The organism is Caulobacter sp. Root487D2Y, assembly GCF_001427165.1.
Taxonomy (GTDB): Bacteria; Pseudomonadota; Alphaproteobacteria; order Caulobacterales; family Caulobacteraceae; genus Caulobacter.
Map to the genome: position 1 here is coordinate 122,279 of NZ_LMFD01000015.1, position 98,004 is coordinate 220,282.

The window sequence follows — 98,004 nt, forward strand, 5'->3', positions numbered from 1 at the left end:
GCCTGTCGGCCGGCTTCATGGAGCCGCTGGAGAGCCAGAGCATCCACCTGATCCAGGTGGGCATCTCGCGGCTGCTGGCCATGTTCCCCGACAAGCGGTTCGAAACCCCCGACATCGACCGCTACAATCGGGTCATGCGGTTCGAATACGAGAAGATCCGCGACTTCATCATCCTGCACTTCCACGCCACCCAGCGCAGCGACACGCCCTATTGGGATTATCTGCGGGAAATGCCGATCCCGGACTATCTGGCCGACAAGATGGCGGTGTTCAAAAGCTACGGCCGGGTGTTCCGCGAGAACGAAGAGCTGTTCAACGACACCAGTTGGTTCGCGGTGATGATCGGCCAGGGGATCGAGCCGCGCGGCCACGATCCGATGGCCGACGTGATGTCCGAGGAGGATCTGCGGGCCAAGATGGGCAACATCCGCGCCGTCATCGCCAAGTCGGCCGAGGTGATGCCCGACCACCTGAAGTTCATCGCCGACAACTGCGCGGCGATCTAGGACGCAAGGACGCCTTCTGTCGAACGTCTGCCCGAACGCGGTCGCGAAGCGCGGACCGCGCGCCCGCGCTTGCTTGAATTCGAGGATCTCTCGCGGAGCGCGCTATTGGTAAGACCAATAGCGAAGGTCATTGTCAGATATCTTCCCTTTTTCGGGCGATATCGCCTGTTCCCCGGACGTTCCCGGGTGGTCGGTCGGCAACACCTGTCGCAAATGGTCAAACATTGGTTTTTCAAGAGGTATGACCTCGTTGACTTACGAGGCCTTACCTCGTAACCATCACCTCCTGTGACCGCTACCATGGCCGCCCCATTCGTCGCCAAACGCCGACGACCCGAGGACGGACTGGCGACGCGTAAAACGACAAGTGCGCAGAGCACTGAGACTTCAAGGGGAGAAACATGGTTCAAACACTTCAGTCGCGCGCCCTTCGCCTGGCGCTCATCGGGGCCAGCTGCCTGACCGGCCTGGCCGCCGCGCCGGCCTTCGCGCAGCAAGCCGCGCCGGCCGCCTCCAACGCCGATACGGTCGAGGAAGTGGTCGTCACCGGCTTCCGCAAGAGCCTGACCGACGCCACCAACGCCAAGCGCGACAGCATCGCCTTCACCGACTCGGTGTTCGCCGAAGACATCGGCAAGTTCCCCGACCTCAACATCGCCGAGTCGCTGAACCGCATTCCCGGCATCCAGCTGACCCGCGAAATCAACGGCGACGGCCTAAACATCGCCGTGCGCGGCCTGGGCACCAACTTCACCAAGATCCTGCTCAACGGCTCGCAGATCGCCGTGGCCTCGTCGGGCCGCACCGACGCCCAGAACCAGAACCGCGAAGTCGACCTGAACCTGTTCCCGACGGAACTGTTCACCCGCCTGGACGTCAGCAAGACCCCGATGGCCAGCCAGGTCGAAGGCGGCGTCGCCGGCGTGGTCAACATGCGCAACGCCCGTCCGTTCGACCGGGCCGGCCGCCACTTCACCTATTCGCTCCAGGGCGGCTATCAGGAGAGCGCGGGCAAGTGGAGCCCCCGCGGCGCCGTCCTGGCCAGCGACACCTGGGACACCAGCCACGGTGAGTTCGGCCTGTTGCTCGGCTATGCCGGCGCTCGCACCAAGAGCCGCACCGACGGCTTCGAGACCATTGGCTGGACCAACGCCAACCTGACCTACGCCCAATGCGGCACGACCCCGCCCGCCGGCACGGCCGCGACCGCCATCTCGCCCGCCTGCAACAGCGCCGTCGGCGGCAACGGCTACAGGATCCCCGACACCGTCCCAGCCACCGCCGGCAACGGCCTGGTGGCCGGCACGCCGATCACCGCCGCCTATCTGCAGAGCCTGAACCCAGGCACGACCGCCCAGCAACTGGGCGACGGCATTATCCCGCGCCTGGGCCGCCAGTCCTACAGCGAAGGCACGCGCAACCGCGACTCCGTGCTGATCTCGGGCGAATGGCGTCCGAACGACGCCCTGGCCTTCTATAGCGACCTGCTGCTGGGCCAGACCCACAACGACTTCAACCGCCTCGACATGGACTGGATCGTCCGCAACTCGGGCGGCATGGTTCCGATGAACGTCAAGGTCGACGCCAACAACGTCGTCACCAAGGGCACGTTCGCCAACTCCCAGTTCTTCCTGGAAGCGCGGCCCTATGACGAGAAGACCGACTTCTACAACTTCAACCCGGGCGGCTCCTGGCAGATCAATCCGTGGCTGCTGCTGGACGGCCAGTTCAACCTGAGCCGCAGCGTGTTCTTCCGCGAGGCCCCGACCATACTGGTCAACTCGCCCGCCGGCCTGACCGTTGACTTCGACAACACCGGCGGCGACATGCCGTTGATCAAGACCGGCGTCAACCTGAACGACCCGAACCTGGGTTGGACCTTCGCCGGCGGCCGCCTGAACATCCAGAACGAGAAGCGCGTCACCTCCAACAAGGGCACGCACTGGAACTTGAAGATCGGCGAGGACAACGAGAACTACATCAAGGTCGGCGTCGCCTATGACGACATCAGCCGCTCGATCCAGGCCCTGGACAACAGCGGCGCCTGGCAGACCTTCACCTGCGGCGGCGGCCTGGTGAACAACGCCGTCCCCTCGCCCACCCCGCCCTGTAACGGTCAGGCCGGCTCGGCCATCACCCAGGCCCAGCTCGCCTCGTACCTGCGCCCGGGCCCGATCGGCTTCATCACGGTCGACTACGACTCGTTCAAGGCCGCCAGTTCGTTCGACCGCTTCAACGAAACCGCCCCGGCCGTGTCGTCGGCCGCCACCGCCGCCAGCTCGGGCTTCATCGAGGAAGAGAACATCGGCGCCTATATCGAGGCCAACGCGGTCACCCAGATCATGGATCGCGACCTGGCCTTCAACTTCGGCGGCCGTTACGTCACCACCGACCAGACGATCCGCGGCCCGCAGACCGTCAACGGCGTGACCTCCACCCTGGAGCGTCAGACCACCTACGACGCCTTCCTGCCGGCCTTCAACGCCGTCTACAAGGTGCGGGACGACGTCAATCTGCGCATGGCCGCCTCGCGGACCATCACGCGCGCCAACCCCAGCGCCATGCTGCCGGGCACGACCTTTAGCGACGTGTCGGCTCAGACGGCCAGCCAGGGCAACCCGGCGCTCAGCCCCTACACCTCCAACAACTTCGACATGGGCGGCGAGTGGTACACCGGCGGCGCGGGCTATGTCGGCGTGGCTCTGTTCCAGAAGGTGATCAACGGCTTCACGGTCCAGGGCACCAACACCATCCCGTTCACCCAGCTGGGCGTGGCCTACGCCAACCTGACGACCCAGCAGCAGCAGGCCATCGACCTGCGCGGCGGTCCGAACGTGGCCACGGTCACCGTCAACCAGCAGGTCAACGCCGGCGGCACCCTGACCATCCGCGGCTACGAACTGAACTGGGTCCAGCCGCTGGACTTCCTGATCCCGGGCACCGGCTTCACCGCCAACTACACCCGCATCAACCAGACCGGCAGCGGCAGCGGCGCCCCGGCCGTGGCGGTCGGCGTCTCGCCCTACACCTATAACCTGACCGGTTACTACGAAGGTCACGGGGCCTCGATCCGGCTGTCGTACAACTACAACGACGCTCAGATCAGCTCGGACCCCAACCAGCAGAGCATACCGGTCGCTCGCCTGAAGACCGACGCCTACAAGCAGGTCGACCTGTCGGCCAGCTACCAGCTGCCCTGGAAGCATGCGCCGCAGATCACCTTCAACGCGATCAACATCACCGACGAAGTGCAGCGTCAGACCTTCCAGTACTCGAACGCCGCATTCACTTACTACAAGCCCGGCTCGACCTATCTGATCGGCATCCGCGGCCAGTTCTAAACCTTACGCGAACGCCTTCCTTCCTTCCTTCCTTCGCGTTCCCCAGCGGCGTGTCTTCGGACACGCCGTTTTTTTGCGCCGAGAGCCATCTTGGATTGACCTGAACAGGCATCACGCTCCAAGGTTGTCTTCACGCCGCGGACAAGGGAGGGGCGAGATGAGGCTGGGCATACCCGTCTACGAGGGAGTCGATCTGCTCGACGTCACCGGTCCGGCCGAGATGTTCTACTGGGCCGGCAAGGCCCAGCCCTTGGAGACCCTGATCCTCTCCGAGGATGGCGGTCCGGTGACCGCGATGAACGGCGTCCGCTTCGAGGCCCACGCCAGTTTCGACGAGGTTCCGACCCTGGACATCCTCTGGACGCCCGGCGGCGACCCGGACGTGCTGGGCCGGATCATGAGCGATCCCTGCTCGCCCTATCTGGCCTATCTGCGCCAGGTGGCGGAGAACGCGACCTGGGTGTGTTCGGTGTGCGAGGGCGCGCTGCTGCTGGCCCAGGCGGGGCTGCTCGACGGGCACAGGGCCACGACCCACTGGGCGTTCATCGCCTGCCTGCAGAGCTTCTGCGAGATCGACGTCGACACCAGCAATCCGCGCTTCGTGGTGTGCGGCAACCGGCTGACCGGCGGCGGCATCTCCTCGGGTCTCGACGAGTCCCTGCAGCTGATCATGATGCTGTTCGGCCAGGCGGCGGCCGAGGCCGTCCAGGTGACGACCCAGTACTTCCCCGATCCGCCGGTGATGGGGACCATCCCGCCCACCCCGACCTGCCCGGTGACCTGGTCCTGACGCCGCGCTAGTCCCCGGCGCGCAGGGGAAGCCCAGGCTCTCGCGATCGTCCAGCGAGAATGGGCCGACGGCGCTTCGCCGGCCGGTCGACGCCCGCCATGAAGATTGGCGGGCCCATATCAGGTGCTCACCCGAGAGAACACCGGGTCGCAACGGAGTGCGGCGCGCACGCCGTCCAGGCCTCAATGACCCAGGTCCTACGGCTTCGTCGAGCGACGGGCGCGCCCGCGTCGAAGCCAACCGGTGTGTCCGGGACAAATGGATGAGGGTCGAAGCTGTGAATGTGAAGCGTCTGACGTCGCGGCCTCGGGCCAGAGCAGCCCTTGTCGGTCTTGGCCTCGGCCTGCTCGGGCTCAGCGCCCAATCGGCCGGCGCGCAGACCGCGACCGGCGCCCAGCCCGCGCCCGTGCCCGTGCCCGACGCCCAGCGGCAACGCATGGAACAGCAGCTGCAGGAGCTGATCGACATGCGGGCGCAGTTCGACGGGCGCATTCGGGCGCTCGAGGTCGAACTCCACGGAAGTGCGGCGGCGCCGGCGGCGCCCGCCCCGGCCGTCGCCACCACCGCCCCCGCGCCTGAGGCTGCTGAGCCCATCCAGACGCTCCCGACGCAGCGGGCCGAGGCGGCGGCGGAATACCCGGCCAAATGGGGAGGCTTCGAGCCCGGGAAAGGGCTCATCCTCATGAGGTCGGACGTCGGCGAGGTCGACCTCGGACTGGTGAGCTACCTGCGGTACCTCAACCAGCATGGCCTCGATAAGACCTACACGGACTCCTTCGGCAGGACCTCCACTGTCGTACCCAGGGAGGACCTCCAGCTGGCGAAGGTGCAGATCACCCTGCGAGGTTGGCTGTTCGATCCCAGATTCGGTTACAACGCCTACGTCTGGACGTCGCAGGCCAGCCAGGGGCTCGGCGCCCAGGTCGTGGTCGCCGGGAACATCAACTGGACCTTCAATGACGCCTTGAAGGTCTATTTCGGCATCCATTCCCTGCCGTCCACGCGCTCGACGAACCGGACCTTCCCCTACTGGCTTCGCAACGACAACCGGCCGATCGCCGACGAATTCTTCCGCGGCTCCTACACCCAGGGCATCTGGGCCGAGGGCAAGATCACACCCAAACTCGAATACCGGGCCATGATCGCCAACAACCTGAGCGCGCTCGGCGTCCAGGCGCGTCAGCTCGACGCCAAGATCAACACCTATTCGGGCGCGCTGACCTGGACGCCGACCACCGGAGAGTTCGGACCGGCCAACGGCTTCGGTGATTTTGAAAAGCACGAGAAGGTCGCGACGCTGTTCAGCGCCCACTACACCCGCAGCACCGAAACGCCGCAATCCCAGCCCGCCACGGATTCGATCGAAAACACCCAGCTTCGACTTTCCGACGGCACCCTGCTGTTCGCCAACGACGCCTTCAATACTCCAGGAAGGATCCTCGAAGCCCGCTACCAGATGATGGCCCTGAACGCGGGGGTCAAACACAAGGGGTATGCCCTGGAACTTGAATACTATGCGAGATGGCTCGACAATTTCCGCACCGAAGGCCTGGTTCCCGTGGACGACCTGTTCGACAGCGGACTCCAGGTGCAGGCATCCGCCATGCTCATCCCCAAGACGCTGCAGCTTTACCTTTCCGGATCCAAGATCTTTGGCGAATACGGTGATCCCTACGACGTCGCCGTCGGCTTCAACTATTTCCCCTTCAAGCGCCGGGATCTGCGGGTCAACGTCATGGGGCTGTACACCGACAGGTCGCCGGTCGGCTACACGGCCTATCCCGTGCCGGTGGGCGCCAACGGCTTCACCCTCGTCACCGACTTCTCGCTCGCCTTCTGATCCGCATCCTCGCTAGTTCCCCGGCGCGTACGGGAAGCTCAGCCCCTCGTAGTAGTCCAGCGAATGGGCCGGAGCCGCCTCGCCGGCCGGCAGCGGCAGGCCCGAGAACGTCTGGAAATAGGCGATCGAGGCGTCGCGCCACCACTGGGCTTCGTTGCGCTGGATGGCCAGGAAGTCGGCGACCTGGGCGTGACGCTCGGGATCGACATAGGGCGCCAGATCCGCCCAGGTCTTGCCCATGCCGTCCACCGTGGCGACGCCGCGCGAATAGTGCGTGACCATGCCGTCCCACAGGGTCTGGCCGGACTTCAGCCTGTAGGTCCACGGCAGGTGGTGGAACCAGAGCAAGTCCCGCTCGTCGACGGTCTTCAGGTCCGAGAAGCGCTTGGCGACCACAGGCGCGTACTGGGCCGTGGCGTTGCTGCCGGCGGCGGTGCGGTCGAAGCCGATCCCGTCCTTGCCGGCCTTGGCGTAGTAGACGCTGGTCCAGTCGGCGCGCGGTCCGCCGGTCACCCACGGGCCGGGGCCATAGTGGTGGCCGCGGCCCATCTGGTGGTGCAGGCCCAGCGGGGTCATGTAGTCGACCGCCGCCTCGCGCGAGCCCATCATCATCGCCACGGTCGGCGTGACGAAGCGCGGATCGGTCGAGAAGGTCATCCTGGCCCAGTCGGCGGCGATGTCCTTCGTCGAGGTCTCCGGATCCCAGGCCAGGCGGCCGAAGACGTACCAATTGGCCTGGTCGAACTGCGAACCGCTCCAGTTGCGGTCGCGGCCGATGTTCGACACCCCGGCCATCAGGGTCAGCGGGCGGTGATCCAACGTGCCGTCCACCACCTTGGCCACGGTCGAGCCCGCGCCGTGGGCGTAGGTGTCGGACTTCAGGGTCTCTTCGTAGAGCGGGCCCAGATAGACCAGGTGAGTGGCGAAGCCGAGGTATTCCTTGGTGATCTGGAACTCCATGCCGAGGTTGGTCTTGGGCATGGCCCCGAACAGCGGGTGGAACGGCTCGCGCGGCTGGAAGTCGATCGCCCCGTTCTTGACCTGGACGATGACGTTGTCGCGGAACTGGCCGTCGAACGGCTTGAACTCGCTGTAGCCCTGCTTGGCGCGGTCGTCCGGCTGCTCGTGCGAATAGACGAAGGCCCGCCACATCACGATCCCGCCGTGCGGCCCCACCGCGTCGGCCAGCATGTTGGCGCCGTCGACATGGGTGCGGCCGTAGTCCTGCGGGCCGGGCTGGCCTTCGGAATTGGCCTTGACCAGGAAGCCGCCGAAATCGGGAATGGCCTTGTAGATCTCGTCGGCCTTGGCCTTCCAGAAGGCGCGCACGGCCGGGTCGGCCGGGTCGGCGGTCTTCAGGCCGCCGATCTCGATCGGGGCCGAGAACCGGGCCGACAGATAGACCTTGATGCCGTAGGGCCGGAACACGTCGGCCAGGGCCGCGGCCTTGGCGATATAGGGCGCGGTCAGGCTGTCGGCCTTGGCGTTGACGTTGTTCAGCACCGTGCCGTTGACGCCGATCGAGGCGTTGGCGCGGGCGTAGTCGACGTAGCGGGGGTCCTTGTAGTCGGGCAGCTTCCACCAGTCCCACAGCGAGGCGCCGGCGTAGCCGCGCTCGACATGGCCATCCAGGTTGTCCCAGTGGTTCAGCAGGCGGTGATTGACCTTGGGGGCCGACAGGATGTCCAGCTTGTCGACGCCCTGCCCCGTCTGGATCAGGCGCAGATAGTGGAAGACGCCGTACAGCACGCCGACGTCGGTGTTGGCGGCGATGACCGTGGTCTTGCCCACCGTACGGATCAGGTAGCCTTCCTCGCCCGCGCCCTTCAGCGGCAGGTCCAGGGCCGCGACGGCGGGCGAGCCCGCGGGCGTGCCCAGCAGGATCGAGGGCGCGTCCGTCGCCGGCGCCCCGCCGACCAGGCCGTCCAGCCCGCGCCGCAGTTCGGCGCGCGCGATCTTCAGCGTGGGGGTGTCGGCGCTGGGCGCGATCGTCCGGGCGGCCGGACGCTGGTCCGCCGGCAGCGGCCGATAGCGCAGCCACAGGTCATAGCCATCCTCGGCCCGGACCGCCGAAGCGCTCAGGGACGCTGAAATCAGGCCGGCCGCCAGGCAGAGCCCCCGCATAAACGACACGAGACGCATGTTTTCTCCCTGGCGACACCATGCCGTGCAACGCGAGGGGGCGCGACGGTCTTGATCTTGTGATACCGCTACCTTGATCAAAGGTCGAGACACCGTGACGCCAGTGGTCAGACCAATAGGTTGACAACTGCCACGCCTGATTTAGACCGATACCGCTACCATCCGACTTTTGACGGTCGGGTCAACGAAAGCGTCACATGCCGAAGATCACCGCCGCCAGAGTCATCGTCACCTCCCCGGGGCGAAATTTCGTCACCCTGAAGATCGAGACCAGCGACGGCGTGCATGGCGTCGGCGACGCCACCCTGAACGGCCGCGAACTGGCCGTCGCGAGCTACCTGGCCGATCACGTGATCCCCTGCCTGATCGGGCGCGACGCCCATCAGATCGAGGACATCTGGCAGTACCTGTACAAGGGCGCCTACTGGCGTCGCGGCCCCGTGACCATGGCGGCCATCGCCGCCGTCGACATGGCCCTGTGGGACATCAAGGCCAAGATCGCCGGCCTGCCCCTTTACCAGCTGCTGGGCGGCGCCTGCCGCACCGGCGTGATGGTCTACGGCCACGCCAACGGCGCGACGATCGAGGAGACCCTCGAGAACGCGGCCGTCTACGCGTCCCAGGGCTACAAGGCCATCCGCCTGCAGTCGGGCGTGCCCGGCCTGAACGGCGTCTACGGCGTCTCCAAGGACAAGTTCTTCTACGAGCCCGCCGACAGCCACCTGCCGACCGAAAGCCTATGGTCGACCGAGAAATACCTGCGCAGCGCGCCGGGCCTGTTCGAGGCGGCGCGCGACAAGCTGGGCTGGGACCTGCACCTGCTGCACGACGTCCACCATCGCCTGACCCCGATCGAGGCCGGCCGCCTGGGCAAGGACCTGGAGCCCTACCGCCCCTTCTGGATGGAGGACGCCGTCCCCGCCGAGAACCAGGCCAGCTTCCGCATCATCCGCCAGCACACGACCACCCCGCTGGCGGTGGGCGAGATCTTCAACTCGATCTGGGACTGCAAGCAGCTGATCGAGGAACAGCTGATCGACTACATCCGCGCCACCGTGGTCCATGCCGGCGGCATCACCCACCTGCGCAAGATCGCCAGCTTCGCCGACCTGCATCACGTGCGCACCGGTTGCCACGGCGCCACCGACCTGTCGCCGATCTGCATGGCCGCGGCCCTGCACTTCGACCTGTCGATCCCCAATTTCGGCGTCCAGGAATACATGCGCCACACCGAAGCGACCGACGCGGTGTTCCCGCACGCCTACAGCTTCGCGGACGGCATGCTGCATCCCGGCGAGGCGATCGGCCTGGGCGTCGACATCGACGAGGCGCAAGCCGCCAAGCACCCCTACAAGCGCGCCTACCTGCCGATCGCCCGCCGCGAGGACGGTTCCATGCACGATTGGTGAGGCTGCTTTGACGCCGGTCCCCGACAGGTTTTGAGGCTTAGGCCAAGCTTTGGGCGACCGGTGTCAGAAATAGCCCGCGCGGGCCAGGTCGGCTATGCTATCGCGAGTCCGAGGGGCCGTGCGGCCCGCCGCCGAGAAACTGACGAAAGCACATGGCCGAGAACGTCAAGCTCTACCGCCGGATCGCCGACTCGATCGCAGACGCCATCGAGAGCGGTCAGTACAAGCTTGGCGACCGTCTGCCCACGGAGCGCGAGCTGGCCGAACAGTTCGGCGTCAGCCGCCCCACCCTGCGCGAAGCGATGATCGCCCTGGAAATGCTGGGCATGATCGAGGCCCGCCACGGCCTGGGAATCTATGTCACCGGCGACGTCCGCCCGATCACCCCGGCCAGCGCCGAGCCCGCCCTCGAGATCGGGGCGTTCGAACTGATCGAGGCCCGCCGCCTGTTCGAGGGCGAGGCCGCCGCCCTGGCCGCCACCGCCATCACCGACGACCAGATCCTTGAGCTCGAGGCGCTGATGGAGCGCATGGCCCGCGAGGAGGAGATCCTTGGCGAGGACGCCGACCGCGAGTTCCACATGGTCATCGCCCGCGCCTCGGGGAACGGCGCGATCATCGCCACGATCGAGAACCTGTGGGACTGGCGCAACCGCTCGCCCCTGGCCCGCAACATCCTGACCCGCGCCCGCGGCATGGGGCTGGAGCCCCGCATCGTCGAGCACCGCCGGGTGTTCGAGGCCCTGAAGGCCCGCGACCCCGCCGCCGCCCGCCAGGCCATGCGCGACCACCTGGAGCGCGTCATCGACCACCTGCTGCACGCCACCGAGACCGAGGCCGTGGAGCGGGCCAAGCAGGAAACCGGCGCTAGGCGCAGCGCCATCGCCAAGCGCGTCGCCATCTGACTGCGCTATCGCGGCCCGTTCGGGCGATCTTCGGTTGGAGGCGGTCATGTTCGGTTTGATCTTTATGCTGCAGACGGCCCCGATCCAGGACGCGCCCTCGGCCGTGGACTCCGTGACGGTCTCTCCCGAGAAGCAGGCGACCCAGCGGATGCCGCTGTGGGCCGAGAAGATCCAGCCAAGGGACTGGCCGTTCATCGGCGGCGTCGCGGACCGATCGATCCTGGTGTTCGCCAAGACCGCCGCCACGCCGCCCGGATCGCCCTATCCGCGGGTCTGGATCCGCCACGAATACAGCGGCCCGCAAGTCGACGCCGCCGACGGGGTCGCCCTGGCGCCCTATCGCTCGGAAAAGCTGGTCGAGGAGGTCGATTGCGGCAAGCAGCTGTTCCGCCGGCTCAAGGCCTATCGCCACGGCGACAACAATCTGGAGGGCCCGACCCAGGCCCTGGGCTTCACCGAAGCGGCCTGGACGGTCCCCGAGCCCGACACCTTCGACGCCACGATCGTCCGCGACGCCTGTCTCTGAAGCATTTTCAAGCGAAGTGGATTCCGGTTCGCGTGAAGAGCCCCGGCCTGATGCAGTCAGGTCGGGAAAGGCTCCAGGCGGCTACAGCCCCTGGATCTTCAACACGTCGGGGTCGATCGCCAGCCCGTAGAGATAGCGATGACGCGAGGCCGAGCCGCGCTTCAGCTGCTTCAACTGGGCGTTCTGCTCGTCGGTCAGCTTGAACGGCCGGTAGCCGCGCGATCGCAGACAGGACTCCAGCGCTGGCTCCAGCTGATCGGCGACGTTGTTCCACACCCGGTACTGGCTGCGCTTGGCGCTTTCCATCACCTCGAAGACGTCCTGGCCGTCCATGGCGAACACCTGGTCGACGCTCGCCACGGCAACCGGCGCGGCGCTGCCGGCCAGCCAGGCGCATTCGACCGCGTCGGTGCGGTACTGCAGGAACGAGATCCCGGGCTTGCCCCAGCTCTGGCGGTCCGGCGCAGGCTGGGACTGGGCGGTCCCGGCCAGCGACGCGATCTGAGCGGCGGCGGCCGCGACGGCCAACGATCGGATAAAAGGACGCATCTTCAGCCTCCTCCTCTCGCCCCGATTATCGCAGGGCCCGGGATCGAAACAAAGTCCTAGCGCCGCGCGCCCTCGACCGGGCCCAGATAGCTTTCGGGCGCCTCGCCGCGCGAGATGACGAGCCGCTCGAACACCACGCCGGGATCCACCCGCCACAGCCGGATGCGATGGGCGCCGGCCCTGGCCGCCGTCAGCCGGATGGTCTGGACCCGGGCGTTGTCGGCCACGGCTTTCTCCCAGCTCTTCTGGCCTTCGCCCGTGCGCGTTTCGCCCTCGTGCAGGTTGGCGATCACCGGCGGCGCGTCGTCCAGCGAGACGGCGTAGCGCAGCCCGGTCCCGCCCCGGAAGTCCAGACTGGGCGCGGTGAAGACCCGCAGGTCAAAATCGCCGGCCTGCTCCAGGTCGACGGCGTAGTCCAGGAAAGCCCCCTGCCCCGGCGCGCTGGACGGCGCGGTCGAGGGATAGCTGGCGACGCCCGACAGGGTCCGGCCCAGGCCCGGGATCGTCGTCCACGCCACCCCGCCCGCGCCGGTCGCGGCGACGTGATGCTCGGCCTCGATGGCCAGCGGGCCGCCGGCCTCGACGAAGGCGCCCTTGGCGACCTTGCGTCGCGCGCCGTCGACGACCGCCGTGACGACCACCGTCTGGTCATCCGGACCCGTGATCGTGATCGGAACGCGGCGCGCGCCCGTCGGGGCGGCCTTCCAGTCGACCGATACCTCCAGCCGCGTGTCGCCGTTGGCGGCGGCTGGGCCGGAAGCCACCTTAACCCAGGGCTCGCCGGCCTTGGCGGTGAAGGCCAGGGGCCCGGTCCGACGGTTGAACAGGTCGATCCAGCGGCTGGCGGCGCCGTCACGGGCCAAGGGCGGCAGGTCGGCGGCGGCGGCCACCGCCTCGGCCCGTCCCTCGACCGCGACGCCCCAGCCAGGCGCGGCCTTCACGGCCGCCGTCGCGGGCATGACGTTGGTCGGCGGCTGCTGCCAATAGGTGTAGCCGATGTGGGTCTGGCTCATCATCTTGCGCCACTTGCCGCCGGCCAGGTCCTCGTCCCACTGGCGGACCAGCTCGGCGTCGCGGGCGAACAGCGCCTGGACCTTGGCCGCCTGGTCATTGGCCGCCGCCCGGCCCTGCGCCGCGTAGAGCCTGTTGCGGCCGGCGGCGATATAGAGCCGGGTGTGGTTGGCGCTGGCCTGGATCGGGAACCAGACCAGCTGGAAGAAGGCGTCGTCCTGGTCCTTGGGCAGCACCCGACGCAACACGTCGGCGCGCCGCTCCAGGTCGGCCCACTCGGCCTCGACCCGCTCGGCCTCGCGGAAATTGACCAGGCTGAAGGTCGAGCCGTCGATCAGCTCGGGCTTGCGCCGGGCGTTCAGCCGCGTGTAGCCGTCCAGCAGGGCGGCGATCTCGTCGGCGTGCTCGGGCCCGAACTGGGCGGCGGCCCAGTCGCGCGTGAAGCCCGACATCTTCCCGACCGTCATGGCGTCCGGATCCCAGGCCATGTCGAGGAAGAACGCGATGGGCAGCTCCATCGGCTTGAGGTCGCCGACATTGACGATCCACAGCCGGTCGGCGCCGTAGTCCCGGGCCAGCTTCATCTGCTCCCAGGTGCGCGAGACCTGGTTGGTGTTGAGCCACTTGTAGTTCCGCGGCCCGCCCACATAGTCGAAATGGTAGTAGACGCCGTAGCCGCCCGGCCGGGTCTTGCCCGGTTCGGGAAGCCGGCGGATGTCGCCCCAATTGTCGTCCGAGAACAGCAGGGTCACGTCATCGGGCACGCGCATGCCGGCGTCGTAATAGTCCTGCACCTCCTTGTAGAGCGCCCAGACCTGCGGGGTGTTTTCTGGAGCTTTTCCAGTCACTTCGCCGATGATCTTGCGCTGGTCGGCGACGATGGACTCCAGCAGCTGGGTGGCCGTGCCCTGGGTCATCGGCTCGTCGCCGTCGCCGCGCATGCCCACCGTGACCAAGCTCTCGTTGGCCCCCAGACGCTTGACGCCCTCGCGCCAGAAGTCCCGAAGCGCCTCGGGGTTCTTGGCGTAGTCCCACGGCCCCTGGCCGTAGCGCTCCCACTCGACGTGGGCGCGGCCCAACGGCTCGTGGTGCGACGTGCCCAGCACCACGCCGTATTCGTCGGCCAGCGGCGCGCTCAGGGGGTCGTCGTCATAGATCGACTTGCCCCACATGGCCGGCCACAGGAAGTTGCCCTTCAGGCGCAAGGTCAGCTCGTAGACCTTGGCGTAGAAGTCGTGGTTCACCCCGCCGAACCGGACCTTGGCCCAGCCCGACAGCGCCGGGTCCTCGTCGTTGAGGAAGATGCCGCGATACTTGACCGCCGGCTTTTGCACGCGGCGGCCGGCGGCGACATAGGCCTGGTCCTTGACCGGGATCGGCGTGTCGGCCCACCAGCTCCACGGCGAGACGCCGGCCCGCTCGATCAGATCATAGGCCCCGAAGATGGTGCCGCGCTTGTCGGCTCCAGCGATGACCAGGGCCCGGGCCACGCCCGGGCGCGGATTCTCGACCACCTGCTGGACGAAGGCCTCCCACTGGCCGCCGACGCCGGTCGCGTCGAGCTTGCCGGAGGCGATCAGGGCGTCGATCGCGGCGCTCTTGCCGATGGTGCCGATGATCACGACCGGCGCGTCCTTGGCCGGCTCGGCCTCGGCCGACAGCTTGGCGAGGTCGCCGCGGACGTCGTTGACCGCCCGCAGCACGCCGGGCCAGTCGGTGATGTCGGTCTCGATCCGCGCCGAACGCCCCTGGGCGATCAGCGGAAAGGCGCCGGCCGCCGGCGCCGCGGTGATCGCCGCGGGCTCGGCGGCGCGCGCGGGCGCGGCGATGGCCACGCCGACCGCCAGGACGGCGGCCAGGGCCAGAGCGGAAATCGCGGCGCGGATCATGGGTTGGGCTCTCCGTGCAAGGCGACGCCCCCTCCGTCACGCGGCTGCGCCGCGCGCCACCTCCCCCGTTTCACGGGTGAGGAGAGTCTTCTCCTCCCCTGCGCAGCGGCGGAGGTGGCGCGGCGCGACGCGCCGTGACGGAGGGGGCGTCCCTACTAAGCGACGACCGTCAGCGTCGCCGGCTTCAACTGGGCCGAGTTCGGGCCCGACAGCAGGGTGAACTTGCCCGGCTCGACGACGCGCTTCATCTCCAGGTTCCACAGCGACAGGTCCAGCGGCGAAACCTCGAAGGTGACCGTGGTCTTGGCGCCGGGCGCCAGGGTCACGCGCTTGAAGTGCTTCAGCTCCAGCAGCGGACGGGTCACCGAGGCGGCCTCGTCGTGGATGTAGAGCTGGACCACCTCGTCGCCGGCGACCTTGCCGGTGTTGGTCACGTCGACCTCGACCTTGACGCTCTCGTTGGCGCCGATCTCGGCCTTGGCCGGGCGCGGAGCCGAGATGTCGAAGGTGGTGTAGGACAGGCCGAAACCGAACGGATAGAGCGGCGTCGTCTCGTCGAACAGATAGCCCCGACGCGAGGTGGGCTTGCGGTTGTAGTAGATCGGCAGCTGGCCCACGTCGCGGGCGATGCTGACCGGCAGCTTGCCGCCCGGATTGGCCCGGCCGAACAGGATATCGGCGGCGGCGTTGCCGGTTTCCTGGCCCAGGTACCAGCCCTCGACCAGGGCGTCGGCGCGTTCGGCCAACAGGTTGACCGACAACGGCCGGCCGTTGAGCAGAAACACGACGGTGGGCTTGCCCAGGTCGAAGATCGCCTTGGCCAGGTCGTTCTGCTGGCCCACCAGGTCCAGGCTGTCGCGGTCGCCCAGGTGGTTGTCGCCCCAGCCCTCGCGGCTGGTCTGCTCGTTGTCCCCCAGCACCATGACGATGACGTCGGCCTTCCTGGCCACCTCGACGGCCTCGGCGATCAGCTTGGCGTTGACGGCCGGGTCGACCAGCTTGACCTCGTCGGCGGCCCACACGCGGCTTTCGGTGATGCGCACGGCCTCGGCGTAGTCGAGCGTGAAGCCGCTGGTCTTGGCCTCGGCCTGCAGGCCGTCGAAGATCGACACCACGTGGCGCGGCACGTCGCTGTAGCCGCCGATCGGCGTGTCCTTGGCATGGGTGCCCAGCAGGGCCATGCGCTTGAACTTCGAGGGGTCGAGCGGCAGCAGGCCCTTGTCGTTCTTCAGCAGCACCACCGCCTTGCGGGCGGCTTCGCGGGCCAGGGCGACGGCGTCGGGCGTGGCGGTCTTGGCGTCGGCCGTCTTCTCGTCGGCATAGGGGTTCTCGAACAGCCCCCCGTCGAACTTCATCTCCAGCACCCGGGCCACGGCCACGTCGACCGTCGCCTGCGGAATGCGCCCCGACTTCACCAGTTCGGGGATCAGCACATAGGCCTCGCCGTCCGGCAGCTCGACATCGACGCCGGCGTTCAGGGCCATCACGGCCGTGTCCGCGAGGCTGTCGGTCAGCTTGTGGCGGGCGATCAGTTCCTTGATCGCGAAATAGTCGCTCTGGACCGAACCCTTGTAGCCCCACTCGTTACGCAGGATGTCGGTCAGCAGCCAGTGGTTGGCGTGGGACGGCACCCCGTCGATCTCGTTGTACGACGGCATGACCGAGCGCACCGGCAGCTCCTTCACCGCCCGTTCGAACGGCGGGAAGAAGTTCTCGCGCAGGGTGCGCTCGGCGATCTGGGCCGGGCCCACATTGGTGCCGTTCTCGGGCTGGCCGTGGCCGGTCATGTGCTTGAGGGTGACGAACACCTTGTCGGGCGCCAGCGGCAGGGTCTTGCCCTGGAAGCCGCGGATCGCCGCCAGGCCGATCTCGGCGCACAGATGCGGATCCTCGCCGTAGGTCTCCTCGATACGGCCCCAGCGCGGGTCGCGGGCCACGTCGACCACCGGGGCCAGGGCCAAGTTGGAGCCGCGGGCGCGCATCTCGCGGGCGGCGACGGCGAAGACCTTCTCGGTCATCTCGGTGTCGAAGGTCGAGGCCAGGGCGATGGCCTGCGGGAAGCTGGTGGCGTCGCGCGCGACATAACCGTGCAGGGCCTCGTCGTGCATCAACATCGGAATGCCCAGGCGGGTCTTCTCCATCGCCCACTTCTGGGCGGCGTTGATGTAGCGCGCGGTTTCCTTGGCGTTGCGGTTGACCGAGCCGTCGTCGGCGCCGGCGGCGGCGTCGACCACCGTGGCGGGCTTCAGGCCCTTGCGGTCGGTCGGGCGCGAGATCTGGCCCAGGCCGTTGGGGAAGTTCTTGCTGGCCTCCGTGGGCGAGAAGTCGCCGCTGGGAGTCTGGATCTTGGCCTTGGTCAGCCAGATGCCGATCAGCTGGGCGGCCTTCTCTTCCAGCGTCATGCGCGAGAGCAGATCGCGCACGCGCAGTTCGACCGGCTGGGTCGGATCCTTGTACAGCGGCTTGCCGGAAGCGGGCGCGGCGGCGCGGGCCAGGGTCGAGGAGGCGGCCGCCAAGGCGGCCAGGCTGACGCCGAGCGTGCGGCGAGTGACGGCGGTCTGGCTCATGATCTTTTCGTTTCCCCACGAATGGAACGGACCGTCGAACGGTCGATGGCGGCGTTGGTCGCCGACGTTGAGGACAGTATGGAAGGTGAGGTCAGACCACTCAAGTTTTTTATGGTACCGGTCTCATTTCCTCGCCTAGGATCGAGGCGAACAAGCAAGACCCCTCGTCGGAAGGGCTGGAGGAAACATTGGATATCGGAAAACGGGCCCTGGTCGGGCTGGCGATCGCTGTTTCGATCGGCGCCGCCCCCCTCTCGATCGCCCAGGCCGCCGCGGCCAAGACGCCGGAAGCCGAGCGCTGGGTGGGGTCCTGGGCCTCGTCCCAGATGATTCCGGCGGCCAAGGACGCCCTGCCCGCCGCCGACGTCACCGACGGCACGCTGCGCCAGACCCTGAGGCTCAGCACCGGCGGCGGCAAGATTCGCGTGCGGCTGTCCAACGCCTTCGGGACCGAGCCGCTGAAGCTGTCGGGCGTCCACGTCGCCCTGGCCGTTGCGTCCGGCTCGGCCCGCATCGACCCGGCCAGCGACCGCGCCCTGGCCTTCCTCGGCCGCCCCGACGTGATCATTCCGGCCGGCGCTGAATATCTGTCCGACCCGATCGACTTCCCGGCCGCGCCCCTGGCGAACCTGGCGATCACGATCCGCTTCGACGGCGCGCCCCCCGTCCAGCAGACCAGCCATCCGGGCTCGCGCACCACCTCGTGGTTCGGGGCCGGCGACCAGCTGGCGGCCGCCGAGCTGACCGGCGCCAAGTCGGTGGAACGCTGGTTCCAGATCTCCGGCGTCGACGTGCTGCGTCCGGCCGGCGCCAGCCTGGTGACGTTCGGCGACTCGATCACCGACGGTCACGGCGTCACCACCAACGGCGACAATCGCTGGCCCGACATCCTGGCCGCCCGCCTGCAGGCCGATCCGCGCACCAAGGGCGTGGGCGTGCTGAACGCCGGCATCGGCGGCAACCGGCTGCTGCTGGACGGCCTGGGCCCCAACGCCATGGCCCGCTTCGAGCGCGACGTGCTGAACCAGACCGGCGTCAAGTACGTCATCGTGCTGGAGGGCGTGAACGACCTGGGCACGCTGACCCGCGACAAGCCCGCCAGCCCCGAGGTCCATGCCGCCCTGGTGGCCCGGATGATCGCCTCGTACGACCAGATGATCCGTCGCGCCCGCGAGCGCGGGATCAAGGTCTACGGCGCCACCGTCATGCCCTACGGCGGCTCGGGCTACTACCATCCCGACGCGGCCAACGAGCAGGACCGCCAGGCGATCAACGCCTGGATCCGCACGCCCGGCCGTTTCGACGCGGTGATCGACTTCGACAAGTTGACGCGCGATCCGGCCAATCCCAGCCGCCTGGCGCCCGCCTTCGATTCCAACGACGGCCTGCATCCCGGGCCGGGCGGCTACAAGGCCATGGGCGAAGCGGTGCCGCTGGGCCTGTTCGTCCCCTGAGAGAGCGCCTTCAGGCGGCCGTCACCCCCGCTTCCGGCGAGGCTGACGGCCGCGGCCGAGCCTTCGCCGGGGGACGGCGTGCTGCACTTTGACCCGGTTCCCAAAACCCTCTCGCACGGAAACAAACCTGCAATATCTAGGCCGTAAGTCTTGGCGCCGCTGGAATGACACCGGTTTCCATAACAGACTCGAAACGAGCGATTTCAGGGAGGGCGAATGGCCCGCGTAAGACACACCCTCAAGGCCGCGCTGCTGCTGTCGGCCGCGCTGACCGTCGCCCCCGCCCTCGCCCACGCCGCTGACGACAGCGGCCTGCTGTTTCACCTGACGGGCGACAAGGGCCTGACCGCCGACGTCGCCGGCGGCGTGGCCGCGCCCAACTTCGCCGACAAGGTCAAGATCCAGAAGGACCCCATCCGCGGCGCCTATATCGAGGCGGCCGGCGACGAGACGCTCAGCTGGATGGCCCCGGGCAACATCTACGCCCAGCGCGGCACGCTCAGCTTCTACTGGCGGGCCCGCGATCCGGTCGGGACCACGCCCTTCCCGTTGTTCCGCGTCGGCTACGCCGACCACACCAGCTGGGACATGGCCTGGCTGCGCATCGACTGGAACGGCAAGGGCTTCGACGCCTTCGTCACCGACGACAACCTCTCGCGCGTGCGGGTCAGCACCACCGCCGCGCCGCCCAAGCCCGACCAGTGGATCCTGGTGACCTTCACCTGGGACGAGGCCAAGGGCATCGCCCTCTACATCGACGGCAAGCCGGTGGCCTCGAAGGCCCAGACGGCCGCCCTGGACGCGGGCCTGGACCAGTTCGGCCCGCACAGCCGGGTGATCTCGCCCCACCAAGTGCAGAGCGCCTACCAGTTCGTCCGCGGCGGCGACGTCGACGACATCCGCGTCTACGACCGCGCCCTGGACGAGGCCGCCGTGGCCGGCCTTGCCGCCGGCAAGGACCCCGCCCCAGGGAGCGCGACCACCGACGCCCAAGAACGCTCGAAGACCTGGCTCTATCGCTACGGCTGGAACCGTCCCGCCGATCCGCCGCCCTACCTGGCCGACGCCAGGACGGTGATCCGCAAGGTCGAGTTCGCCGACCAGTACGACCGCCAGCAGCGGATGAGCCAGGGCTCGGACGGCATCGCCGAGACCACCTGGCCCGGCGTCTATAACCGTTCGAAACTGCCCGGCCGCCACGACTATTTCGAGCTGCCCGACTGGAACACCTATGTCGAGGGCGGCAAGGCCGTCACCTTCATCCTGCCCGACGAGCCCTATAACCGCCTGGAGTTCCAGGGCGCGGCCTACGGATCGCTGACCACCATCGACGCGGCCGGCAAGGAGACCCCGCTGGCCAAGCGCGCCAAGGGCGAGCTGCGCACCTTCAACCAGTTCGCGGCCCTCAGGGGCGGCAAGCTGCGCTTCGACAACGTGGTGCAGGAGACCCCGATCCAGGAGCTGGCGGCCTACAACGTCACGGCCGCCGCCGAACCGGACGAGTTCACCCTGGCCTACGTCGTGCGCCCCGGCGCCGACCCGGCGACCTACCCCTCGCTGGACGAGCTTTCGACCTTCGTGAAGGGCCGGTACGCGGCCGGCGAGCGGACCATCGTGACCGCCCTGCCCGCCTCCGCGCCCAGCAAGCCCCGCGCCGACGCGGCCGCGGCTCCCGGCCAGCCGATCGTCCACGTGCTGATCCCCGCCGACTTCCGCCAGAACCGCCCCGGCGGTCCGGTCGGCAAGTTCCAGTACGGCTGGCAGGGCATGGACGCGGGCCTGGACGGCGTGGCGCTCGACATCCCCGCCCTGAACGTCAAGGCCACCCACGGCGGCCTGTTCCCGCTGAACATCAAGATCAAGGACCCGCTGTGGCCGGGCCGCGACCTGATCGACGTCAACGTCTCGGTCAAGCCGGGCGAGGCCCGCACGGTCTATCTCGACACCCGCGACCGCATGCTGCCGGAAGGCAGGAGCCTGTATCTGAGCATCGCCGGGGCCGGCGGCGACTTCGACGCCAAGTCGCTGGACGGCATGGCCGTGCGCCTGAAGTTCAAGCCCTCGGCCGACGCCAAGGCCGAGCACGTCGCCGACCGCCTGGCCCAGGCGCGCGACAACCTGGCCTTCCTGGTCGAGGAGCACGACGTCTCCAAGCGCCTGGCCCGCTACGCGCGGCTGGACCTGGAGCTGTCGGACTTGCTGCGCGTCGATCCGACCAACCCGCACGGCCGCGAGATGTGGTTCGAGCTCAATCCCGAGCAGCCGGGCCCGGCCGTCACCGTGCCGACCGCGCCGGCCGGCGTGCCCAAGTGGGCGTTCCTGCAGGTCGAGGATCTCAAGCGGGTGCGCCACTTCATCGAGTGGTGGATCGACAAGCGCCAGGACGCCTATGGCGACTTCGGCGGCGGGATCTCGGACGACGACGACCTGACCGCCCAGTGGCCGCCTCTGGCCCTGATGGGCGACATCCCCGACAAGACCACCGCCTCGCTGAACGCCCTGCTCGACGCGGCCTACAAGAACGACATGATCCCGGCCGGTCTGTCGAAGATCAAGACCGACGAGCTGCACTCGTACGAAGAGGCGATCAACCTCAAGGCCGAGGCCATGTACACCAGCTACGGCGACCCCAAGATCGTCGAGCGGATGATGGAGACGGCCCGGGCCTATCCGATCGTCGCCAACAAGGGCGAGGACGGCCACGTCCACATCCTCAGCCGCTACTTCTCGGCCACCGACGTGTCGCGCGACGGGCCCTGGGGCTGGTCGCACCCCTATTCGTACCTGATCCTGCATCCCGGCATGCTGCTGGGCGACTTCAACGGCGATCCGACGATGCGCAAGCTGATCGTCGAGCTGGCCGACGGCCATCTGGCGCACGGCAAGCAGGATCCGGACGGGACCTGGCGCTATCCGGAAGACATCAACGCCGCCACCGGCCAGTCGCGCGGCGAACTGACCGGCAAGGGCCGCGGCAACGTCGCGACCATGCAGCTGTTCTGGGCCGCCTGGCGCTGGACCGGCGACGAGAAGTACCTGCGCCCCCTGAGGGGCGAGATCGTCCACCAGTCGGGCCGCGGTCTCGAGGAGCTGAACAGCGACGTGATCGACATGCTGGGCCTGCGCGCCCAGGCCACGCCGATGATCAAGTCCATGGTCGCCAAGGGCTCGGACGATCCGTTCACCCTGTACGAGGCCTGGCGCTCGACCGGCGACACCGCCTATCTGGAAAAGGTCTACGGCGACGAAATCACCACCGCCGAGCAGCGAATGTGGATGATGACCGAGGCCCACTGGTGGAGCGACCGGGTGGAGCTGTTCAGCGACATCCTGCAGCGCTCGCGCCTCGGCGGCATGGCTCTGCGCCGCAATCAGATGTTCCCGGGCCATCTGGTCAGCTGGCGGTTCGATACGCCGACCGCGGCCGAGGACGTCGGCATCCTGGTCACCGGCGGACAGAAAAGCTTCAAGGTCACCGGCTACAACCTGACCGGCCAGCCGCTGCACGCGGTGATGACGGGGTGGGACGTCGCGGCCGGCCAGTGGTCGGTGGCGCGCGCCGTGGAGGGTTCGGCCGAGCCGGCTTCGTCGGTCGCCTTCGAACGCACCACCGGCCTGGACCTGACCTTCGCCCCCGGCAAGACCACGACCTGGGAGTTCACCCTGCAGACCCCCGCCGCCACGCCCGTGACCGAACGTTCCGACCTCGGGATCGGCCGAGACGACGTCAAGGCCGGCAAGTCGGGCCTGACCGTCACCGTGCACAGCCTGGGCGCCAAGCCCGCCCCGGCCTCGGTGGTGGTGGTGGAGGACGCCTCGGGCAAGGAATTGGCGCGGACGACCACGCCCGTGCTGCCCGCGCCCCTGGACTTGAAGCCCAAAACCGTTCAGGTCGCCCTGAAGGCCAACTGGAAGACCGGCTACCGCGTCCGCATTCTCCCCCCCGCTGGCGCGCCGGAAATCACTCAGCTCAACAATATCGTCATCGCCCCCTGATTTAGCTTGGAGACCCCGGAGCGGATGCGCTCCGGGGACGTTGCCTCACCCATGCCCGAAACCCTCACCGTACCTCGCGACATCGTCCAACGCCTGCGCGCCCGGCTTCCCGCCGTCACGCGCGAGCACCTGTTCGACTGCTACGCGATCAGCGAGACCACCTGGACCAAGCTGCGCGACGGCAAGCCGATCAAGCGCTCGACGCTGGATCGGATCCTCCAGCGCTACGAACGGCTTCTGTCCCTGGCGGCGTGACGGCTCGGGGCGCGCGGCCCAGGGCCGAATCTCCACGCCCTCGAAAACGGCCTCGGAAGTCGATTCTCGAGGATTCGCCGTTCCTCTTCGCAGGCGCACAATCGGTTCGCACCTGCGCAAAGGCTTTCCGGCGCCCTGCCGAAATCTCCGTTAACCACCAATAAAGGGTTGTTATAGCGAGGATTTTCCGCAACCTAGCGCCCGCCAGCCGTCCTCGGGAAGGCGCGTTAACCCTCGCTTTTATGATGAGGTGACAAAGCGCGTTCAGCCCGGCAGGGTTGGCTCTCTTTTGATTCCAGCAGATGAGCTGATTTATGAACGTTTCGGATCTGGTCGACGCCGCCGTGGCCGCCGACGACAAGCTGACCAAGACTCAGGCCAAGGCCATCATCGACGGCGTCTTCAAGTCGCTGACCGACGCCGCCGTGAAGGGCGAAGAAGTCTCGATCCCGGGCTTCGGCAAGTTCAAGGTCCAGGCCAAGCCGGCCCGCACCGGCCGCAACCCCTCGACGGGCGCCGCCATCCAGATCGCGGCCAGCAAGAAGGTCGCCTTCACGCCGGCCAAGCAACTGAAGGACGCCGTCAACGGCTAATCCCTCGGCGAGCGGCCGGCCTCACCGCCGGCCGCTCATCCGGCCTTCCAGCGCGAAAGCCTGAAGCGCCCGCCCGTCGGTTCGACCGATGCGGCTTTTCCGGACGGCCCCTGGCCTCCGACGCGGCGGTTCCGCCCCCGCGCTCTGTCTTCCAAGACAATCAAAGACGCTAGCCAGCTCAATCGACATTAGGCTTCGGCAGCGAAGACCTCGTCCTTCGACAAGCTCAGGATGAGGTTTTCTATTGCCGCCGCCTGCACACTGGTCCTCATCCTGAGCTTGTCGAAGGACGAGGGCCACGCACCAGGCTTGACGGTCGATAGACCTACGACGGCTCGGACCTCCCCGCCCGTCCCGACGACCGGCGGAACAGCCGTCGCACGGCCGCGGCATGGCTGCGGCCCACCGCCGGCCGGGCGCCCGTCGACAGCACCGCCGTCAGCCCGCCGCCCGGACGCGGCGCCAGCTGGGCCACCCGGTCGCGCTGGACCACCGCCGACCGGTGGATGCGCACGAAGGCCTCCGGGTCCAGCCGTTCGACCAGGCCGCGGATCGAGTCCCGGACCAGATAGCTGCGCGTCCCGACATGCAGGCGGACATAGTCGCGCTCGGCCTCGATCCAGTCCAGGTCGCGCACCAGCACCCGCTGGGCCCCGCCCCGGCCCTCGATCCACAGCTCGGTCTCGAAGTTGCTCGCCGCGCCTCGCCCCTCGGCTCTGAGGTCCTGGACGATGGCCCGCAGCTCGCCGATCCGCTGCTCGGCGTCGCGGGCGCGGATCTGGGCCCGGGCCCGAGCCAGGGCCTCGGCCACCCGCGGCCCGTCGAACGGCTTGAGCAGATAGTCCACCGCCGCCAGGTCGAAGGCCTGGATGGCGTAGCGGTCGAAGGCGGTGGCGAAGATCACCACGGGGCCGTCGGGACCGGCCAGGGCGCGGGCCACGCTGACCCCGTCGCGGCCGGGCATCTTGATGTCGATGATCACCACCTGGGCGGCGGTCTCGCGCGCCAGGGCCAGGGCCTGGTCGCCGTCGGCGGCGGTCGCGACGATCCGCACGTCCTCGACCTCGGCCGTCAGGCGCCGCAGGCGGCGCAGGGCCAGGGGCTCGTCGTCGGCCAGCAGGACGGTCAACGCCTCGTCGCTCATGGCGCGCGCTCCAGCGGCAGGTCCAGCCGCACCTGGAAACCCCTGGGCTCGCGCGAGCCGCAGGTCAGGGCCGCCTGGTCGCCGTAGCGGGTCTCCAGCCGCCGGCGGACGTTCTCCAGCCCCACGCCCAGGCCCGGCGGCCCGCCCACCGCCCCGACCCCGTCGTCGGTGACGGTGATCGACATCCGGCCGTCGCGCTGGGCGGCGACCACCTCGATGACGATGGGCTCGCTGGTGCGCGCCAGGCCGTGCTTGACGGCGTTCTCGATGATCGGCTGCAGGATCAGGTTGGGCACCAGGGCGTCGGCCAGGGCCTTGGGCGTGCGCTCGACGTAGCGCAGGCGCTCGCCGAACCGGATCTGCTCGATGGCCACATACTGCCGCTCGCCGTCCAGCTCCTCGGCCAGGGTGACCATCTCGCGCACGTCGCGCTCCAGCGAGCGGCGCAGGAAGCCCGACAGGCCCAGGATCATCTGCTCGGCGCGGTCGTTCTGCCGCTCCATCACCAGGGTGGCCAGGGCGTTGAGGGTGTTGAACAGGAAGTGCGGACTGATCTGGTAGCGCAGCATGCGGTTCTGGGTCTCGGTGGCCAGCACCCGCGCCGCCTCCAGCTTGAACCGGGCTTCGCGCGCGGCCAGATCGGCGTGCACGGCCATGAAGATCGCCGCCCAGGCCGCGAAGAACCAGAACACCGTGCGGCTGATCGACATCACGCCCCAGAAGGTCGACTCCGGCCAGCGCGGCAGGATGGCGCAATAGACCGTGTAGTCGACCACGCCGAACACCAGCGAGCCGACCAGCGACAGGCCGGCGACCAGGGCCAGACGCCGCACGAACGGCCAGGGCGTCGAGCGCAGCAGCACCGGCCCCATGGCCTGGCACATCAGGGCGCCGATCAGGCAGACCACCGCGCGCCGGAACGCCCCGTCCCAGAAATGCGGGGCCTTGGCGCTGACCCAGCCCAGGGTCATGGCGGCGTAGGCCAGCAGCCAGACCCCCGTCGTGGCGATCAGGATGGTCCGGGTCTGCTGCTGGGCGGCCGGCGTCGACGTCATGGGCCATTGTCGCCGCTGGGGGCTCGCGCGCAAAGCGCCGTTCGCAGACATGACGAGACCGTTGGCAGACGATCGCGCCGCTCGCAGCAGAACGCCGACCGTTGGTCTCCGAGCGCCTGACAGGCCGGTCCCGGCGGGCAAGATCAACGGGCCAAGATTCTCATGCTCACGGAGGGAGCCCAGATGACCGCGCGCTCCAACATCCCGATGCTGACCCTGCGGGCGCAGATCACCATCGAGGTCTCGGCGCTGGACTATGTCGAGGCGGCCGAGCACCAGCGGCGGGCCGAGGCCCTGTTCGCGGCCGTCCGCGCCGAATACCCCGCGGCCGCCTTCGCCTTCCACCACCTGCGACCCAAGCTGGCGGGCGAGGCCAAGACCGGCGAACCGACCGCGCCGCGCCGCTACAAGACCCGTCCGCGCGTCCTGGCGGTCTATCATGACAGCTGAGGTCGTGCGCATCCGCCGCCGCGACGCGGTGCTGGCCGCGCTGGAAAGCTTCCGGCGGATCCACCCCGCCATCAGCCTGACCAGCGTCCGGGCCTTCCTCTATGTCGCCGAGAACCCGGGCATCAATGTCACCGAGCTGGCCGTGGCCTGCGGGCTGACCGACGCCGGCGCCTCGCGCGTGTCGCGCGCCCTGGCCGGACCGCAGATCGACCGGCCGCTGCCGCCGTCCCTGGGTCTGCTGGCGTGCGAGGTCAGCGCCGTCGATCCGCGCGAGCGCCTGCTGTGGCTGTCGCCGCGCGGCCAGGCCCTGGTCGAACGCATCGAGCAGTTGATCGCCGCCCAGACGCCGATCGCCCTGCCCGCCGCCGCCCTGTCCGACGACCAGCCGGACCCCGAATCCGCTCCCATCCGCGCCACGCGCTCGCACTGAGAGACCCCATGCGAATATCCTTTCGGAAGACCGAAATCGGCCCCCTGACCGCGATCCTGGGCGGCGGGCTCACGGCCGCCTTGCTGGACATCACCTACGCCTTCGTCTTCTTCGGCCTGCGCGGGGCAAATCCGGTCCGGATCCTGCAGACGATCGCCAGCGGCGTGCTGGGCAAGGCGGCCTATCAGGGCGGCGCCGGCGCGGCGGTCCTCGGCGCCGTCCTCCATGCCGGCATCGCCGTGGTCATGGCCGCGGTCTATGTCTCGGCCAGCCGCGTGCTCCCCGCGTTGAACAGGCGGCCCTGGCTGTGGGGACCGCTGTACGGGATCGGCTGCTATCTGGTCATGAACTACGTCGTGCTGCTGCTGAGGTTCGGCCCCCGGCCGGCTCCGCACCTCGAGGTGCTGGTGGGCGGCGTGGCCATCCACATGTTCGGCGTCGGCCTGCCGATCGCCCTGTTCGCGGCCCGCGCGGCGCTTTCGTCCCGCCTTCCCGGCTCGACCTCCACGCCCCAGCCCGCCGCCTGACCCCCGCCGGCTCGCGTCAAAACCGGTTCAGCTCTCATCGACCTCGTCGATGAGAGCTTTCGCGCGTCATTACTTGAATATATAGCCCCGTAGTTATCCATAATTCAAATGTACTTACCGATCAGTATTGAAATTCAACCGTGTCGACGCTGTGACAACATTTCAGTATTTCAATAATAAGCGTAAGTTCTATTGACCTGACACGCCGTAATTCGCTGTCTGAAGGTATCGCGAAAGCTTTTCGCCTTCCACGAACAGGGGGTTACATGTCCGCCAATTCGAACTCATCCAACCGACGATTCCAGTCTCCGGCCGCTTCCCGGCGCGCGCGGCTCCTGGCCTCGACCATGGCGGCGGGCCTGGCCTGCATCGCCGCGCCCGCGGGTCTGGCGGTCCTGATCGGCCTGGCGCCGCAGGCGGCCCTGGCCCAGGACTACAGCTCCGGCGCCCTGGCGGGCACGGTCGCCGACGCCAACGGCACGCCGGTGGCCGGCGCCTCGGTCAAGGTCAAGTCGCTGGCCCAGGGCTTCGAGCGCGACCTGACCACCGACGCCGACGGCCAGTTCCGCATCGCCCTGATCCCGTCGGGCGGCTACTCGGTCTCGATCAGCAAGGCCGGCTACCAGGCGGTCAACAACCCCAACGTCCGCGTCACCGTCGGTTCGACCGCCAATTTCGGCTTCACGATCAACGAGGAAGGCGCGGCGGTCTCGGAGGTCGTCGTCACCGGCACGGCCAATCCGCAGCTGGACTTCGCCGGCACCACGACGGGCCTGGTGGTCGATGTCGAGACCCTGACCAAGCAGGTGCCGATCTCCCGCAACCTCACCGCCCTGGTCCTGCTGGCCCCGTCGGCGATCCCCGGCGACTCCAGCACCAACTTCGTCGTCCAAGGGCAATCCCAGCCCGCCGTCGGCGGCGCCTCGGTCGGCGAGAACGTCTTCTATATCAACGGCTTGAACATCAGCAACTTCGTCAACGGCATCGGCGCGGCGGTCGTGCCGTTCGAGTTCTACAAGTCGGTCGAGGTCAAGACCGGCGGCTATCCGGCCGAATTCGGCCGCGGCACCGGCGCGATGATCAACGCCGTGACCAAGTCGGGCTCCAACGACTTCATGTTCGCCCTGCACGGCAGCTACGAGCCGGACAAGTGGCGCGAGCAGATGCCCAACACCACGATCGCCCGCAACTCGCTGGCCCATCGCACCGACAACAGCTTCACGGTCGAGGCCGGCGGCCCGATCATCCGCGACCGCCTGTTCTTCTACGGCCTGGCCAGCTTCCAGAACCTGGAGGCCCAGAACGCGACCAACAACACCTCGCCCACCGCGGTGCGCAGCAGCGTGACCAAGGACCGCACGGCCGACCCGTTCTACGCCTTCAAGCTGGACGGCTACATCACCGACAGCCAGCACCTGGAGCTCACCTATTTCGACACCAGCCGCAAGCGTAAGCGCGACAGCTATCAATACACCCTGGCCGACGAGCAGATCCTGCCGGAGCGCGCCAGCGCCGACAGCCTCTACCAGGGCGGCGAGAACTATGTGGCGCGCTACACCGGAACCTTCACCGACTGGCTGACGATCTCGGCCGCCTATGGCCGCAGCGAGGTCGACAACAAGTCGATCAGCAATCTGCTCACCGAGTCCCTGGTGCAGGACAACCGCACGGGCACGGCCTCGACGGTCAGCCGCCAGACCGCCAGCTCGGCCACCGTGCCGTCCCTGGCCCAGCGCGAGTTCTATCGCGCCGACGCCGACCTCTATTTCAAGTTCTTCGGCGACCACCACATCCGCGGCGGGTTCGACGAGGAGAAGACCCTGCTGACCCAGTTCACCGTCCGCAACGGCGAGCGCAACTGGATCTACCGCAAGGCCGGCGCCAGCGGCGCCCAAGGCGGCGCGATCGGGCCGAACCAGGAATATGTCGAGATGCGCCGCTTCGAGTCCGGCGGCGGCTACAGCGGCAAGAACAAGGCCTATTACATTCAGGACGCCTGGGACGTCACCAACGCCCTGACCCTGAACCTGGGCGTCCGCAAGGACCAGTTCTCGGTGATGAATCCGCTGGGCCAGGTGTTCTCGTCGTTCGACGACGAGATCGGCCTGCGCCTGGGCTTCGCCTACGATCTGTTCGGGGCGCGCACCGACAAGCTGTACGGGTCCTACGGCCGGACCTATCTGCCGGTGGCGTCCAACACCGCCTTCCGCGCCGCCTCGCCCGCCATCGACGCCTCGGAGTTCTTCTTCCCGATCGGCGGCCCCGGCTCGACCTTCACCCTCGATCCGAAGACCGGCAAGCCCATCGGCGGCGTGGGCGCCCAGGCCACCGGCGGCAGCCTGGTGCCTTGCGTGGCGACGGTGAAGAGCATCGCGCCGGTCGGGACCCAGGCCTGCGTGATCCGCAACAACGGCCTGGCGCCCGATCCGGACACGGTCTCGGCCCTGAACCTCAAGTCCACCTATCAGGACGAATACATCCTGGGCTTCGAGCACCGCTTCAACGCCCTGTGGAGCGGCGGCGTCAACCTGACCTACCGCGACCTGGGCCGGGTCAGCGAAGACGCCGTGATGGACCAGGGCATCCGGGTCTGGTGTTCGGCCAACGGTTTCGCCCAGACCAACGCGGCCAAGACCGGCTGCACCGACGTCTGGAACGGCACCCACCAGTTCCTGATCATCAACCCGGGCAGCGACGTGAAGGTCAAGCTGTCCAACCCCTTGCCCGGCGAAACCACCGCCCGGACGATCACCATCACTGCCCAGCAGATGGCCTTCCCCAAGGCCAAGCGCGAATATCTGGGGCTGGAATTCAACTTCGACCGCGAGTTCGACGGCAAATGGGGGCTGAGGGGCTCCTACATCCTGTCGGAGTCCAAGGGCAATTTCGAAGGGGCGGCCCGCTCGGACAACGGCCAGACCGACGCCGGCATCACCGTCGACTTCGACCGTCTGGCCTACATCCCCGGAGCCTATGGCCTGCTGCCAAACCACCGGGGCCACCAGATCAAGCTGTTCGGCTCCTACGCCGTCCTCGAGGACCTGCTGTTCGGCGGCAATCTGTCGGTGCTGTCGCCGCGCAAGTACGGATGCATCGGCCTGGCCGCGCCCAACTCGGCGCCGGACTGGCAGGAGGCCAACGCCGACGGCGCCAACGCGCGCTTCTGCGGCGGCAAGATCGTCAATCGCGGGACCTCGTTCGAAAGCGACTGGGTCACCCGCTTCGACGTCTCGATGCGCTACACGGTCCCGGCCAAGTACGTTCCCCTGATGCCGGGAGTGGGCAGCGAGGGCGACAGCAACCTCGTGCTGCGGGCCGACATCTTCAACGTCTTCAACCTGCAGGGCGCCACCGACTTCGACGAGTTCGGCGAAACCGCCGGCGGCCAGGCCAGCGCCACGTACGGCAAGGTCAGGGCCTACCAGGCGCCGCGTTCGGTGCGCCTGGGCTTCGACTGGCAGTTCTAGGCCAAGCGTCCCCCACGGCCTGAATCGGGAGGCCGTTTCCGATCCGTCGGAAGCGGCCTCTTGATCTCGCCGGCCATTTTGCCGACACCGGTTTCCATAACAGCTCGGCCCAAGCGGTACTGGGAGGGGCGATCTTGGGAAGGAAGCCATGGCTGTCGCAGCGAACCAGACCCGGGCCGCGCTCGCCCCCGCCCTGCTGTTCGCCGCCGGACTGCTCTGCGCGCCCTCCGCCGACGCCCTGGCCGCCACCGCGACCCGCGCGCCCTACGGCGTCACCGCCGCCGGCGCCCCCGTCGAGATCTTCACGCTGAAGAACGACCACGGCATGACGGTCAAGGTGCTGTCCTACGGCGGCGTCATCACCCAGGTCGACGTCCCTGACCGCCAGGGCAGGATCCAGAACGTCGCCCTGGAGCTGGCCGACCTGAAGACCTACGAGGCCCGGGCCAATTTCAGCTCGCTGCTGGGCCGCTACGCCAACCGGATCTCGAACGGCGGCTTCTCGATCGACGGCGTCCGCCACGACCTGCCCAGCAGCGCCGAGGGCGTCTCCTCGCACGGCGGCCCCACGGGCTTCTCCACGCGGCTGTGGACCGGGACGCCGTTCAAGCGCCACGGCGCGGCCGGCGTCACCCTGGCCTACACCGCCGCCGACGGCGAAGGCGGCTATCCCGGAACCCTGAAGGTCGCCGTGACCTACACGGTCACCCGCCAGAACGTCCTGCGCATCGACTATCGCGCGACCACCGACAAGCCGACGGTGATCAATCTCAGCCACCACGTCTATTTCAACCTGGCGGGCGGCGGGACCATCTACGACCAGACCGCCCAGGTGCTGGCCCAGAGCTTCACCCCGATCAACGCGCGCAAGCTGGCGACCGGCGAGATCGCGCCCGTCGCCGGCAGGGCCCTGGACCTGCGCGAGCCGGTCCGCCTGGGCGACCGGGTCACGGCCGACGATCCCCAGATCAAGTTCGCCAACGGCTTCGACCACAACTTCGTCGTCGACGGCGGCGGGCGCGGCAAGCTGGTCCCCGCCGTCCGCGTGGCCGACCCGGCCAGCGGCCGCACCCTGGAGGTCGCCACCACCCAGCCGGGCGTCCAGCTGTTCACCGCCAACAGCTTCAACGGAACCCTCAAGACGCCCGACGGTCGTCCGCTCGAGAAGGGCGCGGGCCTGGCCATCGAGACCCAGCACTTCGCCGACAGCCCCAACCACCCCAACTTCCCGTCGACCGTGCTGCGGCCGGGGCGGACGTTCAGGCAGACGACGGAGTTCCGGTTCGGGGTGAACCCATGACCAGGACCTGGCTGATCACGGGCGTCTCCGGCGGGCTGGGACGCGAGATCGCCCGAGCGGCCCTGGCGCGCGGCGACATGGTGTTCGGCACTGTGCGCCAGGCGGCCGACGCCGACGCTTTCGCGCGGCTGGGCGGCCAGGCCCTGATCCTCGACGTCACCGACGAGGCCGCCGTGAAGGCGGGCGTCGCCCGGGCCGAGGGCGTCGCGGGCCGGATCGACATCCTGGTCAACAACGCCGGCTACGGCCTGGTCGGGGCGGTGGAGGAGGCCTCGCTCGACGAGGTTCGCGCCCAGTTCGAGACCAACCTCATCGGCCCGCTGGCGATGCTGAAGGCGGTGCTGCCGGCCATGCGCGCCCGCCGCGCCGGGCGGATCATCAACATCACCTCGGTCTCGGGCTTGGCGGTCTGGGCCGGCACCGGCGTCTATTGCGCCAGCAAGTGGGCGCTGGAAGGCCTGACCCAGACCCTGGCCGCCGAGGTGGCCGAGTTGGGGATCAAGGTGACCAATGTCGCCCCGGGCGGCCTGCGCACCGGCTTCTCCGCCGGCTCCAAGGCCGTCGTCGCCGGCAAGATCGCCGACTATGACGGTCTGGCCCGCGACGCCGAGCGGATCATGGCCGACCACGCCGGCCGCGAGCCCGGCGACCCGGCCAAGGCGGCCCAGGCCATCCTGACCATCGCCGACGAAGAGGCCCCGCCCCTGCACCTGTTGCTGGGCGAGGACGCCCTGACCTACGCCGGCCGCGCCGCCGCCGGCCTGCAAGCCGACATCGACGCCCGGAGGGATCTGAGCCTGTCGATCGGCTTCGCCGAGCGCTAGGGCGCGCCGCTCCTAACTCCGGTGCGTGGTCCTCGTCCTTCGACAAGCTCAGGATGAGGACCAAGTGCAGGCGGTGGCCGTAGAAAACCTCATCCTGAGCCTGTCGAAGGACGAGGTTTTCGCTGCCGAGGCCGACGGTCGGCGATCACGCTCTAGACGCCGTCCCCGGCATCCGCCCGCCCGCAGATCGCCAAGGCCGTCAGGGCGTAGACCAGGGCGCTGTCGACCAGGTCCTGGGGCGTGGGCCGCCAGCGGCGGAAGCCGGTGGTGATGGCCGGGATGCGCTGCATGTTGAACACGTTGTGGTCGCGCCACATGCTGGAATAGACCGGGTCGGCCAAGGCGACCGGATGGCCGAGGCTGAGCCTGGTGGCGTCGTCGACGGCGGCGACCAAGGGGGCCACCTCGCGGGCGTCGGCCTCGAAGCCGTGGCGCGCCACCACCGGCTCGATGTCGATCCGGCCCAGGCCGTTGTCGCGGACCATGGCCTCCAGCGAGCGCTGGACGTCGGCCACCCGCTGCTTGGGGGTCAGGCCGACCTCGAGATAGAGGTTCACCACTTCCGTCCCCGCCCCGAAGGCGAACGGCACGCCGCCGCGGATCGAGTCGATCTGCGACCTGGGCTGGGCCACGCCGCCGGGGCTTTCGTAGCGATTGTTCGTCTCGTACGCGCCGCTCCAGGCGTGGATGGCGTCGGTCAGCTTGCCGATCCTGTAGATCGGATTCGGATGCTGGGCCGCCGTGGCCGGATGCTCAAGCAGCGGGGTGAACACCCCCTCCCCCCAGACCCGCAACCGGAACACCGCATAGCCGCAGCCCACCCAGGTCAGGCCGAAATCGCAGCCCTCGGCGGCGATGGCGTAGTCCGGGGCCACGCCCCCATGGTGGAACAGGTAGTGGGCCCCGATGTCCTTGCCCATATAGGCGACGCCCCGGTGCTCCTCGATCGGCTCGGGGCCGATCTCGCCGGGACAGGCGGTCAGATAGAGTTTGCCCGCCAGGTCGTAGCCGGCCGTCTTCAGCGCCTTGGCGGCGATCATGAAGCAGCTCATCGGGCCGCGATCGTTGGCGATCGGATAGCCGTACAGCTTGCCGTCCTCCAGCCAGCACTTTTCCCATTCGGGATTGGCCAGGGTCTCGGGCGCGTACTTGTAGGCGTCCAGATCCGGGTTCCAGGTCGGGGCCTCGGTGTCGAGGTGGGCGGTGAACAGCAGGTTCTTGCCCCCAATGGTGTTGGAGCCCTTGCCGCCGTAGGTCCCGATGATGTTGGGGCGCTCGGGCGTGGCCCCCACCTTGCGCGGCGAAAAGCCCTCGCGCGCCATCCAGTCGTGGACGTAGTTGGCGACTTCGAGCTCCTTGCCGGAGGGCGCGGGGATGTTGCCCAGGGTCAGGGCCAGTTCGACGATCTCGTCCTGGCTGATGGCGGCGGCGATGGCGGCGCGGTCGGCGTCGGTGACCTGGTAGGGCGCGCGGGCGTCCAGGGGCGGAAATCCGTCGGCCATGCTCAGGCGGTCCCTTTCCACGCGGCCGCCACCGCGGCCGTGTCGGTCAGGATCGCGCTGTTCAGCGCCATCACCTTCAGCGACGCGGCGTGGATGTCCGCCTCGTAGGCGGCGCAGGCGTCGGCGGCGACGAACACGTGGTAGTCCAGGTCGAAAGCGTCGCGGACCGTGCCGTCGACGCAGCACTCGGTGGTCAGGCCCGCCACCACCAGGGTGTCGACGCCCATCCTGGTCAGCCGCATGTCCAGATCGGTGCCGACGAAGCCGCTGTAGCGGGTCTTGGACACCACCAGTTCGCCCGGCGCCGGCTTGGGGCCGTAGAACTCCGAGCCCGCCTGCCCGGCCCGGCACAGGGCCGCGCCGACCTCGGGGTCGCCGCCGCGCCGGCGCATGCGCTCGCTCCAGGCCGCGGAGTCGGTCTCCGGCGTGGTCGACAGGCCCACGAACACCACCGGCACGCCGGCCGCGCGGGCCGCGGCGACCAGCTTTTCGGCGGCCGCCAGGGCGGGCTCGACCACGCTCATGTCGATGAACGCGCCCAGAACCCCGTCCGGCGAGGCGAAGTCGACCTGCATGTCGATCACCAGCACCGCCGTGCGGCCCGGCGCGATCCAGGCGGCCAGGCCGTCAGCGGTCTCGGCGCTCGCGGCGCTCACGAATAGACCGCCCGCAGGCCCGGCAGGATGTCGCCCCCGAACATGGTCAGGCCCTCGACATAGTCGGGGAAGATCAGCATCAGCCCGTCCAGCTGGCAGTAATCGACGAACGCCTCGATCTGCTCGGCGCAGGTCTTCGGCGCGCCGACCACGGTGTGGGTCATGAAGGCCCCCTGCTGGGCCGCGACGCTCGACAGCTTCTCGGCCGGCACGCCCCAGCTGGCCAGCATGGCCAGGATCGCGGCCATGTCGGCCCCGTCCTTGTAGTGCTCGACCATCGCCTGGGCCTTGGCGTCGGTGTCGCCGTGGACCACCGTGCACATGGCGTAGGTCTTGATGCTCTTGCCCAGGGCCCGCGCGGTCTTCTTGGCGCGCAGCGAGGCGTCGCGGCGCTCGTCGGCCGTGCGGCCGCCGATGAAGCAGACGTCGGCCTCGCGCACCGAGAACTGGAAGCCCCGGTCGCTCATGCCCGCGCAGATCAGCTCCGGACGCGGCTTGGCCAGCGGCTTGGGCTTGGACTGGCAGTCCTTCATCGTGAAGAACTTACCGGCGAAATCGACGCTGTCCTCGGCCCACAGGCGCTTGACGATGCAGGTCCATTCCTCGGTCAGGGCGTAGCGGTCGTCGTGCGAGAGGCTGTCGTCCCAGGCGCCCATCTGGTCGAACTCGCCCTTATAGGCGCCGGCCACGATGTTCAGGCCCGCGCGGCCGCCGCTGATGTGGTCGAGGGTGGAGATCAGCTTGGCCGCCACGGCCGGGTTCTGCAGCAGCGGGTGGATGGTGGCCCAGATGCGCACGCTCGACGTGGCCTCGGCGATGCCGGCCATCATGGTCACCGACTCCAGGGCCGTGCCCCAGTGGTCGGTCTCGCCGCCGAAGCCGCGGAACTTGGCCATGGACATCACGAAGTCCATGCCGACCTGGTCGGCGAGAACCGCCGCGGCCCTGTTCTGCGGATAGAGGCCGTCGAGGACCGGCGTGGTCTTTGAAATGATCCAGCCGCCGTTGGCGACCGGCAGGAACACGCCGAAGTCCTTGTGCTTGGATGGGCTGTGGAACAAGGCGGCTCCTCCTTACGCGACGTCTGGAAGCATACTGGGAACCGGTTCCGGTCTCGAAGCCATATTCCTTTCGTCACATATTTCGATCATATTGGAAGTATGGAATCAAAAGCCGCCGCCGCGACTCTCTCCGCCCTGGGCCACGAGGGCCGACTGGCGATCTTCCGCCTGTTGGTGCAGGCCGGCGCGCAAGGCGTCGCGGCCGGCGAGATCGCCCGCCGCCTGGACATGATTCCCAACACCCTGTCGGCCAATCTGAACGTCCTGTCCCACGCCGGCCTGATCGGCTCGCGGCGCGAGGGGCGCTCGATCATCTATGCGGCCGACTACGGCGCCATGAGCGGCCTGCTGGGTTTCCTGATGCAGGATTGCTGCGACGGAGCGCCCGAGATCTGCGCGCCGCTCGGCGACATTCTGGCCAGGGCCGCCGCCTGCGATGCAACCTGCCTGGCCGAACCGGAGACCGCATGAGCGACCAACCCGATCACCGCCCGCTGAACGTCCTGTTCCTCTGCACCCACAATTCGGCGCGATCGATCTTCGCCGAAGCCATCATGAACCGCGTGGGCGCGGGCCGCTTCCGGGCCTTCTCCGCCGGCTCGGCGCCCAGCGGAACGGTCAATCCGCACGCCCTGAACCTGTTGAAGCACCTCAACCACAAGACCGACGGCCTGCGCTCCAAGCCCTGGGACGAGTTCGCCGTGTTGAACAATCCCGACGCGCCCGAGCTCGATTTCGTGTTCACCGTCTGCGACAACGCGGCCGGCGAGGTCTGCCCGATCTGGCCCGGTCAGCCGATGAGCGCCCATTGGGGCGTTCCCGACCCCTCGGCCGCGACCGGCACGGACGCCGAGATCGCCCTGGCCTTCGCCGAGGCCTATCGCCAGCTGAACAGTCGCATCACCCTGTTCTGCGCCCTGCCCATGGCCTCGCTGGACCGGCTGTCGCTGCAACGCCGCCTGGACGAGATCGGCAAATCGACCGCCTCCGACAAAGCGGGCGCCTCGGCGCGATGACCGTCTTTTCCCTGTCGCGCCGCCTCGCCGCCGAAGCCCTCGGCTCGGCCCTGCTGCTGGCGGTCGTCATCGGCTCCGGAGTCATGGGCGAGCGGCTGTCCGGCGGAAACGTCGCCATCGCCCTGCTGGGCAACACCCTGGCGACCGGCGCCGGGCTGGTGGTGCTGATCACGGTGTTCGGACCGATCTCGGGCGCGCATTTCAATCCCGCCGTCACCCTGGTCGTCCTGCTGCGCCGCGACATCAAGGCCCAGCAGGCCCTGCTCTACGCCGTCGCCCAGATCGTCGGCGCGGTCGCGGGCGTCTGGCTGGCCCACGCCATGTTCGCCGAGCCCATCCTGCAGATCTCGACCAAGCTGCGCGACGGTCCGGCCCAGATGCTGGCCGAGACGGTCGCCACCTTCGGCCTGGTCGCCACGATCCTCGGCGTCGGGCGCTTCCGCCCCGACTTCACGGCCGTCGCGGTCGGGCTTTACATCACCGCCGCTTACTGGTTCACCGCCTCGACATCGTTCGCCAATCCGGCGGTCACCGTGGCGCGCAGCCTGTCGAACACTTTCGCCGGCATAGCGCCCGCCTCGGCCCCCGCCTTCATCCTCGCCCAGTTCGTCGGCGCCCTGACGGCGGCCTTGACGTTCGGATGGCTTCTCAAGGAAAAACCCGCCCCATGACCGACGCCGATTTTCCCATCACCATCTTCCACAATCCCGGCTGCGGCACCTCGCGCAACACTCTGGCGATGATCCGGGCGGCCGGATACGCGCCCTCGGTGGTGGAGTATCTGAAGACCCGCTGGACCCGCCAGCAACTGGCCGAGCTTCTGGCCCAGGGCGGCGTGCGGCCGCGCGAGTGGCTGCGGGTCAAGGGCACGCCCGCCGAGGCCCTGGGCCTGACCGCGCCCGAGGTTTCCGACGACGCGATCCTGGACGCCATGATCGCCGAGCCGATCCTGGTCGAGCGCCCGATCGTGGTCAGCCCCAAGGGCGTGCGGCTGTGCCGGCCTTCGGAGCGGGTGTTCGACCTGCTGGAGACCGCGCCGGAAAGCTTCACCAAGGAAGACGGCGAGGTCGTCCGCCCGCGCGGCTAGCTTTCGGGGGCGCGGATTGTCCGTGAACGGAGACTGTCGCAAATCTGTCGCCAAACTGTGACAAATGACGGCGGCACAGGACGTACAGTTTGTTCGTTCCCTCCTTATCGCCCCCGAAAGTAGGAATGCCCCCATGAAGACCCTGCTCGGAGCCGCCGCCGCGCTCGGCCTGCTGGCCGGCGCGTCCAGCGCCCACGCCGCCCGCGACTATGTCTGGGCCGCCGGCTCGTCGACCGTGTTCCCCTTCTCCACCCGCACCGCCGAGAACTTCGCCAAGAAGACCGGTAAGAAGGCTCCGAAGATCGAGAGCCTGGGCACCGGCGGCGGGATCAAGATGTTCTGCGGCGGCATGGGCGAGAAGTTCCCCGACATCGCCAACGCCTCGCGTCCGATGAAGAAGTCCGAGTTCGAGGCCTGCAAGGCCAAGGGCGTCAACAACATCGTCGAGCTGAAGATCGGCTTCGACGGCATCGTCGTGGCCATGGACAAGTCCGCGCCCGACTACAATTTCAAGGTCGAGCACCTGTTCCTGGGCCTGGGCCAGAACGTGCTGCGCGGCGGCCAGTTCGTGGCCAATCCCTACAAGACCTGGAAGGACGTCGGCGCCGGCCTGCCGGCCAACCGCATCCTGGTCTACGGCCCGCCGCCCACCTCGGGCACCCGCGACGCCTTCATCGAGCTGGCCGTCGAGGCCGGCGCCAAGAAGTTCCCCACCGCCAAGGCGCTGGCCGACAAGGACGAGAAGGGCTTCAAGGCCAAGGTCGATCCCCTGCGCACCGACGGGTCGTGGGTCGACGCCGGCGAGAACGACAACGCCATCATCGGCACCATCGAGAAGACCCCGGGCGCCCTGGGCGTGTTCGGCTACAGCTTCCTCGAGGAAAACGCCAACCGCATCAAGGGCGCTAGCGTCAACGGCGTGAAGCCCACGGCCCAGACGATCGCCAGCGGCCAGTATCCGCTGTCGCGCTCGCTGTACCTCTACGTCAAGAAGGACCAGGTCGGGGTGACCCCGGGCCTGAAGGAGTTCGTCGCCGAGTTCGTGTCCGACTCCGCGACCGGCCGGGGCGGCTATCTGCAGGGCCGCGGCCTGATCCCCCTGCCCCCGGCCCAGCACGAGGCCATGAAGGCCGCCGCCGGCAAACTGACGCCGATGGCCGCGCCGAAATCGTAGGGTTTCGGTCTCGCCGAAACAGGAAAGGCCCCGGAGCGATCCGGGGCCTTTCGCTTTTCAGGTGCAAACGCACAAATCTTGACCCGCGAGGGTCATCGGGGTTCGATAGGCGGCGCGAGCGGAGGACGCCATGAGAGACCCCATCGAAGAGCGCCTGCAGGACCTGGAACGCCTCGTCCTCAAGCAGGCCGAACGCATCGACGCGCTGGAGGACGCCCTGGCGGTCATGCACCGCGCGGCCCAGCGGGACCTTCTGGCCAAGATGAAGGAAACCTCCGGGACGAAGGCGGCCTAGTTGGTCGGCTGCTCCGCCGGCGCCCGCGAGGTCATGCCCGCGGCGGCAGCGTCGTCGGCCATCTGGGCGTCGACGGACGGTTGGGGAGCGGCCGGAGCCGGGACGGCGGCGACCGGCGCCGGCTGTTCGGGCTTGGGCGCCGTGGCCACCGGGGTGGGCCGTGCCGAGGCGGCGGCGTTGTCGGCGGCCGTGCCGATCTCGGTCGGCCCCTGTTCATAGCCTCGGTCGAAATCAATCGAGGAGGCCATCAGCAGCACGCCGGCGGTGGCGATGGCGCCGACCAGGGCTCCCAGGAGAATCCATCCGAACGGGTTGCTCTTGCGTTCGGCCTTGGCCATCCGGGCTTTCCTCTGGTGTGCGGCCCTCTTAGGAGCCGACCCAACGCCGGACGGGTCCGACGTCGACGTGGACGAAATTGCTGACGGGGTAATAACCCACGCCGCCGCGTCCGAGATCCAGGGCCGCGGCCCTCAAGCGATCCAGCGCGACATCCTCCAGATAGACATCCATCGCCTTGCCGTCCATGTGCAGGCTGCGTTTGGCGACCTGACCGCTGCGTTCGTGCAACATCGCGTTGGTCCTGGGCGAGCGGTAGCCGGAGATCACCTGGAAGTGCGACTTGGAGCCGGTCTTCTGAGACAGGGCCGAGAGGGTGTCGAACAGCTCCGGATGCATCGAATAGACGTCGCCGGTGCGGTAGTCGCGCAGCACGCGGTCGAGGGCCTGGACGGCGTCGGGCACGTACTCGCCCTTGTCGAAATAGACCGCTTCCAGCTTTTCCTGGGTGTGGATGTTGTGCAGCTTCAGCCAGCGGGGGGCGTGCGAGGCGGTGCGGACCTGGGAGACCGGGGCGGCGATCGGCGCGGCGACGGCGGCCGGAAGCTCGTCTTCGGCCATGCCCTCGGCGAGGTCGGACTGGTGCTGGAGAAGGTCGGCGATGGGATCGGAGATCCCCAGCTTGGCCTGAGCGAAGGCCGCCATCGGCCCGATCGCGCTCGCGCCGAGCACGCCAAGGCCTAGCCCCAACAGCTTACGTCGTTCGATCATTTACGCTTCCCCGGACTGACCTCGCGAGAGCCGGAAGGCTGGATCGCCGCACTTGGCGACCCTCACACGAGCACTAAAGACGCCTGAGTCTTTCCAAACTGGAAAGGTTCTGACGGGGAAGAGGCCTCACGTGGACCCGGGGGTCAAGCTGAGCCAGGGGCTCCTGCGGCGATACGCTGCACCAGCACGCTGTCCCAGCCATAGGGGTCGTCGCGGAAGTTCATCTGCCCGTCTGGGGTCATGTAGGCCGTCCAGTAGAGCAGAAATACGGCGATTGGCTGAGCTAGCTGGGCGCGCACGGTCTTGCCCGCCGCGATGGTCGCGTCGACCACGTCCGGCTGCCAGTCGGGGCTGGAGGCCAGCAGCTGCTTGGCCAGCGGGATCGGCTTTTCCAGGCGCACGCAGCCGTGGCTGGCCAAGCGGCTGAAGCTGGCGAACTTCGAGCGGCTGGGGGTGTCGTGCAGATAGACGCCGTAGGGATTGTCGAAATCGAACTTCACCAGGCCCAGGGCGGCCTTGGGTCCGGCCTTCTGCTGCAGCCGCGAGGTCCCCTCGCCGGTCGAGATGACGATGAAGTCGTTGCGCGCCAGATAGCCGGGATTGGCCCGCTCCTTGGGCCACAGCTCCTTGGCGGCGATCGACGACGGCACGTTCCACGGCGGATTGAGCACGATCGAGTGGATCGTCGACTGCAGCATCGGCGTTTCGTCGCCCGGACGGCCGGTCACCGCCCGCATGGTCAGGTTCGGGGCGTCGTCGTGGAAGACGCTCATCACCGCGGCGGCGATGTTGACCTGGATGCGGTCGGCCGGCAGCTGCTGGGGCAGCCAGCGCCAGCGCTCCATATTGGCCAGGATCTGGCCGATCCGCCGCTCGACGGAAACGTTCAGGGCCGCCAGGGTCGCCGGACCCAGGCTGGCGTCGGGATTGAGGCCGAAGCGCTTCTGGGCGCGCATCAGGGCCTGTTGCAGAGCCTCGTCGAACACCGGCGCTCCGTCGACGGCCACGGTCGCGTCCTCGACCGCCAGCCTGGCCTCCAGCGCGGCGATGCGCGGATCGCCGGTCGCGCCCGGCTTCAACGCCTCGCCCGCCGGGATGGCCTTCCAGCCGCCCTTGGCGGCGATGTCGCGATAGGTCGCCAGGCCCTTCCGCAGGGTCTGGTACCCGGTATAGGGCGGCGGCAGGCTGTCCAGCCACGGACCCAGGCGGTCCTGGGCGACCGCCTGCACGAAGTCGGGACCCGGATCGTAGGGCAAGGGGCGCAGGCCCCAGTCGTTGAGGAAGGCGTCGGGGGCCAGGCGGCCGGTGCGCACGGCCTTGGCGTAGCGAAGGGTCAGGTCGATCAGCTGGGCCTGGGCGCCCTGACGGGTCAGCGCGTCGCGGGCGCTGAGCAGCGGCAGGATGGCGTCGGGCGCGAAGGCGACGGACTCGAAGCCGTGGGTGTAGGCCTGATTCAGGGTCCTTAGCAGCAGGTCGACCTGGTCGGGCCGCAGCGCCACGCTCGTCGGCGGCGGAATAACCGGCTGCTGCGGCGCCCTCACCAGCGGGGCATTTTGGATCTGCGCCACCGCCGACGACAGGGTGAAGAGGGAAAGCGCGCCGCCAAGCAGTGCGTCACGTTTGGTCCAGGACTTGATCACCGTCGAAAGGTCTCGCCGCACGCTCGCGCGCGGCCAGCCCGCGCGCCTTCAGATGGCCGTCGCGATACCGGCGCGTCAACGCCCGTATCGTGGAAGGCGAACGGTTCAGACCGCTTATGGTTCTTTATTTCCTATGCGGAACCTTAACGCCACACAGACGGTTTGATCCGAGGTCTAGGCGCGCCGTCGCGCCCTTCCAGCGTCAGGATTCCATCCATGAGGATCGCCCAGGTTCCGCCCCTGTACGAAGCCGTCCCGCCACGCTTTTACGGCGGCACGGAACGAGTCGTCGCGCACTTGACCGACGCCCTGGTCGACCTGGGACACGACGTCACCCTGTTCGCGTCCGGCGACGCCCGCACCAAGGCCGAGCTGGTCGTCGTGCGCGACCAAGCCATCCGCCTGGACCCCGCGTTGCTGAAGTCGGACCTGGCCGCCCACATGGCGATGCTGTCCGAGGTCCGCCGCCAGGCCCACCGTTTCGACGTGATCCATTTCCACACCGACATGATCCATTTCCCGATGTTCGAGGACATGGCGCACAAGACCCTGACGACCCTGCACGGGCGCCTGGACCTGAAGGACCTTCCGGGCGTCTACCGCCGCTGGCCGCAGTTCCCGCTGATCTCGATCTCGGACGACCAGCGCCAGCCCCTGCCCTTCGCCAACTGGGCCGGCACGGTGCTGCACGGCATGGCTGAAGAGATCTATGATTTTCGCCCGAAATCCGAAGGTTACCTGGCTTTCCTCGGCCGCATCTCGCCCGAGAAGGGTCCGGACCGGGCGATCGCCATCGCCAAGCGCCTGGGCAAGAAGCTCAAGATCGCCGCCAAGATCGACGCGGCCGACCGCGCCTATTTCCACGACGAGGTCGAGCATCTGATGGACCATCCGCTGATCGAGTATGTCGGCGAGATCGGCGATCATCAGAAGTCCGACTTCCTGGGCGGCGCCGACGCCCTGCTGTTCCCCATCGCCTGGCCCGAGCCTTTCGGCCTGGTGATGATCGAGGCCATGGCCTGCGGCACGCCGGTAATCGCCTACAACTGCGGTTCGGTGCCCGAGGTGATCGAGGACGGCCTGACCGGCTTCATCGTCCACGACGAGGACAGCGCGGTCGCGGCGGCGCATCGCCTGGGCGAAATCAGCCGCTTCGAGGTTCGCCGTCGGTTCGAGAACCGATTCTCGGCGACCGCCATGGCCCACCGCTACCTGGCGATCTATGATCGCCTGGAAGAAGCGTCCGCGCCGAAGCGCCTGACGCTGGCCCAAAGCGCCTGACCCTGCCCCGCGCGGTCGCCGCGTCAGAGACATGATCAGGTTTTAGGAAACTGGAACCCGCCCGCCGCAGACACGCGGCGCGGCGGGTTTTCGAGGGACCTCAGCGCAAGAGGCCGAAAGACATGGACGATCTCACACCGGGCCCAACGCCGAGCGGCGCCGTCGAGCAAGGCGAGACAGGGGAACCGCGCGTTCCCTATCGACTGTTCGCGCTGAAGGACAAGGACACCTTCCTGGTGGCCGACGCGTTCGGCGACGTGCTGGGCGCCGCCGACGGCCTGTTCCACGACGACACCCGCCTGCTGTCCAAGCTGCGCCTGCTGCTGGGCAACCGCTCGCCGGCCCTGCTCAGCGCGGCGGTGTCGCAGGACAACGTGTTCTTCACCTCGCACGCGACCAACGAGCCGCTTCCGGCCCTGGGCGGCGCCGCCGCGCCGCACGGCGCGATCCATGTCGAGCGCAAGCGGTTCCTGTGGGACCAGCGGCTGTACGAGCGCCTGCGTTTCGTCAACTACAGCCGCGACATGGTCATCCTGCCGGTCAGCCTGGAATACGACGCCGACTTCCACGACATGTTCGAGGTGCGCGGCTCCAGGCGCCCGGCCCGCGGCCGGGTCCTGCCCGCCGAGACGAACGGCCGCTCGGTAACCTACGCCTATGACGGCCTGGACGGCGTGCGGCGCACCAGCATCATCGCGTTCTCCGAGCCGCCGGGGCGCCTTGGGCCCCAGCGCGCCGACTTCATGTTCATGCTGACGCCGGAGACCCATTTCGACCTCTATGTCGAGGTGGGGGTCGACCACGCCCATCCGCCGACCCGCGAGCGCTGGCGGGCGGCGGCGGCGCGGGCCCGGATCGACATGCGCAAGCGGCGGCGGCACGGGGCGCGGCTGCGCACCTCGGGTCGGCTGTTCAACGACTGGCTGGAGAAGTCGCGGGCGGACCTGGCCCTGCTGACCACCCAGTTCGCCACCGGCCCCTATCCCTATGCCGGCATCCCCTGGTTCTCGACCCCGTTCGGCCGCGACGCGATCATCACCGCCTGGCAGGTGCTGTGGATCGAGCCCGGCCTGGCCAAGGGCGTGCTGGGCTACCTGGCCGAGCACCAGGCCGAAGAGGTCAGCGCCTTCCGCGACAGCGCGCCGGGCAAGATCATGCACGAGACCCGCAAGGGCGAGATGACCGCCCTGGGCGAGCTGCCGTTCGGCCGCTACTACGGCGGGGTCGACACCACGCCGCTGTTCGTGGCCCTGGCCTGCGCCTATGCCGAGCGGACGGGCGATCTGGAGTTCATCGAACGCCTGTGGGAGCCGCTGATGGCGGCCATCGCCTGGATCGAGCATTTCGGCGACAGCACGGGCGACGGCCTGATCGACTACGCCCGCGGCCTGGAGTCCGGCCTGTCGAACCAGAACTGGAAGGACAGCGAGGACAGCGTCTTCCACGAGGACGGCAAGTTCCCCGACGGGCCGATCGCCGTGGTCGAGGTCCAGGGCTACGCCTTCGCCGCGTTCAGGGGCATGGCGGACCTGGCCCAGCGGCGCGGCGACGCCGAAAACGCCGTCCGCTGGCGCGAGAAGGCCGAGCATCTGCGCCGCCAGGTCGAGGATCGCTACTGGATGGAGGACAAGGGCTTCTACGCCATGGCCATCGACGGCCACGGCAACCCCTGTCGCGTGCGCGGCTCCAATCCCGGCCATCTGCTGTTCTGCGGCCTGCCCTCGCCGGCCCGGGCCAAGAAGGTGGCCGACGCCCTGCTGTCGGCGGCCTTCCATAACGGCTTCGGCGTGCGGACCCTGGCCCAGGGCGAGCCGCGCTTCAATCCGATGAGCTATCACAATGGCTCGGTCTGGCCGCACGACACGGCCATCTGCGCCATGGGCCTGTCCCGCTACGGCCATCGCGACGGGGTGGTCGAGATGACCTCGGGCCTGTTCGAGACCGCCGCCCACTACGAGATGCGCCTGCCCGAGCTGTTCTGCGGCTTCCCGCGCCAGCCGGGCGAGCCGCCGGTGGCCTATCCGGTGGCCTGCCTGCCGCAGGCCTGGGCGGCCGGCTCGGCCTTCATGATGCTGCAGGCCTGCCTGGGCATCACCATCGACGGCTGGCGGGGCGAGGTGCACCTGACCGATCCGCGCCTGCCGATCGGCATCGACCACCTGCAGATCGACGGCCTGCGGATCGGCGCGGCCTCCACCGACATCACCTTCGAGCACATCGGCGCCCACGTCGCGGCCCATACGAGCAAGCAATCGCCGGTGCCTATCCTGATGCGACGGTGACCCTTCTTCTCTTGTTCCGCTCATCCCGGCGAATGCCGGGACCCAGATGGCAAGGCTGGGCGCGGGCTCAAAAGGCTCGGCGCTTTTCCAATCAGCCTCTCGACTTTGGGATCTGGGTCCCGGCATTCGCCGGGATGAGCGGCTTGAAAAACTGAAGCACGATACGAGCGGGACCAAACCATGCCGCAAAACCTCGACCTCTTCCCGATCGGCAACTGCGCGGTCAGCGCCCTGATCGACCGCAGCGGGCGCTTCGTCTGGGCCTGCGCGCCGCGCATCGACGCCGACCCGGTGTTCAGTTCGCTGCTGGGCGGCCTGGAGCCCGGCGATCCGACCGCGAAGGGCGTCTGGGAGGTCGTGGTCGACGGCGCGCGGACGGTGGAGCAGGACTATCTGCGCAACACCCCGATCCTGCGCACGGTGATCACCGACGCCGACGGGGCCAGCGTCGAGATCATCGACTTTTCCCCGCGCTACCAGCAGTACGGCCGCAATTTCCGCCCCACCGCGTTCATCCGCCTGATCCGCCCCCTGACCAGCGTGGCGCGCATCACCATCCGCCTGCGCCCGACCGCCGACTGGGGCGCGCGGGCGGCCGAGAACACCCACGGCTCCAACCACATCCGCTTCCTGTGCTCGGACATGACCCTGCGCCTGTCGACCGACGGCCCGGTCTCGCACATCCTGGAGGAGCGCACCTTCCGGCTGGAAAAGCCGATCGCCATGTTCCTGGGCGCCGACGAGGGCTTCAACGCCGACATCGGGGCCACCTGCAACCGCATGCTGCAGCAGACCCAGGAATACTGGATGGACTGGGTGCGCGGCCTGGCCGTGCCGCTGGACTACCAGAGCGCGGTGATCCGCTCGGCCATCACCCTGAAGCTCTGCATGCACGAGGAGACCGGGGCGATCGTCGCGGCCATGACCACCTCGATCCCCGAGCACGCCGACAGCGGCCGCAACTGGGACTACCGCTACTGCTGGCTGCGCGACGCCTATTACGTGGTCCAGGCCCTGAACCGCCTGGGCGCGGTCGACATCCTGGAGAACTATCTGGGCTACCTGCGCAACATCGTCGACAGGGCGGCCGGCGGCCACATCCAGCCGCTGTTCGGGGTGGGCTTCGAGCCGCAGCTGACCGAGCGCTTCGCCCCCGCCCTGCCCGGCTATCGCGGCATGGGGCCGGTGCGGATCGGCAACCAGGCGTTCGAACACCAGCAGCACGACGTCTACGGCCAGATCATCCTGTCCACCGTCCAGGCCTTCTTCGACGAGCGTCTGCTGCGCCCCGGCACGGTGGAGGACTTCCACAACCTCGAGCCGGTCGGCGAGCGGGCCTTCCATCTGCACGACCAGCCCGACGCCAGCCTGTGGGAGTTCCGCGGCCGGGCCAATGTCCACACCTATTCGGCGGTGATGTGCTGGGCGGCCTGCGACCGGCTGGGCAACGCCGCCGCCCGCCTGGGCCTGACCGAACGGGCCGAATTCTGGAACGCGCGCGCCGCCAAGGTGCGTCAGACCATCGACGAGCGGGCCTGGAACGAGACCCTGGGCCGCTTCGCCGCCACCTTCGAGGGCGAGGAGCTGGACGCCAGCCTGCTGCAGCTGGTCGACCTGCGCTTCATCGAGGCCAAGGACCCGCGCAACGTCGCCACCGTGGCGGCCATCGAGGCGGGCCTGCGCAAGGGGTCCTATCTGCTGCGCTACGCCATCCCCGACGACTTCGGCGCCCCGCAGACGGCGTTCAACATCTGCACCTTCTGGCTGGTCGAGGCCCTGTACCTGGCCGGCCGCATCGACGAGGCCCGCGACCTGTTCGAGGAGATGCTGGCCCGGCGCACCACCGCCGGCCTGCTGTCGGAGGACATCGGCTTCGCGGACGGCGAGCTGTGGGGCAACTATCCGCAGACCTATTCTCTGGTCGGGCTGATCAACTGCGCGGTGCTGCTCAGCCGGCCGTGGACGTCGGTGCGCTGATCCTCTCCTTCCCCGCGCCGCGGGGGAGGTGGCGGTGCGGATACGCGCCGTGACGGAGGGGGCGTTGCGGCGGCTGGACGCCCCCTCCGTCCGCTTCGCGTCCACCTCCCCCGTTTTACGGGGGAGGAGATGAGGGCTTGACCCCGTAGGCCCAGCCCCAGTCCTCCATCGCGTCCAGCAGCGGGCCCAGCGTCAGCCCCCGCTCGGTGAAGGCGTACTCCACCCAGGGCGGCACCACCTCGTGGACGGTGCGCGAAACGATCCCGTCGTCCTCCAGGGCCCGCAGCTGCAGGGTCAACATGCGCTGGGTGATGTCGGGCATCAGGCGGCGCAGTTCGTTGAAGCGCCGCGGCTGGTCCTTCAGGTGGAACAGGATGGTCGGCTTCCACTTGCCGCCGATCACATCGACGGTCGCGGCGACCGGGCACCAGGGGGCGGGCTGCTTGGACATGGCGGCCTTCCGAACGATCGTGCGAACAAGGCGGACGGTATAAAAATAGTGCGTACTTATTAGCGGGAAACCACCGGTCTATGGAGTCGCCGTCCAACCGATGGAGACCCCCATGACGCGTCGATGGCCGCCCGTGATCCTGGTGATCCTGCTGACGATGACCGCCTCGCCGGCCCTCGCCGGCCCGCCGACCGGCGACCCGGCCCGGGGCGAGCGGCTCTACGCCGGACGCTGCGGCTTCTGCCACAGCCTGGACGCCAACCGCTTCGGTCCCCGCCATCGCGGGGTCTATGGCCGCCGCGCCGGCGCCGTGGCGGGGTTCCGCTACAGCAAGGCCCTGGCGTCGCGCGACGTCACCTGGACCGCCGAGACCCTGGACGCCTGGCTGGCCGATCCCAAACGCTTCGCGCCCGGAACCTCGATGGGGGCCAGAACCCCCTCGCCCCAGGACCGCGCCGACCTGATCGCCTATCTGCGCGCCCACCCGTGAGGCGCGAGCCTCACATGACAGGGCTTTAAGTCGCCGAACGCCGATTTCCGGCTATGCTTCGATCATGCCCCTCCGCTCCGCCCTGATCCCCGGCGAGACCATCCCGCGCCACGTCCATGACGAGGCCTACGCCGCCGTCGTGCTGGACGGCGGCTATGAGGAGGCCGGCGAGCGGGGGCGCTGGCGGGTGCGGGCCGGCGACGTGCTGCTGCACGGCCGCTTTTCGGGCCACTGGAACCGGCGCCCGGGCAAGACCCTGGTGCTGAACCTGCCGCTGGCCGAGGCCGCGGCCGAAACGGCGATGGCGCGGACCGTCGATCCCGATCTGTTGGCCCGCCTGGCCGAGCGCGATCCCGTCGAAGCCGCCGCCGCCCTGCTGGAGACCCTGCGGCCAGGCCAGGCCGGCCTGGCCGACGTCCCCGACCAGCTGGCCCAGGCCCTGTCCGGCGACGAGGCTCCGGCGGTCGAGGCCTGGGCCCGCGACCAGGGCGTCAGCCGCGAGACCGTCTTCCGCTGGTTCCGCGACGCCTATGGCGTGGGCCCGGCCCGGTTCCGCGTCGAGGCTCGGGCCCGGCGCGCCTGGCGGTCGATCGTCGAGGGCGAGGCCCCGCTGGCCGAGATCGCCGCCGAAGCCGGCTTCGCCGACCAGGCCCACATGAGCCGCGACGTGAAGGACCTGACCGGCCGTTCGCCCGGGGCCTGGCGCGCCCAGTTCCGGCCGCAACATAGCTTCAAGACCCGGGCGGCCTGAGACTGGCATTCAGGTCGGCATGACCGATCTCGCCCTGCCCCCGTCGCGCCGCCCGTTCGTCGAAGTCACCGGCTTGCGGTTCCGCCCCTGGTCGATCCTGTGGATCGTGCTGACCGCGGTGCTGATGCAGCTGTTGCTGGTTCCCGGCCGCGCGGCGGGGGCCTGGCTCTACAAGCACAATATCGAGCTCTTCCAGCATCAGATCTGGGTCTTCGTGGCCCTGGCCACCCTGTTCCAGATCGTCACGGGCCTGGCGGCCCTGGCGGTGATGCGCCGCGTCCTGCCCCAGGCCGACAACCACCTGCGCTGGCCGCCGGGGCGGACCTATGCCGGCCTGGCGGCCGCGGTCGGCGTGGCCATGGGCCTGATCATGCTGGTCGCCGACTACTGGCCCCAGCTGTTGGCCCACACCGCGCCGGACGGCGGCTACGACATCACCTCGGCGGGCGCGATCGCCGGCTGGCTGGGCGTGATGGCGGCGGCGGGCCCCAACGAGGAAATCATCTTCCGCGGCCTGCTGGTCGGCATGCTGGCGGTGCTGGTCCCCGGCCGCCTGAGGATCGGGCGGCTGGACCTGCCGGTGGCCGCCTATGTCGTGGCCCTGCTGTTCGGCCTGGCCCACTACGACAGCTTCCTGCACAACCCGCTGCACCTGGCGATCGCCCAGCAGATCTACGCCTTCGCCTGGGGCCTGACCTATGTCTGGCTGATGGAGCGCTCGCGCAGCCTGCTGGCCCCGATGATCGCCCACGGCCTGGGCGACGCGGTCGAGGTGGGGATCGTCATGCTGCTGATGGCGGCCTGGGGGTAGGCGTCGCCGCCATTCAACGAGAAACCCGCGAGCACCGCCCACCCGGATCGTCGCGTCGCGGGTTCCCTCGCCCCTCTTGCGAAAACCCGCGCGATCCTGAAAGTCCGACGGGTGAGGGAACACGAAACACAGCGGTTCGCCGCCCTGGACGGCCTGCGGGCGGCGGCGGCGCTGGGGGTGCTGCTCTATCACGTGGCCGGGTGGACGGGGCGTCCGGGCTGGTTCGCCCATGGCTATCTGGCGGTCGATTTCTTCTTCTGCCTCAGCGGTTTCGTCCTGGCCCACGCGTTCGAGCGCCGCCAGATCGGCTGGCCCGCCTATGTGTGGATCCGCGTCGTGCGGATCTGGCCGCTGCTGGTGCTGTCGACCGTGATCGGCGCGATCCTGACCTCGCGGCACAGCCCGCCGTTCTGGCCGAACCTGGCGCGCGGCCTGCTGCTGGTCCCGCGCCTGGGCCATCCGGCCGACTGGACCTTTCCTTCCCTCTTTCCATTCAATCCGCTGGCCTGGTCGCTGTGCCTGGAGGTGATCGTCAGCGTCCTGTGGTTCCCCCTGCGGCGATTGCCCGATCTGGGGCTGATGGCCGTCGTGCTGCTCAGCGGGGCGATGATGGTCTATGTGGCGTCGACCCTGAACGGGATCGAGACCGGCTGGGACCAGGCGACCTTCTGGTGGGGCGTCGCCCGGGCCAGCTTCAGCTTCAGCCTGGGCTGGGTCTGCTGGCGCTATCGGGCCCTGGCGCCCAAACCGCGCCTGCTGGCGCCGGTTCTGGCCCTGCTGGCCGCGATGGCCGTGCCGCTCCTGCCCGGCCCGCCCTGGACCGGCCTGGCCTGGAACGGCGTTCCCTGGAACGGCCTCTATGACCTCGCCTGCGTGGCGATGCTGTTTCCGATGCTGGTGCTGGTCGGCGCCCACGACCCCCAGGGCGTGGCGGGCGCGGTTTGCCGGACGACGGGCGACGTCTCCTACCCGCTCTACGCCATGCACTGGGCGACCTGGGCGGTGATGCTGCGGCTCTATCCCTATCGGTGGGAGCTGCCGCTGCCGGCCTGGTTCGGCGTCCTGGGCGTGTTCGTGGCGCTGGCGACGGCCTGGGCGGCGTTCCGGTTCTACGACGCGCCGGTGCGGCGTTGGCTCAGGGCTCGATCCTAGATCCGGGCGGATCCGAGCACCGCGCCACGCCCGCCTCCGGCCGCTCGCCGTTCAGCCACCCGACCGCCTCCGCCACATAGTCGCGCTGGGCGTCGAGGATGGAGGTGTGGCTGGCCCGGGCGTCGAGCACCAGCGCGCGGCAGGCCCGCTGGGCGGGGGCGATCTCGGCGGCGCGCCAGTCGCGGTCCAGGGCCGCGGACGGGGTCCGGCTGGCGACGATCACCGCCACGGGGATGGACGGGCGCAGCGGCGGCAGAGCGTCGACGGCGGCCAGGCCCGGCAGGAAGGCCCTCACCTCCGCCACCCCCGCCTGGACGCTGGTCCGCCCGGTCCAGGCCGACCGCCGCCGGGCCGCCGCCTCGGCCGCCGGCGAGATGTCGTCCATCAGCGGGACCAGGCGCGTCAGGCCGACGGCGCGGGCGGCCGGCGTGAAGGCCGCCAGGCGCGCCTCGTGCTCCAGGTCGGCCAGGGCCAGCGGGTGGTCCTTGACGTCGGTCCCGACCGCGTCGACCAGCACCAGCCCGGCCGTGCGCTCGGGCCACAGGCGGGCGAAGGCCTCGACATAGAGCCCGCCGTTCGAATGGCCCGCCAGGATGACCGGCGCGTCGCCCTCCTGCTGGGCCACCATCGCCTCCAGCCGGGCGGCGATGGCGACCGGAGAGCGGTCGAGGTCATGGATCGCGGCCATCCCCATGCCGTCACGGTCGTAGGCGCAGACCCGGCCGCCCGCGGCCAGCCTCTCGGCCACCAGCGACCAGTCGGCCGCCCCGCCGAACGCGCCCGCCTCGAGGATCACGGTCGGACGAGACGTCCTGGCGCCCACGCACTCCAGCCCGCCGCTGACGCCGACCGCCGTGTCGAGCCCGCCGCGCGTCGCGCATCCGACCAGCAGCAGGGCCGCCAACACGACGCTCATGGATTTCATCGGAGGTTCCCGGTCGCTCGCCGCCATTCGACGGCGATACGTCGCAAAGTCAAACCCCCGGGCGAACGCTGGCGTGACGAGCGCCGTCGATGATGCTTTGCTGTTCACCGACACGTCGCGAGGGTCCATGCCGACAAGCCTTCTGATCGCCAGCCTGCTGGCCGCCGCCTCGACCGAACCTTCCACCCCCAATCCGCTGGCCTATTTCGAAGGCGCCTGGACCTGCGACGGCCATTTCGAGCCGTCGAAGAAGCCCCTGGCCTCGGCGATGGTCTTCAGCCGCGACCCCGACACCGGAGCCTTGCTCAAGCAGCATCGCGACGCGGCGCCGGGAACCTACAAGGCGGCGGAAACCTGGAGTTTCGCGCGCGTCGCCGGCGGCTTCCGCGCCACCATCGCCGACGGCTTCAGCGGCCTGCGCTGGTACGCCTCGCCGGGCTGGGAGGGCGATCGCTGGACCTGGAGCCGCCAAGGGGCGGGCGAGCCGGGCGAGCAGTTCGTCTACATCCGCACCGGTCCGACAACGATGACCGTGGACTGGATGATCTCGCGGGCCGGCGCGCCCCTCGTCCTGGGCGACACCCTGGCGTGCATGAAGGCCTAAGCGGGACCGCTTCTAGGATGCCTTCTTGCGCGCCGCCGACTTCTTGGCCGGCGCCTTCTTGGCCGGCGTCTTGGCGGCCGCCGCGCCCGGCTTGTGGCCCAGGCTCTTGCGAAGGGCCTCCATCAGGTCGACGACGTTGGTGTTCTCCGGCTCCTCGACCGTCACCTTGGCCTTGCCGCCCTTTTCCTTCTGCTTGATCAAGGCCCGCAGGGCGTCCTCGTAGCGGTCCTTGAACTGGCTGGGATCGAACGGACCCTGCTGCTGATCGATGATCTTCTCGGCGATGGCCACCATCTGGGGATCGGCCTTGCGGTCGGGAATGTCGTCGAACAGCTCGCCCGCGTCGCGCACCTCGTCGTGGCTGCGCAGGGTGTAGGCGACCAGCCCGTTGTCGCGCGGCTCGATGGCCAGCAGCCGTTCGCGGGTGTGCATCACCACCCGGCCCAGGGCGATCTTGCCCGCCCCGGCCATCGCGTCGCGGATCACGGTGTAGGCGTCGACCGCCAGCTTGCCGTCGGGAACCAGGAAATACGGGTTGTCCCAATAGAGCCGGTCGATGGCGTCGGCGTCGACGAAGCGCTCGATGTCGATGGTGCGAGTGCTTTCCAGCCGCACGCTTTCGATCTCTTCCGGCGTCAGGATCACATAGTGGTCCTTCTCGTACTCGTAGCCCTTGACCAGGTCGGCGCGGTCCACCGGCCCCAGGTCCGGATCGGTGGCGATCATCTTGATGCGGTTGTGGGTCTTGGGGTGCAGCAGGTTGAATCGCACCTCTCCGCCGGGCGCCACGGCCGTGTACAGCGCCACCGGACAGGTGACGAGCGACAGCCGCAGGTGGCCCTGCCAGGTGGGACGGGAAACCATGGCTAGCCCCTCCCCCCGGCCCGCAAGGTCAAGGCGGGCGGGATCTTGATCATCGGCTTGGACGCGACGACCGGCGTCGGGTCGCGCAGCTGGGCCACGAAGTCGTCGCGCCAGGCGGTGACGTCTTGGCGGGTGACGTTGTCGATCAGGCTTTCGAACCGCCGCTTGCGCTCGTCGAGGTCCATGTTCAGGGCCCGGGTCAGGGCGTCGGAGATCTCTTCGGGGCTGTTGGGATTGATGATCAGCGCCTCCTTCAGCTGCCGCGCCGCGCCGGCGAAGCGCGACAGGATCAGCACGCCCGGATCCTCGGGCGTCTGCGAGGCGACGTATTCCTTGGCCACCAGGTTCATGCCGTCGCGCAGCGGCGTGACCAGGGCGGCCCTGGCGGCGCGATAGACCCCGGCCAGCTCGTCGCGGCGGTAGCTGCGGTTGAGGTAGCGGATGGGGTTGTAGTCCATGTCGGCATAGGCGCCGTTGATCCGGCCGATCAGGCCGTCGAGGCGTCCGCGCAGGTCCTGGTAGGCCCCGACCTCGTCGCGCGACAGCGGGGCGATCTGCAGCAGCATCACCTCGCGGCGGGCGTCCGGATTGTCGCGCAGGAACTTCTCGAAGCCGATCAGCCGCTCCTCCAGCCCCTTGGAATAGTCCAGCCGGTCGACGCCCACGACCATCTTGCGGAACACGCTGTGGGCCATCAGCCGGTCGTAGACGCGCACGGCGCGCGGGCTTTCCTTGATGCGGGCGAAGTCCTCGGCGTCGATGCCGATCGGGAAGGCGCCGACCCGGGTGGTCTGGCCGAACGCCGTCAGCCGCCCGTCCTCGGTCCGCTCGCCGCCGACCTCGTTGAACACGTAGCCCTCGAAGGCCTGGACGCTCTCCTCGGTCTGGAAGCCGACCAGGTCGTAGTGGAACAGCGCCTCGACCAGCGGCCGGTGGCGCGGCAGGGTCACGACCAGCTGGTGGGCCGGCCAGGGGATGTGCAGGAAGAAGCCGATGCGGTTGGTCACGCCCAGCCGCCGCAGCTCCCGCGCCATCGGGATCAGGTGATAGTCGTGCACCCAGATCACGTCGTCGGGCTCGATCAGCGGCAGCAGGGTCTCGGCGAACCGCTTGTTGACCCGGTCGTAGCCCTCGCCGAACGAGCGGTCGTAGGCGGTCAGGTCGACGCGGTAATGGAACAGCGGCCACAGGGTCTTGTTGGCGTAGCCGTTGTAGTATTCCTGGTAATCGCCTTCCTCGAGGTCGACGGTCGCGACCGTGACCCCGTCGGTCTTCTGCATGTTCAGTTGGCCGGTGAATTCGGTGGTGGTCTTGCCGCTCCAGCCGAACCAGATCCCGGAATATTCGCGCAAGGCGGCGGCCAGGGCCATGGCCAGGCCGCCGACGCTCTCGTCGCCCTTGCCCGTCGGCGGGTTGACCCGATTGGAAACGACGATCAGACGGCTCATGCGGCGGTCCTCCCCGCGAGGGCGTCCAGTCCGGCGCCCAGCCAGCCGAACACCGCGTCGCAGTCGCTCAGGCGATAGGCCGCCTGGGTGGGACGTTCGGGACCGACCAGCACGCCGTAGCCGCCCAGCCGGGCGGCGGCGGCGAAGCCGTCCTCGTCGGTCAGATCGTCGCCGACGAACACCGGCGTCGCCCCGTCGAACGGCGCCTCGCGCAGGAAGGCCGCGACCGACTTGCCCTTGTCCTGGCCCGGCGTGCGCAGCTCGGCGACCATGTCGCCCAACTGAAGCACAAGATGTGATGATCGCGCCAAACGCTCGGCGGCCTCGATCACCGCGTCGGCGGCCGAGGGCACGTTGCGATAGTGCAAGGCGACGCTGAGATCCTTGTCCTCGAACAGCAGGCCCTTGTCGCCGCGCGACAGGTCGCGCAGCACGTCGCGAGCGTGGTCGAGGTCCGGGTGCGGCTGGATGCGGTCGACACCGTGGGCGCCGCGCCGCACCAGGCCGTGCACGGCGGCGACGGACTTCACGCGGTCTTCCAGAATGCGGTCGACGTCCGCCAAGGCGCGGCCGCTGACGACGGCAACCCGGCCTTCGAGGGCGCGCGTCAGGTCGTCCAGCAGCGCCGCGCGGCGTGCGTCGGGCCCGACCTGTTCGGGTCGGGGCATGATCGGGGCCAGGGTTCCGTCGAGGTCGAGAAACAACGCCGCGCGAAGCGGCAAGGCGGCTGGGGGTGGCGGCAAATCACTTGGCGCATGGCGAACGACTGACCCGAACGCGGTCATGGCGAGAAGGCCCTCTCCGATGTCTACAGGCCTTCAAAACGCGTGTCGGCGGGGTTTTGATCCCCCGCGTTAGGGTGAAACCCGGTCACGATGCGGTCATCGCCCCCAAACCGCGGGCCTGGCGGGGGGCGGCCGACTAGAGGGCGACGGCCTTCAGCACCGCCGCGCCGAGCCCCGCATAGTCGCCGTCGAAATGGTGGCCGCCGTGCAGCCTGACCTGGCGGATCGTGCTCGCCGGCAGGCTGGGGCAGATGTCCAGCCGCTCCCTGTCGCCATAGATGCAGGTCATCGGCAGGCCCTTCAGCGCCTCGACCGCCGGGGCCACCGGGAAGGAGTCGGCCGAGGCCCGGTTCAGCCAGCTGGCCGGGTGGAAGGCCAGGTCGCCGTGGGGGCCCGCGCCGATCAGCACGATGCGCTGGATCTGCCCGCGCAGGTCGGGGGGCAGCAGCGGCACGAGGGCCGGCAGGGCGTCGGCCCCAAACGAATAGCCGACCAGCACGATCTTCCGGCGGCCCCATTTGGCCTGATGCCGGCGCAACTGGTCGGCCAGGTCGTCCGCCACGGTCCGGGGCGGGCGCTTGACCAGGAAATAGCGCAGCGAGTTGACGCCCAGCACCGGGATCCCGTCGTTCGCCAGCACCCTGGCCACGCCGCGGTCCAGCGGGCCCCAGCCGCCGTCGCCCGAATAGAGCACGGCCATGGCGTCCCCAGGCGCGGCGGCCGGCGTCTCGATCAGGCGCGGCGCGACCGAGGCCTCCGCGACCCCGGCGAAAACCAGGCCGAGGACGGCGACGAGGGACAGCAGGCGGGCGCGCGGGCTCATGGCCGGGTTATCGCGCCCGATCTTGACCGTGGCGGGGCGAAGACGGGGCGGCGCGGGGGCGCTTGGCGGACCGGCGCCCAGGTTACGGCGAATTCACTTCGTCCGCCCCATTGCCGCCGCTATTCACTACACATGTAACGCTACACCTGTAGCGAAGCCGTGCCGTGGAGACCGCCGTGATCGAAGCCCTGCCCCGACGCGAACGCGAGGTCTTCGAGACCCTCTGCCGCCTGGAGGCCGGCACGGCCGCCGGCGTCCGCGCCGCCCTGTCCGATCCGCTCAGCGACTCCGCCGTGCGCACCATGCTCTCGCGCCTGGAGACCAAGGGCCTGGTCGAACGGACGGCCGGTCCCGACGGCTTTCTCTACAGCCCCGTCCAGCGGACCGAGGCCGTCGCCGCCGGCGCCCTGAAGCGGATGATCGACACCTTCTTCGCCGGCTCGGCCGCCAGCGCCGCCACGGCCCTGCTGGGCCTGGGTCAAAGGCTGACCCCCGAGGAGGCCGCCGCCCTGGAGCGGATCATCGACAAGGCCGTGGAGCGCAAGCCATGACTTGGGCCCTGCTCCTGTCCCTGCTGATCAAGTCCAGCCTGGTGGCCGGCGCCGGCCTGGCCTGCGCCCGGTTCCTGACCCAGCGCCCCGTCGAGCGGGCCGACATCCTGCGGGCCACGGTCTGCCTGCTGCTGGCCCTCCCCGTCATCATGAACGTCCTGCCGGCGATGAACCTGGCCCTGTTGCCGGCGTCTCCGCCCGTTGCGCCGCTCGCCCTTGCGCCGCAAGCCGCGCCGCCCGAGGCCGTGGGCATGGCCGCCTCGGGCGGACTGTCCTGGCCTTCCCTCGATCTGGCCCCGGGCCTGATCGGCGGCCTTTGGCTGCTCGGCTTCGCCGCCATCGGCGGTCGGCTGCTGCTGGGACTGCACACCTTGAACCGCTGGACCCGCCAGGGACGCGCGGTGGCGTGCGCCGACTGGCTGGCCCCGCTGGAGCGCCTGCCGCCCGAGGACCGCCCGGGCCTGGTGTCCAGCGACCGGATCAGCAGCCCGCTCAGTTGGGGCGTCGCGCCGGGCTTCATCATCATCGATCCGGCCAGCCTGGCCGAGCGTCGGGCCGCCCCCGCCATCCTGGCCCACGAACTGGCCCACCTGCGGCGTCAGGATTGGATCTTCCTGGTCCTGTCCCGGCTGGCCCTGGCGATGTTCTGGTTCAATCCGCTGGTCTGGCGCCTGCACGCCGTCCTGGTCGAACGCTCGGAGGAAGCCGCCGACGCCGCCGCGATTCTGACCGTCGACCGCACGCTCTACGCCAAGGCCCTGGTCAGCCTGGCCGCCCAACCGCCCCCCTCCGCCCAACTCGCCTGGGGCGCCGCGACCGCCATGGCCGCCGACGCCCGCACCCTGAAGACAAGGATCGCCTGCATCATGACGAACACGTCCGCTCGCCGCCGGCCGCTCGCGGTCGCCCTGACCATCGCCGCCCTCGCCGTCGTCGCCACGCCCATGGCCGCGCTGGGGGTCACGCGCCAGGACTGGGTCGCGCCGCCGGTCCCGCCCGCCCCGCCGCCCGTCCCGGTGCTGGCCGCGCCCCTGCCGCCCGCCCCGCCGGCGCCGCCCGCCCTGGCCGCGATCGCCGCGCCGCCGGCCCCTCCCGCGCCGCCCGCGCCGCCAAGGTTCGAGTCGGCCGCGCTCGTTCCGCCGCCTCCGCCTCCCCCTCCGCCACCCGAACCGCCGCCGCCGCCCGAACCGCCCGCGCCGCCGCCACCTCCGCCGGAAGGCGTCGGCCACGTCTACTATCGGTCCGCCACGCCCGAGGAGCGGAAGGCCGCGGCCGAGGCGCGCGCCCGCGGCGCCGAAGCCCGGCGCCAAGCCGCCGAGAGCCGCGCCCAGGCGCGCATCGCCCGCCAGGCCGCCCAGGAAGCCCGCATCCAGGCTGACCAAGCCAGAGTCGAGGGCGAACGGGCCAGGGCCGAGGGCGAACGCGCGCGCCAGATTGGCGAGCAGGCCCGTCAGATCGGCGAGCAGGCCCGCGCCGAGGCCGCGCGCCAGATGGTCAAGGCCCGCGCCCAGATGGCCCAAGGCGCCGTGCAGATGCGCCAGGGCGCGCGGCAGATGCGCGAGGAAGCCGTCCGTCTGCGCGATCCCGCCTATCGCGCCGAACAGATCGCCAGGCAGCGCGCTCAGGGCGACGAGGTCACCGACGCCGAGCTGCGCGATCTGGCCGCCCGCCTGCCCTCCCAGGCCGACGACCTCGAGCGCCAGGCCGACCGGCTGGCGGAACAGGCCCGCAAGCCGAGCTAGGCGCCCCGCTCACCCCAGGCGCTTGATCGCCGCCTTCAGGGGCTTGGCGGCGTCGAAATAGTCCTCCCAGGCCGTGCTCTTGGCGATCAGGTCGGGGGCGGTGCGGATCGTGTACTTGGTCGGGTCCAGCCCCGCCTTCACCTGGGTCCAGTTCAGCGGCATCGACACCGTCCCGCCGGGCCTGGCCCGGGCGGACAGGGGCGCGACGGCGGTCGAGGTGCGGTCGTTGCGCAGGTAGTCCAGGAAGATCCGCCCCTCTCGCGCCTTCTTGCTCATGGTGATCAGGTACTTGTCCGGCGCATCGGCGGCCATGCGGGCGCAGACCTCGCGGGCGAAGGCCTTGGCGGCGTCCCACGGGACCTTGTCCGACAGCGGCGTGACCACGTGCAGCCCCTTGCCGCCGGTGGTCTTGCAGAAGCTGACCAGCCCGACCTCCTCCAGCCGGTCGCGGATCTCGCGGGCGCCGGCGATCACGTCCTCGAAGGTGACGCCCGGGGCGGGGTCGAGGTCGAAGACCAGCCGGCCGGCCACCTCAGGATCGTTCGGCTGGCAGTTCCACGGGTGGATCTCGACGGCGGCGATCTGGGCGGCGGCGACCAGGGCCTCGACCCGGTCGAAGCGGATGTAAGGCTGCTTGTCGCCCTTCACGCTGACCAGCTCGATCAGCGACGACATCCCGCGCATGGCGTGACGCTGGAAAAAGGTCTCGCCGCCGACGCCGTCCGGCACCCGGATGATCGAGGCCGGCCGGCCCTTGATGTGCGGCAGCATCCACGGGCCGACCGCCGCCATGTAGCGGGCCAGGTCGATCTTGGTCGCGGGCGCGCCGTCGACGTCGGGCCACAGCGGCTTGTCGGGCTTGGAGATCGTCACGCCCAGCACGACGCTGTCTTCCTTGGCGGTGACGATGGTCTGGGACTTGGGCGCGGCCGCCCCTTTTGCAGCGATTGGGGGCGTCGGCTCGGCCAGTTCGGCCGTCTCCGGGGACGCAGGAACCTCGGCCTCGACCTCGGCGGCGGGCTTGTCCTCGCGCAGGCCCTTGAACGCCGCCTGGCGGATCGCGCCGTCGCCGGTGAAGCCGGCATATTCGATCTCGGCCACCAGCTCCGGCTTCACCCAATGGATGTTCTCGGCCTTGCGCGGCGCGCCCTTGCCTTCGAACGGCGAGGTCTTGGTCTCCAGCGCCTTCAGCCGGGGCAGCAGCTTGGCGACCTTGTCGCGACCGAAGCCCGTGCCGATCCGGCCCACATGGGCCAGCTTGCCGTCGCGATAGACCCCGGCGATCAGCGAGCGGAAGGCGCTGCCCGTCGTAGTGTAGCCGCCGATCACCACCTCGTGGCCCGCCCGGCACTTGGCCTTGGTCCAGGTGTCGCTGCGGCCCGAGCGGTAGGGCGCGTCCAGCCGCTTGGAGATGATGCCCTCCAGCTCCAGCTTGCAGGCCGACAGCAGCACCGCGTCGCCAGCGGTCTCGAAGTGGTCGACGAAGCGCAGGCGCGGCTCGTCGGGCCCCATCATCGCCTTCAGCCGCGCCTTGCGCTCGCGCAGCGGCAGGTCGCGCAGGTCCTCGCCGTTTTGCGCCAGCAGGTCGAAGGCGAAGAAGATCAGGTCGCCGCCGTCGCCGTCCGACAGCGCCGCCTGCAGGCCGGCGAAATCGGGCTGTCCGGCCGCGTCCAGGGCCACCACCTCGCCATCGAGGACGGCGTCGGGCAGGTCGGCGGCGGCCTGCGCTATGGCGGCGAACTTCTCGGTCCAGTCCAGCCCCTTGCGGGTGCGCAGGGTCGCGCGGCCGTCCTTGACCCGCAGCTGCACGCGGTAGCCGTCGAACTTGATCTCGTGCGCCCAGCCGGGCCCCGTCGGCGGACGGTCCACGGACTTGCACAGCTGGGGCTCGATGAAGTCGGGCAGGACAGCGGCCTTGGCCTTGGCGGCTTTGGCCTTCGGTTTGGGCTCCGCGAACGTCCGCGTCTCCAGCGCCTCGGCCTGCAGCGCCTCCCGCTCGGCCTTGGTCCGTGACGTCCACACCGCGTCGCCCCTCTCTCTGGATTTTGGGCCCTTCGATTTCAGGATGAACGCCTTGGGACCCCGGCCCTTGCCCGCGGCGATGTCGGCCATGGTCCGGCCCGAGGCGATCGAGGCGTCCTCCTGCAGCACCGCCGTCCCCTCGCCCGGCCGCGCGGCCTCGTCATTGTGCTTGATCAAAAGCCAGTTCGACCGCCTGCCCCCTTCTTGTCGCTTGGGGCCGTCTTTCGCGTTGCGGTCCCAGTTCATCCGCACCAGCACCCACGAGCCGTGCAGCCGCTCGCCCTCCAGCACGAACTTCAGCTCGCCCTTCTTCAGGGCCTTGGCCACGTCCTCGAAGCCCGGCTCGGGGCTCCAGTAGCCGCGGTCCCACAGCTGCACCGTGCCGCCACCGTACTGGCCCTTGGGGATCGTGCCCTCGAAGTCGCCATAGTCCAGCGGATGGTCCTCGACCTCGACCGACAGCCGCTTGTCGGCCGGATCCAGCGACGGCCCCTTGGTCACCGCCCACGACTTCAGCACCCCGTCGACCTCCAGCCGGAAGTCGTAGTGCAGCCGGGTGGCGTCGTGCTTCTGGATCACGAACCGCGCGTGCGGCGCCGGCGCGACGGCCTTGTCGCCGCTAGGCTCGGCGGTCTTCTGGAAATCACGCTTGCGGCGGTACTCGGCGAGCTGTCCCTGGGCCATGCGAGGGCTCCCTGTTTTCAGGGGAAGTCTCCACCGGGGTCGGCGGTTCCGGATCGCTCGGCGTCGATCCGCTTGACCAGGGCCTTGGGCGCCAGGATTCGCCAGGCCTGGGCCAGCAATCCCGCCAATTCGGCCTCGTCGATCGCGTCCAGCCGCACCAGCACGGCGGGAAAGCCGCGATAGTGGTCGTCGTCGAAGAACCGGTCGGGCGCGGCCTCGAGCAGCATCTCCTTGGTCTCGCGCAGGCAGCGCACGGCGATCACGCCCTCCACCAGCTCGCGAGGCGCCTTGGGGCGCGGGCGGGCGAAATAGGACCAGGCGATGCCTTTGCCGTGCACGTCAAACGCCAGCCGCGCCCCCTCCGGGCTCGCCTGGACCTCGGGCAAGGCCAGGGCCAGACGGCGAAGCGCGGCAAGATCGACCATGGCCGCCATTGAAAGCCCCATGACACGGGCATGACAATCCCTTGCCACCGGTGTCGTGTCGCCGATTGTCAATGACACCGGTTTCCATTATGCGTGACCAAAGCCCGTCGAACGGGACTGTAGAGTGTAACGCGAGGGAGGATTCGCGGCGTGACCGTTTCCGAGGCCGAGAGCGAGGTGTTCGCACCGGCATCCATCGCCCCACAGTTCGTCGAGGCGCGCCTGAAGGGCGTGTCGGTTCCCGGCTATCCGGGCGGCGTGCTGCCCAAATCCATGGCCGACGGCTATGCCGTCCAGGACCTGGCCATCGACATGTGGCCCGACGAACTCGTGGGCTGGAAGGTCGGCCTGGTTCCCCCGCAGCATCGCGAACGCCTCGGCGCCGAGCGCCTGGCCGGCTGCATCTTCAAGACCAAGGTCTGGAACGCGGGCGCCGAGCCCACGCCGTTCCGCGCCATCGCCGGCGGCTTCACCGCCGTCGAGGCCGAGTTCATCATCCGCCTGGGCAAGGACGCCCCGGCCGACAAGACCGAATGGACCGCCGAGGAAGCCGCCGAATACGTGGGCGAGCTGATCGTCGGCATCGAGATCGCCGGCAGCCCGCTGGCCACCATCAACGCCCTGGGCCCGCCGATCGTCGCCTCGGACTTCGGCAACAACGACGGCCAGATCCTGGGTCCGGTGGTCGAGAACTGGCGCGACATCGCCTGGGAAGACATGCCGGCCGAGACCTTCATCAACGAGGTGTCGGTCGGCAAGGGCGGCGCGTCCTCGATCCCGGGTTCGCCCCTGGCGGCCCTGGCCTTCCTGCTGGGCCACGTCGCCTCGCGCGGCCGGCCGCTGAAGAAGGGCATGCTGGTCACCACCGGGGCCAGCACTGGAATCCACGACATTGCGGCCGGGGACACGTCCCGCGTAGACTTCGGCCCGCTCGGAAGCGTCGCCTGCGTGGCGGTCCCGGCCTAGGGGCCGGGTCGCGCGCAAGGCGTGTCTTGTTCTACCGCGTCTCTTCAAGCGAACCGGTTTCCAGTTCACTTGAAAACGCTCTAACGATCGGAAAACCGGCGGGGGCGTCGGAATAACTACAAGCCTAAGGGTGAGGATGTGACGTCCATGGACGCTCCAACGATGCCGGCTCCTTCTGCGAAGATCGGGCGGTACAGGTGGGTCATTGTCGGCCTGCTGTTCCTGGCGATGGTGATCAACTATGTCGATCGCCAGACGATCGGCCTGCTGAAGGCTGACCTCAGCAAGGAATTTGGCTGGGACGAGACCCACTACGCGGACCTCGTGTTCTACTTCCAGCTGGCCTACGCCGTGGCCTACATGGCCTGGGGCAAGATCATGGACAAGATCGGGGCCCGTTGGGGCTTCGGCATCGCGTTCCTGATCTGGCAGGGCGCCCACATCGCCCACGCCCTGGCGCGCGGCTTCACCGGCTTCGCCGTGGCCCGCATGGGCCTGGGCATCGGCGAGGCCGGCGGCTTCCCGGGCGGCATCAAGGCCGTGGCCGAGTGGTTCCCCAAGAACGAACGCGCCCTGGCCACCGGCATCTTCAACGCCGGCACCAACATCGGCGCCATCGTCACCCCGCTGGTCGTGCCGATGATCGTGCTGGCCTTCGACTGGCAGATGGCCTTCATCGTCACCGGGATCGCCGGCCTGCTGTGGCTGCCGCTGTGGCTGATCGTCTATCGCCGCCCGCGCGAGCAAAAGCGTCTGTCGGCCGCCGAACTGGCCCACATCGAGCAGGATCCGGCCGATCCGGTCGAGAAGATCGGCTGGGTCAAGCTGCTGGGCAAGAAGGAAACCTGGGCCTTCGCCCTGGGCAAGTTCCTGATCGACCCGATCTGGTGGATGTTCCTGTTCTGGCTGCCGGACTTCCTGGGCAAGCGCTACGGCCTGGACCTGAAGACCTTCGGCCCGCCGCTGATCGCCATCTATCTGATGAGCGACGTCGGCAGCGTCGGGGGCGGCTGGCTGTCCTCGCGCCTGATGAAGGCCGGCTGGAGCATCAACAACGCCCGCAAGACCACCATGCTGGTCTGCGCCCTGCTGGCCGTGCCGGTGATGTTCGCGGCCAATGTCGACAACCTGTGGACCGCTGTCCTGATCATCGGCGTCGCCACCGCCGCCCACCAGGGCTTCTCTGCCAACCTCTACACCCTGCCGTCGGACGTCTTCCCGCGCGGCGCCGTGGGCTCGGTCGTGGGCATCGGCGGCATGCTGGGCGCGGTCGGCGGCATGGTGTTCTCCAAGTACATCGGCCAGGTCCTCGACCAGATCGGCACCTACACCCCGATCTTCATCGTCGCCGGCAGCGCCTATCTGATCGCCCTGCTGGTCATCCACCTGCTGACCCCGAAAATGGAGCTGGTGAAGATCTAGTTGGTCGTCACGAGTGCCTGAAGAACGAGCCCCCGGTCGCGAGATCGGGGGTTTTTTCTATTTTCACCCTCTCCCGGAGGGGAGAGGGAGGGACCCATGCGCAGCATGGGAGGGTGAGGGGTGACACCCTCTCCGCGGTTCACACCAACGCTCTGCCGGCACGCCGTCCGACGTTTTACCCCCTCACCCTCCCACGCTTTCAGCGCGGGCCCCTCCCTCTCCCCATGGGAGAGGGTATAAGACTGGAATGTCCTCCCCCCTCCCCTTCAAGGTCGCCCTGGTCGGCTACGGCTTCGTCGGCAAGGCCTTCCACGCGCCGCTGATCGTCGCCACGCCCGGCCTGCTGCTGCACACCGTGGTCTCCAGCGACCCGGCCAAGGTCCTGGCCGACCATCCGGGCGTGAAGGTCGCGCCCGACCTCGACGCGGCCCTGGCCGACCCCGAGATCGACCTGGTGGTCATCGCCACCCCCGACCCGCTGCACGCGCCCCAGGCCCACGCCGCGCTGGACGCCGGCAAGGCCGTGGTCATCGACAAGCCGTTCGCGGTCACCCTGGACGAGGCCCGCGCCATCGCCGACCACGCCAGGCGGGCCGGCAAGCTGCTGAGCATCTTCCACAACCGCCGCTGGGACAGCGACTTCCTGACCCTCAAGGCCCTGATCGCCGACGGGTCGCTGGGCGAGATCGTGCAGTACGAGAGCCATTTCGACCGCTTCCGCCCGGAGGTCCGCGACCGCTGGCGCGAGAAGCCCGGGGCCGGGGCGCTGCTGGACCTGGGCCCGCACCTGATCGACCAGGCCCTGAAGCTGTTCGGTCCGCCCCGGGCGGTGTTCGCCGACCTCGCGGCCCAGAAGGACGGCGGCCAGGCCCCGGACTATTTCCACCTGGTCCTGCGCTATCCGCGCCTGCGGGTGCTGCTGCACGCCAGCCAGATGACGATCGACTCCCGCCTGCGCCTGGCCGTGCACGGGACCAAGGGCAGTTTCGTCAAACAGGGGCTGGACGACCAGGAGAACGCCCTGAAGGCCGGCGTCGTCCCGGGTTCGCAGGGCTGGGGCGCCGATCCGCGTCCGGGGACCCTGACCGTTCCGGACGGCGAAGGCACGGTCAGCCGCCTGGTCGAGGGCCTGCCCGGCGACTACCTGGCCTATTACGCCGCCGTCCGCGACGCCCTGTCGGGCCACGGCGACAACCCCGTCCCGCCCGAGGAGGCCCTGGCGGTCATGGCGCTGATCGAGGTGGCCCAGCGCAGCGCCGCCGAAGGCCGCGAGTTGGCGCTGTGACGCCCGACCAGACCGACGCCGAGCTGCTGACCGCCATCGCCGCCCAGGAAAAGACCCTGGTGTTCCAGCGCTTCACCCTGGAGACCGCCTGGACCCTGGGGACCGCCCTGCGCGACGCCGCCCTGGCCCGCGGCGCGCCGGTGGCCATCGACATCAGCCTGCGCGAGCGCCCGCTGTTCCACGCCGCCCTGCCCGGCGCCGGCCCCGACAACGCCGACTGGGTTCGCCGCAAGCGCAACACTGTCCTGACCCTGGGGACCAGCACCCTGGCGGTCGGCCTGAAGCTGAAGGCCTCGGGCGAGACCCTGGAGCAGCGCTACGGCCTCTCGCCCCGCGACCACGCGGCCCACGGCGGCGGCTTTCCGCTGATCCTGGCGGGCCTGGGCTGCATCGGCGCGATCACGGTGTCGGGGCTGCCGCAGGTGGAGGATCATGCGCTGGTGGTGGAGGTGTTGGAGCGGGTGCTGGGGGGCAACTCAGCAACCTAAAACCCTCCGCTCATCCCGGCGAATGCCGGGACCCAGATGGAATGGGTTCGAGGCAGACGCCAACAGCGCTGAGCTATTTCCAATCAGCCACACCGGTACGGGATCTGGGTCCCGGCATTCGCCGGGATGAGCGGTTCATAAGGTGGCGCTCAGCCAACCTCCGCCGCTGGATCCGCCACCGGCGCATCACCCGCCCCCACATCCCCTTCCCCCTCGTCCGGCGCGTCCGGCAGGGGCATCGGGCGCTCGATCCTCGCCCGGATCTCCGGGTCCTTCAGCAGGGCCACCCGCATCACCTCCCGCGCCCGCGGGGCGGCGGCGCTGGAGCCGAACTGGCCGCCGTGCTCGATGATCACCGACAGGGCGTAGCGGGGATTGTCGTAGGGGGCGAAGGCGATGAACAGGTTGTGGTCCTTCAGCTTCCAGGCGATCCCCTGGTTGCTGCGCGAGGCCCCGGCCGCGTACTGGCGAACCTGGGCGGTGCCGGTCTTGCCGGCCATCTTGACGTCCCCCAGGCCCAGCTGGCTCTGCTTGAAGGCCCCGCCGGTCGGGTCGTTGGCCACGGCCGCCATGCCGGCCCGGACGATCTCCAGGTGTTCCTGGCTGAACGGCAGGTCGGGCACGGCGTCGCCGTGCGGCTGCTCGACCCCGCCCACCGACTTGACCAGGCGCGGATTGAGCGCCTTGCGCCCGTTGGCCAGCCGCGCGGTCATCACCGCCAGCTGCAGGGCGTTGACGTTGATATAGCCCTGGCCGATCCCGTACGGCACGCTGTCGCCGGGATGCCAGACCGGGTCGCGCTTGAAGGCCCTCTTCTTCCAGGCGCGCGTGCCGACCAGGCCCTTCTTCTGGCCCGGAATGCCGATGTCGAAGGTCCCGCCATAGCCGAAGGCCTTGGCCGCGGCGGCGATCGGGTCGGGCCCGATGCGCAGGGCCATCTGGTAGAAATAGACGTCGCAGCTGTTCTTGATCGCCGCGTGCATGTCCTGCACGCCATGGCCGCCCTTCTTGTGGCAGTGCCAGACCCGGCCGCCGAACGCCCAGCCGCCGGTGCAGGTCACCCGCTCGGTCGGGTCCACCCCCGCCGTCAGGGCCGCCATGGCCACGGTCGGCTTGAAGGTCGAGCCGGGCGGGTAGGTGCCCGTCATCACCTTGTCCAGCAGCGGCTTGCGCTCGTATTCGGCCAGGGCCTTGTACTCGGGGCCCGACAGGCCCTTCACGAAGCGGTTGGCGTCGAAGCTGGGGGCCGAGGCCATGGCCAGCAGGTCGCCGTTGCGGCAGTCCATGACCACGATCGCCCCGCTCTCGTCGCCCATCACCTCCAGGGCGCGGTTCTGGATGTCGGCGTCGAGGGTCAGGCGGATGTCGGCGCCGGGCTTGGCCGGGATGTCGCCCTCGGGGTCCAGGCGCACGGTGCGGCCCTGGGCGTCGACCTCGGCCTTGTTGGCCCCGGCCTGGCCGCGCAGGGGGCCATCAAACGCCTTCTCGACCCCCAGCTTGCCGATCCGGAAGCCCGGATGGTGCAGCAGCGCCTGGTCCTGGGTCGGATCGGCCTTGGCCTTTTCCAGGTCGCGGTCCGAGACCTTGGCCACATAGCCGATCACGTGGGCGAAGGCCCCGCCGAACGGATAGACCCGCACCTCGCCCATGTCGGCGGTGACGCCCGGCAGCTCCGGGGCGCGGATGTTGACGCGGGAGAACTCCTCCCAGGTCAGGTCCTCCATCACCGCCACCGGGGCCTTCTTGGGCGCGCGGGCCAGGTCCTTGAGCAGGCGCGAGCGGCGGGCCGGATCGATCGGCGCCAGCTGGGCCAGTTCGTCCAGGGTGGTCGCGGCGTCGAAGCCGTCGTCCTTGGCGACCAGCAGGCGGAAGTTGGGCCGGTTGGAGGCCAGGGCCACGCCGTTGCGGTCGTAGATCGCCCCGCGCGGCGGCGAGACCAGGCGGTAGTTGAACTGGTTGCCGGCCGAAAGCTTCTGGTAGCGCCGGGCCTCGACCAGCTGCAGCTGGGCCAGGCGTCCGCCCAGGGTCAGCAGCCCGACGCCGGCCAGGCCGCCCATCAGGAACGCGCGGCGGTGGAACATGCCCTGCCGCTCGTTGACCTCGGAAAAGAAGATCGTCGGCTCGTTCATCGCGCCGCCCCGCCAGGGGGCGTCACGACGGTCTCGAACGGCGTCGCTCGACAGCGCGACGGCGTCGCGGCGGCCAGGGAAATCATGATGTGGGGCGGCCGCGGGCTAGGGTTGATCCGCCCTCAGAGTGGACCCGCGCGCGCCGCCGTCAATGGTCAGGCTTCAGCCCGGCGAACAACATTTCCGTGAACGCCGGAAGACGCCGCCCGCCGGCCGGGCGGCGTTCACAGAGCGGCCGCCGGAGCGATCCGGTGGTCGCCTTGCCTCGCCGTCCCTCGCGGGAAAACGCGATCAGGTGCTGCCGCCGACCCTCAGGCTGATGCCCCAGCCCAGCACCAGCCCGCAGATCGACAGGACGAGCGCCGCCAGCCCCGCCACGGAGATCAGGACGGTGACGAAGGTGATCGGCTGGATCAGGACCCAGGGAAGGATCATCACGGCGAGCGAGATCAGTATGGCCACGATGTACAGGAAGATACGCATGAAATGCCCCATTCCTTGTTGTCCCGGAACGTTGACATAGAAAGCCCGATTCTACAACTTTGATGAGAGGTGAAGCTAAAGCTCGCGCAATTGGACCCGTGAGCCGGGGCGCGGCTCCCGCGGCGGCCGACAAACAGCCCGTTCGGGGTTTTGTCGGATTGCTCGGTCAGGCCACGGACCATAAGACTCGACGCTGAGAAGCCGGCCGGTCGGCCGGACGTGCTCGGGAGCCAGACGCCTTGGACGCGCCTCTGCTGAACCTGCTGGTCGCGCTCGGCGTGGGTCTGCTGATCGGGACGGGCCGCGAGCGCGCCATGGACGGCGCGATGAGGCCGGCCGACGCGGGCGTGCGCACCTTCTCCATCGCGGCCCTCGGCGGCGCCGTGGCGATCGCCTGCGGCGGCGTCGTGCTGCTGGCGGTCCTGGCCGTCGCCATCACCGCCCTGGTGGGCTTGAGCTACTGGCGCAACCACGAGCAGGAGGGGGCCGGCCTGACGACCGAGTTCTCGCTGCTGCTGACGGTGCTGGCCGGCGGCCTGGCCATGAAGGCTCCCTCGGCCGCCGGCGCGGTGGCCATCGTCACCGCCCTGCTGCTGTCCAGCCGCGAGCGCCTGCATCACTTCGTGCGCACGGTCCTGACCGAGGACGAGGTGCGTTCGGCCCTGATCCTGGGCGCGGCCCTGATCGTGGTCATGCCGCTGCTGCCCGACCAGCAGATGGGGCCCTACGCGGCGCTCAATCCCAAGTCGATCTGGCGGCTGGTGGTGCTGGTGCTGTTGATCGGCGCGATCGGCCACCTGGCCACGCGGGTGCTGGGCTCGCGGTTCGGCCTGCCGATCTCGGGCCTGGCCTCGGGCTTCGTGTCGAGTTCGGCGACCATCGGGGCCATGGGCGCGCGGGCGGCCAAGGATCCGAAGGTCATGACCTCGGCCGTGGCCGGCGCGGTGCTCTCCACCGTCGCCACCGTGCTCCAGATGGCCGTGGTGGTGGGGGCCACCAGCCAGTCCGCCCTGCAGGCCATGGCCGCCCCGCTGATCGGCGCCGGCCTGGCCGCCGCGGGCTATGGCGCGATCTTCACCATCGCGGCCCTGCGGACGCCGCCGCCGAAGGAGGCGCAGCAGTCCGACAGCGCCTTCAGCCTGTCGGGCGCGCTGATCTTCGCCCTGACCCTGTCGGTGGTGCTGCTGGCCTCCGCCGCCCTGCGCGCGGAGTTCGGGGAGACCGGCGCGATCCTGGCGGCCGCCGTCGCCGGCTTCGTCGACACCCACGCGCCGGCGATCTCGACCGCCTCGCTGGCGGCCAACGGCCGGATGCCGGCGCAGGACGTCGTCATCCCGATCCTGGCCGGCTTCACCACCAACACCATCACCAAGATCGTCGTGGCCACGACCAGCGGCGGCCGCGCGTTCGCTTTGAGGGTGGCCCCCGGCGTCGTCCTGGTGGCCGCCGCCGCCTGGGTCGGCGCCCTGATCGGTCACGTCGCCAACTAAGGAAAACTTCCATGGCCAAGGCGAAATCCGGCGACGAGGAAAAGCCCCCAGGCAAGTCGGCGGGCAAATCCGGCGGCAAGCCGGAGAAGATGAAGACCAAGGCCTATCTGGAGACGCTGCTGAAGTTGCAGGTCGAGCTCTGCCGCCTGCAGGACTGGGTCAAGGAGACCGGCGCGCGGGTCATCGTGGTGCTGGAGGGACGGGACGCCGCCGGCAAGGGCGGCTTCATCAAGGCCCTGACCGAGCGGGTCAGCCCGCGCGTGTTCCGGGTGGCCGCCCTGCCCGCTCCCAGCGAGCGCGAAAAGACCCAGCTGTTCATGCAGCGCTACATCGCCCACTTCCCGGCGGGCGGCGAGATCGTGATCTTCGACCGCAGCTGGTACAACCGGGCCGGCGTCGAATACGTGATGGGCTTCTGCTCGAAGGACGAACACCGCGACTTCCTGGAGGCCTGCCCCAAGGCCGAACGCTGGATCGCCGGCTCCGGCATCATCCTGATCAAGATCTGGCTGGAGGTCGGGATGGAGGAGCAGGACAGGCGCTTCCACGCCCGCGTCAACGATCCCCTGCGCCAGTGGAAACTGAGCCCGATGGACGTGGAGTCCTATTCGCGCTGGTACGACTACTCCCGGGCCCGCGACCAGATGCTGGCGGCCACCGACCGCGAGGAGGCCCCCTGGCACATCCTGCGCTCGGACGACAAGAAGCGCGCGCGCCTCAACGGCATCGCCCACATCCTCTCGCTGATCCCCTACGAGAAGATCGACCGCCCGAAGGTCCAGCTGCCCAAGCGGTCGGACAAGCACAAGTACGACGACCAGAGCATTCTCGAAGGCCGCCGCATGGTGCCCACGCCGTATTGAGGGTCCCCCGCTAGAGGTGATCGAAGCGCTGGGGCGGGGCGACATTCAAGCGCCGTGCGTGGTCCTCGTCCTTCGACAGGCTCAGGATGAGCACCAATGTGGGATGAGGACCAATGTGCGGGCCTCGACAGTAGAAATCCTCATCCTGAGCTTGTCGAAGGACGAGGATTTCGGCTCCGCGAGAGGCCGGGAAGCGCCTCCCAGTCCCCTCGGATCACCGCTTCCTTCTTGGCCCGGCTCCAACCCTTGAGCCGACGCTCGGCGGCGATGGCGTCCACGATCAGATCGAAGTGCTCGGCCCAGACCACCTCGACCGGGCGACGCTTGTAGGTGAAGGCCCTGGGATCAAGCCCCGCGTTGTGCTCAGAGGCGCGACCCTGGGGGTCGTCACCCCGGTGGGAGCCGACATAGTACATCCCGTCTGAGCATCTCAGTATGTAAACCCAGGCGCCGTGCACGACCTCGTCCTTCGACAAGCTCAGGATGAGGTCGAATTTAAAGCCTATCGCCTTGGTTGCAAGGCGCCCGCTATTCTCCTCATCCTGAGCCTGTCGAAGGACGAGGAGAACGCACCTAACGCTGAAACCGACCGCTCACCCCCCGTCCTGCGGCGGCAGCTTCGCCAGGTGTTCATAGACCTTCGCCGAGCCCATCCCGCGGCGACGCAGGATCACCCAGAGCTGGTTGATCGTCAGGTCCGTTCGATGGACCTGGTCGGTATGGGCGTAGGCGATGGATCCCGACCCCATTTGCGGCGCGCCGGGCAGATAGACGGCGTGCCAGTCGCCCACCGGGGCTTCGATCAGCAGGCCCAGGGCCCAGCCCGCGTCGGTGGGGACAAGGACGATCGGCATCTCGGCCGCGCCCTCCGTCCCCAGATTCTTGGCCATGTCCTGGATCAGGCTGAACTGCGGAAGCGCCGCGGCGACCCCGCTCTGTATCCAGGTCAGGAAGGACTGGCCCATCCGGGTCCGCGCGATCAGGCCGACCAGGAAGGCGCTCAGGATCAGGCCGATCACCGTGACGATCGTGCTGGCCGCGACCCCCGCGACGGTGGTGACCCCCAGGGACTCGACCAGCGGCTCGGTGACGTGCCGCATCAGGCCGACGACCTTGCTCACGACAAAGACCACGAAGACGATCGGCAGCAGGAACAGCGCCCCGCCGACGACGGTCGTGCGAACGAACTCCAGCGCCTTGTCCAGGGCTTCCTCGTAATCGCGCCTCATGACGCCTCGCTCGTCGATGGGCGATCGGCGGCGCTCACCCCGGCGGCTCGTCCGGGCATGGGGTTCGGGCGGCGCTCGACAGGTCGTGAAATCAGCATGACATCTCCCTGGACGCCGCGATCTTGGACCAGCCTTCCCGAAAGTGGATCAGGCGAAACCCTAGCGGCCGCCGGGGCGGTGAACCGTCGCCTTGCGGCTTCGGCGACGGGGGGCTCGCGCACATGACTCTAAACAGTTGTCATCCCGGACGAGCGCGCAGCGCGAAGATCCGGGACCGATGCGTGAACTCAGCGCTTCCGGCGGTCCCGGATCGGCGGCCCTTCGGGCCTTGTCCGGGATGACAGCTTCTTTCGCGACGAACCCATATGGCGACGGGCGCGAAAAAACTCATCCCCATCGCTCCCGGCGTGTTTCCGCAACGAATTCAACGCCAAAAATCCACTTATCCTCCCCTTCTCGCGGCGCCGCATAATCAGACCACCTCGAGGCGATGGGGAGGGCGCGCGGCCAGCGACCTTCGCGGCCTTGAGGTGCGGTCGAGCGGGCGGCGCTCGTCGGCGGCGGCTTGCTCTCAAGGCGGGCCGCGACCCGCATCCTTCCAGGGCCGGCCGGGCATGGAACACAGAAACGGCGTGGGATGCGCGGGCGGGCGAGGGCCAAGGGGTGCGGTGACGCAGCCCCTCAAGGATGGAGCGTCGTTGGCTTCATCTTCCCGCCGGAGGCTTCAATCGGCGAGGCGCCAACAACGCCAACCGTCGGGCGCTTCCGGATAACGACCGCGCGGAGCGTCGGTCTGAGTCGAAACGGTACTTCTACAAAAGCTTCCGGGCCCAGCCCGGCGCTCCGCATCCCTCCCCAAACTTCAGCGGCTTTCCGCGTGAGGCGGCGAAGCCATGGCCAAGCCTAGATGGAGGCACCGATGCCCAGAACCCGGACCCGGGTCCGCAACCGCACCCGACCCCATGATCCCGACTATCCGCCCGCCCGCGCCGCGCAGCTCCGCCGCGACGTTCGCAAGAAGATGGCCAAGTTCAGGGCTTCGCTACTGTACGAGCGACTGGTCGCCGCCGAGCGCAGCGCCGAGGCGACCTCAGCCCAGCAAAAAGCCCCCGGTCTTGCGGCCGGGGGCTCTGCTTGTTCAGCCAACGAGAGCGAGGACTAGCGGATGACCCGCGCGCCCTTGCCCTTCATCACGGCCTCGACCTCGGCCTGGCGCACCATCGAGGTGTCGCCCGGGGTGGTCATGGCCAGGGCGCCGTGAGCCGCGCCGTACTCGACGGCGGCCTGGGGGCCCTTGCCTTCCATGAAGCCGAAGGCCAGGCCCGAGGCGAAGCCGTCGCCGCCGCCGACGCGGTCGTAGATCTCGAGGTTCTCGCGCATCATCGAGGCGTAGAACTCGCCGCCGGCGTACAGGATCGCCGACCAGTCGTTGACCGAGGCGGTCTTGGCGTTGCGCAGGGTGGTGGCGGCGACCTTGAAGTTCGGGAACTGCTTCACGGCCGTCTGGATCATCTTCTTGAAGTTGGCCGGATCGATCGAGCTGATGTGCTCGTCCAGGCCCTCGACTTCAAAGCCCAGGCAGGCGGTGAAGTCTTCTTCGTTGCCGATCATCACGTCCACGTACTGGGCGATGTGGCGGTTGACCTTCTGGGCCCCCTCCTTGCCGCCCTGCGACTTCCACAGGCTGGCGCGGTAGTTGAGGTCGTAGGAGATCACGGTGCCGTACTTGCGGGCCACTTCCACGGCTTCGATCACGGCTTCGGCGGTGTTGGACGCCAGGGCCGCGAAGATGCCGCCGGTGTGGAACCAACGCACGCCTTCCTCGCCGAACAGCTTTTCCCAGTTCACTTCGCCGGGGCGGATCTGCGAGGCGGCCGAGTGACCCCGGTCGCTGCAGCCCAGGGCCGGACGAACGCCAAAGCCCTTTTCGGTGAAGTTCAGGCCGACGCGGGTGTTGCGGCCCAGACCGTCGAAATCGCGCCAGATGATGTGGGAGGTGTCGACGCCGCCTTGCATCATCAGATCCTCGACCAGCCAGCCCAGGTCGTTCACCGGCAGGGCGGTGACCGCGGTCGAGCGCTTGCCCCAGCACTTGCGGAAGGCGCGGGCGACATTGTATTCGCCGCCGCCTTCCCAAACCTGGAACTGACGGGCGTTGCGGACCCGGCCGAAGCCCGGGTCGAAGCGCAGCATCACTTCACCGAAGGAAGCGCAGTCCCACTTCGTTTCCGAAGCCGGGCGGATGTTGAGGATGTTGTCGGTCATTGGTCTTTAGGCCTTCCCACGAACCTTCTTGATCAGGTCCACCGTCTCGCGGACCTTCTTGGTGATGCCGGCGTAGTCGCCCGCGTCGAGCAGCTCCTGCGTGATCAGCTTGGAGCCCATGCCGGCGGCGACGATGCCCGCGCCGAACCACTTCTTGACCGAGGCTTCGTCGGGATCGACGCCGCCGGTCGGCATGATGCGGGTCCAGGGCATCGGGCCCAGCACCGCCTTGACGAAATCGGGGCCGCCGACCGACGAGCCGGGGAACACCTTGACGATCTCGCAGCCCAGTTCCTCGGCGTAGGAGATTTCCGAGGCCGAGCCGCAGCCGGGCGAATACGGGATCTTGCGGCGGTTGCAGACCTTGGCGACGTCGGCGTTGAGGATCGGGCCGACCACGAACTTGGCGCCGTTAGCGATGTAGATGCCGGCGGTCGGGGCGTCGACGATCGAGCCCACGCCCATGATCACGCGCGGATCGGCCGAGGCGAAGTGACGGGTCACTTCGTAGAAGACGTGGCTGGCGAAATCGCCGCGGTTGGTGAATTCGATGCAGGGCGCGCCGCCGTCGGCGCAGGCCTGGATCACCTTCTTACAGACCTCGACGTCCGGGTGATAGAAAACCGGGATGACGCCCTGGTCCATCAACGCCGTCAGCACGGCCATGCGGTCTTTCACCATCAGTACTGCTCCTCAAAGGATCGATCTTGCGTGCGGCCTTGTTGGCGGGCCTCGGCGTGGAAGATTTCGCCGCGTTCGGCGCTGGGCGACCGTTTAGACCGCGTTGCGGGCGGACGCCACACCAGAGGCTCCCCCGACGTCAATTCGCGCGCCCGTCCGCGTGCCTGTTCGCGTGATTTGTCGTCCTTGGTTTCCATCCCGCCTGGCGGTCCCGACGTGTCGGGTCCGCGCCGCCTCGCCCTCATCACCGTCATCAGGATCACGGGGGCTCTCAAAATAAAGGGCGCCGAGACAAAACTCGACGCCCTGAAAGTTTGCGCAGGAGCGAACTCAGAAGAGCCGCGGACGCCCGGGACTGGCCAGGCCAGTCCGAAACGTCGAGTGATACCGGTGTCAAACTGGACAGGCCACTTTGCTACCGGTGTCATTTAGGAATCTACTCCGAAGCGACGCCTTGTGCAAGCGGTGTCAAAACGTTGTTTTCCGTTTTGACGCCGGTGTTGAAAAAGGCGGGTCGGGGACATGCCCTTGCGGCGTGTCCCCAATGAAGCCCGCCGCGGATCTGGCAGGGGACACGCCGCAAGGGCGTGTCCCCGTCAGCGGTCTTGCCCCTGCCCTCACCCCGTATTGCGCAGGCCCGCCGCGATGCCGGCCACGGTCAGCTGGATGGCCAGGCGCACGTTCTCGTCCTGGTCGCCGGCCCGGCGGCGGGCCAGCAGCTCCAGCTGCAGGTGGTTCAGCGGATCCACCGACAGCCCGGCCAGGGCCACCGACTCCGACAGCTCCGGCTGGTTGTCCAGCAGGGCCGAGCCGCCGCGGATCGCCAGGGCGATCCGGCTGGCGCCGTCGTGCTCGCGCTGGATCGTGTCGAAGATCCGCTGGGCGTTCGCCTTGTCCGGCGACAGGTCCTTGTACCGGGCCGCGATGCCCATGTGGCTCTGGGCCAGGGCCAACTCCATGTTCGACAGCAGGGCGCCGAAGAAGTCGAAACCGCCGGCCAGGTCCTGCAGCTGCCCCGTCGACAACCCGGCCCGCTCGACGCCCGAGGCGAAGCCGTACCAGCCGGGCAGCATGAAGCGGGCCTGCGACCAGCTGAACACCCAGGGGATGGCCCGCAGGTCCTCGATCTTGCGGCTGGCGGTCCGGCTGGCCGGACGGCTGCCGATGTTCAGGCCGACGATCTCGCCGATCGGCGTGGCCGACCAGAAGAAGTCCTCGAACGCCGGGTCGTCGTACACCAGGGCCCGGAAGCCGTGGAACGAGGCCTCGGCCAAGGCCGTCATGGCCGCGTCGGCCTCGGGGTCGGGGCGAGAGACCTCGCGCTCGCTGGCCATCAGCACCGCGGCGGCCAGGCCGTCGAGGTTGCGGCGGGCGGTGGGCTGGTCGCCGAACCGGCGGGCGATCATCTCGCCCTGCTCGGTCATGCGGATGCGGCCCTGGACGGTGCCGGCCGGCTGGGCCAGCACGGCCTCGGCGGCCGGTCCCCCGCCCCGTCCGACGCTGCCGCCGCGACCGTGGAACAGCTGAAGCCCGACGCCCATGCGCTCGGCCTCGAAGGCCAGCGCCGAAGCGCCGCGCGCCACGCCCCGACGGCTGGCCACGTAGCCGCCGTCCTTGTTGCTGTCGGAATAGCCGAGCATGATCTCCTGCACCGGGCGGTCGCCCAGGATGGTGCGGCTCAAGGGCAGCTCCAGCCACTGGCGCAGCACGCGGGGGCCGTTCTCCAGGTCGCCGATGGTCTCGAACAGCGGGCTGATCTTGACCGAGGCGCGCGGCGCCGCCCCGCCCCACACCAAGCCGACCTGCTTGAGCAGGACCAGCGGCTCGAGGATGTCCGACAGGGTCGCGGACTTGGAGATCACATAGGCGCCGATGCAGCCGTGGCCGTAGTCGCGGACCATCTGTGCGGCGGCCTCCATGGTGGCCAGCTCCTTGGTCGTCTCCTCGTCATAGGCGGTGAACGGCGAGACCAGGGGCCGCTGGTGCGACAGCTCGCCGATCAGCAGCTTGGACCGGGCCGCCTCGTCGAGGTCCAGATACTTCACCCCCGAGCCGGACCGCTGGAACAGCTCGTGCAGCGTCCGCTCGTGGACGTCGGCGTTCTGGCGCAGGTCCAGGCTCATCAGGTGGAAGCCGCAGGCCTGGGCCACCTCGACCAGGGTGCGCAGGGCCGAGCCCACCAGGCGCTCGCCGCCGTTGCGCTCCAGGCTGTCGATGACGATCTTCAGGTCGGCGACGAACGCTTCGGGATGACCGTAGGGCTCGACGTCGGTGTCGCCGTTGGCGAAGGCCACCGGCTGTCCGGTCAGCTTCTGCGACACGGCGGTCAGGCGGTCGAACACCAGCTCCAGGGCCAGGCGGTAGGGCTCGTCCAGGCGATGGACCGACGGATCCTTGGTCTGGGCCGCCAGGGCCAGCAGTTCCTCCGACACCGGCGCATAGGCGGTGGAGACCGCCAGGTTGGACCACAGCTTGCGCACCTCGCCGGCGTACCAGTCCAGGATCACCCGGGCCTGCGAGGCCAGGGCCAGCTTCAGGGTGTCGCCGTTGACGCCCGGGTGGCCGTCGCGGTCGCCGCCCAGCCACGAGCCCATCTTCAGCAGCGGCGCCATCTGGCCGTGCTCGCCGATCGCCTGCGACCAGTCGGCATAGAGGTCGATCACCGCCGGCAGGATCGAGGTGCGGACGATCGACAAGGCATTGCGGATCTCGTCCTTCACGGTGATCCGTTCGGGACGGTACAGCCGCGTGCGCCACATCAGGGCGATCTCGCGGAACAGCCGCTCGCGGATCTCGGCGTCCATCGACGGCGGCAGGTGGTGGCGGCGCAGGGCCATCAGGCGCGAGATCTCGGTCTCGCGATCGACCATGCTGCGGCGGCGCACCTCGGTCGGGTGGGCGGTCAGCACCGGCACCACGTTCATGGCGGCCAGGACCTTGGTCAGCTCGGCCGGCGACTTGCCGTCGGCGACCAGCGCCTTGACGGCGTCGACCAGCGTGCGGGGACGCTCGTCGCCCGGCTGGGCGTCGCCCTCCGCGTGGCGGCGGCGGCCGGCGACGTCCTCGCCGATATTGGCCAGCATCGAGTGGCTGGCCAGGGCCCGGGCCAGGAAGATGGCCTGGTCGCTGGAGAGGTCGGCGAACAGGCGGTCCAGGCGCACGGCCTCGCCGTCGGCGGTCTCCTGCGAGGCGGCGGTGCGCGCCGTGGCCACCAGCTTGGCGGCCTCCTCGCCGTCGAGAAAGGCGATGGCCTCGTTCAGCAGGTCGCTGAGCAGATTGGCGTTCTGTCGCACGTGGCGGCTGGTGGGACGATCGCCGTCGCCAACCGGAAGGGCAAGGGACAGAGGCATGCGCGAGGCTCCGCGACCGCCGCGAGGCCGCGACGGTTCATCAGGGAAGAAACGTACGAAACGCCGGCCGGCCCCTGGTTCTTGTTGGGTGCCCTTGCTGACGCAGCGGCGCCCTTAGCGCGCTTTGCGGACCGCGAAAAGGCGGTCGGCGCAATGGTTGCGGTACCAAATTCGCTTTTGCGCAGATTTCTGCCTCTAGCGCGCCAGCCAGCCGCCGTCGACGGGCAAGGTAATGCCCTGGACGTAGTCGGCGGCTCGCGAGGCCAGGAACACGGCGGCCCCGCCCAGATCGCCCGGCTGGCCCCAGCGGCCGGCCGGAATGCGGGCCAGGATCGAGGCGTTGCGGTCGGCGTCGTTGCGCAGAGCCTCGGTGTTGTTGGTGTCGAAATAGCCCGGCGCGATGGCGTTGACGTTGATGCCCTTCGAAGCCCACTCGTTGGCCAGGATCTTGGTCAGGCCCGCCAGGCCGCTCTTGCTGGCCGTGTAGGACGGCACGCGGATGCCGCCCTGGAAGGACAGCAGGCTGGCGATGTTGATAATCTTGCCGATCGAACCCTCGCCGCCCTGCTTGAGCACCTGCTTGGCGAAGGCCTGGGTCAGGAAGAACACAACCTTCAGGTTCGTATCCATCACCGCGTCCCAGTCAGCCTCGGAGAACTCGATGCTGTCGGCGCGGCGGATGATGCCGGCGTTGTTGACCAGGATGTCGACCTTGCCGAACGCGGCGACGGTCTCGTCGACCACGCGCTGGACCGGCTCGATCGAGCCGAAATCGGCCTTGATCGACAGGAACTTGCGGCCGGTGGCTTCCACCGCGGCTTGGGTCTCGGTCGGAGCGCTGCGGCCGGCGGCGGCGATGTCCGCGCCCGCTTCGGCCAGGGCCACGGCCACGGCCTGGCCGAGGCCGGTGTTGGCGCCGGTGACGAGAGCGACCTTGCCTTCGAGGCTGAACGGATTGGCCATGGTGCGTTCCTCAAAAATCTCTTTGTCATCCCGGACGTAGCGCGAAGCGCGAAGATCCGGGACCGACCCGAAGCGCTGCGCTCCATGTCGGTCCCGGATCGTCCCTTCGAGCCGTCCGGGACAGCTGAAGGGTTCGTGATGGAGCCGTCGCCCCTATTTCAGCTGGCAGATGTCCAGCACGTTCATGTCGGTGTAGTCGAGGTTCTCCCCGCCCATCGCCCAGATGAAGGTGTAGTTCGAGGTGCCCGAGCCCATGTGGATCGACCACGGCGGGCTCATCACGGCTTCCTCGTTGGCGATCACGATGTGACGCATCTCGTCCGGCTCGCCCATGTAGTGGAAGACCCGGTCGTTCTCGCCCAGACCGAAGTAGAAATAGGCTTCCGAGCGGCGGTCGTGCAGGTGGGGCGGCATGGTGTTCCAGACGCTGCCCGGCTTCAGCACGGTCATGCCCAGCAGCAGCTGGGCCGACTTGCAGGTGGTCGGCACGATGTACTGGTAGATGGTGCGCTCGTTGGAGGTCTCCAGCGCGCCGCGCTCCAGCGGGACGGCGTTGGCGAACTCCAGCTTCTTGGTCTCGAACGCGGCGTGGGCCGGCAGGCTGGTCAGGTAGAAGCGGGCCGGGTTGGCGGCGTCGACGCTTTCGAACACCACGTCCTTGGAGCCCATGGTCACGTAGATGCCGTCACGCGGCTCGATGTCGTAGGCGACGCCGTCGACCGTGACCTTGCCCTTGCCGCCGCCGACATTGATGGCGCCCAGCTCGCGGCGCTCCAGGAACGGGTGGCCGGCGGCCGAGGCGGGCTCGGTCTGGTCGGGCAGCTTCACGCCCTTCGAGACGGGGGCCGCGCCGCCGACCACGAAGCGTTCGGCGTGGTTGTAGTGCAGCACGATGTCGTCGGCGGCGAACAGGCCGTCCATCAGGTAGCGGTCGCGCAGGTCGTCGTTGCTGACCGCGTACATCATGTCCGGGTGGGTGGCGTGGTAGGTCTTGGTGAACATCTGGGGGCTCCGGAAAATCTATTCGGCGGCGTGCCGGGCGGCGGGAGTCGGCTGGGCGGGACGCGCCCAGGCGGGCCGTTGATCGAGTTTGTAGGCGCGTTTGGGCAGGGTGTAGGTGAGGTCGACGATCAGTTCGGCGGCCTCGACCTCGTCCATGCGGTGCTCGGCGACCATGCGGGCCAGGAAGGCGCTGTCGACGCGGCGGGGCACGTCGTGGCGGNGCCCAGGCGGGCCGTTGATCGAGTTTGTAGGCGCGTTTGGGCAGGGTGTAGGTGAGGTCGACGATCAGTTCGGCGGCCTCGACCTCGTCCATGCGGTGCTCGGCGACCATGCGGGCCAGGAAGGCGCTGTCGACGCGGCGGGCCACGTCGTGGCGGGCCGGGATCGACAGGAAGGCGCGGGTGTCGTCGTTGAAGCCGACGGTGTTGTAGAAGCCGGCGGTCTCGGTGACCTGCTCGCGGAACCGCATCATGCCCTCGGGGCTGTCGTGGAACCACCAGGACGGGCCCAGCTTCAGCACCGGATAGTGGCCGGCCAGCGGGGCCAGCTCGCGGCTGTAGACGGTCTCGTCSAGCGTGAAGAGGATGATCGACAGCCGCGGGTCGTTGCCGAACCGGGTCAGCAGCGGCTTGAGCGCCTCGACATATTCGGTGCGCATGGGGATGTCGGCGCCCTTGTCGCGGCCGTGGGTGGCCARSAGGCCGACATTGTGGTTGCGGTGCGAGCCGGGGTGGATCTGCATGACCAGCCCGTCGTCCAGGCTCATCTTGGCCATCTCGGTCAGCATCTGGGCCCGGAACAACTCGGCCTTGGCCGGSGTGACGTTCCCCGCCAGCAGGTCCTGGAACAGGGCCTCGGCCTCGACGGCGGACAGGTCGGCGGTGGCGGCGGTCGGATGGCCGTGGTCGGACGAGGTGGCGCCGGCTTGGATGAAGGCCGCGCGGCGCAGGCGGTGGCCTTCCAGATAGCCCTTCCAGSTSGTGACGTCCTGGCCGCAGACCTCGCCGAACCGCTCGAAGGCCCGGCCGAAGCGCTCGTCCTCGAAGTCGATGACCGCGTCGGGACGATAGGCGGTGATCACATGGCCGCCCCAGCCGCTCTCACGGATGGCCTTGTGGTGCTCCAGGCGGTCCTGCGGCCCCTCGGTGGTGGCCAGGGTCTCGATGTTGAAGCGGTCGAACAGGGCCCGGGGCCGGAACGCCTCGGTGGCCAGGGCCGCGTTGATGGCGTCGAAATAGTCGTCCGAGGTCTCGGCGCTCAGGAAGGTCGTGAAGCCGAACACCTGGCTGAACACGTGGTTGAGCCACAGCCACGACGGGGTGCCGCGAAACAGGTGGAAGTTGCTGGCCAGCAGCCGCCAGGCCTCGCGCGGGTCGGTGGCCGGGACCCCGGCCTTGGAGCGCACCTTCAGGGCGTCCAGGCTGATGCCCTGGCTGTAGAGCATGCGGAACAGATAGTGGTCCGGGGCCAGCAGCAGGTCGGTGGCGTCCTCGAAGGGCGCATTCGTCGCGAACCAGGCCGGGTCGGTGTGGCCGTGCGGGCTGATGATCGGCAGGGCCTTGACCTGGCCGTACAGCGCCCGGGCGATCTCCCGCGTGCGCCCGTCGGCCGGAAACAGGCGGTCGTCGTGAAAAACCAGAGGCCGGGTCATGGNGGGCCTTGACCTGGCCGTACAGCGCCCGGGCGATCTCCCGCGTGCGCCCGTCGGCCGGAAACAGGCGGTCGTCGTGAAAAACCAGAGGCCGGGTCATGGCGTTTCCTACTCCCTACTCCGCCGACGGCTTCCTGGGGCCGTTTTCGAGGCGCTTGGTAACCGGTGTCATGGCGCCATGCAAGCCAAAGGCGCCGCCAGGATCCTACACCTTCGGCGGGGCGCCCGACGATTCCCGGACGACGAGATAGGGGATGGTGCTGTTGGGGTCGCGCTTTTCGCGAACCGCCGCGCCGATCAGTTTCTCGGCGGCGATCCGGCCCACTTCCCGGGTCGGAATGTGGATGGTGGTCAGCGGCGGCCAGACGGCCTGGGCGATCTGGAAGTCATCGAAACCGACCACGGTGACGTCGGCGGGCACTTCGAGCCCGGCGCGGCGCGCCGCCTGCAGCACACCGGCGGCCATTTCGTCGTTGCCGGCGAAGATCGCGGTCGGCCGCGGGGTCTTGGCCAACAGCGCCTCGCCGCAGGCCAGGCCGGATTCGAAGGTGTAGGCGCCCTGCAGCACGTAGTCGGGCTTCAGCTCCAGTCCGGCCTTGTTCAGGGCGTCCTCGAAGCCCCCTCGCCGCTCGTGCGACGACCGGAAGCTGGGCAGGCCGCTGATGAAGCCGATCTCGCGATGGCCCAGCTCGACCAGATAGGCGCCCATGGCCTCGCCGCCCAGGCGGTCGTGGCCGACGATCATGTGCTCGGGCTTGTCCAGCTCGACCGAGGCGATGCGGATATATTCGCAGCCGATCTCGCGCAGCAGCTTGGCCACTCGCTCGTCTTCGGAAACCGAAGGCGGCAGCACCACGCCGAACAGCTTCTGGCGTTCGACGAAGGTGCGGACGTCCTGCAGGAAGGTCGGGCTGGCGCGATCGCAGGGATGCACCACCAGCTCGAAGCCGGACCCGCGAATGCCGTCCAGAAGACCCAGCTGCATGTTGACGACATATTGCGGGTTGGGGTTGTCGTAGATCATGCCGATCAGGAACGAGCGGCGGAACGCCAGGCCCCGGGCCTGGGGATCGGGCGCATAGCCCCACTCGGCGATCACCGCCTCGATGCGTTCGCGGGTCTCGTCGCGCACGAAGGGCGATTGGTTGATCACGCGCGAGACGGTCTTCTTCGAGACGCCGGCCAGGCGGGCGATGTCGTTGATGGTGGCGCGCTTGCGGCCGCCCTCAAGGCCGGCCTCCAGGGCGGTTTCAATTTCGATGCCGTCGGTGTCCGGCAAGCGGGTCTTGGACGAGGTCAAAGCGTTTCCATGCGGCGATCGTTGTTTTGTTTTGTCATACTCTACGGACGACGACGCCGCTACAGATGCACCTTCGGGCAGAACTGCCTATGGTGACACCGGTTTCCCCGTCGCCCTAACGGGGATGGCAACACGAAAAGTTCCAATGACCAAGGCTTTGATAGGCGAACCCACCTCCAGCCCGTCCGAATCGATCCACGGCGTCGACCCGCGCGACCATGTGGCGACGGCCCTGCGCGAACTTGTCGCGGGCGAGACCCTGGACCTGCACGGCCTGGCGCTCGTCGCCCGCGCCGACATCCCCAAGGGCCACAAGATCGCCGTGCGCGCCGCGGCCAAGGGCGAGGACGTGCTCAAATACGGCTGGCCGATCGGTCGGGCCACGACCGACATCGCGGTCGGCGACCACGTGCACGTCCACAATGTCGAGACCCGCCTGTCGGGCGTGGAAGACTTCACCTACGCCGACGCCCATCCGGAGCCGCATGAGCCGCCGCCCGCCGGGACCTTCCTGGGCTATCGCCGCAAGAACGGCCGGGTCGGCACCCGCAACGAGATCTGGGTGCTGTGCACGGTCGGCTGCGTGGCCAACACCGCCCGCCGGATCGCCGAAAAGGCCAACGCCCGCTTCGCCGGCCGGGTCGACGGCGTCTTCGCCTTCCCCCACCCGTTCGGTTGTTCGCAGCTGGGCGACGACCTGGCCCACACCCGCAAGCTGATCGCGGGCCTCGCCGCCCATCCCAACGCCGGCGGCGTGCTGATCCTGGGCCTGGGCTGCGAGAACAATCAGCTCAAGGCCCTGCTGGAATCCGCCCCGGGCCTGGATCCGGAACGCCTGCGCTCGTTCACCACCCAGATGGTCGAGGACGAACTGGAGGACGGTCTGGAGGCCGTCGAGGAACTGGTCGCCATCGCCGAGCGCGACCGGCGCGAGCCCGCCCCGCTGTCGGACCTGGTGGTCGGCCTCAAGTGCGGCGGCTCCGACGGCTTCTCGGGCGTCACCGCCAATCCGCTGGTCGGCCGCATCGCCGACAAGGTCTCCGACGCCGGCGGCACGCCGGTGCTGACCGAAATCCCCGAGGTGTTCGGCGCCGAGGGCGTGCTGCTGGCCCGAGCCGCCACCCGCCAGGTGTTCGACGAGGCGGTCGGAGTGATCGACGACTTCAAGCGCTACTTCATCGACAACCACCAGCCGATCTACGAGAACCCCTCGCCCGGCAATATCGCCGGCGGCATCACCACCCTGGAGGAGAAGTCCCTGGGGGCGGTGCAGAAGGGCGGCCGCGCGCCGCTGGTCGAGGTGCTGCGCTACGGCGAGCAGGTGGGGCCGCACGGCCTGACCCTGCTGGAGGCTCCCGGCAACGACGCGGTGTCGTCTACCGCCCTGACGGCGGCCGGCGCGACGGTGATCCTGTTCACCACCGGCCGCGGCACGCCGTTGGGTTTCCCCGCCCCCACCCTGAAGATCGCCTCGAACTCGGCCCTGGCCGCCCGCAAGCCGGGCTGGATCGACTTCGACGCCGGCGTGGTGCTATCGGGCCAGACCATGGACGCGGCGGCCGACTCCCTGATGGATCTGGTCGTGGCCACGGCCTCGGGCCAGCCGACCAAGGCCGAACTCAACGGCGAGCGTGAAATCGCCATCTGGAAACAAGGCGTGACTCTGTGACCGACACTCTCTCCCGTCCCCTGCGTCTGAACGCCGTCAGCTATCCGGCCGCCATTCCCGGCGTCGCCTTGCCCGCCTACGACCGCGACAAGGTCACGGTCGGCGTGGTGCATTTCGGCCCCGGCGCCTTCCACCGCGCTCACCAGGCCTTCTATTTCGACCAACTGCTCGCCACGGACCCGCGCTGGGGCATCTGCGCCGTGTCGCTGAAGAGCCCGGGGGTCCGCGACGCCCTGCAACCGCAGGACGGCCTCTACACCCTGGCCCAGCTGGACGCCGAGACCACCTTCCGCGTGGTCGGCTCGATCCTGGAGGTGCTGGTCGCGCCGGAGGATCCGCCCTCGGTCTTCGCCCGCCTGGCCGCGCCGGCCACCCGTATGGTCACCCTGACCGTCACCGAGAAGGGCTATTGCCTGACCGGCGACGGCAAGCTGGACACCGCCCACCCCGACATCGTCCATGACCTGGCCCATCCGCGTCTTCCGATCAGCGCCGTGGGCTACGTGGTCGAGGGGCTGCGCCGCCGCCATCAGGTCGGCCTGCCGCCCTACGCCGTGGTGGCCTGCGACAACCTCGCCGACAACGGCTGGCGCCTGAAGGCGGCCGTCGTGGCCTTCGCGGAGGCGATCGACCCGCCCTTGGCCGCATGGATCGAGGCCGAGGGCCGCTTCCCGCGCACCATGGTCGACAGCATCACCCCCGCCACCGACGACGCCCTGCGGGCCCGGGTCGAGACGGCCACCGGCCTGAACGACGCCTGGCCGATCCAGCGCGAGGCCTTCACCCAGTGGGTGGTCGAGGACGTGCTAGGGGACGGCGCGCCGGACCTCGCCTCGGTCGGCGTGACCCTGACCGACGACGTGCGCGGCTTCGAACGCGCCAAGCTGCGGCTGCTGAACGGCGTCCACTCGACCATCGCCTATGCGGGCCTGCTGAAGGGCCATGAGACGGTGTTCGAGGCGATCAGCGATCCGGCCCTGGCCAGGATCGCCGAGGACTTGATGGTCCACGACATCATCCCGACCCTGACCGCGCCGCGCGGCCTGGATCTGGCCGCCTACGCCCAGGCGATCCTGGGCCGGTTCCGCAATCCCGAGATCCGCCACCTGCTGAGCCAGATCGCCTGGGACGGTTCGCAGAAGCTGCCGTTCCGCATCCTCGGCACGGTCGCCGACGCCCTGGCGGCCGGCCGCCCGGTGGATCGCCTGGCCCTGCCCCTGGCCGCCTGGATGCACTTCGTCCGCCGCCGCGCCGCCGAGGGCGAGAAGATCGTCGATCCGCTGGCCGACCGGCTGGTCGAGACGGCGGCCGCCTGCACCGGCGACGCCGAGGCCGACGTGGCGCGGTTCCTGAAACTGGAGCCGGTGTTCAGCCGAGACCTAGCAGGGAACGCGGTGTTCGTGGCGGCGCTGGAGAAGGCCTACGCGGCGCTCGCCTAACGGGTCACGCCCTTGCCCGTGACCACGGGCAGCACGGTCCGCAACAGGATCGTCAGGTCGAACCAGAACCCCTGGCGCCGGAGATATTCGGCGTCCAGGGCCACCTTCTCGGGAATGGCGATCTCGTCCCGCCCGTTGATCTGGGCCCAGCCGGTGACGCCGGGCCGCAGCGTCTCGACGCCGGCCGCCGTCCGCAGGGCCACCAGGTCGTCCTGATTGAACAGCGCCGGGCGCGGCCCGACCAGGCTCATGTCGCCGACCAGCACGCTCCACAGCTGCGGCAGCTCATCGAGGCTGGTCCTGCGCAGGAAGGCGCCCGGCGGGGTCAGCCAGCGGTCGGGATCGGCCAACAGGTGGGTGGCGACCTCGGGGGTGTCGATCCGCATGGTGCGGAACTTGGGCATCGCGAACAGCGCGTTGCCGCGTCCCACCCGCCGCGACCAGTAGAGCGCCGGCCCCGGCGAGGTCAGGCGCACCACCGCCGCCACGATCAGCAGCGGGATGGCCAGCAGCAGCAGCGCCGCGCCGGACGCCGCCGCGTCGAACAGCCTTTTCACCCTAGGCCAGATCCCCGAAAGCCGCGTCCAGCAGCAGGTAGGCGCGGCCGGCGTCGGACGACAGCAGGGCCGCCACCAGGAAGCCCTCGCGGTCCTGCTCGGAGGCCTCGTCCATCATGCCGGCGTAGCGACGCAGGAAACGCTCGGCGTCGGCCCGCAGCGTGGCGTCGGAGAACAGGCGCCGCACCAGCCGACGGATGGCGGCCGGCGCCAGTTTCTTGACCACGTCACGCGCCCCGCCCTCGTCATGGGTCTGGACCGCGGCGGCGATCTCGTCGATGCGGGCGCGGGGCAGCAGGGCCGTCGGATCAATGCCCATGGCCAAGATCTCGCCAGCCATCTTCTCGCCCAGGGCGGCGTCGCCGGGCGCGACGCTTTCCAGCCCCGACAACAGATTGCGCCACGACAGGCCGCCCTGTTGCGGTTCGGCCCGTTCGCCGGACGGGGCCGGCGCGGCGTTGCGGCCGCCGGCGGCGTCGAACACCGAGCGGAACTCGTCGTCGGTGGCGGTGGGGGTCAGGCGCAGGCGCGGACGCAGGCCGGCGTCCTCGGCGCTGGGTTCGTTGGCCGGCTTGGCGGCCGACGGCGGGGCGGCGGCCTGGGTCTGACGGTTCAGCGGCGGCGGCGCGCGAGACGGCGCGGCGGCGGGAGCCGCGCCTCCCATCCGCCCGACCGCCTCGCTGAGCATGTCGTAGTTGCGGCGGACGCGTTCCTGGAACGCCTGGTCGATCGCCGCGGTCTCCTCGGCGGTCCGGCGGGCGGACTGACGCAAATCTTCGATGCCTTGCTCGATCTGGACCCGGACCTCGTTGGCGCGGGCCAGGGCCTCGGCCGGCAGATCGGCGGTGCGACGGCCGACATCGGCAAGCATGGCCTCCATCTCGGCGATGGTGGCGCGAGCGGTCTCGACGCTCTCGGAGAGCTTCTGGGCCGTGCGGGCGCCGGCCTGCTCGACCACCTGGGCCGATTGCTCGATCAGGTCGCGGGCCTCGTCCATGCGGGACTCGAACACGGTGTCGGCCTTCTGGCCGGCGGCGAAGGCGATTTCGTTGAGCTGGTCGACGCGGACACGGGCGGCGTCGACGCGCAGCTCCACGCCGTCGTTGGCCTTGCGGGCCGCCTCGGCCATGGACTCCATCGCCTGGACCAGGGCCGTTTCCAGGTCGGCGCGTTGACCGCCGGCGGCGCTGGCCAGGGCGGCGATGGCGCTGGAAGTTTCGGCCGCCAGGGCTTCGCGCTCGGCACGAGCGGCCTCGGCGACTTCACGCAGCTGCTGGGCCGCGGCGCCGATCAGGCCGCGCAGCACCTCGGCGCCCATGGCCGCCATGTCGCTCATCTCGGTGGCGCCGGCGCGGGTGTGGCCGATGAACTCGGTCAACTGGGCGGTGCGAGTCTCGCTCTCGGCCGCGAAGTCCTCCTGGTCGGTGCGCAGCGACTGGCTGGCGGCGACCAGGGCGGCGCGCTGGGCGGCCAGGGTGCGCTCGACGGCGCCCATCTGATCGCCGACGCCCTGCCCGGCGGTCTCCAGGCGAGCGATCTGGCGCGACAGGTCCTCGGCCCCGACCCGCGCGGCGTCGGAGGCCTCGGCGGCGGCGGCGGCCAGATCGGCGGCTCGGGCGGCGAGCGCGGCTTCGGCCTCCCGCAGCTGGGTCTCGGCCAGGTCTGAGGCCTCGGCGACCATGCGCGCCTGGCTGCCAATGGCGTCGACCACGGCCGTGGACTGGGCGTCGAGCGTGGTCGACAGGGCGTGCATGGCCTGGCGCTCGTGACCCAGGCCTTCGGACAGTTGCTGCACCATGCGAGCCGACTCGCTGGTGGTCTGGGCCAGGGCCAGGGTTTCCTCGGCCAGGGCCTCGCGCAGCCCCTGGACGCGGACCCGGGCTTCATCGGCGGCGGCCGTGGCGGCCTCGATCTGGTTGCGGATGCGTTCGACCGCGCCGTCGACGCCCGCCGCCGCCAGGGCGGCCGGGGTGACCAGGCGATCGGTCACGATCCGGGCGTGCTTCAGCTCGGCCGAGACCCCCATGGCCTGCCGCAGCATGTAGGCGCCCAGCAGGGTGAAGGCGGCGGGACCGACAGCCAGGGCGGCGAACACCATCAGGGCGAACTGATCGACCTTCAGGGCCGGCACGCCGGCGCCGTAACCGAGCGCGAAGGCGATCGGCCCCAGCGTCCAGAGCGCCGCGGCGGCGATCGCCAGGCTCCAGTACAGCGGCGCGGGCATCGGCTTCTTGCCTTCGCGGGCCGTGGACAGAGGTGTGACGGGCGGTGTGATCGACGTGGTCTCACGCGGTTTGGACACCGCCGCTTCGAAACGCTTGGACGGGGCCGGCGGTTCAGGCTCGACCACCGGGGCCGGCGGCTGGGCGGTCTGAGCCGCCAACGGGGCCGCGACGGGCGCGGTCAGGAACGACGGCAGCGGCGCCAGGGGTTCGGCTTCGACCGGCGCGCTGCGTCGACCGCGGGCCGGCGAGAACGGCGCCGGATCGGGCTCGGCCTCGGGCGGCTTGAAGTTCGATTTCGGGGGCGGGGCCGGTTCGATCACCGCCTCCGGCTCGGCGGCCGCGACCTCGGCTTTCGGAGGTTCGACCGGTTCGATGATCTTGGTTGCGGGCGGCGGCGCGGGCTGCGACGCGGCCCGGGATTTCGACGCAACGCTGAAGAAGCCGCGCCGCGCGCTGGCCCGGGGCGTTTCGGGAACCGGCGCGGGGAGAGGCTCGGAAACGGGTTCAGGCTCGAGGTCCAGCGGACCGCGGTCGAGAATCGGCGGGGCCGAAGCTTCGGGAACGGCGGCGATATCGAGGTCCAGGTCCGGTTCGGTGACAGGCGCGTCCGCATCGGGTTCGACTTCCGCCTCGACAGGGCGGCCGACGTCCTCGACCGGCGGCTCCACGGGAATGCCGGTGAAATCAAGCGGTTGGCGCTTCTTAGGCTTCATACGCAGCCATAGTCCCAGGGCGAAACGGCTTGGGGCCGGATGAACATCGCCGCGCGGACGCCCCTCTCGCACGCAACGAATAAACCTAGCGGCGAAAAGCCGGTCCGCATAGCGGGTTCCGCCGGTTTTCCCGCCCAGCGAAGGGCTTGGCGGAGCAAGGCCCTAGGCGCTGACCTCAGTCCCGTGCAGGCGGGGGCAGCGCTCGATGGTTTGGACGACCTGTTGACGGGGCGTGCGGGCGATGACCCGCTCGGCCTTGGGCGGGGTCTTGGCCTGGTGCTCGACGGCCATGCCGAACTGGCAAAGCGCCATCGACGAAAGCCAGAGCACGATCGCGGCGATGAATTCAGCCAGGGAGGACATCGGGAGGCCCATTTTCCGATATCGGCGTTATGCAGCGCTTCGGCATCCGGCGCGAGTGAACTTTTGGTCATGAAGGACCCCGCTCCGGCCCCCGACGCCGCCTGGGCGCCATCGAAGCTCACAGCGCCTGCAGATTTCCCCGCCTTGCCCGTCGCACTCACGAGACCTAGGTCCACGTCCAGGATCACCGTCCCATCGTCGCGCCTTCGTGCGTCGGCGGAGCTTTCCATTTGCGGATACGCGTTTTGCCCCCTACCCAAGTCGCTTCGCTGTCGCACGACGCCTTTGCGGACCTGTCCATGAGCGCCCCCGCTAGCGCCCCCACTGGCGTCCTGTCCCCGGCTCGGCTCACGCATCTCCAGCGGCTGGAAGCCGAGAGCATCCACATCCTGCGCGAGGTGGCGGCCGAGTGCGAAAACCCGGTCATGCTGTATTCGATCGGCAAGGACAGCGCGGTGATGCTGCACCTGGCGGCCAAGGCCTTCTATCCGTCCAAGCCGCCCTTCCCGCTGCTGCACGTCGACACGACCTGGAAGTTCCGGGCCATGTACGAGCTGCGCGACACCATCGCCCAGCAGCTGGGCTTCGACCTGCTGGTCCACAAGAATCCCGAGGCCGAGGCGCGCGGCATCAATCCGTTCGACCACGGCAGCGCCCTGCACACCGATCTGTGGAAGACCGAGGGCCTCAAGCAGGCCCTGGCCAAGTACGGCTTCGACGCGGCCTTCGGCGGGGCCCGCCGCGACGAGGAGAAGAGCCGGGCCAAGGAGCGCGTGTTCAGCTTCCGCACCACCGAGCAGCGCTGGGATCCCAAGGACCAGCGGCCCGAACTCTGGAAGCTCTACAACACCCGCAAGCACCCCGGCGAAAGCCTGCGGGTCTTCCCGATCTCCAACTGGACCGAGTTGGACGTCTGGCAATACATGCACCTGGAGAACATCCCGATCGTGCCGCTGTACTTCGCGGCCGAGCGGCCGGTGGTCGAGCGCGACGGCGCTCTGATCATGGTCGACGACGACCGCTTCCGGCTGCGTCCGGGCGAGGTCCCGCAAATGAAGAGCGTGCGGTTCCGCACCCTGGGCTGCTACCCGCTGACGGGCGCGGTCGAGAGCACCGCCTCCACCCTGCCCGAGGTCATCCAGGAGATGCTGCTGACCACCACCAGCGAGCGCCAGGGCCGGGTCATCGACCATGACCAGTCCGCCTCGATGGAGAAGAAGAAGCAGGAAGGCTATTTCTAGATGACCGCCGCCGCCCAAAACACGGTCTACAAGCCCTCCGACCTGATCGCCGACGACATCGACGCCTATCTGGTCGCCCACCAGCACAAGTCGCTGCTGCGCTTCATCACCTGCGGCTCGGTGGACGACGGCAAGTCGACCCTGATCGGCCGTCTGCTCTACGACAGCAAGATGATCTTCGAGGACCAGATGGCGGCCCTCGAGGCCGACTCCAGACGGGTGGGCACCCAGGGCGGCGCGATCGACTTCGCCCTGCTGGTCGACGGCCTGGCCGCCGAGCGCGAGCAAGGCATCACCATCGACGTCGCCTACCGCTTCTTCGCCACCGACAAGCGCAAGTTCATCGTCGCCGACACCCCCGGCCATGAGCAGTACACGCGCAACATGGTCACCGGCGCCTCGACCGCCGACGCGGCCGTGATCCTGATCGACGCCCGCAAGGGCGTGCTGACCCAGACCCGTCGCCACAGCTACCTCGTCAAGCTTCTGGGCATCCGCCACGTAGTGCTGGCGGTGAACAAGATGGACCTGGTCGGCTGGGACAAGGCGACGTTCGACGCGATCGTCGCCGACTATCGCGCCTTCGCCGACCAGATCGCCCTGGCGACCTTCACCCCCATCCCGATCTCGGGCCTGACCGGCGCCAACATGGCCTCGCGTGGCGAGGATTCGCCCTGGTATGCCGGCCCGATCCTGATGGACTGGCTGGAAGGCGTGGAGGTCGAGGACGACCTGCGCGGCCAGTCGTTCCGCATGCCCGTGCAGTGGGTCAACCGCCCCAACCTCGACTTCCGGGGTTTCTCGGGCCAGATCGCCGCCGGGACCGTCAAGCCGGGCGACCGGGTGAAGTCCCTGCCCTCGGGCCGCGAAAGCACCGTGGCGCGGATCGTCACCAAGCCCGACGACCTGGCCGAGGCCTATGCCGGCCAGTCGGTGACCCTCACTTTGGCCGACGAGATCGACGTCAGCCGCGGCGACATCCTGGTGGCCGCCGATGACCCGGTCGCCGTGGCCGGCCAGTTCGAGGCCACCGTCGTCTGGATGGACGACGAGGCCCTGCCGCCCGGCCGCTCCTACCTGCTGAAGATCGGCACGCGGATGGTCGGGGCCAGCGTCACCGAGATCAAGCACCGGGTGAACGTCAACACGCTGGAACACCTGGCGGCCAAGAAGCTGGAGCTGAACGAGATCGGCCTGGTCAACCTGTCGCTGGACCAGGCCATCCCGTTCGAGCCCTACGCCAAGAACCGCGACCTGGGCGGCTTCATCCTGATCGACCGGATCAGCAACCGCACCGTCGGGGCGGGCCTGCTGAATTTCGCCTTGCGCCGGGCCGACAACATCCACTGGCAGCACACCGATGTCGGCAAGGCCTCGCGCGCCGCCCTGAAAGGCCAGCGCGGCCGGGTGGTCTGGCTGACGGGCCTGTCGGGCGCGGGCAAATCGACGATCGCCAACCTGGTCGAGAAGCGCCTGCACGCCCTGGGCCGTCACACCTATCTGCTGGACGGCGACAACGTGCGCCACGGCCTCAACAAGAACCTCGGCTTCACCGAGGAGGACCGGGTCGAGAACATCCGCCGGGTCGCCGAGGTGGCCAAGCTGATGGTCGACGCCGGGCTGATCGTGCTGACCGCCTTCATCTCGCCGTTCCGGGCCGAGCGCCGGCTGGCGCGCGAGATCCTGCAGGACGGCGAGTTCGTCGAGGTCTTCGTCGACACCCCGCTGGCGGTGGCCGAGGAGCGCGACGTCAAGGGCCTCTACAAGAAGGCGCGGGCGGGCCAGCTGAAGAACTTCACCGGCATCGACAGTCCCTACGAGGCGCCCGAGGCGCCGGAGCTGCGGATCGATACGACCCGGATGGACCCGGTCGCCGCCGCCGAGCGGATCGTCGCCTGGCTGGAAGGCGAGATCGACTACGAGATCTGAGGCAGCGAAACCCTCGTCCCCCAAGGCGCTTGGCGACAAGCTCAGGATGAGGGTTTCTAATGCGCCGGCGTTGAATTCGTCCTCATCCTGAGCTTGTCGAAGGACGAGGGCGGCCACTCAGCGTGTCCGCTTCGAAAGCTTGACCGCCCCAATCAGCCCCAGCCCGCCCATCGCCGCCGTGGCCAGGTAGCCCCTGGTCCCGAAGGCGTCGAACAGCGGGCCGGCCGCCAGGGTGCCGACGCCCAGCACGAAGCCGGCCGACAGGGCGGAATTGATCGCCTGGGCGGCCGAGGCGCTCTGCGGCGGGGCCAGGCGCTCGATCAGCCGCAGCGAGGCCATGAAGCTGGCCGCGAAGGTCAGGGCGTGCAGGGCCTGCAGCGGGAACAGCAGCCACAGCGGCGGCGCGAAGGCGTAGGCGGTCCAGCGCAGCAGAGCCGCCGCCCCGCCCAGGACCAGCAGCTTCTCGGGCCCGACCTTGCGCCGCCACGGCTCGGCGAACCACATGAAGCCGACCTCGACCGCCACCCCAACGCCCCACAGCACGCCGATCATCGGGGCCGAGATCCCCTGATGGCGCCAGAGCAGGGCCGAGAAGCCGTAATAGAAGGCGTGCGCCCCCTGGATCAGGCCGGCGGTGATCACGGCCAGCACGAAGGTCCTGTCGCGCAGCAGGCCGCCCAGGCCTTTCCAACGCTCGGCGCGACCGAGCTGCGGGGCTCCAGCCTCATGGACGCGCTCGGGCGGCAGGATCAGGGCCGAGACCACGGCCACGCCGATCGCCGCCGTGGTGATCCAGGCGACGATGACGCTGGGCGCCATGACCGCCAGGATCGCCCCCATGGCCAGGTTGGCGACGATGAAGGCCGCCGAGCCCGCGCCGCGCGGAACGCCGTAGTTGAAGCCGTCCAGACGCGAGCGCCGCAGGGTGATCACGTCGATCAGCGGCGTCAGGGTGGTCAGGAAGGTCATGCCGACCAGCCAGCAGGCCAGCAATCCCCAGAAGCCCGGCGCGGCCAGCATGGCCAGATAGCCGGCCGCCGCCCCCAGGGCCAGCAGGGCCAGGGGCGTCCGGCGCAGGGTGAAGCCGTCGGCCCAGACCGCCAGCACCGGCCCGGTGAACGGCCGCGCCAGCATCGGCACGGCCAGGATCAGCCCGATCTCGGCCCCGTTCAGGCCGCGCGAGCGGAAATAGGTGGCGATGAACGGCAGGCTGACGCCGGTGCCGAGATAGGAGACGACGTAGAACAGGCCCAGGCGGGTTTGGGAGGAAAAGCGCCCTGCCCACGTCTGGTCCGTCACCCTATTCCGCTCCGCCGAAGCGGGCGGTCCACTCGGCGATCTGCTCGTCCTCGATCTTCTTGAACAGCACTTCCGGCGCGCGGACCGACAGGCCGACCGGCAGGGTCGACAGTTCGGCGGCGGCGTCGTTCGACGGCCAGGCCGGCGGCCAGGACAGCTGGAAGGCCTCGGCGATCTTCTCGGCCGCGAACGGGATGAACGGCGCGGAGATGCGGGCGTACAGCGCCGCCAGGTTCAGGGCGGTGCGGACGATCACGGCGGCGCGGTCGCGGTCGGTCTTGATCGCCGTCCACGGGGCGGCTTCCTGCAGGTACTCGTTGCCCACCACCCACAGGGCGCGCAGGGCCTGGGCGCTCTTGCGCACCTCGATGGAGTCCATCTGCTCGGCCAGATCGGCCAGGCGGGCGGCGACATCGGCGTAAAGCTTCTCCTCAAGCGGGCCGGGGGCGCCGCCGTCGGGGATCACGCCGTCGAACTTGCTCTCCGTGAACTTCAGGATGCGGTTGACGAAGTTGCCCAGCACGTCGGCCAGGTCGCGGTTCACGGCGCTGGCGAACTGCTCCCAGGTGAAGGCCGTGTCGCTGCTCTCGGGCGCGTTCGAGGTCAGGTACCAGCGCCACAGGTCGGGCGGCAGGATCTCCAGCGCGACGTCCATGAACACGCCGCGCTGGTTGCTGGTCGAGAACTTGCCGCCGTACCAGTTCAGCCAGTTGAAGGCCTTGAGCATGTCGACGCTCTTCCACGGCTCTTCCGAGCCCAGGATCGTGGCCGGGAAGCTGACCGTGTGGAAGGCGACGTTGTCCTTGCCCATGAACTGGACGTAGCGGACGTCCTGCGCCCCCTCGTCGGTGCGCCACCACGACTTCCAGTCGCGGTCGGCGCCGGCCTCGGCCCATTCCTGGGTGGCGGCGATGTATTCGATGGGCGCGTCGAACCAGACGTAGAAGACCTTGTCCTCGAAGCCCGGACGCGGGAACTCGCCCTTGGTCACCGGGATGCCCCAGGCCAGGTCGCGGGTGATGCCGCGGTCGATCAGGCCCTCGTCCAGGTGCTTGTAGGCAATCGACTTGGCCAGCAGCGGCCAGTCGCCGTGGGCGTCGACCCAGGCGCGGATCTTCTCGGCCATCTTGGTCTGGAGCAGGTAGAGGTGGCGAGTGTCGCGCACTTCCAGGTTCCGCGAGCCGGAGATCACCGAATAGGCGTTCTTCAGGTCGGTCGGGTCCAGCAGGTTGCCGCAGTTGTCGCACTGGTCGCCGCGGGCCTTCTCGAAGCCGCAGTGCGGGCAGGTGCCCTCGATGTAGCGGTCGGGCAGGAAGCGCTTGTCGTCGATGGAATAGACCATCTGGTCGACGCGTTCCTCGATCAGGCCGCGCGCTTCGAGCACCTCGCAGAAGTGCTGGGTCAGGCGATGGTTCTGCGGCGAGGACGAGCGGCCGAAATGGTCCCACGACAGGCCGAACGCGCGGCCCACGTCGTGCTGCAGCACGTGCTGCTCGGCGCAGTAGGTGGCCACGTCCTGGCCGGCGGCGGCGGCGGCCAGCTCGGCCGGGGTGCCGTGCTCGTCGGTGGCGCAGATGTAGAGGGTGTCGTTGCCCCGCGCGCGCTGGAAGCGGGCGTAGACGTCGGCCGGCAACATCGATCCCGCCAGATTGCCCAGGTGCTTGATGCCGTTGATGTACGGCAGGGCGGAGGTGATCAGGATACGGGCCATGGGTCTTCCGGGGGAGTCGAGGAGCGGTTGCATATAGAAGGCCCCGGGCGGAAACGAAAGCTCGGTGCGGTCCTCCCCCCGTGGGGGGAGGCGATCGCGCAGCGATCGGTGGGGGAGTTGTTGGATCGTTGATCGTGGGTCTGGCCATCGGCCGATCACGCCCCCTCCGTCGGCTGCGCCGACACCTCCCCCACGGGGGGAGGACCTTCGTGCGGCGAMCGCTTGCCCCCTACGGACCGCTTCGCGGTCGTCTTCCCCCAGAGGGGGAAGAGGTGCGCGGTGCGGCGTCCTCCGCCCCCTGTGGGGCGAACGCTTGCCCCCTACGGACCGCTTCGCGGTCGTCTTCCCCCAGAGGGGGAAGAGGTGCGCGGTGCGGCGTCCTCCGCCCCCTGTGGGGGCGGACAGACCGCGAAGCGGTCAGGTGGGGGCAAGTGTTCGCGGGCACGGCTTCTCAAGCTCACGCCTCTGGCTGTGAGTTGCTGGAAAGGGTCGCGGAGCGCCGGACGACGTCCGGAGTGTTTGCAGTTGTTACCGTTTCGACGAAGCCAGACGCTCCGCGCCACCGTTATACGGAAGCCCGCGACGCTGAGCCCTGTTAGGGCCTCGCCGCCTTGAAGCCTCCGACGGGCGGGCCAGGTCAACGAAACCCGGTCCCGGACCGCGAGCGCRTCACCGCCCGCCTGCTGCTAGGTCAGCCCTCACGMCACGCCGTTTTAGTGTTCCATGCCCGGCCGGCCCTGGAGACGTGAGGTTTGACGAGGTCCCTACGCACGCG

79 protein-coding genes and 2 pseudogenes (1 of these 81 running past the window's edge) are annotated in these 98,004 nt (G+C 69.1%); 44 read left to right on the forward strand and 37 right to left on the reverse strand.

Annotated features, from left to right (window positions below; genetic code table 11):
* From ASD38_RS22040 to ASD38_RS22055, 4 genes are all read left to right on the forward strand, one after another.
* Positions 1-506: the 3' end of a tryptophan halogenase family protein gene (locus tag ASD38_RS22040; RefSeq protein WP_056463500.1), read on the forward strand. The gene continues 1,000 nt to the left of window position 1, outside the view; 506 of the gene's 1,506 nt are visible here — the last part of the coding sequence; the start codon falls outside the window, past its left edge; it ends in the stop codon at positions 504-506.
* Between the two features lie 401 nt (positions 507-907).
* Complete coding sequence (locus ASD38_RS22045; RefSeq protein ID WP_082560850.1) at positions 908-3,847, forward strand: TonB-dependent receptor; 2,940 nt, start codon at positions 908-910, stop codon at positions 3,845-3,847.
* 157 nt (positions 3,848-4,004) lie between these two features.
* Positions 4,005-4,637, forward strand: coding sequence for a DJ-1/PfpI family protein (locus ASD38_RS22050; protein ID WP_056463503.1), 633 nt, complete (start codon positions 4,005-4,007; stop codon positions 4,635-4,637).
* Between the two features lie 283 nt (positions 4,638-4,920).
* Positions 4,921-6,477 (forward strand): hypothetical protein, encoded by a 1,557-nt coding sequence (locus ASD38_RS22055; RefSeq protein WP_200946037.1) that lies wholly within the window; start codon positions 4,921-4,923, stop codon positions 6,475-6,477.
* A gap of 12 nt (positions 6,478-6,489) precedes the next feature.
* Here the strand turns inward: ASD38_RS22055 and ASD38_RS22060 are convergent, their stop codons facing one another.
* Entirely contained in the window at positions 6,490-8,601 is a 2,112-nt protein-coding gene (locus ASD38_RS22060) for an alpha-glucuronidase family glycosyl hydrolase (RefSeq protein WP_056463506.1), read from the reverse strand.
* A gap of 215 nt (positions 8,602-8,816) precedes the next feature.
* On the opposite strand from ASD38_RS22060, the gene manD reads away from it, so the two are divergent.
* The 3 genes from manD (at position 8,817) to ASD38_RS22075 (ending at position 11,459) form a co-directional block, all read left to right on the forward strand.
* Positions 8,817-10,028, forward strand: coding sequence for a D-mannonate dehydratase ManD (manD, locus tag ASD38_RS22065; RefSeq protein ID WP_056463509.1), 1,212 nt, complete (start codon positions 8,817-8,819; stop codon positions 10,026-10,028).
* Positions 10,029-10,180: 152 nt separating this feature from the next.
* The gene (locus tag ASD38_RS22070) at positions 10,181-10,933 is read left to right on the forward strand and encodes a FadR/GntR family transcriptional regulator (protein WP_056447110.1); all 753 of its coding nucleotides are present in this window, start codon (positions 10,181-10,183) and stop codon (positions 10,931-10,933) included.
* Positions 10,934-10,979: 46 nt separating this feature from the next.
* On the forward strand, positions 10,980-11,459 hold the full coding sequence (locus ASD38_RS22075) for a surface-adhesin E family protein (protein ID WP_056463512.1): 480 nt from the start codon (positions 10,980-10,982) through the stop codon (positions 11,457-11,459).
* A gap of 81 nt (positions 11,460-11,540) precedes the next feature.
* Here ASD38_RS22075 and ASD38_RS22080 read toward each other — a convergent pair whose 3' ends face one another.
* From ASD38_RS22080 to ASD38_RS22090, 3 genes are all read right to left on the reverse strand, one after another.
* Complete coding sequence (locus ASD38_RS22080) at positions 11,541-12,008, reverse strand: hypothetical protein (protein WP_156390834.1); 468 nt, start codon at positions 12,006-12,008, stop codon at positions 11,541-11,543.
* Between the two features lie 56 nt (positions 12,009-12,064).
* Complete coding sequence (locus tag ASD38_RS22085) at positions 12,065-14,908, reverse strand: glycosyl hydrolase 115 family protein (protein WP_056463518.1); 2,844 nt, start codon at positions 14,906-14,908, stop codon at positions 12,065-12,067.
* Between the two features lie 155 nt (positions 14,909-15,063).
* A complete protein-coding gene (locus ASD38_RS22090; RefSeq protein ID WP_056463520.1) occupies positions 15,064-17,475 on the reverse strand; it encodes a glycoside hydrolase family 3 N-terminal domain-containing protein in 2,412 nt (803 codons plus the stop codon).
* Between the two features lie 188 nt (positions 17,476-17,663).
* Here ASD38_RS22090 and ASD38_RS22095 point away from each other — a divergent pair, with 188 nt between their 5' ends.
* The 4 genes from ASD38_RS22095 to ASD38_RS22110 all read left to right on the forward strand — a co-directional run bounded on the left by ASD38_RS22095 (position 17,664) and on the right by ASD38_RS22110 (position 23,773).
* The gene (locus ASD38_RS22095; protein WP_056463523.1) at positions 17,664-18,929 is read left to right on the forward strand and encodes an SGNH/GDSL hydrolase family protein; all 1,266 of its coding nucleotides are present in this window, start codon (positions 17,664-17,666) and stop codon (positions 18,927-18,929) included.
* A gap of 216 nt (positions 18,930-19,145) precedes the next feature.
* Positions 19,146-22,925: a LamG-like jellyroll fold domain-containing protein gene (locus tag ASD38_RS22100; protein ID WP_056463527.1), complete on the forward strand. Its 3,780-nt coding sequence runs from the start codon at positions 19,146-19,148 to the stop codon at positions 22,923-22,925.
* A gap of 51 nt (positions 22,926-22,976) precedes the next feature.
* A complete protein-coding gene (locus ASD38_RS22105; RefSeq protein WP_056463530.1) occupies positions 22,977-23,180 on the forward strand; it encodes a hypothetical protein in 204 nt (67 codons plus the stop codon).
* 314 nt (positions 23,181-23,494) lie between these two features.
* Positions 23,495-23,773 carry an HU family DNA-binding protein gene (locus ASD38_RS22110; protein ID WP_056447131.1) on the forward strand — a complete coding sequence of 93 codons (279 nt, stop codon included), beginning with the start codon at positions 23,495-23,497 and terminating at the stop codon, positions 23,771-23,773.
* Between the two features lie 325 nt (positions 23,774-24,098).
* Here ASD38_RS22110 and ASD38_RS22115 read toward each other — a convergent pair whose 3' ends face one another.
* On the reverse strand, positions 24,099-24,917 hold the full coding sequence (locus tag ASD38_RS22115; RefSeq protein WP_056447135.1) for a LytR/AlgR family response regulator transcription factor: 819 nt from the start codon (positions 24,915-24,917) through the stop codon (positions 24,099-24,101).
* Positions 24,914-25,972 (reverse strand): sensor histidine kinase, encoded by a 1,059-nt coding sequence (locus ASD38_RS22120; protein ID WP_056447137.1) that lies wholly within the window; start codon positions 25,970-25,972, stop codon positions 24,914-24,916. Before ASD38_RS22120 ends, ASD38_RS22115 begins: the two co-directional genes overlap by 4 nt.
* A 183-nt stretch (positions 25,973-26,155) precedes the next feature.
* Here ASD38_RS22120 and ASD38_RS22125 point away from each other — a divergent pair, with 183 nt between their 5' ends.
* The 6 genes from ASD38_RS22125 to ASD38_RS22150 all read left to right on the forward strand — a co-directional run bounded on the left by ASD38_RS22125 (position 26,156) and on the right by ASD38_RS22150 (position 32,970).
* The gene (locus ASD38_RS22125; protein WP_156390835.1) at positions 26,156-26,422 is read left to right on the forward strand and encodes a hypothetical protein; all 267 of its coding nucleotides are present in this window, start codon (positions 26,156-26,158) and stop codon (positions 26,420-26,422) included.
* Entirely contained in the window at positions 26,412-26,852 is a 441-nt protein-coding gene (locus ASD38_RS22130) for a hypothetical protein (protein WP_056463536.1), read from the forward strand. Before ASD38_RS22125 ends, ASD38_RS22130 begins: the two co-directional genes overlap by 11 nt.
* Positions 26,853-26,860: 8 nt before the next feature.
* Positions 26,861-27,379 (forward strand): hypothetical protein, encoded by a 519-nt coding sequence (locus ASD38_RS22135; RefSeq protein WP_056463539.1) that lies wholly within the window; start codon positions 26,861-26,863, stop codon positions 27,377-27,379.
* A gap of 266 nt (positions 27,380-27,645) precedes the next feature.
* Positions 27,646-30,846 (forward strand): TonB-dependent receptor, encoded by a 3,201-nt coding sequence (locus ASD38_RS22140; protein WP_056463543.1) that lies wholly within the window; start codon positions 27,646-27,648, stop codon positions 30,844-30,846.
* A 148-nt stretch (positions 30,847-30,994) separates the two neighbouring features.
* A complete protein-coding gene (locus tag ASD38_RS22145) occupies positions 30,995-32,146 on the forward strand; it encodes an aldose epimerase family protein (RefSeq protein WP_056463546.1) in 1,152 nt (383 codons plus the stop codon).
* Positions 32,143-32,970: an oxidoreductase gene (locus tag ASD38_RS22150; protein ID WP_056463549.1), complete on the forward strand. Its 828-nt coding sequence runs from the start codon at positions 32,143-32,145 to the stop codon at positions 32,968-32,970. The genes ASD38_RS22145 and ASD38_RS22150 overlap by 4 nt, the downstream gene beginning before the upstream one ends.
* Positions 32,971-33,122: 152 nt before the next feature.
* Here ASD38_RS22150 and ASD38_RS22155 read toward each other — a convergent pair whose 3' ends face one another.
* From ASD38_RS22155 to ASD38_RS22165, 3 genes are read right to left on the reverse strand one after another with little or no spacing between them, the layout of a single operon-like run.
* Positions 33,123-34,472, reverse strand: a complete 1,350-nt coding sequence (locus ASD38_RS22155) for a hypothetical protein (protein ID WP_056447157.1) — start codon at positions 34,470-34,472, stop codon at positions 33,123-33,125.
* 2 nt (positions 34,473-34,474) lie between these two features.
* Entirely contained in the window at positions 34,475-35,128 is a 654-nt protein-coding gene (locus tag ASD38_RS22160; RefSeq protein ID WP_056447161.1) for a cysteine hydrolase family protein, read from the reverse strand.
* A complete protein-coding gene (locus ASD38_RS22165) occupies positions 35,125-36,189 on the reverse strand; it encodes an LLM class flavin-dependent oxidoreductase (RefSeq protein WP_056463552.1) in 1,065 nt (354 codons plus the stop codon). Before ASD38_RS22165 ends, ASD38_RS22160 begins: the two co-directional genes overlap by 4 nt.
* 99 nt (positions 36,190-36,288) lie before the next feature.
* On the opposite strand from ASD38_RS22165, the gene ASD38_RS22170 reads away from it, so the two are divergent.
* From ASD38_RS22170 to ASD38_RS24125, 6 genes are all read left to right on the forward strand, one after another.
* Positions 36,289-36,660 carry an ArsR/SmtB family transcription factor gene (locus ASD38_RS22170; protein ID WP_056447167.1) on the forward strand — a complete coding sequence of 124 codons (372 nt, stop codon included), beginning with the start codon at positions 36,289-36,291 and terminating at the stop codon, positions 36,658-36,660.
* Positions 36,657-37,205: an arsenate reductase ArsC gene (locus ASD38_RS22175; RefSeq protein ID WP_056447170.1), complete on the forward strand. Its 549-nt coding sequence runs from the start codon at positions 36,657-36,659 to the stop codon at positions 37,203-37,205. The genes ASD38_RS22170 and ASD38_RS22175 overlap by 4 nt, the downstream gene beginning before the upstream one ends.
* The gene (locus ASD38_RS22180) at positions 37,202-37,876 is read left to right on the forward strand and encodes an MIP/aquaporin family protein (RefSeq protein WP_056463555.1); all 675 of its coding nucleotides are present in this window, start codon (positions 37,202-37,204) and stop codon (positions 37,874-37,876) included. The genes ASD38_RS22175 and ASD38_RS22180 overlap by 4 nt, the downstream gene beginning before the upstream one ends.
* A complete protein-coding gene (gene arsC / locus ASD38_RS22185; protein ID WP_056463558.1) occupies positions 37,873-38,292 on the forward strand; it encodes an arsenate reductase (glutaredoxin) in 420 nt (139 codons plus the stop codon). The genes ASD38_RS22180 and arsC overlap by 4 nt, the downstream gene beginning before the upstream one ends.
* Before the next feature lie 133 nt (positions 38,293-38,425).
* A complete protein-coding gene (locus ASD38_RS22190) occupies positions 38,426-39,466 on the forward strand; it encodes a substrate-binding domain-containing protein (protein ID WP_056447179.1) in 1,041 nt (346 codons plus the stop codon).
* A 130-nt stretch (positions 39,467-39,596) separates the two neighbouring features.
* On the forward strand, positions 39,597-39,761 hold the full coding sequence (locus ASD38_RS24125; protein ID WP_156390836.1) for a hypothetical protein: 165 nt from the start codon (positions 39,597-39,599) through the stop codon (positions 39,759-39,761).
* On the opposite strand, the gene ASD38_RS22195 is transcribed toward ASD38_RS24125, so the two are convergent.
* From ASD38_RS22195 to ASD38_RS22205, 3 genes are all read right to left on the reverse strand, one after another.
* Entirely contained in the window at positions 39,758-40,099 is a 342-nt protein-coding gene (locus ASD38_RS22195) for a hypothetical protein (protein WP_056447182.1), read from the reverse strand. The genes ASD38_RS24125 and ASD38_RS22195 overlap by 4 nt on opposite strands.
* 28 nt (positions 40,100-40,127) lie before the next feature.
* On the reverse strand, positions 40,128-40,808 hold the full coding sequence (locus tag ASD38_RS23570) for a DUF882 domain-containing protein (RefSeq protein WP_082560851.1): 681 nt from the start codon (positions 40,806-40,808) through the stop codon (positions 40,128-40,130).
* 143 nt (positions 40,809-40,951) lie between these two features.
* Positions 40,952-42,445, reverse strand: a complete 1,494-nt coding sequence (locus ASD38_RS22205; protein WP_056463646.1) for a L,D-transpeptidase family protein — start codon at positions 42,443-42,445, stop codon at positions 40,952-40,954.
* A gap of 219 nt (positions 42,446-42,664) precedes the next feature.
* Between ASD38_RS22205 and ASD38_RS22210 the strand changes: the two genes are divergently transcribed.
* The 3 genes from ASD38_RS22210 (at position 42,665) to ASD38_RS22220 (ending at position 47,988) form a co-directional block, all read left to right on the forward strand.
* Positions 42,665-43,729 (forward strand): glycosyltransferase family 4 protein, encoded by a 1,065-nt coding sequence (locus ASD38_RS22210; RefSeq protein ID WP_056463561.1) that lies wholly within the window; start codon positions 42,665-42,667, stop codon positions 43,727-43,729.
* 122 nt (positions 43,730-43,851) lie between these two features.
* A complete protein-coding gene (locus tag ASD38_RS22215) occupies positions 43,852-46,011 on the forward strand; it encodes an amylo-alpha-1,6-glucosidase (RefSeq protein ID WP_056447188.1) in 2,160 nt (719 codons plus the stop codon).
* A 180-nt stretch (positions 46,012-46,191) separates the two neighbouring features.
* Complete coding sequence (locus ASD38_RS22220) at positions 46,192-47,988, forward strand: glycoside hydrolase family 15 protein (RefSeq protein ID WP_056447191.1); 1,797 nt, start codon at positions 46,192-46,194, stop codon at positions 47,986-47,988.
* Between the two features lie 115 nt (positions 47,989-48,103).
* On the opposite strand, the gene ASD38_RS22225 is transcribed toward ASD38_RS22220, so the two are convergent.
* Positions 48,104-48,439 (reverse strand): winged helix-turn-helix transcriptional regulator, encoded by a 336-nt coding sequence (locus tag ASD38_RS22225; protein WP_056447195.1) that lies wholly within the window; start codon positions 48,437-48,439, stop codon positions 48,104-48,106.
* Between the two features lie 112 nt (positions 48,440-48,551).
* Here ASD38_RS22225 and ASD38_RS22230 point away from each other — a divergent pair, with 112 nt between their 5' ends.
* From ASD38_RS22230 to ASD38_RS22245, 4 genes are all read left to right on the forward strand, one after another.
* Positions 48,552-48,929 carry a c-type cytochrome gene (locus ASD38_RS22230; protein ID WP_056463564.1) on the forward strand — a complete coding sequence of 126 codons (378 nt, stop codon included), beginning with the start codon at positions 48,552-48,554 and terminating at the stop codon, positions 48,927-48,929.
* A 64-nt stretch (positions 48,930-48,993) separates the two neighbouring features.
* A complete protein-coding gene (locus ASD38_RS22235; RefSeq protein WP_056463567.1) occupies positions 48,994-49,680 on the forward strand; it encodes an AraC family transcriptional regulator in 687 nt (228 codons plus the stop codon).
* 19 nt (positions 49,681-49,699) lie between these two features.
* On the forward strand, positions 49,700-50,491 hold the full coding sequence (locus ASD38_RS22240; protein WP_056463570.1) for a CPBP family intramembrane glutamic endopeptidase: 792 nt from the start codon (positions 49,700-49,702) through the stop codon (positions 50,489-50,491).
* A 111-nt stretch (positions 50,492-50,602) separates the two neighbouring features.
* On the forward strand, positions 50,603-51,643 hold the full coding sequence (locus tag ASD38_RS22245; protein ID WP_082560852.1) for an acyltransferase family protein: 1,041 nt from the start codon (positions 50,603-50,605) through the stop codon (positions 51,641-51,643).
* Here the strand turns inward: ASD38_RS22245 and ASD38_RS24965 are convergent.
* Positions 51,627-52,559, reverse strand: a complete 933-nt coding sequence (locus tag ASD38_RS24965; RefSeq protein ID WP_056463577.1) for an alpha/beta fold hydrolase — start codon at positions 52,557-52,559, stop codon at positions 51,627-51,629. The two genes, ASD38_RS22245 and ASD38_RS24965, sit on opposite strands and share 17 nt — an antisense overlap.
* Positions 52,560-52,695: 136 nt before the next feature.
* Between ASD38_RS24965 and ASD38_RS22255 the strand changes: the two genes are divergently transcribed.
* A complete protein-coding gene (locus ASD38_RS22255) occupies positions 52,696-53,172 on the forward strand; it encodes a hypothetical protein (protein ID WP_082560854.1) in 477 nt (158 codons plus the stop codon).
* A gap of 12 nt (positions 53,173-53,184) precedes the next feature.
* On the opposite strand, the gene ku is transcribed toward ASD38_RS22255, so the two are convergent.
* The 4 genes from ku to ASD38_RS22275 form a co-directional block, all read right to left on the reverse strand.
* Positions 53,185-54,036: a non-homologous end joining protein Ku gene (gene ku, locus ASD38_RS22260; protein ID WP_056447216.1), complete on the reverse strand. Its 852-nt coding sequence runs from the start codon at positions 54,034-54,036 to the stop codon at positions 53,185-53,187.
* Positions 54,037-54,038: 2 nt separating this feature from the next.
* The gene (locus tag ASD38_RS22265; protein WP_056447218.1) at positions 54,039-55,484 is read right to left on the reverse strand and encodes an alpha,alpha-trehalose-phosphate synthase (UDP-forming); all 1,446 of its coding nucleotides are present in this window, start codon (positions 55,482-55,484) and stop codon (positions 54,039-54,041) included.
* Positions 55,481-56,269 (reverse strand): trehalose-phosphatase, encoded by a 789-nt coding sequence (gene otsB, locus ASD38_RS22270; protein ID WP_082554929.1) that lies wholly within the window; start codon positions 56,267-56,269, stop codon positions 55,481-55,483. Before otsB ends, ASD38_RS22265 begins: the two co-directional genes overlap by 4 nt.
* Positions 56,270-56,405: 136 nt before the next feature.
* Positions 56,406-57,092, reverse strand: a complete 687-nt coding sequence (locus ASD38_RS22275; RefSeq protein WP_056463583.1) for an AcvB/VirJ family lysyl-phosphatidylglycerol hydrolase — start codon at positions 57,090-57,092, stop codon at positions 56,406-56,408.
* A 176-nt stretch (positions 57,093-57,268) separates the two neighbouring features.
* On the opposite strand from ASD38_RS22275, the gene ASD38_RS22280 reads away from it, so the two are divergent.
* Entirely contained in the window at positions 57,269-57,643 is a 375-nt protein-coding gene (locus tag ASD38_RS22280; protein ID WP_056463649.1) for a BlaI/MecI/CopY family transcriptional regulator, read from the forward strand.
* Positions 57,640-59,385: a M56 family metallopeptidase gene (locus tag ASD38_RS22285; RefSeq protein WP_056463586.1), complete on the forward strand. Its 1,746-nt coding sequence runs from the start codon at positions 57,640-57,642 to the stop codon at positions 59,383-59,385. The genes ASD38_RS22280 and ASD38_RS22285 overlap by 4 nt, the downstream gene beginning before the upstream one ends.
* Before the next feature lie 9 nt (positions 59,386-59,394).
* Here ASD38_RS22285 and ligD read toward each other — a convergent pair whose 3' ends face one another.
* Entirely contained in the window at positions 59,395-62,091 is a 2,697-nt protein-coding gene (ligD, locus tag ASD38_RS22290) for a DNA ligase D (protein ID WP_056463589.1), read from the reverse strand.
* A gap of 17 nt (positions 62,092-62,108) precedes the next feature.
* Complete coding sequence (locus ASD38_RS22295) at positions 62,109-62,516, reverse strand: MmcQ/YjbR family DNA-binding protein (protein WP_056447316.1); 408 nt, start codon at positions 62,514-62,516, stop codon at positions 62,109-62,111.
* A gap of 150 nt (positions 62,517-62,666) precedes the next feature.
* Between ASD38_RS22295 and ASD38_RS22300 the strand changes: the two genes are divergently transcribed.
* The 4 genes from ASD38_RS22300 to ASD38_RS22315 all read left to right on the forward strand — a co-directional run bounded on the left by ASD38_RS22300 (position 62,667) and on the right by ASD38_RS22315 (position 66,677).
* On the forward strand, positions 62,667-63,482 hold the full coding sequence (locus ASD38_RS22300) for a 2-keto-4-pentenoate hydratase (protein ID WP_056463593.1): 816 nt from the start codon (positions 62,667-62,669) through the stop codon (positions 63,480-63,482).
* A gap of 147 nt (positions 63,483-63,629) precedes the next feature.
* Entirely contained in the window at positions 63,630-64,904 is a 1,275-nt protein-coding gene (locus ASD38_RS22305; protein WP_056447235.1) for an MFS transporter, read from the forward strand.
* 247 nt (positions 64,905-65,151) lie between these two features.
* Positions 65,152-66,189, forward strand: a complete 1,038-nt coding sequence (locus ASD38_RS22310; RefSeq protein ID WP_056463596.1) for an oxidoreductase — start codon at positions 65,152-65,154, stop codon at positions 66,187-66,189.
* Positions 66,186-66,677: a heme-degrading domain-containing protein gene (locus ASD38_RS22315; RefSeq protein ID WP_056463599.1), complete on the forward strand. Its 492-nt coding sequence runs from the start codon at positions 66,186-66,188 to the stop codon at positions 66,675-66,677. The genes ASD38_RS22310 and ASD38_RS22315 overlap by 4 nt, the downstream gene beginning before the upstream one ends.
* Positions 66,678-66,826: 149 nt before the next feature.
* Here ASD38_RS22315 and mrdA read toward each other — a convergent pair whose 3' ends face one another.
* Both mrdA and ASD38_RS22325 read right to left on the reverse strand, forming a co-directional pair.
* Entirely contained in the window at positions 66,827-68,806 is a 1,980-nt protein-coding gene (mrdA, locus tag ASD38_RS22320) for a penicillin-binding protein 2 (protein ID WP_056463602.1), read from the reverse strand.
* Between the two features lie 291 nt (positions 68,807-69,097).
* Positions 69,098-69,289 carry a hypothetical protein gene (locus tag ASD38_RS22325; protein WP_056447320.1) on the reverse strand — a complete coding sequence of 64 codons (192 nt, stop codon included), beginning with the start codon at positions 69,287-69,289 and terminating at the stop codon, positions 69,098-69,100.
* 239 nt (positions 69,290-69,528) lie between these two features.
* Between ASD38_RS22325 and ASD38_RS22330 the strand changes: the two genes are divergently transcribed.
* Entirely contained in the window at positions 69,529-70,779 is a 1,251-nt protein-coding gene (locus tag ASD38_RS22330; RefSeq protein WP_056447246.1) for an MgtC/SapB family protein, read from the forward strand.
* 11 nt (positions 70,780-70,790) lie between these two features.
* Positions 70,791-71,642, forward strand: a complete 852-nt coding sequence (gene ppk2 / locus ASD38_RS22335; protein ID WP_082554930.1) for a polyphosphate kinase 2 — start codon at positions 70,791-70,793, stop codon at positions 71,640-71,642.
* Between the two features lie 140 nt (positions 71,643-71,782).
* On the opposite strand, the gene ASD38_RS22340 is transcribed toward ppk2, so the two are convergent.
* Both ASD38_RS22340 and ASD38_RS22345 read right to left on the reverse strand, forming a co-directional pair.
* On the reverse strand, positions 71,783-72,058 hold the full coding sequence (locus tag ASD38_RS22340) for a GIY-YIG nuclease family protein (RefSeq protein ID WP_056447325.1): 276 nt from the start codon (positions 72,056-72,058) through the stop codon (positions 71,783-71,785).
* A 177-nt stretch (positions 72,059-72,235) separates the two neighbouring features.
* Positions 72,236-72,871: a hypothetical protein gene (locus tag ASD38_RS22345; RefSeq protein ID WP_056447247.1), complete on the reverse strand. Its 636-nt coding sequence runs from the start codon at positions 72,869-72,871 to the stop codon at positions 72,236-72,238.
* Positions 72,872-73,790: 919 nt separating this feature from the next.
* Between ASD38_RS22345 and ASD38_RS22350 the strand changes: the two genes are divergently transcribed.
* The gene (locus ASD38_RS22350; RefSeq protein ID WP_056447250.1) at positions 73,791-74,033 is read left to right on the forward strand and encodes a hypothetical protein; all 243 of its coding nucleotides are present in this window, start codon (positions 73,791-73,793) and stop codon (positions 74,031-74,033) included.
* On the opposite strand, the gene ASD38_RS22355 is transcribed toward ASD38_RS22350, so the two are convergent.
* The 8 genes and pseudogenes from ASD38_RS22355 to ASD38_RS22385 all read right to left on the reverse strand — a co-directional run bounded on the left by ASD38_RS22355 (position 74,030) and on the right by ASD38_RS22385 (position 84,062).
* The gene (locus tag ASD38_RS22355) at positions 74,030-75,136 is read right to left on the reverse strand and encodes a sugar kinase (protein WP_056447253.1); all 1,107 of its coding nucleotides are present in this window, start codon (positions 75,134-75,136) and stop codon (positions 74,030-74,032) included. The two genes, ASD38_RS22350 and ASD38_RS22355, sit on opposite strands and share 4 nt — an antisense overlap.
* A gap of 6 nt (positions 75,137-75,142) precedes the next feature.
* Complete coding sequence (locus tag ASD38_RS22360; RefSeq protein WP_029912584.1) at positions 75,143-75,817, reverse strand: bifunctional 4-hydroxy-2-oxoglutarate aldolase/2-dehydro-3-deoxy-phosphogluconate aldolase; 675 nt, start codon at positions 75,815-75,817, stop codon at positions 75,143-75,145.
* A gap of 617 nt (positions 75,818-76,434) precedes the next feature.
* Positions 76,435-79,167, reverse strand: coding sequence for a phosphoenolpyruvate carboxylase (ppc, locus tag ASD38_RS22365; protein ID WP_056463604.1), 2,733 nt, complete (start codon positions 79,165-79,167; stop codon positions 76,435-76,437).
* Positions 79,168-79,362: 195 nt separating this feature from the next.
* Positions 79,363-80,130 carry a 2-dehydro-3-deoxy-D-gluconate 5-dehydrogenase KduD gene (gene kduD / locus ASD38_RS22370; RefSeq protein ID WP_056447259.1) on the reverse strand — a complete coding sequence of 256 codons (768 nt, stop codon included), beginning with the start codon at positions 80,128-80,130 and terminating at the stop codon, positions 79,363-79,365.
* A 153-nt stretch (positions 80,131-80,283) separates the two neighbouring features.
* On the reverse strand, positions 80,284-81,132 hold the full coding sequence (gene kduI, locus ASD38_RS22375; protein WP_056447262.1) for a 5-dehydro-4-deoxy-D-glucuronate isomerase: 849 nt from the start codon (positions 81,130-81,132) through the stop codon (positions 80,284-80,286).
* An 18-nt stretch (positions 81,133-81,150) separates the two neighbouring features.
* Positions 81,151-81,352 (reverse strand): annotated as a pseudogene (locus tag ASD38_RS25180) (glucuronate isomerase); the annotation flags it as partial.
* 1 nt (position 81,353) lies between these two features.
* Positions 81,354-82,783 (reverse strand): annotated as a pseudogene (gene uxaC / locus ASD38_RS22380) (glucuronate isomerase); the annotation flags it as partial.
* A 205-nt stretch (positions 82,784-82,988) separates the two neighbouring features.
* Positions 82,989-84,062: a LacI family DNA-binding transcriptional regulator gene (locus ASD38_RS22385; protein ID WP_156390839.1), complete on the reverse strand. Its 1,074-nt coding sequence runs from the start codon at positions 84,060-84,062 to the stop codon at positions 82,989-82,991.
* Between the two features lie 166 nt (positions 84,063-84,228).
* Between ASD38_RS22385 and ASD38_RS22390 the strand changes: the two genes are divergently transcribed.
* Both ASD38_RS22390 and ASD38_RS22395 read left to right on the forward strand, forming a co-directional pair.
* Positions 84,229-85,752 (forward strand): UxaA family hydrolase, encoded by a 1,524-nt coding sequence (locus tag ASD38_RS22390; protein ID WP_442856945.1) that lies wholly within the window; start codon positions 84,229-84,231, stop codon positions 85,750-85,752.
* Positions 85,749-87,191: a mannitol dehydrogenase family protein gene (locus ASD38_RS22395; protein WP_162252157.1), complete on the forward strand. Its 1,443-nt coding sequence runs from the start codon at positions 85,749-85,751 to the stop codon at positions 87,189-87,191. Before ASD38_RS22390 ends, ASD38_RS22395 begins: the two co-directional genes overlap by 4 nt.
* Here ASD38_RS22395 and ASD38_RS22400 read toward each other — a convergent pair.
* The 3 genes from ASD38_RS22400 to ASD38_RS22410 form a co-directional block, all read right to left on the reverse strand.
* Complete coding sequence (locus ASD38_RS22400; protein WP_056437605.1) at positions 87,188-87,748, reverse strand: sugar transferase; 561 nt, start codon at positions 87,746-87,748, stop codon at positions 87,188-87,190. The two genes, ASD38_RS22395 and ASD38_RS22400, sit on opposite strands and share 4 nt — an antisense overlap.
* A 1-nt stretch (position 87,749) precedes the next feature.
* Positions 87,750-90,686 carry a hypothetical protein gene (locus ASD38_RS22405; RefSeq protein ID WP_056463607.1) on the reverse strand — a complete coding sequence of 979 codons (2,937 nt, stop codon included), beginning with the start codon at positions 90,684-90,686 and terminating at the stop codon, positions 87,750-87,752.
* Between the two features lie 162 nt (positions 90,687-90,848).
* On the reverse strand, positions 90,849-91,049 hold the full coding sequence (locus ASD38_RS22410) for a hypothetical protein (protein WP_056463610.1): 201 nt from the start codon (positions 91,047-91,049) through the stop codon (positions 90,849-90,851).
* A gap of 299 nt (positions 91,050-91,348) precedes the next feature.
* Here ASD38_RS22410 and cysD point away from each other — a divergent pair, with 299 nt between their 5' ends.
* A complete protein-coding gene (gene cysD / locus ASD38_RS22415) occupies positions 91,349-92,290 on the forward strand; it encodes a sulfate adenylyltransferase subunit CysD (protein ID WP_056463613.1) in 942 nt (313 codons plus the stop codon).
* Positions 92,291-94,219 carry a sulfate adenylyltransferase subunit CysN gene (gene cysN / locus ASD38_RS22420; RefSeq protein WP_056463616.1) on the forward strand — a complete coding sequence of 643 codons (1,929 nt, stop codon included), beginning with the start codon at positions 92,291-92,293 and terminating at the stop codon, positions 94,217-94,219. It begins immediately after the preceding gene.
* 117 nt (positions 94,220-94,336) lie between these two features.
* Here cysN and ASD38_RS22425 read toward each other — a convergent pair whose 3' ends face one another.
* The gene (locus ASD38_RS22425; RefSeq protein WP_056463618.1) at positions 94,337-95,518 is read right to left on the reverse strand and encodes an MFS transporter; all 1,182 of its coding nucleotides are present in this window, start codon (positions 95,516-95,518) and stop codon (positions 94,337-94,339) included.
* 1 nt (position 95,519) lies between these two features.
* Positions 95,520-97,229, reverse strand: a complete 1,710-nt coding sequence (gene metG / locus ASD38_RS22430) for a methionine--tRNA ligase (protein ID WP_056463621.1) — start codon at positions 97,227-97,229, stop codon at positions 95,520-95,522.
* Positions 97,230-98,004 lie beyond the last annotated feature (775 nt).

Excerpts from the sequence above, each read along its gene's own strand:
- ASD38_RS22045 (WP_082560850.1), top strand. The coding sequence starts at position 908 with ATGGTTCAAACACTTCAGTCGCGCGCCCTTCGCCTGGCGCTCATCGGG.
- ASD38_RS22050 (WP_056463503.1), top strand. The coding sequence starts at position 4,005 with ATGAGGCTGGGCATACCCGTCTACGAGGGAGTCGATCTGCTCGACGTC.
- ASD38_RS22060 (WP_056463506.1), bottom strand. The coding sequence starts at position 8,601 with ATGCGGGGGCTCTGCCTGGCGGCCGGCCTGATTTCAGCGTCCCTGAGC.
- manD (WP_056463509.1), top strand. The coding sequence starts at position 8,817 with ATGCCGAAGATCACCGCCGCCAGAGTCATCGTCACCTCCCCGGGGCGA.
- ASD38_RS22070 (WP_056447110.1), top strand. The coding sequence starts at position 10,181 with ATGGCCGAGAACGTCAAGCTCTACCGCCGGATCGCCGACTCGATCGCA.
- ASD38_RS22075 (WP_056463512.1), top strand. The coding sequence starts at position 10,980 with ATGTTCGGTTTGATCTTTATGCTGCAGACGGCCCCGATCCAGGACGCG.
- ASD38_RS22080 (WP_156390834.1), bottom strand. The coding sequence starts at position 12,008 with ATGCGTCCTTTTATCCGATCGTTGGCCGTCGCGGCCGCCGCCGCTCAG.
- ASD38_RS22085 (WP_056463518.1), bottom strand. The coding sequence starts at position 14,908 with ATGATCCGCGCCGCGATTTCCGCTCTGGCCCTGGCCGCCGTCCTGGCG.
- ASD38_RS22090 (WP_056463520.1), bottom strand. The coding sequence starts at position 17,475 with ATGAGCCAGACCGCCGTCACTCGCCGCACGCTCGGCGTCAGCCTGGCC.
- ASD38_RS22100 (WP_056463527.1), top strand. The coding sequence starts at position 19,146 with ATGGCCCGCGTAAGACACACCCTCAAGGCCGCGCTGCTGCTGTCGGCC.
- ASD38_RS22105 (WP_056463530.1), top strand. The coding sequence starts at position 22,977 with ATGCCCGAAACCCTCACCGTACCTCGCGACATCGTCCAACGCCTGCGC.
- ASD38_RS22110 (WP_056447131.1), top strand. The coding sequence starts at position 23,495 with ATGAACGTTTCGGATCTGGTCGACGCCGCCGTGGCCGCCGACGACAAG.
- ASD38_RS22115 (WP_056447135.1), bottom strand. The coding sequence starts at position 24,917 with ATGAGCGACGAGGCGTTGACCGTCCTGCTGGCCGACGACGAGCCCCTG.
- ASD38_RS22120 (WP_056447137.1), bottom strand. The coding sequence starts at position 25,972 with ATGACGTCGACGCCGGCCGCCCAGCAGCAGACCCGGACCATCCTGATC.
- ASD38_RS22125 (WP_156390835.1), top strand. The coding sequence starts at position 26,156 with ATGACCGCGCGCTCCAACATCCCGATGCTGACCCTGCGGGCGCAGATC.
- ASD38_RS22130 (WP_056463536.1), top strand. The coding sequence starts at position 26,412 with ATGACAGCTGAGGTCGTGCGCATCCGCCGCCGCGACGCGGTGCTGGCC.
- ASD38_RS22135 (WP_056463539.1), top strand. The coding sequence starts at position 26,861 with ATGCGAATATCCTTTCGGAAGACCGAAATCGGCCCCCTGACCGCGATC.
- ASD38_RS22140 (WP_056463543.1), top strand. The coding sequence starts at position 27,646 with ATGTCCGCCAATTCGAACTCATCCAACCGACGATTCCAGTCTCCGGCC.
- ASD38_RS22145 (WP_056463546.1), top strand. The coding sequence starts at position 30,995 with ATGGCTGTCGCAGCGAACCAGACCCGGGCCGCGCTCGCCCCCGCCCTG.
- ASD38_RS22150 (WP_056463549.1), top strand. The coding sequence starts at position 32,143 with ATGACCAGGACCTGGCTGATCACGGGCGTCTCCGGCGGGCTGGGACGC.
- ASD38_RS22155 (WP_056447157.1), bottom strand. The coding sequence starts at position 34,472 with ATGGCCGACGGATTTCCGCCCCTGGACGCCCGCGCGCCCTACCAGGTC.
- ASD38_RS22170 (WP_056447167.1), top strand. The coding sequence starts at position 36,289 with ATGGAATCAAAAGCCGCCGCCGCGACTCTCTCCGCCCTGGGCCACGAG.
- ASD38_RS22175 (WP_056447170.1), top strand. The coding sequence starts at position 36,657 with ATGAGCGACCAACCCGATCACCGCCCGCTGAACGTCCTGTTCCTCTGC.
- ASD38_RS22180 (WP_056463555.1), top strand. The coding sequence starts at position 37,202 with ATGACCGTCTTTTCCCTGTCGCGCCGCCTCGCCGCCGAAGCCCTCGGC.
- arsC (WP_056463558.1), top strand. The coding sequence starts at position 37,873 with ATGACCGACGCCGATTTTCCCATCACCATCTTCCACAATCCCGGCTGC.
- ASD38_RS22190 (WP_056447179.1), top strand. The coding sequence starts at position 38,426 with ATGAAGACCCTGCTCGGAGCCGCCGCCGCGCTCGGCCTGCTGGCCGGC.
- ASD38_RS24125 (WP_156390836.1), top strand. The coding sequence starts at position 39,597 with ATGAGAGACCCCATCGAAGAGCGCCTGCAGGACCTGGAACGCCTCGTC.
- ASD38_RS22195 (WP_056447182.1), bottom strand. The coding sequence starts at position 40,099 with ATGGCCAAGGCCGAACGCAAGAGCAACCCGTTCGGATGGATTCTCCTG.
- ASD38_RS23570 (WP_082560851.1), bottom strand. The coding sequence starts at position 40,808 with ATGATCGAACGACGTAAGCTGTTGGGGCTAGGCCTTGGCGTGCTCGGC.
- ASD38_RS22210 (WP_056463561.1), top strand. The coding sequence starts at position 42,665 with ATGAGGATCGCCCAGGTTCCGCCCCTGTACGAAGCCGTCCCGCCACGC.
- ASD38_RS22215 (WP_056447188.1), top strand. The coding sequence starts at position 43,852 with ATGGACGATCTCACACCGGGCCCAACGCCGAGCGGCGCCGTCGAGCAA.
- ASD38_RS22220 (WP_056447191.1), top strand. The coding sequence starts at position 46,192 with ATGCCGCAAAACCTCGACCTCTTCCCGATCGGCAACTGCGCGGTCAGC.
- ASD38_RS22225 (WP_056447195.1), bottom strand. The coding sequence starts at position 48,439 with ATGTCCAAGCAGCCCGCCCCCTGGTGCCCGGTCGCCGCGACCGTCGAT.
- ASD38_RS22230 (WP_056463564.1), top strand. The coding sequence starts at position 48,552 with ATGACGCGTCGATGGCCGCCCGTGATCCTGGTGATCCTGCTGACGATG.
- ASD38_RS22235 (WP_056463567.1), top strand. The coding sequence starts at position 48,994 with ATGCCCCTCCGCTCCGCCCTGATCCCCGGCGAGACCATCCCGCGCCAC.
- ASD38_RS22240 (WP_056463570.1), top strand. The coding sequence starts at position 49,700 with ATGACCGATCTCGCCCTGCCCCCGTCGCGCCGCCCGTTCGTCGAAGTC.
- ASD38_RS24965 (WP_056463577.1), bottom strand. The coding sequence starts at position 52,559 with ATGAGCGTCGTGTTGGCGGCCCTGCTGCTGGTCGGATGCGCGACGCGC.
- ASD38_RS22255 (WP_082560854.1), top strand. The coding sequence starts at position 52,696 with ATGCCGACAAGCCTTCTGATCGCCAGCCTGCTGGCCGCCGCCTCGACC.
- ku (WP_056447216.1), bottom strand. The coding sequence starts at position 54,036 with ATGGTTTCCCGTCCCACCTGGCAGGGCCACCTGCGGCTGTCGCTCGTC.
- ASD38_RS22265 (WP_056447218.1), bottom strand. The coding sequence starts at position 55,484 with ATGAGCCGTCTGATCGTCGTTTCCAATCGGGTCAACCCGCCGACGGGC.
- otsB (WP_082554929.1), bottom strand. The coding sequence starts at position 56,269 with ATGACCGCGTTCGGGTCAGTCGTTCGCCATGCGCCAAGTGATTTGCCG.
- ASD38_RS22275 (WP_056463583.1), bottom strand. The coding sequence starts at position 57,092 with ATGAGCCCGCGCGCCCGCCTGCTGTCCCTCGTCGCCGTCCTCGGCCTG.
- ASD38_RS22285 (WP_056463586.1), top strand. The coding sequence starts at position 57,640 with ATGACTTGGGCCCTGCTCCTGTCCCTGCTGATCAAGTCCAGCCTGGTG.
- ligD (WP_056463589.1), bottom strand. The coding sequence starts at position 62,091 with ATGGCCCAGGGACAGCTCGCCGAGTACCGCCGCAAGCGTGATTTCCAG.
- ASD38_RS22295 (WP_056447316.1), bottom strand. The coding sequence starts at position 62,516 with ATGGTCGATCTTGCCGCGCTTCGCCGTCTGGCCCTGGCCTTGCCCGAG.
- ASD38_RS22305 (WP_056447235.1), top strand. The coding sequence starts at position 63,630 with ATGGACGCTCCAACGATGCCGGCTCCTTCTGCGAAGATCGGGCGGTAC.
- ASD38_RS22310 (WP_056463596.1), top strand. The coding sequence starts at position 65,152 with ATGTCCTCCCCCCTCCCCTTCAAGGTCGCCCTGGTCGGCTACGGCTTC.
- mrdA (WP_056463602.1), bottom strand. The coding sequence starts at position 68,806 with ATGAACGAGCCGACGATCTTCTTTTCCGAGGTCAACGAGCGGCAGGGC.
- ASD38_RS22325 (WP_056447320.1), bottom strand. The coding sequence starts at position 69,289 with ATGCGTATCTTCCTGTACATCGTGGCCATACTGATCTCGCTCGCCGTG.
- ppk2 (WP_082554930.1), top strand. The coding sequence starts at position 70,791 with ATGGCCAAGGCGAAATCCGGCGACGAGGAAAAGCCCCCAGGCAAGTCG.
- ASD38_RS22340 (WP_056447325.1), bottom strand. The coding sequence starts at position 72,058 with ATGTACTATGTCGGCTCCCACCGGGGTGACGACCCCCAGGGTCGCGCC.
- ASD38_RS22345 (WP_056447247.1), bottom strand. The coding sequence starts at position 72,871 with ATGAGGCGCGATTACGAGGAAGCCCTGGACAAGGCGCTGGAGTTCGTT.
- ASD38_RS22350 (WP_056447250.1), top strand. The coding sequence starts at position 73,791 with ATGCCCAGAACCCGGACCCGGGTCCGCAACCGCACCCGACCCCATGAT.
- ASD38_RS22355 (WP_056447253.1), bottom strand. The coding sequence starts at position 75,136 with ATGACCGACAACATCCTCAACATCCGCCCGGCTTCGGAAACGAAGTGG.
- ASD38_RS22360 (WP_029912584.1), bottom strand. The coding sequence starts at position 75,817 with ATGGTGAAAGACCGCATGGCCGTGCTGACGGCGTTGATGGACCAGGGC.
- ppc (WP_056463604.1), bottom strand. The coding sequence starts at position 79,167 with ATGCCTCTGTCCCTTGCCCTTCCGGTTGGCGACGGCGATCGTCCCACC.
- kduD (WP_056447259.1), bottom strand. The coding sequence starts at position 80,130 with ATGGCCAATCCGTTCAGCCTCGAAGGCAAGGTCGCTCTCGTCACCGGC.
- kduI (WP_056447262.1), bottom strand. The coding sequence starts at position 81,132 with ATGTTCACCAAGACCTACCACGCCACCCACCCGGACATGATGTACGCG.
- ASD38_RS22390 (WP_442856945.1), top strand. The coding sequence starts at position 84,229 with ATGACCAAGGCTTTGATAGGCGAACCCACCTCCAGCCCGTCCGAATCG.
- ASD38_RS22405 (WP_056463607.1), bottom strand. The coding sequence starts at position 90,686 with ATGAAGCCTAAGAAGCGCCAACCGCTTGATTTCACCGGCATTCCCGTG.
- ASD38_RS22410 (WP_056463610.1), bottom strand. The coding sequence starts at position 91,049 with ATGTCCTCCCTGGCTGAATTCATCGCCGCGATCGTGCTCTGGCTTTCG.
- cysD (WP_056463613.1), top strand. The coding sequence starts at position 91,349 with ATGAGCGCCCCCGCTAGCGCCCCCACTGGCGTCCTGTCCCCGGCTCGG.
- cysN (WP_056463616.1), top strand. The coding sequence starts at position 92,291 with ATGACCGCCGCCGCCCAAAACACGGTCTACAAGCCCTCCGACCTGATC.
- metG (WP_056463621.1), bottom strand. The coding sequence starts at position 97,229 with ATGGCCCGTATCCTGATCACCTCCGCCCTGCCGTACATCAACGGCATC.